The following is a 115343-nucleotide window of genomic DNA, read 5'->3' on the forward strand; positions in this document are numbered from 1 at the left end:
GCGTCATACCCAGCAACTGATCCAGGCGCGTCCTCGCCATCGCTGTCATCGCTGCGGCTTCGAAGCCTCGATGCTGCTCTGGCAATGTCCGAAGTGCCGCCACTGGGGCACGGTCAAGCCGATAACTGGCCTGGAAGGCGAGTAACGGCGCCAGCTGGCACACAGATACCAGCAGACAGACAGGCCACAGACATCAGAACGAAAAGCCCCCTGCAGCGCGCTGCAGGGGGCTTTTTCATGCCGCTTTGATGACTAGCGGGCTGGCGCTATCGAACTGACGCCAGCGATCATATCAGCCCTGCTCGACGGCACGCTCGCGCAGGCGCGGCGAGAGCAGCTCGCCCACGAGACAGGCTGCTAGGATGACGGCCACGAAATACGGCCAGTCGTCGAATGACAGCTCTGCGACGCCCAGGGCATCGACGAAGATCGCCAGGATGCAGACCGGGCTGACATAACGAATCATGAACAGCCACAGACGATAGCCGGCATCGCTCAGATTCAACTCATCACGCAGCATGCTGCTCTTGAAGACAAACCCGGCCAGCAGCGCCATGGCGATGCCACCGATCGGCATCATCCAGCGCGAGGTCAGGTAATCGAGCCAGTCGAAGAAGTGCTTGCCGGCCAGCGTCCAGTCCGCACCGAGATTGAACGACAGCATCGCGAACATCGCCACCAGCCACAGCACGCTGCCGGCCAGCCACGAGGCCTTGGTGCGGCTCATGTTGCGGTTCTCGCTCAGCCAGGCGACGGTCGCCTCGATCATCGAGATGGCGGAGGTCAGGGCGGCGATCGAGAGCATGGCGAAGAACAGCACCCCGAACAGCTGCCCGAAGGGCATCTGATTGAAGGCCACCGGCAGACTCATGAAGATCAGCCCCGGCCCGGAGGACGGGTCCATGCCATTGGCGAAGATGATCGGGAAGATCGCCAGCCCCGCCATCAGTGCCACCAGGGTATCGGCGATTGCCACCGTGAAGGTGGTGCGGGCGATGGAAGTGCCCGACGGCAGGTAGGAGCCGTAGGTGAGGATGGCGCCGGAGGCCAGCGACAGGGTAAAGAAGGCATGCCCCAGCGCGGCCAGCACCCCTTCACTGCTCAAGCGCGTGACATCGAAATCGAACAGGAAGTGGAAGCCTGCCGAGAAATTGCCCGAGGTCAGGGCATAGCCGATCATGATCAGCAGCATGATCACCATGCCCGGCATCATCCAGCGCACGCTCTTCTCGACGCCTTCCTGCACCCCGCGCCCGACGATCAGCATCGTCACCACCGTCACCAGCGTGGCCCAGCCACCCAGCGCCCAGGGGTTGGCGTTGCCGGCCTCGAAGATGGTGCCCAGCTCCGCGACGCTGTGTCCGGACAGCGCGCCACTGGCCATCTTCCACAGGTAACTGAACGACCACCCCGCCACCACGACATAGAACGACAGGATCATGAAGCCGGCCAGCATCGCGATCCAGCCGAAGACCTTCCACAACGGACTGGCCCCCGCTTCACGCGCCAGATTGGCAATCGCCTCGATGGGGCTGCCGCGCCCGCGCCGCCCGAAGGCGATCTCCGCCATCATCACGGGCACGCCCACGGCGAGAATGCAGGCCAGATACACCAGCACGAAGGCGCCACCGCCGTACTCACCGGTGATATAGGGAAACTTCCAGATATTGCCCAGCCCTACCGCGGAACCGGTAGCTGCAAGGATGAAGCCCCAGCGACTGATCCAGAGATTCTTGGGTTGCTGTCTTGCCGTCATGGAATACCTTACGAGTTATTGTTGTGAGCCAGTGGTGATCGACGCAACGCCTGGCCGTCTTGGGTGCTCACACAGACCATTTTACTGATATGAAGCAGGTTCGTCCGCGATTCCCATCGAAAATCACCACGATTCCCTCAGAATTCCTCTGCGAAAACGCCATCACCACACGACGGCAATCACTCTACATTAGATGCTTCAAATTGGTAACATTTGAAACGATAACTGCCGCTAGGGGCTGGCAAGCGCCCTCACCCGAGACGCACGGCGCCGCAAAAGGACCCGACATCACCGCATCACTGGAGTAGGCTCATGCAAGAGACGCCGACCAGAACGCTCTGGCTAGAGAGTGCTGGGCTAGAGAGGGTTGGGCCTGAGAGTGCCTGGCCAGAAAGCGTCGGGACAAAGAGCGTCTGGTCTCACCCAGCAGCGCAGACAAGGAGTCGTCATGCATCGTCAATTCGCGGTTATCGGACTGGGCTATTTCGGCAGCACCGTCGCGCGGGAGCTCAGGCGCCATGACCATGAAGTGCTCGGCGTGGATGCCGATGAGAAGCGCCTCAATGCCGTGGCAGACCTGCTCAATCAAGCCGTGATCGCGGACCCCACCGATGAACATGCCCTGCAGGAGCTGGGGCTTGAGCAGTACGACGCCGTCTTGATCGATCTGGCCGACTCGATGGAACAGAGCCTGATCTGCGCGCTGCTGGCCAAGGAGCTCGGCGCCAGGGAGCTGTGGGTCAAGGCCACCTCGGATGCGCACCACAAGCTGCTCAGTCGTCTGGGTGTCGATCACATCGTGCATCCGGAGTACGACCTGGGCGTGCGCGTGGCGGAAAGCCTCGCCTACCATGCCATGGTCGACTTCATCCATCTCGGCGATCACCAATTCGTGGTCGAACTGGAGGTCAGTGCACGACTGGGCGATGACTGCCAGCAGCTCGATCAGCTGCCCATCGATGACGACATCAGCGTGATCGCCCTGCGCAAGGGCAAGACCCTCGACCGCCAACCCTACGGCAGCACGCGACTGGCCGCCGGTGACCATCTGGTCCTGATCGGCGAGCTGAGCGCGCTGCGCAAGCTGGGAGCACATCTATGAGGCAGCGCTACCGGCGCTATCTCCGCCCCCTGACCCGCAGCCCACGCGGGCCCATCATCCATCTGTCGCCGCCGGAGATACTGCTGAGCGGCTTTCTGGGCCTCGGCATGCTGGGCGCCTGCCTGCTGAAACTGCCCGGCATGCACCAGCAAGGGCTGAGCTGGCTGTCGGCGCTGTTCACCGCGACCTCTGCCGTCACGGTCACCGGCCTCTCCGTCACTCCGCTCAGCGACTTCACCCTCGCAGGCCAGACCGTCGTGCTGATACTGATCCAGCTCGGTGGACTCGGCTTCATGACCATCGCCGCCCTCTCGCTGGTGATGCTGGGCCAGCGCCTGCCAATGCACCAGACCAGCCTGCTGCGCGAGGCGCTCAATCGCAGCAGCTCACGCGAGATAGGCCGCCTGCTCAAGATCATCACCGCCTTTGCGCTGACGCTCGAGCTGGCAGGCGCCTCCTTGCTGTCATTGGACTGGGTGCCCGAGTACGGCTGGCAGGAGGGCCTCTGGCTGAGCCTCTTCCACTCGGTCTCGGCCTTCAACAATGCCGGCTTCACCCTGTGGCCGGACAGCCTGATGCGCGAGGCGGCCAACCCCCTGACCAGCGGCGTGATCGGCATCCTGTTCATGACCGGCGGCATCGGCTTTGCCGTCATCGGCGAGCTGCGCGAGCGGCGCCGCCAACATGGCTGGCGCGTATTGCTGCAGCCGTCACGCTTCTCGGTGCAGACACGCCTGGTGATTGAGGCCACCGTGGCACTCAACCTGCTGAGCCTGGTGGTGATACTGGCGCTTGAATGGCGCAACCCCGGCACGCTGGGCGCCATGGCCAGTCATGGCGAACGCCTGCTCGCCGCCGCCTTCATGGCCACCACGCCGCGCACCGCCGGGTTCAGCGTCATCGATTCCGCCGAGATGACACAAGCCTCGACCCTGTGGACCATGGCGCTAATGTTCATCGGCGGCGGCAGCGGCTCGACGGCCAGCGGCATCAAGCTGACCACCTTCGTGGTGTTGCTGCTGACCACGCGCGCCTTTCTGCGCAGCGAGCCCTCCCCCACCCTGCACGGCCGCCGCATCGGCGATGACACCGTCTTCAAGTCGATCGCCGTGGCACTGGCGGCGATGCTGCTGATCTTCAGCATGCTGTTCGGCCTGACCATCACCGACCCGGACCACGCCTTCCTGTCGCTGGCCTTCGAGACCGTCTCGGCCTTCGGCACCGTCGGCCTGAGCCACGGCCTGACGCCCGAGCTCTCGCCCGGCGGGCAATTGCTGATCATCGCGACCATGCTGCTGGGCCGCACCGGACCACTCGCCCTCGGCTACCTGCTGGCGACCCGCAGCCGCCCCGGCATCAGCTATGCGCGCACCGAGCTCTCGATCGGCTGATGGCGCACGGCTGATGGCACACAACAAACGATGCCTCAGAACGACGAAAGCCCCGACGCTGGGCGTCGGGGCTTTCGTGAGCATGGTCACCCGCTCAGGGAGCGGCGGGTGAGGTCAGGCAATGACCTCAGTGATCATCATCATGATCATCGTGGTCATCATGCTCTTCAAGACGCTGATGTGCGTGCGTCTCGCCGTCGTACTCATCCACTCGGGCCTTGAGCTTCTGACCTGGGCGGAATGTCACCACACGACGCGCGGAGATCGGAATCTCCTCGCCTGTCTTGGGATTGCGCCCCGGACGTTCGCGCTTGTCACGTAGATCGAAGTTGCCGAAACCGGACAGCTTCACCTGTTCATTTTCCCGCAGGCAACCGCGAATCTCGTCGAAGAATACCTCTACCATCGACTTGGCTTCGCGCTTGGACATGCCGAGTTCTGCGTGCAGATGCTCGGCAAGTTCCGCCTTGGTCAACGCTCCCATGTCCGCTCCCTCGTTCAAGTGGCGACTCATGCTCTCAGCGCCGCCCCGAAACGTGTGTGGCCATCGGTGACGATCGCATCGACTAACTGATTGATTTCCTCATCATTCAGCGTGCGCGAAGGATGCTGCCAGGTCAAGCCCAGGGCGAGCGACTTGTGACCATCGGCTACCCCCTGGCCCTGATAGACGTCAAACAGGCGCAGGTCCGTCAGCCATTCACCGGCTTGCGAGCGGATGGCGTCGAGCAGCGACTGCACGTGAACGCCCTCTTCGACCACGAAGGCCAGGTCACGACGCACTTCCGGATACCTGGAGAGCGGCGCGAAGCGCGGCAGACGACCCGCACAGGCAGAGGCCAGCGTGATCTCGAACACGAACACCTCGACCTTCAGGCCAAGCTCGGCGCGCGCCGCCGGGTGCAGGGCACCCATCCAGCCCGCCGGCTCGCCATTGAAGAACAGCTGAGCGCACTGACCCGGGTGCAGTGCCGGATGCTCGGCGGCTTCGAAGCGCCAGGCATCCAGATTGCCGCCCAGTGCCAGCAGTGCCTCGACATCGCCCTTGAGGTCGAAGAAGTCGACCTTGTCACGACCGCCATTCCAGCCTTCCGGCAGACGGGCACCAGTGATCAGGCCGCCGATCATCGGCGTCTGCTCGAGGGAGTCCAGCTCGCCGCGGAACACAAGCCCGGTCTCGAACAGGCGCACGCGCGACTGCTGACGATTGAGGTTGTGGCTCAGCGCCTTGACCAGCCCCGGCAGCAGCGAGCTGCGCATCACGGCCATGTCGCTGGAAATCGGGTTGGCCAGTGCCGGTGCCACCCCTTGCGGGTCCAGCGTCTTCTGCAGCTCAGGGGCGACGAAGCTGTAGCTGATCGCTTCCTGATAGCCCCGCGCCACCAGCTGACGACGCAGGCTGGTCAGCGGCTGGGTGGTCTCATTGGCCACGGCCGGTGCCAGACGCGCGTTCGGACGGCTGACCGGCAGATTGTTGTAGCCGTGGATGCGCGCCAGCTCTTCGATCAGGTCAGCCTCGATGCTGACATCGAAACGCCAGCTCGGCACCGTCACCTGCCATTGGCTATCGCCATTCGCGGCGACCTGCATGCCCAGACGCTCGAGAATCTCGACGATTTCGTCATCCGGCAGCGCCATGCCCAGCGTGCGCTCGACACTGGCGCCGCTCAGGCTGACGACGGCGGCCTTGGGCAGCGCTGCGTCGCTGGCGACCTCGATGATCGGGCCCGGCTTGCCGCCGGTGATCTCGAGCAGCAGGGCTGTCGCGCGCTCGATGGCATCACGCTGCAGCTGCGCGTCCACACCACGCTCGAAACGATGCGAGCTGTCGGTGTGCAGGCCGTAGCTGCGCGCCTTGCCAGCGACGCTCAACGGCGCGAAGAAGGCCGACTCGAAGAAGATGTCGCGCGTCTCGGCATTCACGCCACTGCCTTCGCCACCCATCACACCGGCGATGGCCAGCGGGCCCTTCTCGTCGGCGATGACCAGGGTGTCGTCACGCAGCGCGACTTCCTGACCGTCGAGCAGCGTCAGCGGCTCTTCAGCGGCTGCCATGCGCACCTCGATGCCGCCGTTCAAGCGTGCCAGATCGAAGGCGTGCATCGGCTGGCCGAGTTCGAGCAGCACGTAGTTGGTGACGTCGACGACGGGGTCGATGCTGCGGATGCCACTGCGACGCAGACGCTCCTCGAGCCACAGCGGCGAGGTCGCGGCGACATTGACGTCACGCACGACACGTCCCAGATAGCGCGGGCACGCCTCTGGCGCGCTGACGGTGACCGGGAAGGTGTCGTCGATCTGGGCGGCGACCGGCTCGATGCCCGGCGCAGTGACGGCGAGACGGTTGAGCACGCCGACTTCACGCGCCAGACCCTTGACGCTCAGGCAGTCGCCGCGGTTCGGGGTCAGATCGACCTCGATGGCGTTGTCGTCAAGATTCAGGAAGTCACGTGCATCGCGGCCCACCGGCGCGTCCGCGGCCAGCACCATGATGCCGTCGGAGGCTTCGGCTTCCAGACCCAGCTCGGAGGCACCGCAGATCATGCCGCGGGATTCGACACCGCGCAGCTTGGCCTTGCGAATCTTGAAGTCGCCCGGCAGCTTGGCGCCGACCTGAGCGAAGAGCACCTTCTGGCCAGCGGCGACATTCGGCGCGCCACAGACGACCTGCACCAGTGCACCACTGCCATCATCCACCTGGCAGACATTGAGGCGATCAGCCTCCGGGTGCGGTTGCTTGTCCTTGACCTCGGCCACGACCACACCGGTGAACTCACCGGCGACCGGTTCGATACCATCGACTTCCAAACCGGCCATGGTGACCTGATCGGCAAGCTGCTGGGTGTTCAGTTCCGGCGACACCCACTCACGCAGCCACTGTTCGGAAAATTTCATCTTGCTGTCCTGTTCCGTAAGTTCACGCCCTCAAGGCGCGATACGTGAATGAGTGTCTAGCTGAACTGGCGAAGGAAACGCAGGTCGTTCTCGAAGAACAACCGCAGGTCGTTGACGCCGTAACGCAGCATCGCCAGACGCTCCGCGCCCATGCCGAAGGCGAAGCCGCGGAAGCGCTCGCTATCGATACCGGAGTGACGGAAGACTTCCGGGTGCACCATGCCGCACCCCATCACCTCGAGCCAGCCGGTGTGGGAGCAGACACGACAGCCGTCACCGGCACACATCACGCACTGGATATCGACTTCAGCGGACGGTTCGGTGAACGGGAAGTAGGACGGACGGAAGCGCACTTCCAGGTCATCACGCTCGAAGAAGGCATGCAGGAACTCTTCGACGGTGCCCTTCAGGTCGGCGAAGCTGACATTCTCGTCGACCAGCAGACCCTCGACCTGGTGGAACATCGGGGTATGGGTCAGATCGGAGTCGCAGCGATAGACGCGGCCCGGGCAGACGATGCGCAGCGGCGGCTCACTGGCCTTCATGCTGCGTACCTGCACCGGTGAGGTGTGAGTGCGCAGAAGACGCGTGGCATCGAAATAGAAGGTGTCATGCATCGCGCGCGCCGGGTGATGCGACGGGATGTTCAGCGCTTCGAAGTTGTGATGGTCATCTTCGATTTCCGGCCCTTCAGCGACACCGTAACCGATGTGCGAGAAGAAGCTTTCGATACGCTCAAGCGTGCGGGTGACCGGGTGCAGGCCGCCTACCGGCTCACCACGGCCCGGCAGGGTCACATCGACGCGCTCGGCGGCAAGACGCGCATTGAGCGCCGCCGTTTCCAGCGTATTGCGACGTGCATCCAACTCGCCACTCAGCAGCTGCTTGGCTTCGTTGATGGTCTCACCGGCCTTGGGACGCTCTTCGGGGGACAGCTTGCCGAGGCCCTTGAGCAGTGCGGTGATCTCGCCCTTCTTGCCGAGAAAACGTACCCGTACCTCGTCGAGGGTCTGGACGTCTTCGGCCGCCTGGATCGCGGTGCGTGCTTCGTCCACCAGGGTGGAAAGATGTTCCATCCGTTCAGCTCCGATCGCTTGAGTCACTGGCGCGGCAATGTCCGCCACCAATGGAAGTCGCGCCGACCCGAAGGTCGGCAGGGAGAGCGCTCCGCCTGCGGTGAGTCACACAGACGATCGCGCCCTTGCCAGAGACCGGCCCACAACGCGGCCAATCCCGTTCATGTCGCTGCTGACCCACCGCCGGTTCCCTGACGGCAGGCCAAACAAAAACAGGGGAAGAGCGGCTGCTCTTCCCCTGTGACGTAACACGTCATCTCGATACCGCCTGAGTTGTCCAATGCAAGCATTCGACAGTCACGGCCCGGTTCGCCACATGAGCGGCTCGCCGGGTCTGGGCGACATCTGATCCGGTCACTTACTGAGCAGCCTTGGCCTTCTCGACGATGGCAGCAAAGGCAGCTTTTTCGTGAACCGCGATATCGGCGAGGACCTTGCGGTCGATCTCGATATTGGCCTTCTTCAGGCCAGCGATGAAGCGGCTGTAGGACATGCCATTGATGCGGGCCGCAGCGTTGATACGCGCGATCCACAGGGCACGGAACTGACGCTTGCGGACACGACGGTCACGGTAAGCGTACTGGCCGGCCTTGATGACAGCCTGCTTGGCTACGCGGAAGACGCGTGAACGCGCTCCGTAGTAACCCTTGGCCTGCTTCATGATCTTCTTGTGACGGCGACGTGCGACGACGCCACGCTTGACGCGGGACATAGCGTACTCCTGATATTAAGAAAGTTGGACCGAGGTAAGGACGGCTTACAGGTTCGGCAGCATGCGCTGGATCAGCGCCTTGTCTGCAGCGTGAACCTGCTTCATGCCACGCAGCTGACGCTTACGCTTGGTCGACTTCTTGGTCAGGATGTGGCTACGGAAGGACTGCTTGTGCTTGAAGCCGTTGGCAGTCTTCTTGAAGCGCTTGGCAGCGCCGCGGTTAGTCTTGATCTTCGGCATGAGTATTAACTCCGCTCGGTTTCTTGAGAAAATCCAGGGCCGACAAAAAGAGCCACGCCCGCAGGCGTGACCCTGATGTGTCCGTTTTACTGCCTATGGATCACTTCTTTTTCGGCGCGAGAATCATGATCATCTGACGGCCTTCCATTTTCGGGAAGGACTCGACGGTCACGAGCTCCGAGAGATCGCCGGCGATCCGTTCCATCAGCTTGCGGCCGATGTCCTGGTGCGCCATTTCGCGACCACGGAAGCGCAAGGTTACCTTACCCTTGTCTCCGCCTTCGATGAAGCGAGTCAGGTTGCGTAGCTTGACCTGATAATCGCCTTCATCGGTACCAGGACGGAATTTGACTTCCTTGACCTGGATCTGTTTCTGCTTCTTCTTCTGCAGATTCTTCTGTTTCTTCTCGTCGAAAAGAAACTTGCCGTAATCCATGATCTTGCAGACGATGGGGTCGGCATTGGAAATCTGGACGAGGTCGAGCCCTGCCTCTTCGGCCTTGACAAGCGCATCTTTGGTTGACACTACGCCAACCTGCTCGCCATCTGCGTCGATGAGGCGGACTTCGTCCGCACGAATACGGTCATTGATGGGAGCCCGCTTTTCCTGGGGGCGTCCGCGCTGATTATTCCGCTTGATCGTTGCGTCTCCGTTTGGCTGAAATTCGTTACTGTCAGACCTGTTCTTCCTTCAGGCGTTCCATGAATTCTGAAACTTTCATGGTGCCGAGGTCTTCACCGGAACGGGTTCTGACAGCTACTGCATCAGCTTCCACTTCCTTGTCGCCAACGACGATGAGGTAAGGAACCTTCTGCAGAGTATGCTCACGGATTTTAAAGCCGATCTTCTCGTTCCTCAAGTCTGCTTTGACACGGATGTCATGTTTCTCGAGGCGGGAGACCAGATCCTTGGCATATTCTGCCTGGGAATCCGTGATATTCATTACGACAACCTGCTCCGGGGCGAGCCAGAATGGCATCGCGCCTGCGTGGTGCTCGATCAGGATGCCGAGGAAGCGCTCGAAGGAGCCGAGAATCGCGCGGTGCAACATGACCGGCATGCGACGCTCTCCACTTTCATCGACAAACTGGGCACTGAGACGCTCAGGCAGATTGAAGTCGAGCTGTAGAGTACCACACTGCCAGACACGATTCAGACAATCTCGCAGAGAGAATTCAATCTTTGGTCCATAGAAGGCACCCTCACCCGGCTGCAGCTCCCACGGCAGGCCAGTCGCATCCAGTGCTGCCTGCAGGCCGGCTTCGGCCTTGTCCCACGCTTCCGGCTCACCGATGAAGGATTCCGGACGGGTGGAGAGCTTCAGTTCGACGTCTTCGAAGCCGAACTGACGGTAGACTTCCAGTGTCAGACGGATGAAGTCCTCGGCCTCGGACTCGACCTGATTCTCGGTACAGAAGATGTGGGCGTCATCCTGGGTGAAGCCACGCACACGCATCAGACCATGCAGAGAGCCGGACGGCTCGTTGCGGTGGCAGGAGCCGAACTCGGCCAGACGCAGCGGCAGGTCACGGTAGCTCTTCAGGCCCTGATTGAAGACCTGGACGTGACACGGGCAGTTCATCGGCTTGACCGCGTACTCACGCTTCTCGGACTCGGTGGTGAACATCAGCTCGTTGTAATGCCCCCAGTGCCCGGACTTCTTCCACAGCGAAAGATCGACCACCTGCGGCGTCTTGATCTCCTGGTAGCCATTGGCACGCTGGATACGACGCATGTACTGCTCGAGCACCTGATACATGGTCCAGCCATTCGGGTGCCAGAACACCATGCCCGGCGCTTCTTCCTGCATATGGAAGAGGTCCAGCTTCTTGGCCAGCTTGCGGTGATCGCGCTTCTCGGCTTCCTCGAGACGCTTGAGGTAGGCCTTAAGCTGCTTCTTGTCTGGCCAGGCGGTGCCATAGATGCGGGTCAGCATCGGCTTGGTGGAATCACCACGCCAGTAGGCACCGGCCAGCTTGAGCAGCTGGAAGTGCTTGAGGTGACGGGTATTCGGCACGTGCGGGCCGCGGCACATGTCGGTGTATTCTTCGTGGTGGTAAAGGCGGATGGTATCGCCTTCGCCGATGCCCTCGATGATCTCCTGCTTGTACGGCTCATCGCGCTTCTCGAAAGCGGCCATGGCCTGGTCACGCGAGACATACTCACGCACCACATCGTACTCGCTGTCGATCAGCTGCTTCATGCGCTTCTCGATGGTCTCGAGATCTTCCGGGGTGACCGAGCGGCCAAAGTCGATGTCGTAATAGAAGCCGTCATCAATGACCGGGCCGATGGCCATCTTGGCCTCCGGGTAGAGCTGCTTGACGGCATGACCGATCAGGTGCGCGCAGGAGTGACGAATCACGTCCAGGCCTTCCGCATCACGCGCCGTGAGAATGGCGACGTTGGCGTCTTCGGTGATCATGTCAGCGGCATCGACCTCGACGCCATTGATCTTGCCGGCCACACAGGCCTTGGCAAGACCGGGACCGATGGACTCGGCCAGCTGCATCACGGAAATCGGGGTATCGAAGGTACGCTGGCTGCCGTCAGGCAGAGTAACGATAGGCATGAAGAATTCCTTGCGTTCAGTGGTGGCCCTTACCAAGGGTCACGTGAAGCGAATTTGGCCGAACGCGGGGCGTCGGCTCGAAATGGGGGCAATGACGATCACGCCCCTCACGCTACTGACCCCGGCCTACAATGCCTGGGGCGCCGCCCACTGCCCCATGATGATCGAGCGACCAGTCAGGGTGTGGACACATAACGCGGGAACATGAACGAGGCAAGACCTTAGCAGCCCGTTCAAAAGTCGTAAAGATACGCTTGAGCCACTGGAGGCCATGCACGACACGAACGCAGACGGGGCGCCCTGAGGCGCCCCGTCTGATTCAGCTTACCGCGTTCGACTTACTTGACTTCAGCAAGCTCGACACGACGGTTTTCGGCACGGCCTGCAGCGGTATCGTTGCTGGCGACCGGCTGCTCTTCACCGTAACCCACAGTCTGGATACGGTTGGCGCCAACACCTTCGGAAGCCAGGTAGGCCTTCACGGAGTCAGCACGCTTCTGGGACAGCTGCTTGTTGTAGGAGTCAGAACCCACGGAGTCAGTGTGACCTTCGACGCGAACGCGGACGTTCTCGTTGGAGACCAGCTTGGCCGCCACACCGTTCAGCACTTTCTCGGCGTTGGCAGTCAGCTTGGCGGAGTCGAACTCGAAGTTCACGTCACGCAGGACGAGGTCAGCGACACAGCCCAGGGCATTGACCTTGGCGCCAGCCGGGGTGTTCGGGCACTGGTCCTGGTAGTCCGGCACGCCGTCACCGTCGGAATCGAGCGGACAGCCTTTCGCGTCAACAGTGACGCCGGCCGGAGTACCCGGGCACTGGTCCTTGTAGTCAGCAACGCCGTCACCGTCGGTGTCCAGCGGGCAGCCTTTCGCATCAACAGCGACGCCTGCCGGAGTCCCCGGGCATTCGTCACGGTCGTTCGGCACGCCGTCGCCATCGTCGTCCATGGACTTCGGAGCATCGTCAGCACACAGCAGTGCACCGGCAGTCGCGCCGCCGACAGCACCCAGAGAAGCGCCGGTGTCTTCGTCGCTGTCGCCAGAGACGCCGTAACCAATCCCGCCACCGATCAAGCCACCGGCCAGACCGCAGACGAACGGCTGGCTGTACCAGGGCTTCTCAGCAGATGAAGACTGGGAAGCAGAGCTTGCGCAGCCAGACAGGCCAACAACCAATGCAGAACCCAGAACCAGGCCAGTCGTAGATCTTTTCATGTAAGACTCCTTCTTAACACAGCGCAATATGTAACGAGGGTGTTACGTATCGACTCAGTATAAGAGCCGAACTCGTTACGATGAAAGGAATTTTATTCAAATCTTCCTTTAAGAAGAAAGCACATGCAGGTGCGTCCTTCCAGCTCTGATCGGGTCTGTTTCCCTTGAAAACGGTACCGATCCTCAGGCATACGTTGAAGGAAAACAGTGTTTTTTGCAACGTCGAAATACTTTGACACTAACTGTATCAGATTGGCGACGCTGTAAAACCCCTGTTTTACTCTCTTCCAAGGTGCTGGCGCACCAGCCCCTCGAAAATCTCGACGCCGGGCGCCAACAGCGTATCAGGAAAATCGTAATCGGGGTGGTGAAGCCCCGGCATTTCCTCACCTGCGCCAAATGTGAACATGGCGGCATGGCAGTCACGTGCCAGCACACCAAAGTCCTCGGACCAGCGATGTGCCTGAGGAAGTTCCACGCAATCAAGCCCTTGCTGTCGCGCCACGCGGCGAATCATGTCGTTCGCCTCAGGCGAATTCCAGGTCGCATCGAAGGTGTCACACCAGTCCACATCGATGCCCAGACGGTCTTCTTCCGCCTCGCTGCGCGCCAGTGAGACCGCCGCTTCGGCCAGCGCCTTCATCATGTCATCGCTCTCGGTGCGCAGGGTGACCATCACCTCGGCGTCGCCCGGAGAGGTGCCGAACGCGACCTCGCCCAGGCGCGCATGAATCAGGGTCACCATCGCAAGTCCGGTCTCATCGGCAAATTGCAACGGCAGACGCGACAGGCCTTGCATGATGCGACACATGGCCATCGCCGGGCTGCGACCATTTTCCGGGTGGGCTGCATGTGCACAGAGCCCGGAAAGCCGCACGATCATGCCGCGTGAGGCGCAGGTGAAGGCATGGTCGCGCACGCTGACTTCCCCAAGGGGGCGCCCCGGCAAGTTGTGGCACGAATAGAGATAGTCCGGCTTGAGCGCGGCAAAGGCCTTGCTGCGCACGACGGCGCGCGCGCCTTCACCGGTTTCCTCGGCGGGCTGGAACAGCAATACCACCTCGCCCCTGGCGACCGGAGATGCCGCCAGGCGCTGCGCCACGCCCAGCATCCAGCTCATGTGGCCGTCATGGCCGCACAGGTGCCCGACATGCGGATGACAGGAGGACCAGTCGCCGCGCGGCGCCTCATCGATGGGCAGAGCATCCAGCTCACAGCGCAGCATGACGCGCGGGCCTGGCTCGGCGCCGCGGAAGATGGCGGCCAGACCATGCCCACCCAGCCCGCTGACCACCTCGGCGCCAGCCTCCTGCATCCAGCCGGCGATGCAGGCCGCCGTGGCGGCTTCCTGTCCGGAGAGTTCCGGTGAACGGTGCAGCGCGTGACGCAGCTCGGCCAGCGGCGTGCCCAGCAAGGAAAGTGTCGTGTTCATGCCTGCCTCGTGAAGACTCATCAGATGGCCTGCCCCAGATCTGCTGGCGAAGCGGGACGCTTGCGCCCCAGGTAATGCTGATGCCAGAACTCCATGTTGCTCAGCACGCGACTCGCCGCCAGCTGCAGCGGCTCCGCCAGCGCTTCCTCGACGGCGATGCGCTCCTTGTCTTCGGCAAGGCGTTCACGGGGCGACAGCTCCTTGCGCGCCGAATGGGTGTGCAGGTGTGATACCCGCCCATGCAGGACACCGAAGACCGAGAGCACGTCATCTTCGGCCAGACTGGTATCGAGAATCTCGATCAACACCTTGCAGCGCAGACCGCCTTCCACCATGTCGACCTGCCCGGCCTGCATGGCGCGTGCGATGGCTTCGAGGCTTTCCAGACAGTTGGCGCGCGCCTGGATGAGCTCTTGCTCACGACGCGCCTCACGCACCTTGACCTCGCGGCGCAGCTTGAGGGCATAGAACGCCAATCCCGCGATGATGATGATCGCGATGACGGCCAGAATGATGCTGATAGTCAGGGACATGCCTTTCTCCTGCGGTAAACAAGCCATGAGTATAGGGACTGCACACGCGACACCCAAGGCGGGGCACTGCGACCGATGACCACGCAGCCCGCCCTCGCCCACCCCTTGCGTCAACAAAAGGCCCCGCATCAGGGATACGGGGCCAGTCGCGTCATTCACTCTTGCACGCTTTTCTCTGTCGCACTCATGCTTCGTCCGGCACGCGAACGATCAATCTGTCAGCGCAGATCTTCACCGCCCCGCCATCAAGGCCTCGAAGCTGGCCTTGAGCTTGAGATTCTGCGCCTGATGCGAGTAATTGCGTGCCAGACTGGCCAGCGCAGCGCTCAGCGCCTGCGTGTCGCTCTCGAGCAGATGGGTGCAGCGCTCGGCCCACTGCTGTGGCGTGGACTCTGCCGCCATGACCAGCTCAGGGTGGTCATCGAGCAGCTCAGCCGAGCCAACCCGCGCATTGAGCAGCACCGGCGCACCACAGGCCATCGCCTCCAGCGCGACACGCCCGAACTCCTCGATATGGGCCGGCATCACGAACAGGTCCAGCGCACCATAGAGCGTCTCGACCTCGGGAATGGTCGAGCGCCAGATCATGCGCTCGGCGATGCCCGCCTCCCTGGCCTGCTGCTGGTAAGGCGCGGCATCATCCTTGCCTACCACCAGGAAGCGATAGCGGCCCGGTGAGGCCTGCTCCATCAGCGCCGCCATCGCCACGAACCCGGCCACGTTGCGCTTGGTGAAGTTGCCGGATGACACCAGACCGACCAGCAGCTCATCCTCGGCCACACCCAATGCCTCACGCTGGGCGGTGCGCCCTGCGCGCGCGCGCTCGACCGTGAATTGCACCGGGTCATAGCCCGGGTAGCTGATCTCGATCCGCTCAGGCGCGATACCGTAGCGCGCCATCAGGTCCTCGCCCATCATGCGCGAATTGACCGCGACCTGACGGAACTTGCCACCCTTGAGCACGTGATCATGAATCGCCGCCACTTCGTGGTCGCGAGGCAGCTCACGGCCATGGATGCACTGCGAGGCAAGGTGCACGCAATTGTGCAGATAGACGGTATCCGGGCTTTCGCAGTCACCATGACTGATCAGCAGGTCGGGCGCATGACGGCTGGCCCAGGCCTGAACACGGCGATTGAACCAGAAACGTCGATATGCCCCCTTGAAGGGCCACCGCCACAGGCGCACCAGCTCCGCGCCATGGGCGCGAGCCAGTTCAGGCTTGCCGCGCTCGGCGAGAATCACCACGCGATAGCCCAGCGCGCGCAACGCATCCGCCTGCTCGAAGGCATTGCGGCTGGCACCGGTATTCTTCTCGACCTGACGAATGGCGATCGCGGCCAGCTTGCCTGCACCAGTGCTCACGACGCCTCCTGCACGCGGCGCATGGAGTCACCGCGACCGACCGCGTAGTACATCAGGCCGGCGGCCTTCATGGCGGCAGGCTCGAACAGGTTTCGACCATCGACCACCACAGGGAAGCCGAGCTGTGCCTTGAGCCACTCGCCCTCCAGGGTGCGGAATTCCTTCCACTCGGTGCACACCACCAGTGCATCGGCGCCCTTGACCGCCTGCTGACGGTCCGCGACCAGCACCAGGTCGTCGCGCTCGCCGTAGATGCGGCGGCATTCCTTCATCGCTTCCGGGTCATAGGCCTGCACGGTCGCGCCAGCGTCCCACAGCGCTTCCATCAGCGTGCGGCTCGGCGCATCGCGCATGTCATCGGTGTTGGGCTTGAAGGCCAGACCCCAGACGGCAATGGTCTTGCCCTTTAGATCACCATCGAAGGCCCGCGACAGCTTGTCGAACAGCGTGACCTTCTGGCGCTTGTTGACCGACTCGACCGCAGTCAGCAGCTCGGCGTCATAACCGACCTGACTGGCAGTACGCGCCAGTGCCTGGACGTCCTTCGGGAAGCAGGAACCGCCATAACCACAACCGGGATAGATGAAGTGGTAGCCGATACGCGGGTCACTGCCGATGCCGCGACGCACCTCCTCGATGTCCGCACCCAGGCGTTCGGCCAGGTTGGAAATCTCGTTCATGAAGCTGATCTTGGTCGCCAGCATGGCGTTGGCGGCGTACTTGGTCAGCTCGGCGGCGCGCACGTCCATGAACATCAGCTTTTCATGGTTGCGGTTGTAGGGCGCGTAGCATTCGCGCATGCGCTCACGCACCTTCTCGGAATCGGTGCCGACCACGATGCGCGCGCCACGTGTGAAGTCCTCCAGCGCCGCGCCTTCCTTGAGAAATTCCGGGTTGGAGCAGACATCGAAGTCGACACGTTCGCCGCGCTCGGCAAGCACTTCGGCGACTCGCGCCGTGACGCGGTCTGCCGTGCCCACCGGCACGGTGGACTTGTCGATGATGACCTTGTAGTCATTCATGTGCTCGCCAATGGTGCCGGCCACCGCAAGCACGTACTTGAGGTCGGCGCTGCCGTCTTCGTCCGGCGGTGTGCCCACGGCGATGAACTGCAGCACACCGTGCTCGACGGCCTGACGGGCGTCAGTGGTGAAGTTGAGACGGCCGGCCTCGACATTGCGCAGCACCATGCTCTCCAGCCCCGGCTCGAAGATGGGGATCTCGCCTTGCTTGAGGCCATCGATCTTGGCCGCATCAACGTCCATGCAGATCACGTCATGGCCGACATCGGCCAGACAGGTGCCAGTCACCAGGCCTACGTAGCCTGTTCCGAAGACAGTGATTTTCATGTCAGTCCTTGAGAGTTTCTGAAGGTAATGAAGCAGGTGACAAGGTGAACGCCGACGACTCCTCTGACGGCGTCACGCGGGAATCCGGTTGTGGGGCTTGCCCGTCGCGTTTCGCGCCCTGCCCGGACATGAACTCCGGACGCTCCAGCAGCTCGGTGGTCGCCTCGACCGCTTCCTCGAGCTCTTCGGCACCCGGCGCGAGAGGTCGGGAAAGAAAGTCCGACGGCAGGGCTTCATAGAAGTTCAATCGCCCCAGCTGGTCCAGCACCGGATGACGCTCACGCGGCTGATAGCAGACCGCCCAGGGGGACAGGCACGGCTTGTCACCGGAGAAACGGATGCCCAGCCAGTCGCTGGCCAGATAGGGCAGGTCAAAACTGGCGAAAGGCTCATCGGCGTGCGAGCGCAGGCGCGTCAGCTCACGCGCGGGATTGGGCGCCTGCCCCGTCTGCCACAGCCATAGCGGAATGCGGTACGGCGCCTGACTGGGGCGATCACCGCCATGCACATAGGCGTCACTGAGCGGGTCATGCTCGAGGCCGTGGTCCGACAGATAGAGCACGCCAGCGGGCCGCCCTTCCAGGCGCTGGAAGACGCCCTCGATCACCTGATCCGTGAAGCGGATGCTGTCATCGTAGGCATCGGTCAGCGGTGAGCGGCTGTCCGGGGTCAGGAAATAGCGCAGTGAATCCGGGTACTGCAGGCTGGCCGGCGGGTGACTGCCGTAGAGATGCAGCACGATCAGCCGCGGCCCCTCGACATCGCGCGCCAGCGCCTCATCCAGTGCATCCAGCAAGCCATCGTCATAGTCGGTCATGATGGTGCGAGCGACATCGGCACGCTGGGCGATGGCGGTGATCCAGGTGCGCTCGGAAGTGATATCGAGCCCCTGGCGCGACAGCCACTCGGTATGATAGCCGGCCTGATTGGCCAGCGAGATCAGATTGGCGTCCAGGTAGCGCGGCGAGAAGGTCCGCGGGTCGGTCAGGCTGGCCAGCATCGGTACCGCCAGCACGGTCTGTGGCGCCGGCGCGATGGCCTGATCGAAGACCACCAGCTCGTCGCGACGCGCATCGAGATTCGGCGTCGTGGCGCGGGAATAGCCATACAGCGACAGCTGATCGCGGCGCTGGGATTCGCCGATGATCAGGACGAAGACGGCGTCATCCGACACCTCGGGGCTGCGCGAGACGCCACCGAAATCATAGTCGTCCGCCATCAGCGCCTTGTAGCGCTCCTTCTCCCACCAGGCATGCGAGGTGGTGGCCAGGTTCCAGCCCGGCGAGACCGACAGCGTCGTGATGGCCAACGGCACGCTGGCCCGCCCCCACTGCCAGCTGCCGGCCAGCAGCATCAGCATCCAGAGCACGAAGGCGATTCCGCTGCGCCCACCCAGCCGGGCGCGAGCCAGCCCCGCCCCGAAGCGATTGCCCAGTGACAGCGCCAGCAGGAAGAACCCCAGCGGCACGATCAGGGCCAGCGGGAACTTGAACAGCATCGCCATCGATTCGCTGCGACTGGTATCCAGCGAGCTGAGCGCGAAGGCCAGCCCATAGCGGGAATCGTAATAGACGGCGCTGACCACACTTGCGGAGAGATTGACGCCCAGCGCCGCCATCAGCCCCAGCGCCGGCCAACGCCAGTGCGGACGATGCAGCGCCGCCAGCAGGCACGGCCACAGCAACAGATTGCCGAACAGGATCAGGCCGCCCTCGAGCAGGCCGTGATAGATCAACGGCACCAGACTCGCCAGCAGGGCCAGCGTGATGGCGGAGATCACCCCGGCCCGCTTGCTTGCCTGATCGCTGCGCGCAAACAGGCGACGGACGAGGCGCTGCAGCAGGCCCTTCATGCGCGTCCTCGCCATGACATAAGCGCTTCAGCCCTCACGCAGGCCAATGGATGCACGAGCCGTCGAGCCCCGGCCACCCTCAGACGTCCAGCGCCTGGCGCCAGCGACCATCCGCTTGGCCACAGGCGATGAAGAAGGGATTCACCAGCGTATCGCGGGCGTTGTAGTCCAGACGACGCGGTTGTGCGGGCAGTGACTCGGCATCGAAGACCTGGCCGCCGGCCGCTTCCAGCACGGCCTGGGCCGCCGCGGTGTCCCACTCGCTGGTCGGCGCGTAGCGCGGATAGAGATCCGCATTGCCTTCCGCGATGCGACAGAACTTGAGCGAGCTGCCACAGCTGACGTTCTCCACCGGTGCCAGTCGCTCGATCAACGCCGCCGTACGCGCATCGAGATGTGACTTGCTGGCCACGACTCTCAATACCTCGGGCTCCGGACTGACCGTGATCGCGACACGCCCGGTGGCGTCTTCCCGGAAAGCCCCCACACCGGCGAGCCCGCTCCAGGTCGTCTCCAGTACCGGCGCATCCACCACGCCCAGCACGCTGCGCGAACCCTGGATCAGCGCCACGTTGACGGTGTATTCACCGCTGCCGGTGACGAATTCACGCGTGCCATCCAGCGGGTCGACCAGCCAGAAGGTCTGCCAGTCACGCCGCGCCGCGATATCGGCCTTGTCACTCTCCTCCGAGAGCACCGGGATCTGCGGCGTCAGGCGGGCCAGCCCCTCGACCAGCACATGATGCGCCGCCATATCCGCCGCCGTGACGGGGCTGTCATCCGCCTTGGCACGCGTGCCGAGCTCTCCCCCACGGGCAACGGCGAGTATCGCCTGCCCCGCTTCACGGCAAAGCTGTTCAATGGCCGTCAGCAGTTCAAGATCGAGGGTGACATCAGACTGGGTCATGGGGGTCTCGCAGAGAATTCGAAGGAGTCGACACGGGCCCTTCGGCCCGCCGTCATCATACGCAAAAGCGGCCGCGGATGCTGCCCGCGACCGCTTCGAGAGGTCTTCACACAAGCGCCGTCAACTCAATCTCGGTCAACTCAAGCTCGGTCAACTCAAGCTCGGTCAACTCAAGCTTGGTCAACTTCGGCGCACTGACCCTGCAGTGTCAGTTTTCAGGCACTGCGATAGCCGTTGGGGTTGCGTGACTGCCAACGCCAGCTGTCGGCCATCATGCGGTCGAGACCCAGCTCGGCCTTCCACTTGAGCTCGCTGAAGGCCTTGTCCGGCTCCGCCCAGCACTCGGCGATATCACCGGCACGACGCGGTGCGATGCGATACGGCACCGGACGACCGCTGGCCTTCTCGAACGCCTTGACCATGTCCAGCACGCTGTAGCCGGTACCGGTGCCCAGGTTGTAGGTGTGAACGCCATCCCGCGCATCACCGGCCAGGTAGTCCAGCGCCTTGAGGTGGCCATCGGCCAGGTCGACGACGTGGATGTAGTCGCGCACCCCGGTGCCATCCGGCGTCGGGTAGTCATCACCGAACACGGCCAGTTCCTCGAGGCGACCCACGGCGACCTGGCTGATATACGGCACCAGGTTGTTGGGAATGCCGTTGGGGTCTTCGCCGATGGTGCCGGACTCGTGAGCGCCCACCGGATTGAAGTAGCGCAGCAGCGCGATGCGCCAGCTGTCATCCGCGACGGCCAGGTCGCGCAGCACTTCCTCGACCATCAGCTTGGAGCGGCCATAGGGGTTGGTCGCGGAGGTCGGGAAGTCTTCACGGATCGGCGTGGAGGCCGGATCGCCATACACGGTGGCGGAGGAAGAGAACACGATACGCTTGACGCCGGCACGCGCCATGGCGTCACACAGCACCAGGGTGCCGTTGACGTTGTTGTCATAATAGGCCAGCGGCTTGGCGACGCTCTCGCCGACCGCCTTGAGCCCGGCGAAGTGGACCACGGCCTCGATATCGTGACGCTCGAACAGGCTGTCGAGCAGCGCGCCGTTGCGGATATCGCCTTCGACGAACGGCACTTCGCGTCCGGCAAGCGTCGCCACACGCGCAAGAGAGGCTTCACTGGCATTGGACAGGTTGTCCAGCACCAGCACCTGATGGCCGGCCTCCATGAGCGCCAATACCGTATGAGAGCCGATGTAGCCTGCACCACCCGTGACCAGAATCATCAATCATCTTCCTTGTGAAAGTAACGCGACAATGGGCCACGCAGTTGTCCTGCGCTGGCCCTGTTCATGGCTGCTAACCCTACCTTCCAGCCCTTGCGCTCACAAGTCCACAGCCAACGACAGCGTCTGTCGCCAGACAGCAACCTGACCCGTGCAAGATGGCGTCACACAGGGCCTGGCCCGAGGTGTGAGCACCTCGGATCAAGCGTCGCGCTTGCGCGGCGTCAAGGTTTCACTTGCCGGAGTTTCAAAACAGGCAATGAAGGCTATTGAGCCGCGCCGCAATGCTGAGACAATGGCCGCGCCTTGCCGCCTGAGCGCCCGGCTGATCGACTCGCGAGCGGCTTTCTGACAAGGCAGGCAACATGACACGTCGTGCACGTCACCCCGACCGGGGATACATGCGCGACATGTAATGAATAACACCAACACGACAACTCGCCATCACCTACCATGACCCATACCAACAACACGATGACCACCATGATGAGGAAGCCAGTCGCCGACCGGCTTCTCTGGAGTCGACATGCCTGAGCAATCTCCCGATCACGTCGCTGATCAATCCACTACGCCGCCACAAGCGCCACTCGCGGCGCGCATCGGCCTGATACTCGGACCCCTCCTGTTGCTGCTGACCTGGCTGACACCAGCGCCGGGTGACATGCCGGACAGCGCCTGGCTCTGCGTCGGCCTTGCCCTGCTGATGGCCACCTGGTGGGCCACCGAGGCCCTGCCGATTCCGGTGACCTCGCTGCTGCCCATCGTGCTGGTGCCGGCGCTTGGCATCGACGACATCAAGAGCACCACCGCCGCCTATGCCAACCCGACCATCTACCTGTTCCTCGGTGGCTTCCTGCTCGGGATCGCCATGCAGCGCTGGGACCTGCATCGCCGCGTGGCCCTGCATACGCTGAAGCTTGCCGGCCACTCGCCGCGCCGCCAGATCGCCGGCTTCATGATCGCCACCGGCTTCATCAGCATGTGGGTGTCCAACACCGCCACCAGCATCATGATGCTGCCCATCGGCATGTCAGTGGTCAGCCTGATGTCCAGTGGTCAGGATGAGCGCGACAGCAATGACCCGGAATTGAAGCGCTACGCCGCCGCCCTGCTGCTGGGCATCGCCTATTCCGCCAGCCTCGGCGGTATCGCGACCCTGATCGGCACGCCGCCCAATGCCCTGCTGGCAGGCTACCTGTCCAGTGATCAAGGCATCGAGATCGGCTTCGCCCAGTGGATGGTCGTCGGCCTGCCGGTCGCCATCGCCATGTGCGCCATCACCTGGTGGTGGCTGACGCGCACGCCCTTCTCCTTCAAGTCCGAGACGGCAGACAGCGGCGAGATGATCAGCCGTGAACTCAAGGCACTGGGCGCCATGAGCAGCGCCGAGAAACGTGTCGGCGTCGCCTTCCTGGTGGCTGCCCTGCTGTGGATGTTCCGTCCGCTGATCAACCAGATGGGCCTTGCCTGGCTGTCGGACACCGGCATCGCCATGGCCATCGGCGTGGGCCTGTTCGCCATTCCCTCCGGCACCTCACGCGGCCGCCGCCTGCTGGTGTGGGAAGACGCGCGTGACCTGCCCTGGGGCGTGTTGCTGCTGTTCGGGGGTGGTCTGGCACTGGCGGGCGTGATCAAGAGCTCGGGTCTCGCCGAGTGGATCGCCGGCCAGCTGTCGATGTTCAGCGTGCTGCCGCTCATCGGCCTGGTCGCCATCGTGGTCGTGGTGATCATCTTCCTGACCGAGGTCACCTCCAATACCGCGACGGCAGCTGCCTTCCTGCCGCTGCTGGGGGCACTGGCGCTGTCATTGGACATCGATCCGCTGCTGATCACCGTGCCGGCAGCCATCGCGGCCAGCTGTGCCTTCATGATGCCGGTGGCGACGCCGCCCAACGCCATCGTGTTCGCCACCGGCCACCTCAAGATCCAGACCATGATGCGCGCCGGCTTCTTCCTGAACCTGGCCGGTACCGTGGTCGTCACCCTGCTGGCCTATGGCCTGATCGTGGCACTGTGGGTGTAGATGAGGCTGCTGACGCGGGGCCTGGAAGAGAGCGAAGGTGAGAACGAGGGCGAGAGCACAAGCGCCTGACGAGCTTCTCACCGCCTTTGAAGCCTGAGCCCTGGAAGCCTGAGCCCTTGAAGCCTGAGCCCTTGAAGCTTCCGTCCTTGAAACTTCAGCCCCCGAAACGACAACGCCGGACTCCAATGGAGTCCGGCGTTGTCGTTCATGCCAGGCAGATTCTGCGACTTCTCATCATGACATCTGCTGTCATGTTCAGAAGAAGCCGAGGAAGCCCTTGATGATCAGCGAGTTGGCGATATCGATCAGGAAACCACCCACCACCGGCACGATGATGAAGGCCAGACGCGACGGCCCGTGGTGCTGCGTGACCGCCTGCATGTTGGCGATCGCCGTCGGCGTGGCGCCCATGCCGAAACCACAGTTACCCGCGACCAGGACTGCTGCGTCGTAGTTCTTGCCCATCAGGCGGAAGGTGACCTGGGTGGTGTAGAGGAACACCAGCGCGACCTGTGCCAGCAGGATGGCCAGAATCGGCAGTGCCAGGTTGGCCAGATCCCAGAGCTTGAGCGTCATCAGCGCCAGCGCCAGGAAGATGGACAGGCTGATGTTGCCCAGCACATCCACGGCGTGGGTATTGAGGTGCTTGTCACCGAAGGCGCGCACCACGTTGCCGATGACGATACAGCTGAACAGCACCCACACGAAGGTCGGCAGCGAGAAGGCGGTGCCCGAGGTGAGTGACTGCAGCTGCTGGCCACAGACGACCCCGAGCAGCAGCATGAAGAGTGTCTTCAGGGCATTGGACGTATTCAGCGGATGCTGGACTTCCGTCTCGTCATATTCGGAATCGCTGACCTGGGCGTTGATGTCCTGCCCTTCGCGCTTCATGCGATTGATCAGGAAACGCGCCGTCGGCCCACCGATCAGGGAACCGAACACCAACCCGAAGGTGGCACAGGCCATCGCGACTTCCATCGCGCCATTGATGCCATATTCGTCGGCGAAGACGTTGGCCCATGCCGCGCCGGTACCGTGGCCACCGGACATGGTGATGGAACCGCCAAGCAGACCCAGTACCGGATCAAGACCGAACAGACTGGCAACACCGACACCCAGCAGGTTCTGCAGAATGAGCAGACCGATGACCAGCGCGAGGAACAGCACCAGCTTGCTGCCGCCGGCACGAATCATGCGAACGTCTGCCGACAGGCCAACGGAGCCGAAGAACAGCAACATGAAGGGAGTCTGGAGACCGCCGAAGAACTGGAACTCGTAACCCAGGCCGCGCAGGCCGGTGACGATGATGGTAGCGATGAGGCCGCCGACCACAGGCTCGGGGATATTGAATTCGCGCAGCACGCGCACGCGCTCGACGATCAGATGGCCAACGACGAGGACAAGCGCCGCCAGCAACAGGGTGGTGATAGCATCAAGTTGAATCATGCGATACCGATGAGTAGTTGTGGGTTGTTCTAGCGGACCTCCTGAACGAGAGGTGCACTGGCGATGCCCGATCAGAGCAGGGATGGGGACGCATCCATTATCTCTTCAATCAGGGGGTTTGCCTTTGCACCGCTTGGAATTGTTGTGTTCTCGAATCCGGTCTGCCACCAGATCGTTATCATTATGCGGGTGCAGCGATGATACGCAGGGTGGGCACCGGTGCAAGCCCGGATGTTGACTGAGCCGTCAACATCAGACAAAAGTCTATAGCGGCCTGGCGAGCATGACACGTATTTTCCACGCAAGCCTGCCCGCGTCAGCCCAGCAACGGCGGGCGTGAGCGCCAGCCGGGCAACTTCTGCCCTGCCGCGAAACGCAAAGACCCCCGCTCTGATGAGCGAGGGTCTCGAGAGAGGCAAAAAAGCCCCTGATCAGTCACGCATGAGGCGTGTTGTCGTCAGACAGCGACCGGACCGGCTTCCTCGGCACGTTCCGCTTCGCTGCGTGCACTGCTTTCCAGGCCGCGATTGACCGCCGACAGCACGGCCTTGAGCGACGCGCTCACGGTATCGCCATCCTCGGCCATGCCGCAGACACGCTTGCCATCCAGGTTGAGCATCACGAAGGCCACCGCGACGGCATCGCTGCCTTCGCCGAGGGCGTGCTCACCGTAGTCCACCACGCTGACGGTGGAACCGGTGTGACGCTGCCAGGCATCCATGAAGGCGGAGATGGCACCGTTGCCTTCGCCGGCCAGCGCGATCTGCTCGCCCTTGTCATCGACCAGTGTCGCGGTGAGCTGCTCGGCCCCTTCGCGATCCAGACGATAGCCCTTGAGGCTCAGCGGCGCCTCACGCTTGAAGCTGGTATCAAGAATCGCGCGAATCTGGTCGCTGGACAGCTCACCACTGACCTGCTCGCTGGCCTTCTGCACGTGCGGCGCAAGCTCGAGGCTCATCCAGCGCGGCAGGCTGATGCCGTGATCGCGCTCGAGCAGGAAGGCCATGCCACCCTTGCCGGACTGACTGTTGACGCGGATCACCGCCTGGAAATCGCGGCCCAGATCCTGCGGGTCGATGGGCAGATAGGCGACCTGCCACGGCTCATCAGGCTGCTGCTTCTTGAGGCACTTGCGGATGGCGTCCTGGTGGCTGCCGGAGAAGGCGGTGTAGACCAGCTCGCCGACCCACGGGTGACGCGGGTGAACCGGCAGATTGGTGCACTCGGTGTAGACCTGGATGATCTCGTCCGGGTTGGAGAGATCCAGCTCCGGATCGATGCCCTGGCTGTAGAGGTTCATCGCCAGGGTGATCAAGTCCATGTTGCCGGTGCGCTCACCGTTGCCCAGCAGGGTGCCTTCGATGCGGTCAGCCCCGGCCAGCAGGCCAAGTTCGGCGGCAGCGGCGGCGCCACCGCGGTCGTTGTGGGTGTGCAGCGAGATGATCGAGCAGTCACGACGGCTCAGGTGCTTGATGAAGTACTCGACCTGATCGGCGAAGTGATTGGCCGGGCCCACTTCCACCGTGGCCGGCAGGTTGAGGATGCAGCGTTTTTCCGGCGTCGGCTGCCAGACATCCATCACCGCCTCACACACCTCGACGGCGTAATCCATCTCGGTAGAGGTGAAACTCTCCGGCGAGTACTGGAACACCCAGTTGGTGTCCGGATAGCGCTCGGCGTAGTCCTTGACCAGCTGTGCACCCTCGACGGCGATGGCCTTGATGCCGTCACGGTCCATCTCGAACACCCGCTCACGCTGCACGGTGGAGGTGGAGTTGTAGACGTGAACGACGGCATCACGCGCACCGACCAGCGATTCGAAGGTACGCGCGATCAGATGCTCACGCGCCTGCACCAGCACCTGGATGCTGACGCCTTCCGGGACCTGGTCTTCCTCGATCAACCAGCGCACGAAGTCGAAATCGAGCTGACTGGCGGAGGGGAAACCGACTTCGATCTCCTTGAGGCCGATCTTGACCAGCAGCTTCCACATCAGCTTCTTCTGCTCGACCGTCATCGGCTCGAGCAGCGCCTGATTGCCATCACGCAGGTCGACACTCGCCCATAGCGGCGCCTGGGTCACGGTACGCGACGGCCACTGGCGGTCGGTCAGTGCGACAGGGGTCACGGGGCGATATTTGGTGTGGTCGAAGGCAGCACTTGGCGTGGATGCAGCAGTCATGGTCGTGTCCTTGGCGGTCTGGGTGCGAAAAACCGGCAATCGAGGCCCGATACGGGAGATCGATGGCACCTTTCGCACTCAACAGTGTCCCAATCGGGGCGCCTGAGTAAATGTGAGATGACGAAGGCGTGAAGGCCTTGCATCCGAAAGCTTGCCGTCAGCAGGGCAAGCAAGCAAGTCGGGGGCAGCGTAACGTCACTGCCCGCCGCAAGCTCCGGGACCGGATCACGGTCTCCAGCGCGGAGAGAAGGACGGTGGGATCACCACCAGAGCCCTTTCGGCAGCCTCGCTTCGATCAGAAGCCGACTGCGTTCCGCGTTCACCGGTTGCAAGAGGCGTGTCGCCAGCGCCGGTGGCTCATCCTGCTCAGGTCTGTCGTTCGCGCCGTGCATCGTGTCATGCGACAGCCACGACCCGAGCGGGCATCTTCATCGCTGAGCAGTGATTACAGTATATGCCGCATATCAGGGCGGACGATTGCGAAAACCACATGACATCGCCATCTTAAAAGCAGATTATTTCACCATTCACATCTTCACCGCTAATGGATTGCGAAAATGAGCCAGAATATTCCTCTCCCGACACTGGACCGCTTCGACCGTCGCATTCTTGACGAGCTTCAGCACTCGGGTCGCATCAGCAATCAGGAACTCGCGGAGCGCATTGGCCTGTCCCCGTCGCCCTGCCTGCGCCGTGTCCGTGCGCTGGAAGAAAGCGGCATGATCACCGGCTACCGCGCCCAGATAGATGCCCGCAAGCTGGGACTCAGCCTGATGGCGTTGCTGCATATCTCGATGGACCGCCACACCCCGGAACGCTTCACCAACTTCGAGGACACCATCGCCTCGCTGCCCCAGGTGATGGAATGCCTGCTGATCACCGGCCAGGAAGCCGATTACCAGCTCAAGGTGGTGGTCAAGGACATGGATGACTATCACGACCTGCTGCTCAAGCAGATCACGCGGATCGAAGGTGTGACCGGCGTGCATTCAAGCTTCGTGCTGCGTCAGGTGATCGATCACCAGCGCGTCCCGACGACCTCCTGAGCCTGACTGCCTGAATCAAGACTTCAGCAACACGAAAGCCCCGTCGGCTATCACCGGCGGGGCTTTCGTGTTGCTGAAGATGCCATCGTGATCACGCGGTGATCAGGGCGTGCCGGAATGGGTGGATCACTCGGCGCTGATGATGCCGCGGCGGATCTGGTCTTCCTCGATGGATTCGAACAGTGCCTTGAAGTTGCCCTCGCCGAAACCATCGTTGCCCTTGCGCTGGATGATCTCGAAGAAGATCGGTCCGATCACCGTCTCGGTGAAGATCTGCAACAGAATCCCCTCCCCTGGCGCGCCATCGACCAGCAGGTTCAATGCCTTGAGGTCCTCGACATTCTCTTCGTGGTTGGGCACCCGCGCATCGACCTTCTCATAATAGGTGGCCGGCGTGGTCAGGAAGGTGACGCCATTGGCCTTGAGCGCCTTGACGGTGGCATGGATATCATCCGTCGCCATCGCCAGATGCTGGATACCCTCGCCATGGTATTCGCGGATGAATTCCGCGATCTGGGAGTCATCATCCGCTGACTCGTTGATGGGAATGTGCATCTTGCCGCACGGTGCCGTCATCGCGCGCGAGAAGAGCCCGGTCATCTTGCCTTCGATATCGAAATAGCGGATCTCGCGGAAGTTGGCGATACGCGCATAGAAGTCTGCCCACACATCCATCTGGCCACGCCCGACATTGTGGGTCAGGTGATCCAGCGTATGCAGGCCGACACTGTTGGCATTCTCGATTGCGCCGTCGATGGCGATGAAGTCGGTATCGTAGATCGAGCGCTCGCGGTGATGGTCCACGAAGTACAGCACCGAACCGCCGATGCCTTGCACCGCAGGGATGCCCACCTCGCCCGGCCCGACCGGATGCTCGACGCTGCGCGCACCGTGCGCCAGTGCGTAGCGATGCGCCTGCTCGGCATCCGCCACGCGCCAGGCCATCGCACAGGCACTCGGGCCGTGGATCGCCGCGAATTCCGCCGCCGGGCTGTTCGGCTCGGCGTTGAGCACCACATTGATGCCGTGCTGCTGGAACAGGAACACCTGCTTGGAGCGATGGCGACGGGTCTCGGTAAATCCGAGCTGGTTGAACAACTTGCGCAGGGCATCGATGCCGGCCGCATCCGGGGCCGTGAATTCGACGAACTCGAAGCCGTCCGTGCCGATGGGATTGTGCTGTTCGATACGCGCCGGTGCGTTCATGAGGGGCTCCTGAGTCAGGCTGCCGACAAGGCAGGCAAGGTAGAGAAAAGGCGGGCAACATCCTTCACGACAGGCGAACGCATCGCGCTGATCACCTGTCGTGTCCCGATTCCGCTATCGGAAATCTATGCCTTGCCTGCCGCCCTGCCCATTCGCCTTGCGCCCTCATTGGTGCCGTGTCCGGCCTCCCCTCACGCCAGACATGTAACGAAACCCTGCCATGGCGCTGACGGCCATCTCGACACTGCCCACTCGGGGCGCTCCCACTGCCGCCAGCGCCTGACACTGCGTCATGCTTTCTTTACACCTATCGACGCGTCTCGCCTGCTGCTGCCTCTTGCCCGTCTTGCGTTGGTCGCTAGAGCCAGGCACCGCTGCCCAGCTGCCAGGCGACCCACAGCAGAATCGTGGCGATGAAGGCCTCGATGACCTGCCAGGCACGCGGGCTGGTCAGACGTGGCGCCAGCCAACCGGCACATGCCACCAGGCCGAAGAACCAGCCGAAGGAGGCCAGGCTCGCCCCGACGATGAAGCTTTCCGGGGACGGCTGCTGCGCGCCGATCGCGCCCAGCATCACCAGCGTATCCAGATAGACCTGCGGGTTGAGCAGCGTGACGGCCAAGGTTGCCGCCAGCACCTTGCCGAGGTTGGCCTTGAGCGCGTTGCTCGCCGTCAGCTGGCCGCCAGTGCGCATGCGCCCCAACGCCTTGAGTGCCTGCCAGAGCAGAAACGCCACCCCGCCCCAGCGGGCAATGCTCATCAAAAGCGGCGACTGCTGCATCAGCGCGCCCAGCCCGAGCACGCCGGCGATGATCAGCACGCCATCGCACAGCGCGCAGAGCCCCGCCACCCACCATTGATGCTCGCGCTTGAGACCCTGTCCCAACACGAAGGCATTCTGCGCCCCGATGGCGATGATCAAGCCTGCGCCTACCCCTGCCCCATTGAAGAATGACCACCACATATCGCCTGTCCTTTCGTCGTGTCGTTGCCGTGACTGACGACGTCTGCCACGGCTGTCAGTGCTGAGGCAGGCAGAGTACGCTAGGATGAATCCATCAAGGAAATTGATTCAGGGAATGGATCATAAGGAATACTGATGCTGGACTATAAACTGCTGGAGGCGCTGGCGGCCGTCATCGATCAGGCGGGCTTTGAACGCGGGGCGCGAGCACTGGGGCTGACGCAGTCGGCGGTCTCGCAGCGCATCAAGTTGCTGGAGGCACGGCTGGGGCAGCCGGTACTGGTGCGTACACCGCGCCTGGGGCCGACGCCGCTCGGGCGGCGCCTGCTCAATCATGTCCAGCAGGTGCGCCTGCTGGAACATGACCTGCTCGACCAGATTCCCGCCCTCGGCGAGAGCGAGCAGCGACTGCGCATCGCCATCAATGCCGATTCGCTGGCCACCTGGTGGCCGACCGTCACCGGCAGTTTCTGTCGCGAGCGTGACCTGTTGCTGGACATGCTGGTGGAGGATCAGGAAGTGGCGCTCAGGCGCATGCGCGACGGAGAAGTCGCGGGCTGCATCTGTGCCACGCCACGCCCGGTGCAGGGTGCGCGCTCCCACCCGCTGGGCAGCATGCGCTATCGGGCGCTGGCCAGCCCGGACTTCGTGCAGCGCCATATCGCGAAGAAAGGCCACGCCATCCCGCCCCTTATGCCGGCCGAGACCCTGCGCAGCATGCCCGCCATCGTCTATGGCCGTGATGACCGCCTGCAGCACCGGCTGTTGTCGACCATGGGCTTCGATGAGCCCTTCCCCCACCACCTCTGCCCGTCGTCGGAGGGTTTCGTGCGTCTGGCCTTGAGCGGCATGGGCTACGGCATGATTCCCGAGCAGCAGGCGGCGCATCTGCTGGCCAGTGGTGAGCTGGTGGATATCGCGCCGAACCATGCCCTCGATGTACCGCTTTACTGGCATCACTGGCGCCACGGTGGCAGCACGCTGGACAAGCTCACCGACCACCTGCTGCGGGAATGTGCCACGACATTGCGCCCGATGCCGGAGCAGGAGACGCCCCGCCCCGGCATGCTGTGAGATCACGTGTCAGTCGTGCATCAGGCCCGACACAGGAGCCTCAACCGCCCTGTTGCTCACGCACCAGCTGGGCCAGGAAGCGATCACAGGCCGCCAGCTGGCTGAGCTCGATGTACTCATTGGCCTGATGCGCGACCCCGATGGAGCCTGGCCCGCAGACCACCGTCGGCCAGCCTTCGCTCTGGAACTGTCCCGCCTCGGTGGTGTACGCCACGGCCTCGCTGGCCCGCTCATCGCCCAGCAGACGCTGGCAGAGGCGAATGGCCGGGTCCCGATCGCCATGCCCGAGTGACGGCACCGTTTCCACCGTGCGTTCGCTACGAATCGTCACTTCTGGCGCCCGCTCACGATAGGGAGCGACCAGACGCTCGGCGTGGGCATCGATCTCCGCCAGCATCGCCTCGACATCCTCGCCCGGCAGATGGCGCAGCTCCCAGTCGAAGATGCACTCCCCGGCGGTGATGTTGACCGCCGTGCCGCCCTCGATACGCCCGACGTGCAGGCTGGCGTGGGGCACATCGAAGCGCTCGTCCAGATGGCCGCAGTCGATGCGCGCCTGCATGCGGTCCTCGATGAAGGTCACCATGCGCGCCGCCAGATGGATGGCACTCACCCCCTGATAGACCAGGCTGGAATGCGACGGCTTGCCGGTCACCGTGGTGCGCAGATCGGTAATGCCCTTGTGGGCATCGACGATCGCCATCATGGTCGGCTCGCCCACCAGCACCGCCGCCGGACGCGGCAGGCGGTCACGCAGGCGTGCGATCATGCGCGGCGCCCCCAGACAGCCGATCTCCTCGTCATAGGAGAAGGCAAGAATCACCGGCTTTTTCAGCGTGCCCGCACGTTGGGCATTCACCAGCGCCGGCACCGCCGCCATGCAGCAGGCGATGAAGCCCTTCATGTCGGCGGAACCGCGCCCATGAAGGCGACCCTCGGCCTCACGCAGCGTGAAGGGATCACTGTCCCAGGCCTGACCCTCCACCGGCACCACATCGGTGTGCCCGGAGAGCACCACACCACCCTCGACCTCCGGCCCGATCACCGCCAGCAGATTGGCCTTGTCGCCGCCATCGTTGTGGATGACCTCGGCACTGACGCCGACCACTTCCAGGGCGTCGCGCAGGCAATGGATCAACGCCAGATTCGACTCGCGCGACACGGTATTGAAGCTGACCAGATGCGCCAGCCAGTCGCGGCTATTGGGCCAGTCGGAGAAATCGGCGTGCTGCGGCATCAGGCTGGCGGTATTGGCGATGGGGGACGCTGAAGCGGACATGGGCATTCCTGTGCAGATACATCAGAGCGGAGAGCACCATACGCAGCGCGCTGGCCTCATATGCCCACCGGTATAGCGCAGCGCTTCTTCGACAACAAGGGCCTGGCTGCAACATCCGACTGGCAGGCACGCTTCAAAAAAGACGACGCCGCCACACCCGATGAAAGGGCGTGGCGGCGTCGTCTGTGGCGGCAGAACTCCGCTACGGGCGGGATTCAGGCCGTGATGGCATCAGGCGGCACGGCCGTTGCGCACCATGGCGTGGGGGTCGATGACGAATTTCTTGGCAGCGCCGCCATCGAAGTCCGCATAGCCCTGCGGTGCTTCTTCCAGACTGATGACCTGAACATTGACCGCATCGGCGATATTGACGCGCCCGAACAGGATCGCCTGCATCAGCGGGCGGTGATACTTCATCACCGGGCATTGGCCCGTGTGCAGCGAGTGGGACTTGGCCCAGCCCAGCCCGAAGCGCATCGACAGCGCCCCGACCTTGGCGGCCTCATCCTCGGCGCCCGGGTCTTCGGTGACATAAAGCCCGGGAATACCGATCTGGCCGCCGGCACGCGTCAGCGCCATTGCCGAGTTGAGCACCGTGGCCGGCTGCTCGCGGCCGTGATCACAACCACAGCCATGCGCCTCGAAGCCGACGCAATCGACGAAGCAATCCACTTCGCGCTCGCCGAGAATCACCTCGACCTTGTCTTCCATCGAACCTTCCTGACGCAGATCGATGGTCTCGCAGCCGAAGCTCTCGGCCTGCTGCAAACGCTCGGGGATCATGTCGCCGACGATGACACAGGCCGCCCCCAGTAGCTGGGCGGACACGGCCGCCGCCAGCCCGACCGGCCCGGCCCCCGCGATATACACCGTGGAGCCCGGCCCGACCCCCGCGGTCACGCAGCCGTGGAAGCCGGTGGGGAAGATATCGGACAGCAGCGTCAGATCACGGATCTTCTCCATCGCCTGGTCGGCATCCGGGAACTTGAGCAGGTTGAAGTCGGCATAGGGAACCATGACGTAATCTGTCTGACCGCCAGTCCAGCCGCCCATGTCGACATAGCCGTAGGCCGCGCCGGGACGCGCCGGGTTGACGTTCAGACAGATCCCCGTCTTGCCTTCCTTGCAGTTGCGGCAGCGGCCGCAGGCAATGTTGAAGGGTACCGAGACGATGTCACCGACCTTGATGAATTCCACATCGCGCCCGGCCTCGACGACCAGACCGGTGATCTCGTGGCCCAGCACCAGGCCCTGCGGCGCAGTGGTGCGGCCACGCACCATGTGCTGATCACTGCCGCAGATATTGGTCGAGACGACCTTGAGAATGACCCCGTGTTCACACTTGCGATTTCCCAGCGCCAGGGTCGGATAGTCCAGTGATTCGACACTCACCTTCCCCGCTCCCTGGTATACGACTCCGCGATTGGCATTGGCTGACATGACGTGCTCCTGGCTGGCATGGGGTTTGGCAGGTGGCCGGCGACAGGCAGACAAGCTGGCTTGCGCCGCCCGTCACTTCTCCTGCATCGGCCACCAGCCCCCGGTCGGTGGCGTCCAACCGGTAGGGCTTATGCAGACTAGGTCAGTTGTCACAGGTTGGCTGTCCAGATGAGGCATCGACATGCCTAAATGAGACAGTTCACGACCAAAGTGTCACTTCGGTTGCCCGCAAGCCCACTCGCCAGTGCCCTCGCGCCTCTGCTGTTGGCGGCAGGCGACAGTCAGCGTCGATGCATCTCGACACTTGAAGCACGCGCCCATACCCCCCAGTACTGATGTCAGCGTCATCTTGACGACAGACATTGAGACCCGAGCCCGCTTACGGCGGCTCTGGAAGACAGCTCTGAAAGACACTTCAAGGAGAGATCATGACCCTGACATCCAACGCCCTGCGCAATTCCTGCATGACCCTGGCCCTCGTCGGCTCCGCCTTCATCGCCGGTTGCGGCAACACCAGCGTGATCGAGAAGCAGGACACGCGCTATGAAGTCAGCGCCGTCGATGAAGACCGCGATGATGCCATCGCACAGGTCAAGGAACGCGCGCTCGAGGTGTGTGAAGAGCAGGACCGCGACAAGTACGATGTGCTCGATTCGCGCGTCTTCGGCCCGCACGACGCCACCGCCAAGGCCGCCGATGGCAATGACCAGCTGGAAGGTGGCACCGTCAATGAAGACACCGAAATGGCTGCCGCCACCCATGAAGGCGAAGGTTACAAGGTCGTCTGGACCGTGCGCTGCCGCTGAGGCGTTCCCCCGTCAGGTAGCGTGACCTGACAGCGCGCTCGAACGCGAAAGCGAAAGTCGCAACGACGGCGAAAGCGAAAGCGCAGCATCCGTCAGAAAGCCGCCCCCAGGGGCGGCTTTCTTGCGTTCCGACACCAGGCGATAACCCAGGGAAACCGACACTGCGGCACTTGAGTTCCGACGAAAGCTGTCCCAGCGCTGCCCCTGATCGCCATGTGAAACTGGTGAAGAGAGAGCCCCCGCCGCCCGGGTGGCACGACAGTGGCGACTCGGACGCTGACCCTGCAACCTCGCTGCATGCACCTCGCAGCATGAAGCTCGCGCATTGCCATGCGAGACGTTCGACAGCCCTATCGCTCGGGGACTGTCGATCACTGCCATACGCCATGACGAACCCATCAGGACTCTCTGCGCCCGCGCGCCGTCAAGGAGGCTTTTCCATGAGTATCGAACAACGCCTGGCCCCCGTTGCACTCCCCGACACCCGTCATCGACGCACCGTCGAACATCTGCTGGCAGGTTCCGGCGTCAGGCTCAACGGGCCCGATCCCTGGGACATTCGCGTTCGCCATCCGGACCTCTTCCGGCGGGTACTGCAGCAAGGCAGCCTGGGACTGGGCGAGGCTTATATGGAAGGCTGGTGGGACTGCGACCAGATCGACGAGATGATCTGTCGCCTGCTGCGACATGGCCTGGGCAGCCGCGCCCACACCACCAGCGAGCGCATCGCCTATCGCCTGCAGGCCGGGGTGATCAACCTGCAGAGCCGCCGCCGCGCCGGCGTGGTCGGCAAGGTGCATTATGACTTCGGCAATGACCTCTTCACGCGCATGCTGGATGACACCCTGTGCTACAGCTGCGGCTACTGGAAAGACCTGCCGGTGAGTGCGGAGAACCTGGGCAAGGCGCAACAGGCCAAGCTGGATCTGGTGTGTCGCAAGCTGGGGCTGGCGCCCGGCATGCGGTTGCTGGATATCGGCTGTGGCTGGGGGAGCCTTGCCGCCTACGCCGCGCGCCATTACGGCGTGGAGGTCGTCGGCATCACCATCTCCGCCGAACAGGCCGCGCTGGCGCGTGAGCATTGCGCAGGGCTACCGGTGGAAATCCTGCTCAAGGACTATCGCGACCCTGACTTCCGGCGCACGGTGGGAAGCTTTGATGCCATCGCCTCGATTGGCATGTTCGAACACGTCGGCCACAAGAACTACGCCACCTACTTTGCCCATGCCGCGCACCTGCTGCGGCCCGGCGGGCGCTTCGTGCTGCACACCATCGGCTCCAACCAGAGCGATATCTCGGCCGACCCCTGGGTCAACCGCTATATCTTCCCCAATGGCGTGCTGCCCAGCGCCAGTCAGCTGGTACGCGCCAGCGAAGCGCATCTGGTGATGGAGGACTGGCACAACTTCGGCGCCGACTATGACCCGACATTGATGGCGTGGCGCGCCAATCTCGACCAGCACTGGCATGAGCTGGCCGATACCTACTCACCGCGCGACAAGCGCATGTTCGAGTACTATCTCGGCGCCTGCGCAGGCGCCTTCCGCGCCCGCCAGCTTCAGCTGTGGCAGGTGGTGTTCACCCACGGCACCGCAGGGCGCTACGACGCGCCACGCTGATCCACCGCCTGCGGAGCGCCGACAATCTCGACCGGCGACGACTGTCACAAGCGGCGGGGCGAATCAGACGCGTCGCCGCGAAGCGATTGAGCAGCGCATGCATCAGGTAGATCAGCAGCATCGCGCTGCAGACCGCGACCAGCGCCGAAAGCGCTGATCGGATGTCACCCCTGACGACTCCGCTGATATTCGGCCTGGGAGCGCGCGATGCTGGCACTGGCATTGTCTTCAAACTGGAGCAGAGTGCGGGCGAAGGCATTGAGCGCTTCGTCATCGAAGCCGACGTACAGCTCGGCACGCACTCGCTCGATGCGCTCCGTCAACTGGGTCAGGCACTGGCGGCCTTGCTCGGTGAACCACAGGCAACGCGCCCGCTTGTCGGTCTCGTGCGGCACACGCGCAATCAGCTGCTGAGCCTCGAGCTGGTTGAGGGTGCGCGTCAGCGACGGCATCTCGATGCCCAGCTCGCTGGCCAGCATCTGTTGGGTACAGCCCTCGCCGAGCTTTTCCAGATGGACCATGACCGTCCAGCGCGATTCCGTCATGTCCAGGCTACGCACCGCGCTGGTGATGGCGGTGCGCCATAGACGGTGGACCCGGCCGACCTGGCCACCCAGCGAGGGCTTGATCTGCTCGTGAAACGGAATTTCCTGTGTCGAATCCGTCCCCGAAGAATGTGCGTTCATGTATCATCTCTCGACATGAAGGCTCCCATGACACTCCCCCTCATCGGTACTGAGCGGAAGACCCACGAGAGCCTTGATTGGTGCGGCGTCAGGGCGGCTGTTGCCGGCGATATCAGACGCCATCTATATTAGCTTGCTAACAATATGAGAATCATACCCTTTATTAGCGAGCAAAACAATTCACCAATTCCGATATTCAAACACGCATTCAAGCGCCTCTGCGTCTCTGTCTTCTTGCCTGTCTTCTGACTTATCTTCCCCTTCTCCTCTTTCTTCTTTTGCGGCTCGTCTGCTTTGCTCTCGCCCTGTTGTCTTTTCTCTCCCGTCATCACCTGCGCCGCGGGTCATTCCTGCGCGATGCCGTGACGCTTGAGCTTGTTGGCGATGGTGGTATGCGAGACCCCCAGGCGCTTGGCCAGCAATCGGCTGGACGGGTACTCGGGGTAGAGATGCGCCAGGATGCGCCGTTCGACCTCGTCATGGATATCGCCCAGGCTGCCGGTCAGGTCGATGTTGTCCAGCCCCTCATCACGCGCCTCGCCGGACAGGCGCAGATGCTGCGCCTCGATCACCTCGCCATCGCACAGCGAGACGGCCTGGAACAGCACGTTCTCCAGCTGACGCACGTTGCCCGGCCAGTGATAGCCCTGCAGGCGCGCCATGGCCTCGGGCGAGATATCCCGTACGCGAGCGCCGATCTGACGCACCGCCCGCTCGAGGAAATGCCGCGCCAGCTCCTCGAGCCCATCCAGACATTCCCTGAGCGGCGGAATCTGCACACACAGCACATTGAGGCGATGGAAGAGGTCGTGGCGGAAGCGCCCTTCGCTGCACAGTGCCGGCAGGTCCTGTTGGGTGGCGCAGATCACGCGCACATCGAGGAAGGTCTCCTCATCGCTGCCGACACGCCGGAAACCGCCGTCCTGCAAAAAGCGCAGCAGCTTGACCTGCATGCGCGGACTCATCTCGCCGACCTCATCCAGGAAGATGGTGCCGCCGCTGGTCAATTCCAGCAGGCCCAGCTTGCCCTCTGGCCGTGCGCCCTCGAAGGCGCCCGGGGCATAACCGAACAGCTCCGTCTCGGCCATCGATTCCGGCAGCCCCGCGCAATTGAGCGCCATGAAGGGTGCCTGGCCGCGGGGGCTTGCCAGGTGGCAGGCCCGCGCCAGCAGCTCCTTGCCGGTGCCGGTCTCGCCCTCGATCAAGAGCGGCGCATCCAGCGGTGCCATGCGGCGAGCCTCCTTGACCACCGCCGACAGCTGACGGCTCGCCTGGAATATCGCTTCGAAGCCGCGCACCTCGGTGCGCTGGATCTGATAGATACGCGAGCCCAGTCGGTCTGCACGATGCAGGGTGACCACGGCGCCCGCCAGCGAGGCGACATCCTCATTCTCGGTATGCAGTGGCGCGATATCGGCGAGGAAGGTCTCCTCCCCTACCCGCAGGCGCAGGCCATTGACGCGGGCATTGTTGCGCCGGATCAGTTCCGGCAGGTCGACATCCTGGACGTGACGCGTCAGCGCCAGCCCCGGCACCTCATCGATGCGCACCCCGAGCAACTTGCCTGCCGCGCGATTGGCCGCTACCACGCGCCCATCCATGTCGATGGACATCACCGGGTCTGACAGCGATGACAGCAGCGCATTGAGCTCCAGATGGCGTCGCTCGGTGGGCATCAGGCTGACGCGACTGACCTTGAAGACCCCGGGGATCTCCTCGAGGGTCGGCTTCAGGGTCGAGAGCTGCATGCGCAGCATGTTGGGCACATGTAGATAGATGGAGTTGTTGGCCTCTCCGCCGACCTCACCGCGCAGCACGTTGAGGCCGTAATCGGCAAAGGGGGCCAGGATGTCGCGCAGAATCCCGATTCGATTCTGGCAGGTCAATTTGAGGCGCATGGCGTTCTCGGCATTGTCGTTGGAATTCTTGTTGGCATTGTCGTTGGAATTCTTGTTGGATTGTCATCGAAATGGTGTCGCCGGCCTGGCGGCGCCGCTCGAGTCACGGGCGGCTTGGCGACGGACAGCTTGGCGACGGGCGGCTTGGCGACGGGCGGCTGAGTGACGTTAACGTAAGCGTTATCAAAAACGTCGTAAAGCATTCCTTACAAAAGACGGCGACACAGCAATGCACGAGCGCCCGAATGGCACAGGATGCGCCCGATTACCACTCCAGTGTCACAATTATGTGACAAGATACGCGCCAACGCAGCGTTATCTGCGGCGCAGAGCCACGCCTGACCACTGGTCAACGCCACCCGACAAGGCCTAGCGTTGTCATCGACATGCAAGGACTGGCATGTACGCCATAAAGACAACACGGCAGCCTGCTCGGCAGCGCCGCCATCTGGTTGGGGAGGTTGCATGAACGCACCGCAGGGTCGTCATTGGCCACAGACATCCCAGGAAGCTCAGCCCGGCTCGCAAACCAAGGCCAAGGGCACCCGCTACGTGGCCCATGAGCCGGATGCCCGGGGCCGGATCCATTACAGCGATCAGGAAAACGCCACCTGGCAGACACTGATGGCGCGCCAGATGGCGCTGGTCGAGGGGCGTGTCTGTCGCGAGTATCGGCAAGGGCTCGAGCGCCTTGCCCTGCCGGAGGACCGCATCCCCCAGCTCGGCGAGATCGATCGTGTCCTCGAGGCCGCCACCGGCTGGCGAACCGCTCGCGTGCCGGCCTTGATCCCCTTCACGCGCTTCTTCGAGTTGCTCGCCGAGCGGCGCTTCCCGGTCGCCACCTTCATCCGCTCCCCGCAAGAACTCGACTACCTGCAGGAGCCGGACATCTTCCACGAGATCTTCGGCCACTGCCCGATGCTCACCCACCCCGCCTTCGCCGAGTTCACCGCCACCTTCGGACGCCTCGGTCTCGCCGCCAGCAAGGAAGAGCGCGTCTATCTGGCCCGCCTCTACTGGATGACGGTGGAATTCGGCATGCTGCGCGAGACTCAACCCGATGGTAGTCGCGCCCTGCGCCTCTACGGCGGCGGCATCATCTCCTCGCCGCGCGAGACCCGCTATGCCCTGGGTGAGCTTGCGGAGAGTCTCGAGCGCCCCGCGCATCTGCCCTTCGATGCCGTCGAGGCACTGCGCACCCCGTATCGCATCGACATCCTGCAGCCGCTCTACTATGTCCTTGAGTCACTGGACGACCTGCATGAACTCGCCAGTCGCGACATCATGGCGCTGGTCCACGAGGCGATGGCTCTCGGCCTCAAGACGCCGCGCTTCCCACCACGTTGATCGCACAGACGCTGATCGCACCGACGCCCTTGCCCCAAGGGATACGCCTTTTCACCAGCCCCCTCTTTCCTCAAGCCGGAGAATAGTGACATGACCGAACTCGCCAGACAGTCCTGTGAAGCCTGCAGCTTCGATGCGCCCAAGGTCAGCGATAGCGACATCGAGACGCTCAAGACCGCCATTCCCGAGTGGCAGTTGCTCAATCGCGATGGCATCATGCAACTGGAACGGTGCTTCACGTTCCGCAACTTCAAGCAGGCACTGGCATTCACCAATCGCGTAGGCGAGATTGCCGAGGAAGTCGGGCACCACCCGGCACTTCTCACCGAGTGGGGCAAGGTCACCGTGACCTGGTGGTCCCACGAGATGAAGGGTCTGCACAAGAACGATTTCATCATGGCCGCCAGAACCGACGAGGTAGCGAAATAAGATGTTCGAGCAGATTGCGCGTGTACCCGGGGATGCCATCCTCGGCCTGATCGAAGCCTTCAACAAGGACACCAACCCGCAGAAGGTCGACCTCGGCGTGGGCGTCTATCGCGATGCCAACGGCAATACGCCGGTCATGCGTGCGGTCAAGCAGGCCGAGAGCCGCCTGGTCGAGAACGAGGCCACCAAGACCTACATCGGTTCTCACGGTGACCCGCGCTTCGGCAAGGTCGTACTGCCGATGGTGCTGGGCGCCGAGTCGCCGGTGCTGGCCGCCAATCGCGCCAGCGCCACCCAGGCACCCGGCGGTACCGGTGCCCTGCGTCTGGCCGCGGACTTCATCGCCAGCAACCTCAAGGGCCGTGATATCTGGCTGTCCACCCCGACCTGGCCGAACCACCTGGGCATCTTCGACGCCGCTGGCGTCACGCGCCACAGCTACCCGTATGTCGACGAGAACAACCGCCTCGACTTCGACGGCATGCTGGCGACGCTCAAGACCATCCCGGAAGGTGACGTGGTACTGCTGCACGCCTGCTGCCACAACCCGACCGGTTTCGATCTGAGCCGCGAGCAGTGGGACCAGGTGCTGGAGGTCGTCCAGGCGCGCAAGCTGCTGCCGCTGATCGACTTCGCCTACCAGGGCTTCGGTGACGGCCTGGAAGAAGACGCCTACGGCGTGCGCCTGCTGGCCGAGAATGTCGATGAAGCCATCATCACCAGCTCCTGCTCCAAGAACTTCGGCATCTACTGCGAGCGCACCGGCTGCCTGATCCTGATCGCCAAGGACGAGGAGAGAATGCTCGACGTGCGCTCCCAGGCCGCGATCACCGCGCGCGAGAACTACTCCAACCCGCCGGCGCATGGCGGTGCGGTGGTCATCGACATCCTCGAGGACGACACCCTGCGCGGCGAGTGGCAAAGCGAGCTGACCGAGATGCGTGAGCGCATCAACGGCCTGCGTCGTGACTTCGTCGAGGCGCTCAAGCCGTATGGTCTGGACGAGCAGTTCGCCTTCATCGCCGAGCAGCGTGGCATGTTCTCCTACACCGGCCTTTCGCCGGAACAGGTCGATCGCCTGCGTGACGAGTTCGGCATCTACATGGTGCGCTCCGGGCGTGCCAACGTGGCCGGCTTCTCCACCGAGAACCTGCCCTACGTGGCCAAGGCCATCGCGACCGTCGTCAAGGGCTGAGCCCGAGCGAGCGCTGTCGTGAAAGACAAGAAAAACCCCGCCAATCGGCGGGGTTTTTCTTGAATGGTCGGTTGTCCGGCCTGTTGTCTGATCTGCTCTCTACTCTGAGGCAAGGCTTCCGCCAGGCGCCTGCACCATCAGCCTTCCTCGTCCGCCAGCGGCAAGCGAGCAAGACTCGCCGCCACCTCCTCTTCGAGCAGACTGATCAGCAGGGCCTGCACCGCGTGCAGCGATTCCCCTTCCTCGGCCGTCGGCAACTGCCACTTGAGCTCCAGATAGCGCTCGCTGCGCATCGAGAGCGGCAGGCCGATCAGGTCGCCTCTGGCATCCTCGAGCACCTGCAGCGCCGACAGCGCATCAATGATGGTGGCGGCACTGCCCGCGCGCGCCAGACGCCCGGCACTGGCCGGCGTGGCGACTTCCAGCAGACTCGCCGGCGTCACACGCTCACGCTTGAGCAGCCCACGAATCAAGCGCCCCTGACTGCTGGTTTCCGGCAGGTCCACGAAGGGCCGCTCATTGAGGCGCGCAAGGGTCAGCGGCTTGTCCAGCAGCGGCCAGCATGAGGGCCACAGCAGCATCAAGGGCAGCTTCAGCGCGGGCGGTGCCTCGGCTTGCGCCTCGTCACTTGTCCCGCTGCGGGAAGCGGTCCCTTCGGCATTGTGCGCATCATCCTCGACGTCAAACGGCAACTCCGGCGTATCATCCCCCAGCTCGGGCATGGCAGCCTTGGCGGTAGGCTTTGCCTCGTCGTCATCGCCTTCGATGAGTGTCGTCTCCTCGCGCGCTCGCTGACGCAGGCTGGCCTTGAGCTCGCGGGCGCGTGCCGCCGCCGTCTTGGCACGCTTGCCGCCCTGGGGCTCCGGCGGTGCTTCCAGGCTCACCGCCATCGCGACCCGCCCCTCGCGGATGGCGAGATCATGCTGTGACACCTCGAGCACTTCCAGACTGGGCAGCCACTCACTCAAGGCTTCACTGGCCGCGATGCGTGTCAGCCAACCGGCACTGAAGGCCTCCAGACCGGGCGTGACCGCCAGCACGAGACGCGGACGCTTGCCGCTGCCCGGCCCGAAGGCCAGTCGTCTGAGCTCGGATTGAGCGCTGAACATCCGGGCGAGTGATGGCGTCAGGCGCTCGGCTTCCGGGGTCGGTACCAGCTTGCCGCCCTCGCGCAGAAACAACGAATAGCCCAGCGTCTGCTCGAGTTGTGCCAAGCCCCGCGAGACCACTGGCACGCTGATCCCCAGTTGCGCGGCACCGCCTTTCATCGAGCCACACTCGATCACCGCCCACAGCATTTCCAGCTGACGCAGCCGTATGCCGGGTTCACGGGTGCCTGTGTCTGACTGCGCCATGATGTTGCTCCTTGAAGGGTTCGTCCGCGATGCTCCGAGAGTCAGCGCTGGTCGCTGGCTCATTTAGCCTTACGCTAATCATGCTGGCACCAAATGTCACGCTCAAGCTGCCTGCAGGACGTCACGACCCCCTGAAACGACACTCCCCCCGCTGATGAATCAGCGAGGGGAGTGAGAGACAAGGCATCGATTCGCGCCAGTCGTTCGTTCAGTGCGGCCGCTCGTTCAGTCCGACAATCGACGAGCGATCAGGAGAGTGCCAGTACACCTTCTGCTTCAAACAGCACGCCCTTGGGCAGCTCCTTGACGCCGACGGCCGCGCGCGCCGGATACGGCTGGCTGAAGTACTGCTCCATCAGCGTGTTGACCACGGCGAAGTTGCTGAGATCGGTCAGGAACAGATTGACCTTGACCAGTTGATCCAGGCTGCCACCGGAGGCCTCACACACCGCCTTGAGATTGCGGAATACCTGGTCTGCCTGGGCTTCAAAACCGCCTTCCACCACTTCCATGGTCGCCGGGTCCAGCGGGATCTGGCCGGACAGGAACACCAGATTACCCGTGCGCACCGCCTGGGAATACGGGCCGATGGCAGCCGGTGCGGACTCGGTAGAGATAATCTGCTTGGTCATGCGCAATTCCTTGTTCAATCAGTTGACGGAGAGACACTCGAAAAAAGACGACTACACGGCAGTACGCACTGCCTGGCAGACCCTGGCGCAGCCACTGACACTTACACAGATACAGACACTGCGCCGAGCATCAGGCAGCGTAGCGACCAAGACTGAGACCGTTGGGGTCGATGGTGGGCTTGCGACCATCCACCAGGTCCGCCAACAGACTCGCACTGCCGCAGCTCATGGTCCAGCCCAGGGTGCCGTGTCCGGTGTTCAACCACAGATTGTCATACTTGGTGCCACCGATGATCGGCGTGGAATCCGGCGTCATCGGACGCAGGCCGGCCCAGAATTCCGCCCGCGCATAGTCACCGGCTTCCGGGAACACATCACGCACCACCATGTTGATGGTCGCACGGCGCTTCTCGATCAAGGAAAGATCGAACGAGGCCAGCTCGGCGGTGCCACCGACGCGGATACGGTCATCGAAGCGCGTCAGCGCGACCTTGAAGGTCTCGTCCATCACGGTGGACTGCGGCGCGGCATCGGCATTGATGATCGGCACGGTCAGGCTGTAGCCCTTGACCGGATAGATCGGCAGGTCCAGATCCAGATCACGCGCCAGGAACGGCGAGTAGCTGCCCAGACACATCACGTAGCTGTCGGCCGTCATCTCGCCACGGTCGGTGATGACCTTCTCGATGCGGCTGCCGCTGCGCTGGATGCGCTGAATGGTGGTATTGAAGACGAAATTGACGCCCAGGGTGTCGCGGCAGTAATCCGCCAGCCGGTTGGTGAACAGATGGCAATCACCGGTCTGGTCATCCGGCAGGTGCAGGCCGGCGATGAACTTGCCCGGCACGCGGGTCAGTGCCGGCTCCACCGTGGCACAGGCGTCGGCGTCCAGCAGCTGATGGCGCACGCCACAGCCCGCCAGCACCTTCATGTCGCTCTGCACGGCATCGACCTGCGCCTGGGTACGAAACAGCTGCAACAGCCCCTTCTGACGGTCTTCGTAACGCAGTCCGGTCTCTTCGCGCAGGGCGTTGATGCAGGCGCGGCTGTACTCGGAGACACGCACCATGCGCTCCTTGTTGACGGCATAGCGGTCGGCGTTGCAGTTGGCGAACATCTTGACCATGAACTTGGCCATCTGCGGATCCATGCGCGGCTGGATCTTGAGCGGCGCATGCTCCTGGAACATCCACTTGACGGCTTTCTGCGGAATGCCCGGCGCCGCCCACGGCGAGGAGAAGCCGAAGGAGACCTGACCGGCGTTGCCGTAGCTGGTTTCCATCGCCGGGCTGGCCTGACGGTCGACGACAGTGACCTCATGCCCCTGACGCGCCAGATAATAGGCACTGGTGACACCGACGACGCCGCTACCGAGTACAAGAATCTTCATGTTGGCCTACCCCATGACTGCAAGCCGCGCCCCACGGCAAATGACAGGCGTATTCGCGCACTCGGCAGCGAATAAAGACGATGAAGGCCAACACCGGTCGACAAGGCGACTCACAGTGGCTTGGCCTGAATGCATCCAGTATAGAGGCGCAAACCACGGTTAATATTCTGTTATGAGACCATATATCAGAAAATAAGCAGGTAAATTTCGCATCATGGCAGTGATAAAAAATAAAAAAGCGGCCATTTTTGGAATGGCCGCTTTCGGTGCTTCTCAGCGGGACTGCTGACGGGGCTTCTGACAAGGTCTACTGACAGGGTCTCCAGCAGGACCTTCCGGGCAGAATCTTCTGAATGGCGCCTGACATCTCAAGGGAGCCCTCGTGCTGGACGCCATGGGGGCCCGGGCGATCAGGTCGTCGCGACATACGCATGGCGACGCACTGACTTGCCGCGGTCGCCCAGGGCCTGACGATAGACGCGCCATGCCACCACACCCGCCAGCAGGTTGCCGATCGCCGAGCCGATGGCGACACCGCGCAGCCCATCCAGATGTGCCCCCAGCCATACCGCCGGCATGAAGCAGATGAAGAGCCGCACGAAGGACAACGCCGTGGCACGCAGCGGCCACCCCAGCGCGTTGGCAGCCGACACGACCAGCATGCAGATGCCGAGGAAGGAGTAACTGGGCAACATCCACGGCAGCAGGACCGCCAGTGCCGCCGAGACCTCGTCACTGCCCACCAGCACATAGGCCAACGGGGTCGCCAGCACTGCGGCGATAATGCCCAGCACCAGCTGCCAGATCACCACCACGCGGGCGGCCAGGTTCATCAGGCGGCGAATTTCCTGCCAACGGCCGGCGCCATAACAGCGCCCCAGCCACGGCGGCAGCGACATGGTCAGGGCCAGCACCACGATCAGCGAGAAGGTCTCCAGGCGTGAGGCGATCCCCCAGGCGGCCACCTCCGCCTGGCCCAGTCCCGCGACGATGGCGGTGACCAGCATCGCGGAGAGTGCCGGCATCATCTGACACAGAATCGCGGGTATCGCGATTCCCGCCAGCTGACGGCGCGAGGCCTGCCATTCGACCCACAGGCCGCGGTATTCCATCCAGTCGCGGCGCGAGAGCTTGAATGCCGTGATGGCAAGCCCGGCCCCGAAGGAGAGTACGGTCGCCCAGGCAGCGCCCGCCAGACCGAAGCCGGACAGCGGCCCCGCGCCGAAGATCAGCAGCGGGTCCAGCACCAGGTTGAAGACACTGGTCAGCAGCATCATCTCGCCCGGCAGACGCGTGTCGCCGTGGGCGCGGAACAGGCTGTAGAGCACATAGGCCATGGCCCCCAGCCAGCTGGCGATCAGCGATGGGCCCCAGTAGACCTCGATCAGCGTCATTTCAGTGGCATTGGCCCCCAGCAACTCGAAGGCCGGCACCCTGATGACCCACAACAGCAGCATCAGCAGTGCCATCAACACACCGGACCCCAGCAGCACCACACCGCCCAGGCGCCGGGCACGCGCCTCATCCTCGGCGCCCAGGGTCCGCGAGACGATCGCGGCGATCGCGATGCCCATGCCGACCTGCACCCCGATGATCAGAAAGGTCAGCGGGAAGGTGAAGGATTGCGCGGCCAGTGGTGCGGTGCCCAGATGCGAGACGAAGGCGGCATCGACCATGTTGAAGCCCAGCAACCCCATGATGCCGAGTGTCATCGGCAAGGTGCTGCGCCACAGGCGTGACATCAGCTCACGCGTCGTCGGCGTTTCCGACGTTGGCGGGGTCGATGTTGCAGAGGCGTCGGTGGACATAGAAGAAGACATGAACTCACTCCCAGCATGTCGAGCATGACTGGTTGGATGAAGGTATAAGGCGTCGGAACACTTCCGTGACGCTGGAGGGATGATTCTAGGGATTTCGCCGGACCCCAGATAGGCTCAGTGGGACATGTCTTTGATGCATTGTCGGCAACAGGAAGAGCGAGAAACGCGTTGATGCGTGGTATTAGAGGAAACAGTGACCGTGATAAACTCACCTTGTCAGGGATTTCCGTCACCTGGATTCGTGATGATGACCCATGCAATGTCACCGATTATCGACTGCTACCGAAGTTGGACCGTCGCTTTATATGCACTGACTGCCTCACGGATGGCTGGCAGAGTGTTCCCCTCCCCATGGCATCACGAGAGGTCAGACCGTGGATAAAGCATCCCGTTTGTTGCTGTTTCTCGATGTGGTAGAAGCACAGAGTTTTTCCAAGGCGGCTGACCATCGTCAGGTCAACCGCTCGGTGGTATCCAAGCAGATCAGCCGTCTGGAAGAAGAACTGCAGATTCGCCTGTTCAATCGCTCGACTCGCTCGCTGGCCCTGACGGATGCGGGGCGCGAGATCCATCAGCACGCACTGCGTCTGCGTGAAGTGCTGGAAGATACCGACGATGTGGCCGGCGCCTATCAGGATGGCCCGCGCGGCATCCTGAAGATCACCAGCCCGAGCCACTTCGGGCGCACCTATGTCGCCCAGGCCGTGCGCCTGTACATGGAGCGCTACCCGGATACCCAGGTGGAAGTGCGCCTGGAAGACCACCTGACCGATCTGATCGGCGGCGGTTATGACCTGGCCATTCGCATGTCGGAGCTGGAAGACTCCAACCTGATCGCGCGTCCGCTGGCTGCACACCGTCACTTGATCTGTGCCTCGCCGGCCTTCATCGAGCGGCACGGCATGCCCCAGACCCCCGCCGATCTGTCTGGCCTGCCGGCAGCGGTGTATTCCCGCGATGGCTTCATTCTCGATCGCCTGCGCGTCTGCACCGAGAGCGGTGTCGAGGAAAAGGTGGCGCTGGATTCACGCCTCAAGGTCAACGATGCCGACGTGCTGATCGGCGCCATCAAGTCGGGTGCCTGCTATGGCATGGTGTCCGCGATCAACATCAAGGACGAGATCCTGAACGGCGAGCTGGTGCCGCTGTTGACCAACGTGCCGATGAAGCCACTGCCTTCGATCCACCTGGTCTACCCGCACCGCCAGTACCTGCCGCAGAAGACGCGTCGCTTCAGCGATTGCCTGCAGGAGGTCGTCGGCACGCCGCCCGTCTGGGAGCAACGCATTCCGGGCTTCGAGAACATGTACGGCTACGGTAGCGGTTGCAGCGAATGAGACGTCGCCACGGCTCTCGAGTCTGAACGCACGCCGTCACCTCCCGCGGCCACTGCCAGACTTGAATGCCCAGCATGAAAACGCCCGCCATGCAGAGTCACTGCGTGGCGGGCGTTTTCATTTCAGGCCCCTTTCATTTCAGCGCCCTTCATCTAGCACCCTTCAAAAGAAACACTCAAGGGCAGGGATGGATCGACGGCTTGCGCTTGAGCCACTCGACCAGCTCCGGCAGACGCTTGGGCCGTGCATAGCGGAAGCCCTGCACCAGATGGCAACCCATCTCGACCAGCAGGCGCTCCTGCTCTGCGGTCTCGACACCCTCCGCCAGCACCTCCATGCCCAGGCTGTCGGCCAGCGAGATCGCGTGGGAGACGATGGCGCGGTCGCGGGCATCATGGTCAAGGCTACCGACGAAGCGCTGATCGACCTTGAGGCGGCAAGCGCGCAGGTCGCGCACGTAGAGCAATGACGCAAAGCCGGTGCCGAAATCATCGATCGCCAGACGCACGCCGCGTTCGATCAGGCCGGTCAGTCGCTCCACGACGCGATCGAGATCCGGCACGCGTGAGGATTCGGTGATCTCGAGCTCCAGGCGTTCCGGCGCGAAGTCATGGCGCGCCAGAGCCTCCGAGACGCGCTCGGGGAAGCCGGGATCACGAAATTCCTGAGCCGAGACATTGATCGCCACCGACAATGGCTTGCCGTTGGGCGTCACCAGGTCACGCGTCGCCGAGAGGGCCGTGTCCATCACCCGCGCGCCGACGGTGCCGATCAAGCCGTACTGCTCCGCCAGCGGGATGAAGCGCCCCGGCCCGATGGTGCCAAGCTCGGGGTGGTCCCAGCGCACCAGCACCTCGACGCCGACGGCCTCGCCACTGGCGAGGTCGAACTGGGGCTGGAAGGCGAGATCCAGCTCTTCGAGATGCTCGCGCAGGTCACTGGTCAGGCGATAGTCGTTGAGGTGCTGCATGTGCGCGCCGGGCGAGAACACATGCAGGGGGCCGCAGACATCGATGTCATCGTATTCCCCGTGCAACATGGCGAGTTCGGCCAGGTGCATCAGGCGATGGGCACGACGTGCGTGCTGCGGCGCCAGACTGATGCCGACCCGCGCCGTGACCGGCAGGGCCTTGCCATCCAGTCGCATCAGCATCACCAGCCGTTCGCACAGCTCGTTGGCACGCGCGATCAGGCTGGCCTCATCCCCGACGAAGAACAGCGCGAAGGCATTGCCCAGCGGGCGGCAGACCAGGGCGTCGCGATACTGCAGGGACATGGCTTCTGCCACCCGCTCCAGCAGCGGATCGATGCGTTCGGCACCGTGCGCCGAGTTGATGATTTCCAGGTGGGTCAGCGACAGGTAAATGATGCCGCCATCGATGCTGCCGTCGACGCTTTCTTCCAGCAGCAGTTCATCGATCTGGGCATTGAAGCGATCGCGCGACAGCAGGTTGATGGGCTGCAGGCGGCGCAGGGCGATCAAGACCTTGTCATCCACCCCGGCCGCCCGGGCCTCCGCCAGCCCCGAGAACGGCGCCTTGAGGCGGACTCGCCGCTCGCTGACCGGCTCGAGACGCGGCCGCTCGGTGCCGAACAGCTCCTGCCAGCCACAGGTGTTGGCCACCAGACACTCGGCATCGAAGATCGCCATGCGCCACGGCAGATTGGCCTTCTGCACCAGCAGCCATTCTCCCAGCTCGCCGGTGATGCCCATCAACCAGAAACCGGGCTGGCCGCTGATACCACAAGGCTCCGGCTGCTTGGGCAACGGGGATGGCAGCTCCGGCACTCTGTCTTCCTGTCGAGCGCGCGGCGACGTCCAGGCGAGTTGGCCGAAGCGGTCATGAATCCACAACGGCTCTTCGATGGACGACAGCAATTTGATCAAGATATCGAGAGGCACGCTCACTCCACCTGCAGTCATAAGGAAAATGGCTTGATGCCCCGCAAGGGCCGCCTGTCGCCAGTGATGCTGGCCGTTGGCTGGCGCAACGCGGGTAACACCGCCGGGACATGACACGTCATTCACGCTTCCGGCTGTTCTCGCGCTTATCTGCTTACACCTGCTTTCATTGTCACCGCTGGCTGCCGCAAGGCCCGGGCCGCATGGCTAATGCGGCAATGTCCGGGCGCCCATGCTACTCCTCCCATGGACATCACCAGGCGCCAGACTGCTGCACTTTGTCTCTTCTGATCGCCCTTTTGAGCACACACTTGAACGCCAGCGCCTCCCCGTCTCGCCTGTCACTTGACGCTGCTCCAGGCGCCATCGCGAGAGCCACTCCCGGAGCCATTCGGCAAGCCACTCAGCCGGCTCCTCAACCTGCTCCTCAACCCGTCATTCCGAAGTGCGTGCCGTCAGGCGAAGCACTAGGTGGACAAGCGTGCAGCACACAGACGACTCTCTCTCTACGCTTCGCTAATACTCCGAGTCTATGCCAGCCTGTGGTGCGGGTACCAAGGCTATTTTCTCGCCGACTCAACGCTTGGTTGCCATGGCCGCTTCAGAACCTGGCGACAGGCGGTGTATCCGCGCCCCGCACCAGTGCACGAGTGGCATCAAGGCGTGTGGAAGAGTAGGATAGGCGCCCGTTTCGCCCGGACCGGATCCCGGGCGCCGAATCCATCGGTCAAAGAAATTCTCCGTCATGACTCTCAACGTCCAGAATTCCGCTGTACCCGCTTCTGCCTCCTCTGCAGAGCGCCCCCGCGCCGTCGTCATCTACTCCGGTGGCATGGACTCCTACACTGTCCTGCACCAGGCGCTGAAGGAAGGCTTCGAGGTACATGCCCTCTCCTTCCATTATGGCCAACGTCACTCGCGTGAGCTCGACGTCGCACGCCAGGTCTGCGAGTCGCTGGGCGTCGCCCACGAAGTCGTCGACATTCGCGCCATCCATGGCCTGATCGACAACTCCGCACTGACCAACAGTGACCAGGCGATGCCCAAGGCCGACTACGACGAGGCCTCCATGACCTCGACCGTGGTGCCCAACCGCAACATGATCCTGCTGTCGCTGGCCATCGCCAAGGCCGTCAACATCGAGGCCGAGGTCTGCTTCTATGGTGCCCACGGTGGCGATCACGTGCTCTACCCGGATTGCCGTCCGGAGTTCGTCGACAAGATGAACGCCGTCGCCGCCATCGCCAACTTCTCGCCAGTGGAGATTCGCGCGCCCTTCCTGCACGCGAGCAAGGACGAGATTCTGGCCGCCGGCATCGCCATGCAGCTCGATTATGCCCAGACCTGGACCTGCTACGAAGGCCGCGAACTGGCCTGCGGGGAATGCGGCAGCTGCCGTGAGCGTCTCGAGGCCTTCGCCGCCCATGGGCTGAGCGATCCGCTCGGTTACGAAACGACCGACTCGGCCAAGGGCGCAGGCACTCTCTGATGTATACGGTAAAGGAAGCGTTCTACACCCTGCAGGGCGAAGGTGCTCGCGCAGGGCGCGCCAGCGTGTTCTGCCGCTTTGCCGGCTGCAATCTGTGGAGTGGCCGCGAGCAGGACCGCGACACCTCGGTCTGCCGCTTCTGCGACACCGATTTCGTCGGCACCAACGGCCAGAATGGCGGCAAGTTCCGCACCGCAAACGCGCTGGCGGACTTTTTGGCCAGCCTGTGGCCGGAACACACCGGCATCGCCACGCCCTATGTGGTCTTCACCGGCGGTGAGCCGCTGTTGCAGCTCGACAGCGAGCTGGTGGACGCGATGCACGCCCGCGGTTTCGAGATCGCGGTGGAGACCAACGGCACCGTCGAGCCGCCTGCCGGCATCGACTGGCTGTGTGTCAGCCCCAAGGGCGCAAGCGAGCTGGTCCTCACCGGCGGCGATGAGCTCAAGCTCGTCTACCCGCAGCCGGAGGCCCTGCCGGAGCGCTTCGCCAGCCTGGACTTCGCGCACTTCTATCTGCAGCCACTGGATACCGCCGCCCTCGATGCCCTGCCCGCGCCTGCCGCGGCCCGCGAGCATTACCGCGAGGTGCTGGCGTCCGACACGCCGATGAACCAGTGCGTCAGCTACTGCATGCGCAATCCCCAGTGGCAGCTCTCGCTGCAGACTCACAAGATCAGTGGTATCGATTGATGACCGCAATGACTCCCAAGACCCTGTTCGTCAGGGCCCTCACCGCGGTGGATGCCTCGGTGTGGAGCAATACCCGCGGCCTGTACGGCATCAGCCAGCATCTGGACCTGGAGCTGGACGGCGCCGTCGGCCATGACGGCATGCTGTTCGACTTCGGCGACGTCAAGCCGTGGGCCAAGCGCATGATCGATCAGGACGCCGATCACACCCTGATCGTGCCCAGCCAGGCCGAAGGCGTGAGCGTCACGGACTGTCCGGAAGGACTGTGCCTGCGCTTCACCCAGCCCTACGCCATGGAAGTGCGCGGCCCGCGTCAAGCCTTCTGCCTGCTGCCGGTGACCGAGGTCACCACCGAGGTGCTGGCCAACCACTTCGAGAAGCTGCTGACTCGCCGCCTGCCGCCGCGCGTCGAGGCGCTGCGCGTGCGTCTGCGAGACGAGACCATCGACGGCGCCGCCTACACCTACAGTCATGGCCTGCGTCATCACAGTGGCAACTGCCAGCGTATCGCGCATGGGCATCGCTCGCCGCTGATCATCGAGCGCAATGGTGTGCGGGACACGGCGCTGGAAGCCGAGTGGGCCGAGAAGCTCAACGACCGCTACCTGGCCGAGGAAGGCGATCTGATCGACCGCCCGGGGCGTGAGCTGGTATTCAGCTATGAAGCGCCGCAGGGCAGGTTCCGCATCCGCCTGCCGCGCAAGCAGGTCTGGCTGCTGCCGACACCGACCACCATCGAGTGGATCGCCGACTGGCTGGCGCGCCAGATCGCCCTCGACAGCGGTGACAGCATCCGCGTCGAAGCCTACGAGGGCATCAACAAGGGTGCCATCGCGCGCCATACCCCGCAGACGGCGCGCGAGCCGCTCGTCCTTCCCGAGCACGAAGACACGTCCGCCACCTCATGACGCAGACTGCCGCCCCTTCTGCAGATGCTGTCGCTCCCGGCTGTCGTGCCGGTTGTGGCGGCTGCTGCATCGCCCCCTCGATCTCGAGCCCGATTCCCGGCATGCCCAATGGCAAGCCGGCGGGGGTGCGTTGCGTGCAGCTGGATGACGACAATCTGTGCAAGCTGTTCGGCACGCCGCAGCGCCCGGCGGTGTGCGGCGACTTCGATTTCGATCACGAGCTGTGTGGCGATTCCCGCGAAGAGGCCCTGCGCCTGATCGGCGAGTGGGAGCGCCTGACGTGAGAGGTACTCCCTGAGGGAGGCGCCTCTGCTCACTCGCCGAAGAAGTTGAAGGGCCTGGCGGCACCGTCGCTGCGACAGGCCAGCAAGGCCGCATTCAGCTGACGGGAATCCTCAAGCGGCAACGCAGCCACCATCCCCTCCTGCTCCTGCTCCTGGCCCTGCCCGCCCAGCGGTGCAATCAGCTCAAGCCGCGAATCCTCGCGCCAACTGGACGGCGCAAGCTCGGCACGCCCATTGGCGCGGTTATAGCTGCGCCAACCATCCTGGGTATGAAAGATGCCCTTGATGCGCCACTCACGCGGCAGGCCATCCAGCCACTGGGTCACCTGATCGAGGTCGAACACCTCGCTTGCGGCGATTCGCCAGCCCAGACTGGCATGCTCAAGCCCCTCGGCCTGTTCGATCACCGGCGCGCCGGGCAGCGGCATCACACCTGAGGCGGACGGCTCATCACTGGCCTGCGCCGCCAGACGCGCCCTATCCCGTGCAGCGCGATGGGCGGACGGCATGCTGATCTCGGGCTGGTCTTCACGCGCTGCGCTTACGTGCCCGCCGCCCTGGCGCTGAGGCGCGCGTTCTGCTGACAGCAGCCAATCGATCAGTGCGACCTTCTGACCGGCCATGCGAGCCTGCGGCGGCTGGCTTTCGCCGTCGGCTCTGCCCAGTTCACCGACCCAGCGCTTGCGCGGCCACATCCCCGCCAGAAACTCATGCGCGGCCGCCAGCTGCTGCTCAGTCGCCAGATCACGCTTGCTGAGCACCACGCCGCCCGCCAGCGTCAACTGGTCCTGGAAGGTGCCGTGTTCGCGCGTGCGGGTATCGTCCAGTGCGCGCGGGTCCAGCAGGGTGATGACTTCCTCGAGCGCAAGCGCCGAGGCCAGCCCCTCACTGCGCAGCACATCGATCAGCCCCGCCGGATGGCCCAGCCCCGAGGGCTCGATGATCAGACGGTCAGGTCGCGTCTGATGGATCAGGCTGACCAGCCCCGCCTGCAGCACGAAGGCCAGCTGACAGCACAGACACCCGCCGGGCAGTCCCTTGACGCTGACATCCTCGCGCCCGGCAAACAGTGCCTGGTCGATCCCCACCTGCCCGAACTCATTGACCAGGATCGCCCAGTGCTCATCCGCTGGCTTGGCCGCGACCAATGCCTGGATGAAACTGCTCTTGCCCGTTCCCAGAAAGCCGGTGATCAGATGCACCGGAATCGGAGCTGGTTCCGTCGGGGCGTCGCCACTTCTGGCGCCGCGTGAAGCCACAGACATGCTGAAATCTCCGCAAGATGAAGGGCGTGCAAAAGGTTATAGAGTAACAAAAACCGGCCGGCGACGAAGTCTCGTCAAGTGAATCCGGCCTTTTGGCGTGACGCGATCTGGCGATCGGCAAGCTGCAACAAGTGGGAAGACAAGGGGGGAGATACGTAAAACCCCTCGCCACCAGAGGTGACGAGGGGTTTGAGGCTGACACTCGAGCCTGACTGACGCGTGCGATCAGGCAGCGCGGGTCAGGATACGACGCGCCACGTCCGGCGTGATATCGCCGTGCTCACCGATGGCGGTGAAGCCGTGACGGGTCAGGTTGTCGACCAGCTGATCGATGCTATCGGCACTGATACCGGCTTCGCTCAACGACACCGGCGCGCCCAGACGAGTGAAGAAGTCACGGGTCTTGTCGATGGCGGCGCGCGCGACGCTCTCCTCATCGCCCTCCAGCGCCCAGACGCGACGACCGTATTGCGCCAGCTTGGCACGCTTGGCCTCGAACAGCTCTTCCCACAGCGCCGGCATCACGATGGTCAGGGTGCGACCATGATCGACACCGTGCAGTGCGGTGATCTCGTGACCGATCATGTGGGTGGCCCAGTCCTGCGGCACGCCACGCCCGATCAGGCCGTTGAGGCCCAGATTGGCGGCCCACATGATGTTGGCGCGTACGGTCAGATCATCCGGCTGGCTCAGCACCTTGGGGCCTTCCTCGATCAGCGTCATCAGCAGCCCCTCGGAGAAGCGGTCCTGCACCGGGGCATTGACCGGATAGGTCAGGTACTGCTCGCTGACGTGAATGAAGGCATCGACGACGCCATTCACGCTCTGACGCTCCGGCAGGGTCAGGGTGGTGGCCGGGTCCAGCACCGCGAAGCGCGGGTAGGCCAGCTCACTGAACATCGGCAGCTTGTCGTGGGTCTCGTAGTTGGTGACCACGGCGTTGCCATTGGACTCGGAGCCCGTGGCCGGCAGTGTCAGCACCACACCCAGCGGCAGCGCCGTCTCGGGGTGCTTGCCCTCAGCGAGAATCTCCCACGGATCACCGGCATGACAGGCGGCGAGCGCGAGGAACTTGCTGCCATCGGCGACGCTGCCACCTCCGACCGCCAGCAGATAATCGATCTTCTCGCGCTTGATGACTTCCAGGGCTTCGAGCAGGGTGTGATAGCTCGGGTTCGGCTCGATGCCGCCGAAGCTCCACCACTGACGGCCTTCCAGTGCGGCTTCGATCTGATCCATCACGCCGTTGCGCTTGATCGACCCACCACCGTAGGTGACCAGCACGCGGGCATCCGCCGGAATCTCGTCACGCACCTTGGCGATCTGGCCGGCACCGAAGTGCACGCGGGTCGGGTTCTGATAGGTAAAGTCCTGCATGATGCTCTCCTCGCGGAGTCAGGGGCGACACGGCTACATGAGATGACAGGGCCGTGGTCAGGCGCCACCTGACACAGAGTGATATGTGGGCAAATGACAGATAAACGCGACGATGACGCCACCTGCCCACAAACGATGGTCTGCATTCTAGAGCAGTGACCAAGACCAAAGTAGAGCGCAGGCCGCACGTCTTTGGTTCGTGAGAGTCACCAATACTGATGACCAGTGATATTTGACGACCAGTAATGCGTGATGAACAGGAATTCGTGATGAACAGGAATGCGTGATGGCAAACGCTTGGCCACCCACGCAAAAGGCCCGCCGCAGCGAGCCTTTCGTGACTGCCTGAGCAGCGCGCATACGCGCGGCGTCAGGTGTTCGGGTCTTCAGCCCGGATCTTCAGTAATGCTGTCGCAGCTCTCAGCACTCAGTTCTAAGATCAGAGACGCACCAGCATCTTGCCCTTGTTGGCACCCGAGAACAGCTTGAGGAAGGCGTCCGGCGTCTGCTCGAGCCCTTCTTCCACCGTCTCTTCGTAGTCGATATCGCCCTTGGCGACCTGCGGCCCTACCTCTTCGAGGAAGCGGCTGTAGTTCTGCCAGTGATCGAAGACGATGAAGCCTTGCATGCGCGCACGGCGGATCAGGATCATCGAGATGTTCGAGGGGCCTGGCGCCGCCTCGGTATCGTTGTAGCTGGAGATCATGCCGCAGACGGCGATGCGTGCGCCGACATTCAGGTTGTTCAGCGCCGCCACCAGGCAATCACCGCCGACATTCTCGTAGTAGACATCGAAGCCGTCCGGGCAGACTTCCTTGAGCGCCTTCGTCAGCTGCTCGGCGTCCTTGCCCTTGTAGCTGACCGCCTTGACGCCCCGCGCTTCCAGCCAATCGAGCTTTTCCTGGCTGCCGGCGATGCCGACGACGGTGCCGCCCTTGGCCTTGGCCAGCTGGACGGCGAGCGAGCCGACCGCACCGGAGGCCGCGCTGACCAGCACGTTATCGCCCTCTTTCATCTCGGCGATGATGTTGAGGCCGGTCCAGGCGGTCATGCCCGGCATGCCCAGCACGCCCAGGTAGGCCTGCTCCGGCACATCGATGCTTGGCAGCGGTTCGACCTGGTCACCTGAGAGCTGTGCGATATCACGCCAGCCGCCCATGTGACGTACCTTGTCGCCGCTCTTGAAGCGAGAGTCACGTGACTCGATCACTTCACCGACGGCTGCGCCCTGCAGTGGCTCATTGAGCTCGAAGGGGTCGATATAGGTCTTCACGCCGCTCATGCGGCCACGCATGTAGGGATCCACGGACAGCCAGCTGTTGCGAATGCGCACCTCGCCTTCGCCGAGCTCGCTCAGCTCCTCTTCGCGCAACTGGAACAGATCGCGTTCCGGGGTGCCTTTCGGATAGTCAGTGATCGTGTAATAGCGTGTCTGCATGCAATGCTCCTTGCGAATGATCTGGTCAAACGACATGTGATCAGAATCGTCATCAGGCCGCAGGCCCGAGGCCTCAACCCTGTGACGACTGGCCGCCGCAAGCGTTGCTCGGCGACGAAGTGCTCCCAGATTACGCGCGCTACCGATATCACACCAATGACAGAAACTGAATCTCGGTATGCATGAGACTGATATCATGTGCGGTTGAAACTGCACACTTTCATCCCAGTGACTGGGCCGCCTCGCTACCGGGAACCGCTTGCCATGCACCTGGCTGAACTTGCCCGCCATGATCTCAATACGCTGGTCGCGCTGCATGCGCTGCTGGAAACCCGCAGCGTGTCGCGGGCCGCTGAGCGCCTCAACCTGAGCCAGCCTGCGGTGTCCCGCACCCTGAGCCGGCTGCGCGAGGCCTTCGATGACCCCCTGTTCGTGCGCGCGCAACGCGGTCTGCGCCCCACCGCCCGCGCAGAGGCCCTCAGGCAGCCCCTCGCCCGACTGCTGCAGGAGCTGGGCGCCCTGCTGGCACCGCCCGAGTTCTCGCCTGAAGATAGCCAACGTCGCTTTCAGCTGGCCACCACCGATTACGGCATGCACGCCTTCGTCGCGCCCCAGATCGCCCCGCTGCACGAGCAGGCGCCCGGCATCCGTCTGGATATCCAGGCCTATGGCGGCAATGTCGAACAGCAGCTGGAAGAAGGCGGGCCGGAGCTTGCGATGTGCGTGCCCACCGCCAGGGTGCCGGCCGGCGTGCATGGTCGCGAGATCGGGGATGACCAGTTCGTCTGCGTGATGCGCAAGGACCATCCGCTGGCAGCGAAGGAGACCTTGAGCCTAGAGGACTTCCTCGCCGCCAGTCACCAACTGATCAGCATGGGTGGCGATGAGCGAGGCGCGGTGGACCTCAAGCTGGCGGAACTGGGACTGAGTCGTCAGGTCGTCATGCGCCAGCCTCATTTTCTGGCCGCCTTCAGTGTCAGCTGCCACAGCGACCTGCTGCTGTGCGTGCCGGGCTGTCTGGCCATCAGCATGCTCGATCAGCTGCCGCTGGCCCTGCGTCCGCTGCCCATCACCCTCAATCGCTTCTCCTACTGGCTGGTGTGGCACGAACGCCTGCACCATGACGCCGGCCACCGCTGGCTGCGCCAGACGCTCTCCACGGGCATTCAGGCCCGTCACCGCGAACTCTCCCAGCGCCTGCGTCAGCGGCTGGGCTCGTGACTTGATACAAGACTCGTGACCTGACACCAAGCTCATGACCTGACGCCACACCCGCACGCAGCCTCGCGGCCTGAGCTTCGATACCTGAGCCTGCGAGGCTTGAGCCCATTGGCTTGAACCCAATGGCTTGAACCAAAAAAAGACCGCCACCCCAAGGGGTGACGGTCTCATTGGCAGGGAAAGCTGCCCACGCCAGTAGCCTGGCTCATTTGCGCTCGATCAGTTGCGCTCGATCTCGGCACGCTCACGCAGAGATTCCTGCAGACCCGTGACAGCAGCCTGAGCACGCAGACGCGTGGCCAGACGCGAGAGGAACTGGTCCATCTCGCCCGGCTCGGCCTCGCCGATCTCCGTCAGGGCGATCAGCGCGATGCCACCACTGAGCGACGCCTTGCCGTAGACCGGCTGGCCATCCTGCGGGTGCGCCAGCGTGAAGGCCTGCTTGACCAGACTCTGCGGCAGCTGGGTGCTGGCCTGACGGCTGACGTCATCAGCCTGCTGCCAGTCGATCCCCTCGAGTGATCCGCCCTGGCGCAGCGTCTCCAGACGCTTCTCGGCCAGTGCCTCGAGTGCCTTGGCGGTCTTGTCGGCCTTGGCTTCGCGCTGAACCTGCTGCTTGACCTCATCCAGCGCCAGCGTGGTGGCCGAACGCTGCTCGAGGACACGCAGCACCAGACGACGGCTGTCATCCAGTTCGATGACGTCACTGTTGTAGCCCTCTTCCAGCACTTCGTCACCGAAGGCTGCCGCCATCACACCCGGCTCGGACAGCAGTTCGTCATCATTTTCCTGCGCGACCCAGTCGGTCTTCTTCAGCGGCAGGTCCAGATCCTCGGCGACGCTGGCCAGATCATCCGCCGCGAAGCTCTCGTCCTTCAGCTGCTGCGCCTTCTCGTTGAAGGTATCGCGGGAAGCGGCCTGACGGGCTTGCGTCAGCAGCTCGTCGCGCATGTCCTCGAAGGGCGCGATGTCCAGACCGGTCACCTTGATCAGGTGCAGGCTGTCGCCGGTATCGACGATATCCGAGACCTGACCTTCATCCAGTGCGAAGGCCGCATCGTCGAAGTCTTCACCGAAGATACCGCGGGTGATCACGCCAAGCTCACCGCCGTCCTCGGCCGTGGAGCTGTCTTCGGAGACCTCGGCCGCCACCTTGGCGAAGTCTTCGCCGTTGGCGAGCGCGTCACGTGCACCCTCGAGCTTGGCACGTGCCGCCGCATCATCGTCACCCTTCTCGACCATGATGTGCGCGATTTCCCGCGGCGCGTCGGCACGCTTGGCCGCATATTCGGCCTTGAGCGTGTCTTCGCTGATATCGCCACCGCTGGCCAGTTCATTCTGGTCCAGCAGCACGTAGGCCAGCTTGACCTGTGCCGGGCGGCGGTAGTTGTCCTGGTGGCTGTCATACCAGGCCTTGAGCTCGTCTTCGCTGACCGTCACCGGCGCATCGAGGTCCGCACTGCTCAGCGTGGCATAGCGGAAGGTGCGCGTCTGACGCTGCAGCTGGCTGAGCTTCTCTTCTTCGCCCGGCAGCACGAAGGCACTGGCGGCAAAGCCGTCGGTCAACTGCTGGCGCAGGGTGTCGCTGCTCAGCTGCTGACGGAAGGAGGTGGGCGAATAGCCGGCGCTGGCCAGACGATTGCGGAACAGGTCGGCATCGAAGCGTCCCTTGTCGTCCTGGAAGTCCGGAATGCTCACGATCAGTTGATCGAGCTGCGCATCGGACATGTGCAGGCCGCCTTCCTCGGCGTATTGATCCAGCAGGCGGGAATCGATCATCTGGTTGATGATCTGATTGCGTGCTTCGCGCTCCTGTTCCGGCGCTACCTGGCCAGAACGGATGGCACGCTGGACTTCGGTTTCCACCGCCTGACGGCTGATGGTATCGCCATTGACCGTGGCCACGTCGTCACTGCTGGCAGTGAAGGCGCCAATGATCGACTCAACACCAAAGAAGGCAAAGGTGACGACAATGAAACCAACGATCGTCTTGGCCACCCAGCCATGCGACCGGTCTCGAATTCGTTGCAGCATGCAGGCCTCGAACTACAGGGATTGGAATGGCCACAAGGGCCGCGACTCAGTGACTGATGATTATACGCATGCCGCAGACAGATGCAGGTGACTTTGCACGACTGACTGACTCGCCAGGGTCATCGAACGCTTGCGCCCTGCCGACATGGCCGGGTTCAGCCACAAAAAAAGCGCATCGCCAGGCGATGCGCTTCGATGTTCTGGTGCCGGTTCGGCAGTCATCAGACCACTCCCGAACCGGTACCGCGCCACCGGGTGCCTGCGAAGCAGGCAGACCTCAGTTGACGGCGTCTTTCAGTGCCTTGCCAGCCTTGAAGCTCGGCACCTTGGCAGCACTGATCTCGATCGGAGCGCCAGTCTGCGGGTTACGGCCAGTACGTGCAGCACGTTCCTTGACAATAAAGGTGCCGAACCCGACCAGTGCCACGGTCTCACCCTTCTTCAGGCTATCAGTGACGGTGTCGACCATCGCATCGAGTGCACGGCTAGCTGCTGCTTTCGGAATATCGGCAGATGCAGCAATGGCTTCGATCAGCTCGGATTTATTCACTCTTCACCCCTTGAATTTGCAAAAATTACCAGAAATCAGCGCGAAAATTACGGGTGCTAAACGCGATCGCGACGAAGCGGAGTTTATAGCAACGCCCTCAAACGACTGTCAAGCAACCTCACGCGCAAAACCGCACCACGCCGCCGTTTCGACAGCGGCATGGCCAAAAAAATCCCGTCAATGTGTACTGATCATTGTCTGACGACCACTGGCATCGTCTGAACGAGAATCGTCCTTCTCAGCAGTAGACTTTTCTGCTAGAGCCACCTCAAGCACTTCGTCGATCCAGCGCACCGGCCGAATATCGAGTGCATCCTTGATGGTGTCCGGAACCTCCTTGAGGTCACGGCGATTTTCCTCGGGAATCAGCACAAGCTTTATACCACCGCGTCGCGCCGCCAGCAATTTCTCCTTGAGGCCACCGATCGGCATGACTTCGCCGCGCAGGTTGACCTCACCGGTCATTGCCACGTCACAGCGCACGGGGCGTCCACAGTAAGCGGATACCATCGCGGTGACCATGGCAGCGCCCGCACTGGGGCCGTCCTTGGGCGTGGCGCCTTCCGGCACGTGAATGTGCAGGTCTTCCTTCTCGAAGCGCTCAGCCTCGATACCGAAGGCCTCGGCACGCGCACGCACCACGGTGTGGGCCGCACTCACCGATTCCTTCATGACGTCGCCCAGTGACCCGGTCTTGCTGACACGGCCCTTGCCCGGCGTGACGACAGACTCGATGGTCAGCAGCTCACCGCCGACGGAGGTCCAGGCCAGGCCGGTGACACGCCCGATCTGGTCCTCGGCATCGGCAAGGCCGAAGCTGTACTTGCGCACACCCGCGTAGTGTTCGACCTGCTCGGCCTCAAGGTGCATGGAAGACAGTGCACCCTCCTTTGCCTCGGCGACCACACGCTCACGCACGATCTTGCGGCAGACCTTGGCGAGCTGGCGCTCAAGTTCACGCACACCGGCTTCACGCGAGTAGTAACGGATCAGCTCGAGCACGGAGGCTTCGCTGAAGGTCAGCTCGCCCGGCTTCAGACCATTGGCCTTGAGCTGCTTGGGCGCCAGGTAGCGCATCGCGATGGCCAGCTTCTCGTCTTCGGTGTAACCCGGCAGACGGATGATTTCCATGCGATCGCGCAGCGGGCCCGGAATGTTCATCGAGTTGGACGTACAGATGAACAGGGTCTCGGACAGATCGTAATCAAGCTCGAGGTAGTGATCGGCGAACTTGTCGTTCTGCTCCGGGTCCAGCACCTCAAGCAGCGCCGAGGCCGGATCACCGCGGTGGTCCATGCCCAGCTTGTCGATCTCGTCGAGCAGCACCAGCGGATTCTTCACGCCCGTCTTGGCCATGCGCTGGATGATCTTGCCCGGCAGTGCCCCGATATAGGTGCGACGGTGACCGCGGATCTCGGACTCATCGCGCACGCCGCCCAGCGCCATACGGGTGTACTGGCGGTTGGTGGCACGTGCGATGGACTTGCCCAGCGAGGTCTTGCCGACACCTGGCGGACCGACCAGACACAGCACTGGCCCCTTGAGCTTCTTGACGCGCTTCTGCACGGCGAGATACTCAAGGATGCGTTCCTTGACCTCATCCAGACCGTAGTGGTCCTCGTCCAGCACCTTGGCGGCGTGGTCGATGTCATGACGCACACGCGTGCGCTTCTTCCACGGCACGTCGCACAGCCAGTCCAGGTAGGTGCGCACCACGGTCGCCTCGGCGGAAGTCGGCCCCATCATCTTGAGCTTGTTGAGCTCCTGGGTGGCCTTCTCCTCTGCCTCCTTCGGCATGCCGGCGTCCTTGATGCGACGCTCGTACTGCTCGACCTCGTTGGGCACGTCATCCAGCTCACCCATTTCCTTCTGGATGGCCTTCATCTGCTCATTGAGGTAGTACTCGCGCTGCGACTTCTCCATCTGCTCCTTGACGCGGGTACGAATGCGCTTTTCGACCTGCAACAGGTCGATCTCCGCTTCGATCAGCGTCATCAGGTGCTCGATGCGGTCACGCACCTTGTCCATCTCGAGCAGCGCCTGCTTGTCATTGATGCCCAGCGACAGATGCGCACTGATGGTGTCCACCAGACGGCTCGGGTCTTCAATGCCCTGCAGGCTGCCCAGCACCTCGTTGGGCACCTTCTTGGAAAGCTTCACATACTGCTCGAACTGGTTGAGCAGCACGCGCACCAGGGTTTCCTGCTCCCGCTCGGACAGCGGCTGGCTGTCACGCAGCGCGACGTCGGCGATGCTGTGGCCGTCGTCGTGCAGGCGAATCGCCTGGATATCGGCGCGCGAGCTGCCCTCGATCAGCACCTTGACGGTACCATCGGGAAGCTTGAGCAGCTGCATGATGTCGGCAACGGTGCCGATGGCGAACAGGTCTTCCGCCGTCGGGTCGTCCTGGCTGGCTTCACGCTGCGCCGCAAGCAGGATCTTCTTGTCGCCTTCCATGGCCACTTCGAGGGCCTGGATCGACTTTTCCCGGCCGACGAACAGCGGAATCACCATCTGGGGATAGACCACCACATCCCGCAGCGGCAGCAGCGGAAGTGTCAGGGTCTGATCTTCGTTCTGCTCCATGGCAGACGTTCCTCGGTATTCTGTGGGTGGGCCGCCTCACACGGCACTTTGATACTGAGACCATGGGGGCAAGGTCATGATTTTGCAATGATCCCGACACGCCTGGCGGTAACTCAACGCTGAATGAAGCCGTGCGTGACCCGCGAATGCATCACAGTAAGGATGGCTTGCGAGCGCAAACGCAACGGGGGGCCTTGCGGCCCCCCGTTGGTGCGACTCAGGCCCGGACGTTTCAGCCGTCCTTGCCGGCCACCTTGCCCTGACTCTCTTCGTTCTTGGAGTAGATCAGCAGCGGCTTGCTGTCGCCGGCAATCACCGACTCATCCACCACCACCTTGCTGACACTCTCCTCGGACGGGATGTCATACATGGTGTCGAGCAGCACGGACTCGAGGATCGAGCGCAGACCACGTGCGCCGGTACGACGCTCGATGGCCTTGCGAGCCACGGCACGCAGCGCATCTTCACGCAGGTCCAGCTCGACATCTTCCATCTCGAACAGGCGCGAGTACTGCTTGACCAGCGAGTTCTTCGGCTCGGTCAGAATCTGCACCAGGGCATCTTCGTCCAGCTCGGTCAGTGTCGCGATGACCGGCAGGCGGCCAACGAACTCGGGAATGAGACCGAACTTGACCAGATCACCCGGCTCGACGTCTGCCAGCACGCGACCCACGGTCTTCTCGTCCTGCTTGCTCTTGACCTCGGCATTGAAGCCGATGCCACCCTTCTCGGCGCGTTCGCGGATCACCTTGTCCAGCCCGGCGAAAGCACCGCCGACGATGAACAGGATGTTGCCGGTATTCACCTGCAGGAATTCCTGCTGAGGGTGCTTGCGACCGCCCTGCGGCGGCACCGAGGCAGTGGTGCCCTCGATCAGCTTGAGCAGTGCCTGCTGCACGCCTTCACCCGAGACATCACGCGTGATGGAGGGGTTGTCGGACTTGCGCGAGATCTTGTCGATCTCATCGATGTAGACAATGCCACGCTCGGCCTTCTCGACATCGTAATCGCATTTCTGCAGCAGCTTCTGGATGATGTTCTCGACGTCCTCACCGACATAGCCCGCTTCGGTCAGGGTGGTCGCATCCGCGATGGTGAACGGGACGTTCAACAGGCGCGCCAGCGTCTCGGCCAGCAGCGTCTTGCCGCTACCGGTCGGGCCGATGAGCAGGATGTTGGACTTGCCCAGTTCCACTTCATCCGCGGCCTTCTGACCGGCGCGCAGACGCTTGTAGTGGTTGTACACCGCCACGGACAGCACACGCTTGGCGCGGTCCTGGCCGATCACGTAATCGTCGAGAGTGGAACGAATCTCACGCGGCGCCGGCAGGCGATCATCATCACCTTCGGCGTCGGCTTCGAGGACCTCTTCGCGAATGATGTCATTGCACAGATCGACACATTCGTCGCAGATGTAGACGGAAGGTCCCGCGATCAGCTTGCGCACTTCATTCTGGTTCTTGCCACAGAAGGAGCAGTACAGCAGTTTGCCGTTCTCGTCCTTGCCTTTGCCGTCAGCCATTCGCGTACCTCTCAATGGCGGCGACTCCCCGGGGAGCCGCCGGAAATGCATGTTTGCCGACGTCAGGTCAGCCGTTTACGCGGATCACTCCACGTCGGGACGGCGTTCCAGCACGGCATCGATCAGGCCGTACTCCACTGCCTGATTGGCCGCCATGAAGTTGTCACGGTCGGTATCATTGGCAATGGTGTCGAAGTCCTGGCCAGTGTGGTGCGCGAGAATGCGATTGAGCTTCTCACGGATGGTCAGGATTTCCTTGGTGTGAATCTCGATATCCGTGGCCTGACCCTGATAGCCGCCCAGCGGCTGGTGGATCATGACGCGGGAATTCGGCAGCGCGTAGCGCTTGCCGGCGGCACCGCCTGCCAGCAGCAAGGCACCCATGCTGGCTGCCTGGCCGATGCACACGGTGGACACGTCGGGCTTGATGAACTGCATGGTGTCGTAGATCGCCATCCCTGCAGTCACGGAGCCGCCCGGCGAGTTGATGTACAGATGGATGTCCTTGTCCGGGTTTTCAGACTCGAGGAACAACAGCTGAGCCACGACCAGATTGGCCATGTAATCCTCAACCGGACCCACAAGGAAGATCACCCGTTCCTTCAGCAGGCGGGAATAGATGTCATAGGCCCGTTCGCCGCGAGCATTCTGCTCGACAACCATCGGAACCAGACCGCCAGCATTCTTGATGTCGAAGTCGTTCATGGGGGCTTCCTTCATCCGATGACATTGATATCCATTGAGCATGCCACTTTACCCCGCCCACTGACCAGAGACCCGGCCGTAGCCGGGTCCTGGTCTAGCAAGCACTAGGGGTCAACCAAGCTTCAGGCTTGCTCGCCTTCGGCTTCAGCAGCCTCTTCTTCTGCTTCTTCCTGCTGCTGTGCAGCCTGCAGGGCTTCCTGGTAGGACATGGCAACGTCCTTAACCTGAGCCTGTGCCAGCAGCTTGTCAACGGCCTTCTCTTCAAGCAGCACGGACTTGAGCTGGTTGCGAGCCTGTTCGTTGGAACCATAGTACTCGGTGACCTGAGCCGGGTCCTGGTACTGCTGAGCCATTTCTTCAACGCGAGCATTCAGCTCTTCGTCGCTGACATCCATCTCGTTGCTGCTGACGACTTCGCTGAGCAGCAGGCCAGTCTTGACGCGCTGGACCGCCTGGTCCTGGAACAGTTCGCCCGGCAGCTGGGAGACGTCGAAGTCTTCGCCCAGACCGAACTGCTGTGCAGCCTGACGCTTCAGACCGTCGATTTCCTGGTCGGCCAGAGCCTGCGGCACGAGGATGTCGTTGACCTTGGTCAGTTCGGCCAGCACCTGCTGCTTGACGCGATTCTCGATCGCGTTCTTCAGCTCACGCTGCATGTTCTTCTTCACTTCCACCTTGAAGCTTTCGACATCGGCAGCTTCCAGGCCGAACTGGGCGATGAACTCTTCGTTCACTTCCGGCAGTTCCTGAGCCTTGACGGCATGGACCTTGACCTTGAAGGTCGCTTCCTGACCGGCGAGGTGCTCGGCCTGGTAGTCAGCCGGGAAGGAAACCTTGATTTCCTTATCGTCGCCGGCAGCAGCGCCGACCAGCTGCTCTTCGAAGCCCGGGATGAAGCTGTTGGAGCCCAGCACCAGCTCGTGACCTTCTGCCTTGCCGCCTTCGAAGGCCTCTTCACCGAGGAAGCCTTCAAAGTCGATCTTGACCTGGTCGCCGTCAGCGGCAGCGCGCTCGACGTCGGTCCAGGAGGCGTTCTGCTTGCGCAGGGTCTCGATCATCTCTTCGACGTCGGCGTCGGTCACTTCGGCCTGCGGACGCTCGATTTCAGCGCCTTCGATCGGCTTCAGTTCGATTTCCGGGTAGATTTCCAGAGTCGCGACGAACTCCAGATCCTTGCCGGCTTCATCGACGGTCGCGTCGATCTTCGGCCAGCCAGCCGGGTTCAGTTCGTTTTCGGTGACGGCGGTCACGTAATGCTGGCGCATGATCTCGCCAACGATTTCGTTGCGCACGTCCTTGCCGTAACGCTGTTGCACCACTGCCATCGGCACGTGGCCCTTGCGGAAGCCGTTCAGACGAACGGTCTTGGCGGTTTCCAGAAGACGGGCGTTGACGGCCTGGTCGACTTCAGAAGCCGGCACCGTGATGGTGACCGTGCGCTCGATCGGAGAAGTCGTTGCGACAGAAGCTTGCATGAAAGTTCCTCTACCCACTGGTGGCGTTCGAATCATAAAGGCGAAGATTGTAGAAACCCCGCCACGCGCTGGCAAGCGCGGATATGACCCTTTCATATGGTGCCTTGGTCCAAGTTATTCAAGGACCCCGGCCATTTTCTGCTCCACCTACCCGCCAGACAGGCACCTGGAGCGCCCGGCAACCCGGAATCGTCATGCATGGAGCAGTGCGAAAAAACCAAAAAAAAGGAGGAGAAAGCCATTGGCCTTCTCCCCCTTTTGCGGCATGCCGCCCGCCCAAGTGGGCCAGGCAGCATCCTGATATTCATCGAGACGTGGGGTGGATGATGGGGTTCGAACCCACGACCACCGGAGTCACAATCCGGGGCTCTACCACTGAGCTACACCCACCACTTCTGGAGGTTGGACAGAAAGCCTGCCGTCTCCATCTCGTTGATACTGCTCAAGCTGACATGCAATGGGGTGGATGATGGGGTTCGAACCCACGACCACCGGAGTCACAATCCGGGGCTCTACCACTGAGCTACACCCACCACTGCATGAACATCTTCACATCGTCTGGTCGCAGTCATCAGGCTCAATGAAGAGCATTCCGACATCCACTTCGATAACGAATCGCTATCTCGATGGCACGCCCAGCAGGACTCGAACCTGCAACCTACGGCTTAGAAGGCCGTTGCTCTATCCGGTTGAGCTATAGGCGCAGAAACTAATGCTGCGAGTCAACCTCCGGACAAAGCCCTGAATACTGTTTCAGAAGACCGAAGCCTTGCGATATGTTGTATTCAAGTGGTCGGGATAGAGGGATTCGAACCCCCGACATCCTGCTCCCAAAGCAGGCGCGCTACCAGACTGCGCTATATCCCGAAACCGTCTTCAACCGACCGTCGAACCCCGTCGATGCGAGGCGTATTCTACCGAACTTTCGTCTGCGGTCAAGCCCTTACGTGAATTCTTTCCAAAAGATTCGTTTGCCCCTCGCGCTGTCATGCCAATGTCATGTCATGGGCTTTCACCCCTGCAGCCTCCAACATCTCTCCTTGCTGATACAAGACGCCTTACCTGTCATCGCCTCTGCCACTGACGCAGTGATGACTTGCGACGGCTGAGCACCGCCGGTGGACTGACTATCGTCCCTATGCCTTCTGCCTTTATGCCATCCGCCCTCTCCCATCCGCCCTCTCCCATCGCCCCCAGCCTTCTCCTTACTCCGCTCTCTGCTTCCCCCTTTTGTCTCTCCCTTTGCTTCTACCTCTGCTTGCGCCTCTACAGAGGGAGCATCAGGGCGGAAACCGCATGGCATGACCCCACTCTCGCCTGCCTTCTGGAGCCGTCTTCTGCACTGTCGAGCGCTGGTGAAAGACCTGACGGCCATGACAGCTTTCGACCAAGGTCGTCATTCGGCGTTGACTGGAGGGCAAGGCATGCGAAAATTGGCCATCGTTGTCCCTCCTGCATTTATCGCCCACGAGAAGGAATGATCGCTGATGTCAGCACAACTGATAGATGGCAAGGCCATTGCCGAACGCGTACGCCAACAGGTAGGCCGTCAGGTCGATGCGCGTCGTGATGCCGGTGAACGTATTCCGGGGCTTGCCGTCGTGCTGGTCGGTGAAGACGCGGCCTCCGAGGTCTATGTCCGCAACAAGCACCTCGCCTGCGAGAAGGCTGGCATTCTCTCCACCCAGCACCGCCTGTCCGCTGACACCACTCAGCAGGAACTGGAAGCCCTGGTCGACCAGCTGAATGACGACACCAGCATCGATGGCATCCTGGTGCAGCTGCCGCTGCCGGCGCATCTCGATTCACGCCCGATTCTCGAGCGCATCCGTACAGACAAGGACGTGGACGGCTTCCACCCCTACAACCTCGGTCGTCTGGCGCAGCGCCTGCCGGTAATGCGCCCCTGCACCCCCAAGGGCATCATGACGCTGCTGTCCGAGAGCGGCCTGCAGGTGCGCGGCATGGACGCCACCATCGTGGGCGCCTCCAACATCGTCGGTCGCCCGATGTCACTGGAGCTGATGCTGGCCGGCTGCACTACCACCGTCTGTCACCGTTTCACCAAGGACCTGGAGAGCAAGGTCCGCCAGGCAGACCTCGTCGTGGTCGGCGTCGGCAAGCCGGGCCTGGTCAAGGGTGAGTGGATCAAGGAAGGCGCCATCGTCATCGATGTGGGCATCAACCGCCTCGACAACGGCTCGCTGGTCGGTGACGTGGAGTTCGCCCCGGCGGCGGAGCGCGCAGGCTGGATCACGCCGGTACCGGGCGGCGTCGGCCCGATGACCGTTGCCTCGCTGCTGGAGAACACCCTGTTCGCCGCCGAGCTGCACGATGCTCAGCTGGCCGGCAAGTAAGCACGCACCCTCTCGCTGACACCTCCCCCGGCCGCGGGGCATCGCATGACAGGATGCCCCGCAGGCCTTGCTTCAGGATTTCACCATGTCCCTCAAGACACTTGGCATCATCGGCGCCATGGCCGAGGAAGTCGCCATCCTCGCCGAGCTGCTGGAAGACAGCACCACGACTCAACATGCCGGCTCCACCTTCCACGTCGGCCAGCTGCACGGCCTCAAGATAGTGCTGCTGCAGTCCGGCATCGGCAAGGTCAATGCCGCCGTGGGCGCCTGCCAGCTGATCGAGCGCTACCAGCCGGATGCCATCATCAACACCGGTTCCGCCGGGGGCTTCGCCTCTGATCTGGAGATCGGCGACGTGGTCATCTCCAGCGAAGTGCGTCACCACGACGTCGATGCCGTGGTGTTCGGCTACGAATACGGCCAGGTGCCACAGATGCCGGCCGCCTACCCGTCAGACCCGGCACTGGTGAAGATCGCGCGTGAGTGCGTCGAAGCCCAGGGCGAGATCAAGGCACGTGAAGGCCTGATCTGCACCGGTGACATCTTCATGGCAGACCCGGAACTGGTCGCGCTGACTCGCTCACGCTTCCCGGACATGCTGGCCGCCGAGATGGAAGCCGCCGCCATCGCCCAGACCTGCTTCGTCTATGAGATGCCGTTCGTGGTCATCCGTGCGCTGTCTGACATCGCCGGCAAGGACAACAACAGCCTGTCCTTCGAGGAATTCCTGCACGTCGCCGCACGCCAGTCCTCGCGCATGGTCGAGGCCATGGTCAAGCGCCTCGCCAGCTGATCAACCGCTGCCTGAGAGCGACCCCGCCCGACCGACCATAAAAAACCGCCGCCCCTCTCGGGACGGCGGTTTTTTTCGCGGTGACATTTTCGCGGCGACAATGCGTCATGCCAACCGCATCAGCCTTCCAGCACCCAGGTCGTCCCCTCGCGGGAATCCTTGAGGATGATGCCCTGAGCGGCCAGCTCGTCACGGATACGGTCAGCACCCGCGAAATCCTTGGCCTTCTTGGCGGCAGCACGCGCCTCGATCTGCGCCTGGATCTCGTCTTCCGACAACGCCAATGCGGCAGTATCGCCCTTGAGGAAGACCGCCGGGTCCTGGCCGAACAGTCCCAGCAGACCGCCCAGCGCGGTCAGTTCGAAGGCCAGCGCCGGCGCCTGCTGCGGTGCCTCCTTCTTGGCACGGTTCAGCTCGCGGGCCAGCTCGAACAGCACCGACAGCGCACCGGCCGTATTGAAGTCGTCATCCATGGCAGCCACGAAGCGTGTCCGCCAGTCGCCTGACACCTCGCCCTGTTCGGGCGTGACGTTCTCCAGCGCATTGTAGAAGCGCTCCAGCGAACGACGCGCCTCATCCAGCGAGTTGGCTTCATAGCTGATCGCACTGCGGTAGTGGCTAGCCACCAGCAGATAACGCACCACTTCCGGGTTGTGCTGCTCCAGCACATCACGAATCGTGAAGAAGTTGCCCAGCGACTTGGACATCTTGTCCTGCCCGACACGCACCGCGCCGGCGTGCATCCACACATTGGCATACTGCTGGCCAGTGGCGGCTTCGGACTGGGCGATCTCGTTCTCGTGATGCGGGAAGGTCAGGTCCGGCCCGCCGCCGTGGATATCGAAGGTGTTGCCCAGGCAGCAGGTCGACATCGCGGAGCACTCGATATGCCAGCCCGGACGGCCCGCGCCCCAAGGAGACGGCCAGCTGGCCTCGCCCGGCTTGGCGGCCTTCCACAGCACGAAGTCGAGCGGGTCTTCCTTGGCCTCTTCCACTTCCACGCGCGCGCCGGACTGCATGTCATCGAGCTGACGGTTGTTGAGCTTGCCGTAGCCCTCGAAACGACGCACACGGTAGTAGACATCACCGTTGCTGGCCGCGTAGGCAAAGCCCTTGTCGATCAGCGTCTCGGTCATCGTGATGATATCGCCGATGTGCGCGGTCGCGCGTGGCTCGCGATCAGGACGCAGGATCCCCAGACGCCCCTCGTCTTCGTGCATCGCCTGGATCATGCGCTCGGTCAGCGCCTCGAAGGCTTCGCCATTCTCGTCGGCACGCTTGAGGATCTTGTCGTCGATATCGGTGATGTTGCGCACATAGGTGACGTCATAGCCACGCGCACGCAGGTAACGCGTGATGATGTCGAAGGCCACCATCACACGCGCATGGCCGATGTGACAGAGGTCATAGACCGTCACGCCACAGACGTACATGCGCACCTTGTTGCCTTCCAATGGCACGAAGGGTGCCTTGGTCCGGCTCAGGGTACTGTAGATGGACAGTGTGCTCGCGGCATCTTCGAGTGAAATCATTCAGTCATCGCCCTTGGCTACTTTGCTGACAGTGCGCTGTCAGCCTTGCGAAATGGAGCGGCCCGCAGGCCGGTCATGCAGCTTCGTCATCGAAGGTACAGGATCAGCCTGCGGGCCGTGAAGCGGGTCAAAAGTCATGCCAGCAGACCTCCCTCAGGAGGCCTGGCTGCCATCAACCCTTCTTCTGGGCCTTGGCCCAACCGTCCTTCAGGCTGACGGTACGGTTGAAGACCAGCGCGCCATCGACGCAGTCATGGCGGTCGGCGACGAAGTAGCCGATACGCTCGAACTGGTAACGCGTTTCCGGCGCGGCATTGCGCAGGCTCGGCTCACCGAAGCCCTTGACGATGCTCAGCGAGTCCGGATTGAGGTGCTCAAGGAAGTCGACATCCTTGTCACGGTCCGGCTCGGCTTCCAGGAACAGGTTCTCGTACTGACGCACCTCGACCGGCACTGCGTGCTCGGCGCTGACCCAGTGGATGACACCCTTGACCTTGCGGCCTTCCGGGTTCTTGCCGAGGGTATTGAGGTCGACACTGCAACGCAGCTCGACGATCTCGCCGGCCTCATCCTTGATCACTTCATCACAGCGGATGACGTAACCGTTGCGCAGACGCACTTCCTTCTCGGGCGCGAGACGGAAGAACTTCTTCGGCGCATCTTCCATGAAGTCATCGGCGTCGATCCACAGCTCACGGGTCAGCGGAATCTGGCGCGTGCCCATGTCGTCACGTGCCGGATGGCCGGGCACCTCGAAGACTTCCTCATGACCTTCCGGCAAGTTGGTCAACACCACCTTGAGCGGATTGAGCACGCACATGGCCCGCAGCGCGTTGTCTTCCAGGTCGGAACGGATGGCGTGGTGCAGCATGCCGATCTCGACCATGCCGCCATCCGCGCGGCTCACGCCGATCATGTCGCAGAACTTGCGAATGGAAGCGGCCGTGTAGCCACGACGACGCATGCCCGAGATGGTCGGCATGCGCGGGTCATCCCAGCCATCGACGACACCCTCGTCCACCAGCAGCTTCAACTTGCGCTTGGAGGTGACGGTGTAATCCAGGTTCAGACGCGCGAACTCGATCTGACGCGGCGTGACCGGTACCGGCAGGTTGGCCAGGAACCACTCATACAGCGGACGATGGTCCTCGAATTCCAGCGTACAGATGGAATGCGTCACGCCTTCCAGCGCATCGGACTGACCATGCGTGAAATCGTAGGACGGGTAGATCTTCCACTTGTCGCCGGTCTGGTGATGGCTGGCATGGCGGATACGATAGAGAATCGGATCACGCAGATTGATGTTGGGCGCCGCCATGTCGATACGGGCACGCAGCACCTTCTCGCTCTCGCCGAATTCGCCCTTCTTCATGCGCTCGAGCAGATCGAGGTTTTCCTCGGGGCTACGCTCACGGTACGGGCTCGGGCGACCCGGCTCCTTCAGCGTGCCACGATATTCACGAATCTCGTCCGGCGACAGGTCATCGACATAGGCCTTGCCTTCACGCACCAGGTGCTGGGCCCAGGCATAGAGCTGGTCGAAATAATCGGAAGCGAAGCGCACCTTGCCGGCCCACTCGAAGCCCAACCATTCGACGTCTTCCTTGATGGCGTCGATATAGGCCTGCTCTTCCTTGGCCGGGTTGGTGTCATCGAAGCGCAGGTGACAATCGCCACCGAGCTGCTGCGCCAGACCGAAGTTCAGACAGATCGACTTGGCGTGCCCGATATGCAGGAAGCCGTTAGGCTCCGGCGGGAAACGCGTGACAACCTTATCGGCACGGCCGGCCTCGAGTTCTTCGCGGATCTGGTTAAGCACGAAGTTCGGGGCGCTCTGGGTCTCGGTACTCATGAAGTTTCGCTGCACCTCTGTGTGGTTCCTGGGCGTCGTATTGCGGGTCGTCATGTGGTTGAACGAACGTGCGCAAGGACAACAAGACGGATGATCGGGGCTGCATCCACGCGCCTGCCGCCCGCTCAGGCTTTCGTGTCTGGATGCAAAGCCGCTATTATAGCGCGACGCCCGCAGGCGATGCCATGAAGCCGCGCCTGCCTGACACTTGAGCAAGACAGATGACCGGGAAGCCCGAATGATCGTTCTTCACACCAACTACGGCGATATCACCCTCGAACTCAACCACGAGAAGGCCCCGAAGACCGCGGCCAACTTCGAGCAGTACGTGCGTGAAGGCCACTACAGCAATGTCCTTTTCCACCGCGTCATTCCGGGCTTCATGGTTCAGGGCGGTGGCTTTGACACCGACTTCAACCAGAAGCCGACCAATGGCGTGATCGAGAACGAAGCCGACAACGGCCTCAAGAATGACCGCGGCACCGTGGCCATGGCTCGCACCATGGACCCGCACTCCGCCAGCGCCCAGTTCTTCATCAACGTCAATGACAACGACTTCCTGAACTTCACCAGCAAGACCAGCCAGGGCTGGGGTTACTGCGTGTTCGGCAAGGTCGTCGAAGGCATGGACGTGGTCGAGAAGATCGAAGCGGTCAAGACCACCCGTCGCGACGGCCACGCCGACGTGCCGGCAGAAGACGTGATCATCACCAGCGCTGAAATCACCGAATAAGCGATTTCGCCTGATCACGCCGCAAGGCGTGCCTGCCGCCCGGCCTGGCCTCGTGATCGCGAGTGCCAGGCTGGGCGGTTTGCGTTATGAACTCCCACGGCAGTGCGCCCTTGCGATGCCCTGCTGACCGCCCACCTTCGCGGACCCCGACCATGAACACGACTGCCACCACCCTCTTCATCTCCGACCTGCACCTGCAACCCGACACGCCCGAGATCGCCCAGGGCTTCCTCGACTATCTGGCACGTCTGGCTACCTGCCAGCCTGCCGTCGAGCGTCTGTTCCTGCTGGGTGACATCTTCGAGGTCTGGGTCGGCGATGACTATCGCAACGACTTCACCGACAGCATGAGCGCTGCGCTCAAGCGCATCGCCGAGCGCGGCACCGCGATCTTCTTCATGCACGGCAATCGCGACTTCCTGGTCGGCGAGACCTTCGCGGCCGAGGCCGGCGTGACGCTGCTGCCCGACCCGAGCGTGATCGAGCTGGACGGCGAGCGCGTGCTGCTGATGCACGGCGACAGCATGTGCACCCGCGACGAGGCCTACATGAAGTTCCGCGCCATGACCCGCGACCCTCAGTGGCAGGCGCAGATTCTGGCCATGCCGCTGGAGCAGCGTCTGGCGCTGGCCCAGTCACTGCGCATGCAGTCCGGCGAGACCAACAGCGAGAAGGACGAGGCGATCATGGACGTCACGCCCGAGGAAGTGGTGCGCGAGATGCGTGAGCACGACGTGCGCACGCTGATCCATGGCCATACGCATCGCCCGGCGGTACATGAACTCGAGATCGATGGCGAGCCGGCGCGCCGCATCGTGCTCGGCGACTGGCGCCCGACTCAGGCCTTCGACATCATCGCCCGTGGCCAGGGGCCGGAGCTGCGTGAATTTGCGCTGCCGCTGGTCGATGCGATCACCCACGGCTGATCGCTTGCACACACCAAAAAGCCCCGCTGCCGATCACGGCAGCGGGGCTTTTTTCTTACGCTCTCACAGTATCAGGCGCTTCGCTGCGCCAGACGCTGCGCTCAGGCCGGTGACGACGCCTTGCGGCGCGCACGCCCCTCGGCGATCTCCACCAGCTGATGCCAGCCCAGTACCGCGGGGGCATCGGCGCTCGGCAGCTCTTCCAGCAACACCTTCAGACGCTGACACCGCTCGGCATCATGGGCATCGACCAGACGCAGCCAGGTGGCAAGTCCCATGGCCTCATGGTGGGTGTTTTCCTGCTCGATGGAGTAGGACAGCCCCTGCTCGATCAGGGAGCGCACCTTCTCCAGCGGCAGCCCCTGAGCACTGCGCAGGCTCGCGACCAGATAGCTGACTTCTGACAGGTAGAAGGAATTGCGTTCCTGGGCGACCAGCAGCACTTTCTCCATGTATTCCTCGGCGGCAGCGTGCTCGCCCAGCGCCATCACGGCGTCCATGTACCACAGGTTGGGACGTTGATGACGCTCGCGTCCGGTCAGCTCCGCGAACTCGTTCATGCTCGACTGCAGCATGGACAGGCCATCGCGGTCGCCATTCATCGCCCGCGCCCAGCCCAGCACACCATGCGCTGCCATGTGCCACAGGTGAAGGTCCGCTGAACGCGTCACTTCCAGGGCCCGCTCGGCGCGCTGGGTCGCCAGATGGGTGTGGCCCAGCTGGCGATACAGGGAGGTGGAGAACATCAACGCCATCGCCAGCGAACCGGGCTGACCGATCTGCTCGGCCATGCGAATCGCCGCCTCGGCCTGCTGCTCGGCCTTCACGTAGTCGCAGCGCAGGCACGATGTCCAGCTCTGCAGACAGGAGGCCGCCACCTGCGGGTGATCGCTGAACGGCAGCCATTCGAGCACCATCGGATGGTTGACCGGATCGATCTCATCCAGGTGCTCGCCCGCCACACGCACGCGGCCGGCCCAGAACTCGCAGTGGGCACGCGCATAATCGGCCAGGCGACGATAGCGATCATCGCAAAGCTCTTCCGCCAGCTCGCTGAGGCCCGAGGCCAGCGCGAAGGCATCGGCGTGGGCATGACGCTCGCTGCAGCCGACCCACAGGCCCCATTTGACGATGAAGGCCTGCTCGAGGTCCGGCTCGTCGTCCTCGACCAGCGCAGGGCTGCTGAGCAGGTTGCGTGCCTGCACGAAGCTCTCGTGGGCGATGCGTGAGCCATGGCCTTCCAGCGCGAAACCGGACTGGCCACGTACCGTCAGCAGGCTGACTTCGCGCTCTTCTTGACCATCGACATGCTTGAGGCAGGCCAGGCCGTTGTCCGCCATCTTGAGCGCGGTGCGGTTGGCGCTGATCTTGAGCGCCTCGCGCGCCGAGAGCTCGAAGTAACGCGCGGCACGGCTGAAGTTCTGCGACTTGCGCAGGTGAACGGCGAAGTAGCCGGGGTGACGACTGATCCAGGCGGGATACTTGTCCTCGATCAGCGCGACCACCTGATGGTGAATCCGGCGCCGCACATCCCGCGGACACGACAGGTAGGCCGCTTCCTGGATCAGCTGATGGGTAAACTGGTAGTCGAATTCACTGTCGCTGCTGCAGGCCTCGATGATCTCCAGGCGCTGCATGTTCTCGATGGCGCGCTTGAGGCGGCCCTCCTCGAACTCACAACTCTGGCGCACGAAGCTCAGCTTGAAGACACGCCCCAATACCGCGGCGGCGTGGGCGACATCGCGCCCTTCTTCCAGCTGATCGATACGACTGGAGAGCAGACCGATCAGGCCCTTGGGCAACTCGTCGAGCTGCACCGGACGCCCTTCGCGGCGGTCCATGTCGAGACGACGGCAGATTTCCTGCAGGTAGAGCGGCACGCCATCGCAGCGCTCGATGAGCTGGCTGCGCATGCGTGGACTCAGGTGCAGGCGATAGCGACGTGACAGGTGCGACAGCAGGCGCGAGACCTGCATCGGATCGAGGCGACCCAACGCGATGTGCTGGTCCCAGTTGAGCTTGACCGCCAGGCTGTCGCGACCGTTGTGGCTCGCGGCCAGCATGAAGCCGATGTTGATCGGCAGACGCGCCTGCAGGCCAGCCAGCACCTTGAGCGACGGCTCATCGAGCCACTGCAGGTCATCGATCATCATCACCAGCGGGCGCAGGCTGGCTGACTTCTCGATCACCAGGTGCAGCACGCGCACGACGCGTTCGACCGTCTCGCTGGACTGGATCAGCACTTCGTCTTCGGCAGTATCTTCCGCCGTGCCGAGCACCGCGTGGAAGGAGCGACGCACTTCCTCGCTGATGCCCTGCAACGCCTCGGAAGACTCGAACAGCTGCTCGACGCTTTCGCGATCGATATTGCCGTCCAGACGCCAGCGAATCAGCGCCGTCACGACACTGTAGGGCTCAAGCTGCGAGAGACGCGTGGTCGGCATCCAGCACAGCCCGACATCCTGGCTCTGCTCCAGCTGACGGAAATTGACCATCAGGGCCGACTTGCCCATGCCGGAGTTGCCACTGACCAACACGCTCTGGCGCAGGCCGATGCTGGCGCGGGCCAGCGCATCGCGCAGGCGACGCAGCTCGCCCTCGCGACCGATCAAGGTCGGCAACGAGGATTCGCGGGTGGCGACACTGCTGCCCAGCACCAGCGCACGCAAACGCACGCGACCGTCAGCGGCCAACAGGCGCGAGGTCAAGCGGGGCTGCAGATCCAGTGCCGGCGGCATGTGCTGACTGGCTTCCTGGGAGATCACCAGCTCGCTGCCTTCGGCGGCGGTCATCAACTCGAGGGAATATTGCGTGACCTGACCCAGTGGGTCGGCCAGCTGGCGCTCCGGCAGGTAGATGACCTGACCGGAGTGCAGGCCCGCCGACAGCGAGAAGGCCGGCGGTTTGCCTTCACCGTCCCACAGCTTGGCGATCTCGTCGGGGATCGCCTTGCTGCAGTGCTCATAGAGCGCGACCAGCTCGGCGAGCTGATGCGCCGGGCCGTGGGTGCCGAAGCATGCCAGACCCACGCCACCCGTGGCGCCCGGCAGCCAGAAGCCGCCCAGGTGATGACACTGCTGCTCCAGCCAGCGCAGCAGCTCGATCTGCAGCGTCAGGCAGGCACGCGCCCAGACGCGGTCACGATGACTGTCCTTGACGCTCAGACGAATGGCCATGACCGACAGCTGACGGTGATCGATTTCCTCTTCGCGCAGCGGCGCGCTGTCCAGCGACAGGGTCCGTGAGATGGCGCCCTGCGGCGTCATGGCACTCATGGTCTCGCTCTTGCCATCGGACCAGTAGCGCGCCAGCTGCAGGAAGCCGGGGTCCGGCTGCTGACCGGAGAGCGCCAGCTGCTGCAGGAAGGCATTGAACTGCTCATGGGCCGCGGCCGACTGGCCGCCTTCGGCCAGCTGACGCACGAGACGCTCATGGAAGGGGCCGTAACCGGAGAAGCGACTGACTAGCGTGCGCAGCACGTCATCGGGCAGCGGCTCGTCCGTGGCCAGCACCCGCTCGGCGAACTGGATGACGCGCTGACGCCACTCGCCACGCACCTTGATCATCCAGCGCTGGAAGTCAGGGCACTGGGTCAAGGAGAGCTCCTCGACCAGGTCGCCACGATACAGGGTGAGAATCTCCCCCAGGGTGGCGACGGAGGGCGGTGCCAGCAGCAGGCCGTTGAGCTCGTCGAGATCAAGCTCCCAGTGCTCCGGCAGCGAGAGCGCGATGGTCTGGCGCGACACCGTCAACAGGTTGTCGGCCTCTTCGCCGAGACTCTGACGCAGACAGTGCAAGGCGTGGCGAAGGTTGGTCCGTCCGGAGGACAGCCCCTGATCCGGCCATAGCAACTCCGCCAACCCGGCACGGGAGACGGCCTGATCATGCAGCAGCAGATGCAGAAGTAGCGCCTTGACCTTGTCGTAGCTGAACTGAGTCAGCGTGTCATCACCCAACGTCAGCTGGAAATGTCCCAGCAGTGCCAGTTGAGCTTGACCAGATGTTTCCTGCGTCATGTGTCATCCATTTCAAAGTCGCGAACGAAACGCCAGCCCTGCCACGGCGCCGGTGATCCCCTGTCCTTGATCCTTGCCTTAGTCTCTCGTGCCTTGATCCATCGCGTCCCGACCCACCCTGGCCGAGGCGCGCGCTGCCCGTCGTGCGCTCGGCTGACCACTGTGGAAGCGGAAGACAGCATCGGGGGTTTCGATCAGCTCTCGTTCCACTTCACGTAGCACCGCGAGACGGGGTTCCAGTGGTTCATTGGTGTATTGCTCCGCCAACATGAGGTAATCCTCATAGTGACGTCCTTCTGACTTAACCAAAGTGCGATAGAACTTTGCAAGCTCTGGTTCCAGATACGGGATGAGGCGCGCGAAGCGCTCACACGACCTTGCCTCTATCAGGGCGCCGATCAGCAGGATGTCCACCAGGCGTTGCGGGTCTTCGTCCCTGACCTGCTGGCGCAGGGCTTCGGCATAGCGCGAGGCCTTGATATGCCGATAGACGATGCCCCGCTTCTCCATCAGCCCGACCACCTGCTCGAAGTGCAGCAGCTCTTCGCGCGCCAGCTGTGACATCTTGGTCAACAGCAGTGGCCGGTTCACGTAGCGGTACATCAGGCTCATGGCGGTGGAGGCGGCTTTCTTCTCGCACTGCGCATGGTCGATCAGCAACAGCTCCGGATTCTCGAGCGCCGCCTCGACCCAGCTCAGGGGCGTCCTGCAGGGCAGAAAGGCCAGCAGCGACGCCGGCAGCAAGGCATCGGTATCTTCATCGCTTGGCCCCTGCGACGCTGCGATCACGCGCGCCCCAGCCTCACTCTCGCCATACTGGCCAGCATGAACATCATCATGCTGCTTGCTCTGCTCAGGCGCAATCACATTGCGCTCCGTCACGTCGGTCATTGAATTCATTGTCACGTCAGTCTTTTGTCTCGCTCGCTTGCGTCTGCTGCTGACTGACAGGAGACACCTCAACGACGGAGTTCATATCATTATCGGCACGCTTTGCCGCTTCCACCATGATTTCATCGTTTATATGGGCAAAAAGCTGTTCGGGCTCAAGTTCTCGCGCATGGGCCAGTGGTGCGATGCCATATGCCGACAGGTCCTTGATGCGGGTGCGCCCGACGCGCAGCAGCTCAACGGCGCGTGACAGCGCCGACTGATCGGCACGGAAACGGATGCGATGGCGGGTCAGCTGCTCGGCCAGCATGGCGTCATCGGCGACGCGCAGCCAGCGGGCGGCGACCTGGCTGCGCAGCTCGTCCAGTGCCAGCATGCGCTGGGCGCGCTGGTCACTGTCATAGCCGAACCAGGCCAGGATCTCATGATCATGACGCTGGCAGCCGCGACAGACGCTATCGCCGACCGTAGTGGAGCAGACACCTACGCAAGGAGAAAGAATACGGCTCATGTTGCCCTCGGGGGAGGCGGAAAGTGTGATTCGGGGTAACCCCCATCATACCGTGCGTACCTGAGAGCCGACAGCATCGCGCCGTCTGTGCCCAAAGAACCTCTTGTCAGCACCGCGCTGGGCGTCATCAGCGCGTCATCAGCGTTGCCGCATAGTGTTTGCTCAGCGTGATTTCCTGACAATCAGATGAAATATCAGAATGTTATGCCGCAATAGGCGACCAAAGTCTCAGCCCCCGCCACTGGGCGCTCCTTAACATTGTCGACAAAGTTGAGTAGACTCGCATTCGCCCCGTAGCGCCTGATTCGCTCGCAATAAGACGCTTGAATTACCCGCAAGAAGCCTCGAGGTGCCCCGCCCTGCGTCTTCAAGACGACTGGCCCGCGCATTTCGACACGATTACAGATGAGGGTCTCCCACGTGCTTGAAGCCTACCGTCAACAGGTTGAAGAACGCGCCCAGCAGGGCATCCCGGCAAAGCCGCTGACTGCCGAGCAGACCGCCGAGCTGGTCGAACTGCTCAAGAATCCGCAGGCCGGTGAAGAAGAGTTCATCCTCGATCTGTTCACCAATCGCATTCCCCCGGGCGTTGATGAAGCCGCTTACGTCAAGGCTGGCTTCCTGACCGCCATCGTACGTGGCGAAGCCGCTTCTCCGCTGATCGACAAGACACATGCCGTCAAGCTGCTCGGCACCATGCAGGGCGGCTACAACATCGCCACGCTGGTCGAGCTGCTGGACGACGAAAGCCTGGCCAAGGAAGCCGGCGAACAGCTCAAGCACACCCTGCTGATGTTCGACGCCTTCCACGATGTCGCTGACCGCGCCAAGGCCGGCAACGCCGTCGCCCAGGCCGTGCTGCAATCCTGGGCCGACGCCGAATGGTTCCTGTCCAAGCCGGCACTGGCCGAGAAGATCTCACTGGCCGTCTTCAAGGTGCCGGGCGAGACCAACACCGATGACCTGTCTCCGGCGCCTGACGCCTGGTCACGTCCGGATATCCCGCTGCACGCCAACGCGATGCTCAAGAACCCGCGTGAAGGCATCAACCCGCAGGAAGATGGCGTCGTCGGCCCGCTGGCCCAGATCGAGGAAGTGAAGGCCAAGGGCTTCCCGGTCGCCTACGTCGGTGACGTGGTCGGCACCGGTTCTTCACGCAAGTCCGCCACCAACTCCGTGCTGTGGTTCTTCGGCGACGACATTCCGTTCGTGCCCAACAAGCGCGCCGGCGGTTTCTGCATCGGCAACAAGATCGCGCCGATCTTCTTCAACACCATGGAAGATGCCGGCGCCCTGCCCATCGAGATGGACGTCGAGAAGATGGCCATGGGCGATGTCATCGACATCTACCCGTACGAAGGCAAGGTCTGCCGTCACGACACCGACGAAGTCATCTCCACCTTCTCCCTCAAGACTCAGGTCCTGCTGGACGAAGTGCGTGCTGGCGGCCGTATCCCGCTGATCATCGGTCGCGGTCTGACCGACAAGGCGCGTACCGAGCTGGGTCTGGAGGCGTCTGACGTCTTCCGCCTGCCGGAGCAGCCGAAGGACACCGGCAAGGGCTTCACCCTCGCACAGAAGATGGTCGGCAAGGCCTGCAACCAGGAAGGCGTGCGTCCGGGCATGTACTGCGAGCCGAAGATGACCACCGTCGGCTCCCAGGACACCACTGGCCCGATGACCCGCGACGAGCTGAAGGATCTGGCATGTCTCGGCTTCCAGGCCGACCTGGTGATGCAGTCCTTCTGCCACACCGCTGCCTACCCGAAGCCGGTCGACGTCGAGACTCACCACACCCTGCCCGACTTCATCATGAACCGCGGCGGCGTTTCCCTGCGTCCGGGCGACGGCATCATCCACTCGTGGCTGAACCGCATGCTGCTGCCGGACACCGTCGGCACCGGTGGTGATTCCCACACCCGCTTCCCGATGGGCATCTCCTTCCCGGCGGGTTCTGGCCTGGTGGCCTTCGCCGCCGCCACTGGCGTGATGCCGCTGGACATGCCGGAATCCATCCTGGTGCGCTTCAAGGGCGAACGTCGTCCGGGCATCACCCTGCGTGACCTGGTCCACGCCATCCCGCTGTACGCCATCAAGCAGGGTCTGCTGACCGTCGACAAGGCCAACAAGAAGAACGCCTTCTCTGGCCGCATTCTGGAAATCGAAGGTCTGGAAGATCTGACGGCTGAACAGGCCTTCGAGCTCTCCGACGCCTCTGCCGAGCGTTCCGCCGCCGGTTGTACCATCACGCTGTCCGACGAGAGCGTGACCGAGTACCTGAAGTCCAACATCACCCTGCTCAAGTGGATGATCGCCAACGGTTACGGCGATGCCCGTACCATCGAGCGTCGTATCGCGGGCATGGAAGAGTGGCTGGCCAACCCGAGCCAGATGCGTGCCGACAAGGACGCGGAATACGCCGAGATCATCGAGATCGACCTCGCCGAGATCGATCAGCCGGTGCTGTGCGCGCCGAACGACCCCGACGATGCCCGACTGCTGTCCGACGTCGCCGGTCAGAAGATTGACGAAGTCTTCATCGGCTCGTGCATGACCAACATCGGGCACTTCCGCGCTGCAGGCAAGCTGCTCGAGAAGCAGCCGGCCGGTAGCCTGAAAACCAAGCTGTGGCTGGCACCGCCGACCAAGATGGACCAGCACCAGCTGACCGAGGAAGGCTACTACGGCATCTACGGCCGTGCCGGCGCGCGCATGGAAATGCCGGGCTGCTCACTGTGCATGGGTAACCAGGCACGTGTGGCCGCCAAGTCCACCGTGGTGTCCACCTCCACGCGTAACTTCCCGAACCGTCTGGGCGACGGCGCCAACGTCTTCCTGGCGTCTGCCGAGCTTGCGGCCATCGCGGCCGTGGTCGGTCGTCTGCCGACCGTCGAGGAATATCAGGGCTACATGGGCGAATTCGATGCCATGGCGGGCGAGATCTATCGCTACCTGAACTTCCATGAGATCGAAGAGTTCCAGAACGCCGCTTCCAACGTGATTCCGGTCACCCAGGAAGCCTGATCAGGCGGGGAGTCATGCGCCACTGCATGACTCCCCTCTGACAGCAGCACTGGCGTCAGCCAGACAACGAAACGGGCCGCCCCTCAAGGGACGGCCCGTTTTTTCATGCCTGCGACAAGCTCAGTGGTGCAAGCGCCCTGCCTCAGAACCTGTAGCCGACCGAGGCGGTGAAGGCATCCACCTGATAATCGCTGTCGAAGTCATAGCGCTCGTACTCGGCACGGATCAGGAACGGGTCCAGATTGACCTGTGCACCGGCACCATAGACCGGATCAAAGCCGTCGTTGTCCTTCAGATCGACACTGGAATTGCCCAGATTGCCATCGACATCGGTTTCCCACTTGGCCATCCCCGCCTTGGCGAACAGCGAGAAGTACTGCCCGATGGGCAGGATACCCACCACGTTGACACCGTAGGCCTTGGACTCGAGCTCGGTATTGCTGAAGTCATTACCCTTGAGCTGGACAGTCCCCAGGTCGGTGTAGAAGGCCTCAGTGGCGAAGTACGGATTGTACTGATAGCCCACGAAGGCCTTGTAGACGTTGTCGTCATCATCGACATCGAAGTCATCACTGCCGGATTCGATGAAGTCACCGGCCTCATCGGAATCATCGTTCTCAAGGCTGGAGAAGCCGGTACCGGCACCGATGTAGAGCCCTTCGCTGGCATTGCCTGCCGCCTGAGCGTGACCACTGAGCGCCAGAGCGAGAGCGGCGAAGGAAACGGTAGCCAACGGGGCGGCCAGAAGACGTGACTTGCTCATGTATTGCTCCTTGATCCAATGGGCGGCACAGGCAGCTGCCGGCCAGGTACTGACGGCAAGACCGCGCCTGTCATGGGTTGCAGGAGCATCGTGGTAGATATAGAACAGTGTTTCAAGAGTGGCGTTTTGACTACTTGTCACGTCGCCAGTCAGCTACATGTCCTCATGACCTTCCCGCTCCCCCCGCTTGCGCGTGCCCGAGGCCCGCTTAGCCCTTCGCACAGATGCAAAGCCCTGGCGTATCGGGCATTCTCGGGGTTGTGGCATTGCAGCAATCAAAGCGCTCCGTCCCTCAAGCGGCCTGCCCCGGCCGCCCAGCACAAGGAATCCGACATGACGCATCCCATCTCCACCCCCGACCTCTGCGATGAGTTCCCCGACGTGCAGGTGCTCGAGCCACTGTTCATCAACTACGGCGGCGTCGAGTCCTTCGGCGGCGAAGTCGTGACCATCAAGTGCTTCGAGGACAACTCGCTGGTCAAGGAAGCCGTCGCGGAACCCGGCGCAGGCCGCGTCCTGGTCGTCGATGCCGGCGGCTCGATGCGCTGCGCCATGCTGGGCGACATGCTCGCCGAACAGGCCGCCAAGAGTGGCTGGGCCGGCGTGATCATGTATGGCTGCATCCGCGATGTGGATGAGATCCACGCCACCAATCTCGGCGTGCAGGCACTGGGCTGCTACCCGCGACCCAGCATCAAGCGCGGCGAAGGCCAGCGCGATATCCCGGTCACCTTCGCCGGCGTCACCATCGTGCCGGGCGACTATCTCTACGCCGACAACAATGGCGTCATCACCGCCAAGGAAGCGCTGATCCGTACCCAGCCGACTCCCTGAGTCGCCGTCTCGCGCCGCGGTGCACGCCGCAATGAAAACGCCCCCGCAACCAGGCAGGTTGCGGGGGCGTTTCGCGTTCAGAGTCGCGGACTCAGCGAGTGCTGGCAGGCTCTACGTTGGATGAGTCGGTCTGTGAGCCGGCTTGAGCACTGGCCTGAGAGGCCGCAGCCGCATCATCGGCACGCGCGAAGCGGTCCACCGCGGCGGCGCAGGCAGCGTCACCGGTGATGTTGAGCGCGGTGCGCGTCATGTCGAAGATACGATCCAGCGCGAACAGCAGCGGCAGGCCCTCGATGGGAATACCGGCGGCCAGCAGTACGGCGACCACCAGGAAGGACGGCCCCGGCACCCCGGCCTGACCGATGGCACCCAGAGTCGCGGTGAACACGATGGCGGCGTAGGCGGAGAAGCCGAGGTCGACATTGAAGACCTGGGCGAAGAACATCGCCACCAGCCCGTAATAGATGGCATTGCCGCTCATGTTGATGGTCGCGCCCAGCGGCAGCACGAAGGCAGAGGTGGCGTTCTTGAGGCCCAGCTCCTTCTCGCAGACTTCCATGTTGACCGGCAGGGTCGCCATGGAGGACGCCGTGGACAGCGCGACGGCCTGCGGCTTCTTCATCGCGGACATGAAGCGGCCCAGCGGCACGTCAGAGCCGAACTTGACCACCAGCGGGTAGAACACGAAGCCGTAGATGAGGATGGCGCCCATGTAAACGAGGAACAGCTTCATCACCAGCGTCAGTACATCGAAGCCGAAGGTGCCGACGGCGTCCGCCATCAGGCCGAAGACGCCGATCGGCGCGATCAGCATCACCACGTTGATCATCCACACGAATGCTTCAATGACGGTGTTCAGGCCTTCGATCAGCGGCTTGCCACGCTCACCGGTCTTGGACAGGCCAATGCCGAGGAACAGGCAGAACACCAGAATCTGCAGGATATTGGCATCGGTGAGTGCCCCGAAGATATTGGTCGGCACCATGCCCAGAATGGTGTCCATCACGCCCGGCACGCTGCCCTTGTCAGCGTAGGCATTGGAGAACATGCCCTTGGCGCTTTCCAGGTCCACCCCGCTGCCCGGCTGGAAGACATGCCCCATCACCAGCGCCAGCATCACGGCCACGGCAGAGGTCAGCATGAAGAAGGCGAAGGTGGAGATACCGATCTTGCCGGCAGAAGGGCTGTCGCCCAGATTGGCGGCTCCCGACACGATGGAGACCGCGATCAGCGGCACGACCAGCATCTTGATCAGGTGAATGAACAGCTCACCCAGTGGCGCGAACATCGAGGCGTCTTCGCCCATGTACGCCCCGACACCTGCACCCAGGATCATGGCGATGACTACCTGGACGCCGATGTTTTTCCATAAAGACTGTTTCACGTTACGACTACCTTGGATTGTGTCTGAAAGGTCGGTTGTTGCGTGCCACCGCAGTGCTGGCTACCGGTGAGGCCTGCCGTCATAGTCACCATGAATTCATAGTCACCATGGACTCATTGCCACCATGGATATTGTGGTCAGCGGGGTGGCTGGGATTATAAATGACTGCCTTTTTTACATAAGGTAGAAAGATAATCATTTAGTCGCGCAATCGAGATCACTTTGTTGCCATTTGTTACTAACTGGCGTCTTTGTGCTGCTTTCTCCCCCATTGGTCTAATGCCCGAGCTGACCAATCATTCAGGTTTCAGGCACAAAACGAAAAGCGCCCACCGCACGTTGAGTGCGATGGGCGCCCTGGGTGACAACGACCATCTGCGCCTCAGCGCGTCAGGTCACCATCCTGGGAAGCCTGGGTTACACCAGCTCCTTGTCCGCCAACATGAACCAGGTTTCCAGCACGGAATCCGGGTTGAGGGAGACGCTGTCGATGCCCTCTTCCATCAGCCACTTGGCCAGCTCCGGATGGTCCGACGGGCCCTGACCACAGATGCCGACGTACTTGCCCTGCGCCTTGCAGGCACGGATCGCCATCGACATCAGCTGCTTGACCGCCGGATTACGCTCATCGAAGAGGTGCGCGACGATGCCGGAGTCGCGATCCAGCCCCAGGGTCAGCTGGGTCAGGTCGTTGGAGCCGATGGAGAAGCCATCGAAGTGCTCGAGGAACTGATCCGCCAGCAGCGCGTTGGTCGGCAGCTCGCACATCATGATGACGCGCAGGCCGTTCTCGCCACGAACCAGACCATTCTCGCCCAGCAGCTTGATGACCTGCTCCGCCTCGCCGGTGGTGCGCACGAAGGGCACCATGATCTCGACGTTGGTCAGCCCCATCTCGTCACGCACGCGCTTGAGGGCACGGCATTCCAGATCGAAGCAGTCGCGGAAGGTATCCGACACGTAGCGCGAGGCGCCACGGAAGCCCAGCATCGGGTTCTCTTCGCCCGGCTCATACATCTTGCCGCCGATCAGGTTCTCGTACTCGTTGGACTTGAAGTCCGACATGCGCACGATGACCTTCTGCGGGTGGAAGGCGGCCGCCAGGGTGGAGATACCCTCGACCAGCTTGTCGACGTAGAAGTCGACCGGGCTTGCATAGCCGGCGGTGCGCGCATCGATGGTCTGCTGCAGATCGATGGGCAGGGTGGCGTAGTCGAGCAGCGCCTTGGGGTGCACGCCGATCATGCGGTTGATGATGAACTCGAGACGCGCCAGGCCCACGCCGGCATTCGGCAGACGCGAGAAGCTGAAGGCGCGGTCCGGGTTGCCGACGTTCATCATGATCTTGAACGGAATCTCCGGCATCTCGTTGACGCTGGTGACGGTGCGATCGAAGTTGAGGATACCGTCATAGACGTGACCGGTATCGCCTTCGGCGCAGGAGACCGTCACTTCGCGGCCTTCGGCGAGCACCGAGGTCGCGTCGCCACAGCCGACCACGGCCGGAATGCCCAGCTCACGCGCGATGATCGCCGCGTGGCAGGTACGTCCGCCACGGTTGGTGACGATGGCGGAGGCGCGCTTCATGACCGGCTCCCAGTCCGGATCGGTCATGTCGGTGACCAGCACGTCGCCGACCTGCACCTTGTCCATCTGCTCCGGGTTGTCGATCACGCGCACCGCGCCCTGGCCGATACGCTGGCCGATGGCACGTCCGGTGACCAGAGTGCGCCCCTTCTCGCGCAGCTGGAAGCGCTCGAGGTTGCCGCCCTCTTCCTGGCTGACGACCGTTTCCGGACGCGCCTGGACGATGTAGAGCTTGCCGTCGTCGCCATCACGCGCCCACTCGATGTCCATCGGACGCTGGTAGTGCTTCTCGATGATCATGGCCTGGCGCGCCAGTGCCTCGACATCGGCGTCGCTGATGCAGAAACGGTGACGGTCCGGCACCGGCACGTCGACGGTCTCGACGGAGCGACCCGCACTGGTGTCGTCGGTGTAGACCATCTTGATCAGCTTGGAGCCCAGGTTGCGGCGCAGTACCGCCGGGCGGCCGGCGGCCAGCGTGGTCTTGTGGACGTAGAACTCATCAGGATTGACCGCGCCCTGCACCACGGTCTCGCCCAGGCCCCAGGAGCCGGTGACGAAGACGGCGTCGCGGTAGCCGGATTCGGTGTCCAGGGTGAACATCACGCCGGAAGCGGCCGTCTCGGAGCGCACCATCTTCTGTACGCCGGCAGACAGCGCGACCAGTGAGTGATCGAAGCCCTTGTGCACGCGGTAGGAGATGGCGCGGTCGTTGAACAGTGACGCGAACACCTCGTGAACCGCACGCTTGATGTTGTCGAAGCCTTCGATGTTGAGGAAGGTTTCCTGCTGACCGGCGAAGGAGGCATCCGGCAGATCTTCCGCGGTGGCGGAGGAGCGCACGGCGACCTTCAGGTTCGGGTGCCTGGCCTGAAGCTCGGCGTAGGCACGTTCCATCTCGGCTTCGAAGGCCGGCGGCAGCGGCGTGTCGATGATCCACTGACGAATCTCGGCACCGACGCGTGCCAGTTCGACCACGTCGTCCACATCGAGGGCATCGAGGGCGGCATTGATACGCTTGTCGAGGCCTTCGTGGGCCAGAAACTCGCGATAGGCATAGGAGGTAGTCGCAAAGCCGCCGGGCACGGTGACACCGGCATCGGCCAGATTGGAGATCATCTCACCGAGCGAGGCGTTCTTGCCGCCAACGCGATCAACATCGTTCATGCCGAGCTGATCGAAATCGACGACGTATTCGGATGTGGCTTGCTGTGACAAGGGAACCCCCTGGTACCAATGGATGGAAACGAATGACCGATGGAGGACGATGAACCGCCTTCCGTTCAGCAATGACGCCACCCTAACAAGCTCTCTCTAGTATTAGCCATTGGTCTAACCGGCTAGTCAGTGGAGGAGGACTACAACCCTGAGCCTGTTTCAGACGTTCTGTCGCCATCGTCGGCGAACATGTCGACAAGCCAGAAACGGCCGCTACAGGAATGTAGTCATGAGGCGCTTTTGCAGAGAACGGGAACACGGGATTTCTCATATCGCGCCACTGGCCCTGTACCGGATATTGCAAGCTCGACAGTGAACACCGACACTTGGGGTCTTCACGGGGCAACAGCCTGAGCGGGCTGGTGTCTTCGATTCGTTCTTCACGAGTGCCCGTCATGACCCGAACCGCCTTCTTCATTTCCGATGGCACCGGCATCACCGCCGAGACACTGGGACGCAGTCTGCTCGCCCAGTTCGAGAATACCGACATCCGCATGGTGACCAAGCCCTACATCGATTCGGCCGAAAAGGCGACGGCACTGGTCAAGGCCATCGAGAGTGCGCATGCCAATGACGGCGAGCGCCCGATCATCATCGACACCATCGTCGACCAGAACATCCGCGACATCATCTCCGAATCCTCCGGCTTCAAGGTCGACATCTTCTCGACCTTCCTCAAGCCACTGGAAGAGGAACTGGACACCCACTCGTCCTACAGCGTCGGCAAGACCCACTCCATCGGGCAGGACGACGTCTACATGAATCGCATCGATTCGGTGCATTTCGCCCTCGACAACGATGATGGCGCGCGCACGCATCAATACGACAAGGCCGACGTCATCCTCATCGGCGTCTCACGCTGCGGCAAGACGCCGACCTCGCTGTATCTGGCGCTGCAGTTCGGTATCCGCGCGGCCAACTACCCGCTGACCGAGGATGACCTGGACGAGTCCGGCACCCTCAAGATGCCCGCCTCACTGGCGCAATATCGTCACAAGCTGTTCGGGCTGACCATCGACCCGCGTCGTCTGGCCGCCATCCGCACCGAGCGTCGCCCCAACAGCCGCTACTGCTCGATCGATCAGTGTCTGCAGGAAGTCGAGCAGACCGAGGCACTCTTCCGCCGCTCCAAGGTGCCCTACATCGATACCACGCGTTTCTCGATCGAAGAGATCTCGACGCGCATGATCGCCGAGACCGGCCTGGCACGCCGCTTCTCACCGCGCTGACCCCGACACCAGATCATCAAAAGTCGATCACAACAACACACGTCGACCACGTCTAGACACATCGACCACAACAACACCGCTACTCACCCAGGAAATCCTCCCATGTTCAACATCAACCACTACTTCGACGGCCAGGTGGCCTCCATCGCCTTCCAGAGCGCCGACCTTCCTGCCACGGTCGGCGTGATGGCCATCGGCGAATTCGTGTTCGCCACCAGCCAACGCGAATACATGACCCTGATCAGCGGCGACATGCAGGTACTGCTGCCGGGCGCGGAAGAGTGGTATCAGCTCGCCGCCGGCGAAAGCTTCATCGTCGAAGCCAACCAGAGCTTCGAGGTGCGCACCACGGTCGAGTCTGCCTATCTGTGCAAGTACGAAAACGCTTAAGGCACTGGGAATAAGCCGCCCAAGGCACTGGGCAACAACCGCCCAAGGCGCTGAAAGCCAGACATGAAAAAGCCGCCGTCCCCTCTCGGGTCACGGCGGCTTTTTTTCGTCACGACGACTGTCTCTCGCTACCAGGCTCAGGCGCGCTGCCTGAGGACCGAGCGCAGTGCCAGATAACTGATGCCACCCATCAACAGGTAACTTGTCGCTACCCCGGCAAAGATGCCGATCACGCCATACAAGGCGCCGCCCAGCCAGGCCAGTGGCACCAGCAAGGCGAATAGGCGCACCAGCGAGAGCACCATCGCGCGGCGCGGCTTGTGCAGCGCATTGAGGCTGGAATTGGCGAGAATGATCACGCCCTGTGCCCCGAGGGCGGCGGGTATCAGCCACAGATAGGTGCTGACCAGCCCCGCGACCTCCTGGCTCTCGGCGAAACGCGCCGCGATCCATTCGCCGCCCAGCCCGAGCCCCAACCAGACCACCAGCTGCCAGACGAGAATGAAGGCCAGCACGCCGTGGATGGCGCGCCACACGCGCTTCTGCTGCCCGGCACCATCGTTCTGGCTGATGAAGGGCGACAGCGTCATGGACAGCGCCAGCACCAGAATCAGCGCCAGCGACTCGATGCGTGAGCCGATGCCGTAGGCCGCCACCGCCGCGTGACCATGCTGACTGACGATACGCGTGACCAGCGCGGTGGCAATCGGCGTCATCACGCTGGTCAGCGCGGCAGGCAGGCCGATCGCCCCGACCTCGCGCCATGACGTCACCAGCCGCGTCACGCTCAGGTGACGGAAATCGAGCCGCGCGCGCAGCAGTGGCAATGCCAGCAAGCCTAGCGTCATCGCCAGCCACGACAGCACCGTGGCCAGCGCCGCGCCCGCCACGCCCATGCCCTGCCAGTCACCGATGCCGAAGATCAGCAGCGGGTCGAGCAGCGCATTGAGCACCCCCGCCGCCGCCATCACCAGCGAGGGCACCAGCGTATTGCCCTCGGCGCGCAGCACGCTGCCCAGCACACGCGGCAGCAACACGAAGGGCGCGCCGAAATACCACACCTGCATGTAATCGCGGATATGCGGCATCAGGGTGTCATCGGCCCCCAGCAGCCCGAACAGCGGCTCGATGCTGGCAAGCCCCAGCACCAGCATCACTAGCCCCAGCAGCAGCCCCAGCAGACTGGAATCCGTGGTGCGCGCCTTGACGGTCTCGAGCTCGCCTCGCCCCAGCCGACGCCCCACCACTGCGGTGGTGCCGATGGACAGACCGATGGCGATGCTGATCACGCCGAAGGTGACCGGGAAGGTCATGGTCACCGCCGCCAGCTCCGGCGTGCCCAGCTGGGCGATGAACCAGGCATCCACCAGGTTGAACAGCATCATGGTGACGATGCCGCCGATTACCGGCCCCGTCATGCGCGCCAGCGTCGAGGCGATCGGGTCACGCACCAGATCGCGCGTGCCACGCCGAGACGAGGCACGTCTGGGGGTGGCAGGGGTATCAGGGTCAGACATACAGGCTCCGGACAGAAAACGACCCCGACCGGCGAGGCGCCAGCGGGGTCGAACAGTGTAAAGCATCAGCGTGTCAGGTGAGGGGCAACGCCGGATCGCGCCGAGCCTCCCCGCGCTGCGTCAGTTGCCCTGCATGAAGGGCGAGACGACCTCTCCGCCCGCCTCACGCCAGGCCGCGAAGCCGCCACCGAGATGGGCCACCGGCCCGAAGCCCATGTCCTTGAGCGACTTGGTGGCCAGCGCCGAGCGCAGCCCGCCGGCACAGAACAGCACATAGCGCCCTTCGCGTGCGAAGTCGGCACGGTGATAGGGCGAGGCCGGGTCGACCCAGAACTCCAGCATGCCGCGCGGCGCGTGGATGGCGCCGGGGATGCGCCCTTCGCGCTCCAGCTCACGCACATCGCGGATGTCCACCAGCGTCAGCGGCGTGCCGCCGGCGCGGGCCTCTTCCAACGCCTCGCGCAGCTCGCGGGGCGACAGGGTCTCGATCTCCGTCTCGGCGGCGGCCACCAGCTCACTGACCGGTCGAATCATGGGGTGCTCCTTGCAGATGATGTTGTCCTCGGGTGCCTGTCAGCGACTGGCGGCGTGATAGCTCACGCATCCGCCTCGCCACAGCGATAGAAGCGCTGGATGCTCGAGAAATCGAGGCGTCCTGCGCCCTGGGCGGCATGCTGGACGAACAGATTACGCGCCTGGGAGCCCATTGGCACCGCCGATTTCGAGCCCAGCGCCATCTCCCAGGCAAGGCCAAGATCCTTGGTCATCAGATCGACCAGGAAACCGCCCTGATAATCATTGGAGGCCGGCGCGGCTTCCATCACGCCGGGCCAGGGATTGTAGACGTTGAGCGCCCAGTTGCCGCCGGATGACTGCTTCATCACCTCCGAGAGCACGGCCGGGTCCAGCCCGTTCTTGACCCCCAGCGCCAGCGCCTCGGCGGTGCCGCTCATCAGGATGCCCAGCAGCATGTTGTTGCAGATCTTGGCGACCTGGCCGCTGCCGGCCGGGCCGGCATGGAACAGATTCTTGCCCATCACTTCCAGCAGCGGCTCGGCACGCGCATAGCCGTCGGCCTCGCCGCCGACGATGAAGCTCAGGGTACCGGCACGCGCGCCACCGACCCCGCCGGACACCGGAGCATCCATGAAGGTGATACCACGCTCGGCGGCATGACGCGCGACCAGACGGGCGTCATCCGGCGCGATGGTCGAGGCGTCGATCACCAGTACCGAGGCATCGAGCGTGGCCAGGAGGCCACCCGCGCCGTCTTCCTTGTCCCCCAGATAGAGCTTTCGTACGTGCTGACCGGCCGGCAGCATGCTGATCAACACCTCGACACCTTCGGCGACCTCTCCGGGGGATGCCGCGCGGGTGGCGCCCGCCTCGACCAGCTCATTCATGGCCGACTCGACCAGATCGAAGACCCTTACCGCATGGCCAGCCTTGACCAGATTGAGCGCCATGGGCCCGCCCATGTTGCCGAGTCCGATGAAACCGATGGATGTCATGGCAATGCTTCCTTGTGAACAGATTCTTGTTGTCATTGGCGTCCGGCGGCAAGCCTGCGCTTGCCGCCTGTACTGAAAAGCGCGCTCAGAGGTCCATCAGCGGATGCTCATCCTCTTCCCACAGCGGTGCGAAGAAGCCGTCGATGTATTCCTCGGAGACCTGGGCGATCGAGGCATAGGCCCACTGCGGCTGCTTGTCCTTGTCGATCAGCAGGGCGCGCACCCCTTCGGCAAGCTCGGTGCCCATGCAGCAGCGCACCGACAGGGTCAGCTCGTCGCGGAAGGCCTCCGCCAGCGAGGAGTGGCGATGGCGCCCCAGCATGCGAAATACCAGATGCGGTGAGCTGGGGCAGCCGGCCAGCAGACGCTCGCGGTTGGCGCTCAGCCACGCATTGCAGTCACTGCGCGCCTGGGGGTCATCGATGATTCGCTGGCAGGCCTTCTGCACTTCGCGCCCGGCGACCAGCTGCTGAAGATGATCGAAGAGCGGCAGCACCTGCCCCGGCGGCGCCAGTTCACGACGCTCGAACTCGCTCAGCACCTGGCTCAGATGACGCGACGGGTGACGGCCGAATTCACCCTCGCACAACGCCTGCTTGAGCGCCTCGCGCTGCTCATCGGGAATCAGGCGTGTCGCAAGCCCCAGATCCAGCGCATCGCGGGCATTCAGCTGCGCACCGGTCGCGCCGAGATATTCTCCGATGCCACGCGGCAGGCGATTGAGCAGCCAGCTGGCACCGACATCCGGGTACAGACCGATGCTGACTTCCGGCATCGCCAGTCGCGAACTCTCGGTGACCACACGCTCACAGCCGCCGGCGAACAGCCCCATGCCGCCGCCCATCACGATGCCGCCACCCCATACCAGCAGCGGCTTGGGGAAGGTATGCAGGCGGTGATCGAGCCGATATTCGGCGGTGAAGTAGCGGGTGGCGAAGAAATCATCCAGTGCCTCGAGGGGGTCTGCGCCTTCGCTGGCAGGCGCCGTGGTCATCGCCTGATAGAGCGCCACGATATCGCCACCGGCACACAGCGCACGCTCGCCGGCGCCTTCCAGCCACACCATGGCGATGCTGCTGTCCAGCTCCCAGGCATCCAGCTGCGCCTCGATGCGCTCGATCATGGCCAGCGACAGCGCATTCAGCGAACGCGGCGCGTTCAGGCGCATGATTCCCAACTGCTTGCCGTCACGGGCGCGACGCGTCTCGAACACTACGGGCGCCTCGATATCGGTCGCGGCCTTGGCGGTGACACCTTCTATCTGGCTCATGAGCGCCCTCCTCCCTTCACCTCTTCCTGACGCGAGACCCACTGCGGGGCGCGCTTCTCGAGGAAGGCTCTCACGCCTTCCTTCTGGTTGGGGTCATCGAACAGCTCGACGAACAGCTCGCGCTCCATGCGCAGGCCATCGCTCATGCCGCGATGGCGCGACGACATGATCAATGCCTTGCAGCGCGCCACCGCGCTCGGGCTCTGGTTGGCGACGCTCTCGGCAATCGCCAGCGCGCGCTCGAAGCTCTGGCCGGTCTCGACCACCTCTTCCGCCAGCCCGATGCGACCGGCGGTCTCGGCATCCACCTGTTCACCACACAGGATCATGCGCTTGGCCCAGCCTTCGCCGACCAGCCACGGCAGGTGCTGGGTGCCGCCCGCACACGGCAACAGCCCCACCTTGGCCTCCGGCAGCGCCAGCCTGGCCTGCCGCTCGACGATACGCATGTCACAGGCCAGCGCGCACTCGAGCCCGCCGCCCATCGCGTAGCCGTTGACGGCGGCAATCGTCACGCCCGGGAAGTTGGCCAGCCGCTCGAAGGCCAACCCGAAGCGGCGCGCCATGGTGGCGGCGACGCCCTTGTCACCATCGGCGAAGGTCTTGAGATCGGCGCCGGCGGAGAAGAACTTGTCGCCCTCACCGGTGATCACCACCGCACTCACGCTGCCATCGCCCTCCAGCTCGTCGAGCAGCTGCTCCAGCTCGATCAAGGACGCTTCCGTCCAGGTGTTGGCCGGCGGGTTGTTGATGGTGACCCGGGCGATATGACGATCCTTCTCGAGAACGAGGCATGGCCCTTGACTGGATGACATCATGTAACTCCCTGAAAGATGGTAACCAATGACGAATTGAAGTGGAGGCGGCGTTACGCCAGCGACTCGATCATGCCCGGCGTCAGAAGACGCCGCGCAATGATCAGACGCATGATCTCGTTGGTGCCTTCCAGAATCTGGTGCACACGGGTGTCACGCACCAGCCGCTCCAACGGGTACTCGCGGATATAACCGTAGCCGCCATGCAGCTGGAGTGCCTGATTGCAGACCTCGAAGCCCATGTCGGTGGCGAAGCGCTTGGCCATCGCACAGTGGGCGCTGGCCTCGGCGTCGCCTTCATCCAGCTTGAAGGCCGCCAGCCGCACCAGGGTGCGCGCCGCGGTCAGTTCGGTTGCCATGTCGGCCAGCTTGAACTGCAGGGACTGGAACTGGGCCAGCTCGCGCCCGAACTGCTTGCGCTCGCCGAGATAATCCCGCGACAGCTCCAACGCCTTCTGGGCCGCGCCCAGTGAGCAGGTGGCGATGTTGATGCGTCCGCCATCCAGCGCCTTCATCGCGAAGCGGAAGCCCTCGCCCTCCTCGCCCAGACGATTGGCTGCCGAAACCCGCACGCGATCGAAGCTCACCAGCCGGGTCGGCTGGCTGTTCCAGCCCATCTTGTCTTCCTTCTTGCCATAGCTGATGCCCTCGGCGTCAGCCGGCACCACGAAGGCCGAGATACCCGCCGCGCCGCTGTCCGGCTCGCCGGTGCGCGCCATCACCACCAGCACGTCCGTGGCGCCGGCACCGGAGATGAACATCTTGGAGCCACTCAGATAGTAGTCGTCGCCCTCGCGCTCGGCGCGGGTGCGCAGGCTGGCGGCGTCACTGCCGCTGCCCGGCTCGGTCAGGCAATAGGAGCCGAGCTTGTCGCCCGCCACCATCGCCGGTACCCACTGCTCACGGCAGCTGTCCGTGGCGAAACTGGCGATCATCCAGCCCACCATGTTGTGGATGGTGATGTAGGCAGTGGTCGAGATGCAGCCGGTCGCCAGCTGCTCGAGAATGATGGAGCTGTCGAGGCGCGGCAGGCCAAGGCCGCCGTGCTCCTCTGGGACGTAAAGCCCCATGAAGCCGGCCTCGCCCGCCTTGCGAAGAGTCTCGATGGGGAAGTGGGCCGTGGCGTCCCACTCGGCGGCATGCGGGGCAAGCTCGGCATCCGCGAAGGCACGCGCCCCCTCCTGGAGGGCACGCTGGTCATCGGTCAGCGAAAAGTTCATGCAGCTGCCTCCTGTTGTCCTTGTTCTGTCGGCCCGGGTCTATCGCCCGGGCCTGTCAAAGCGGCTCAGCACATCTGAGGAGCCATCAGCGCATCTGAGGAGCCATCAGCGCATCTGAGGAGCCATCAGCGCATCTGAAGAGCCCTCAGCGGTCTTGTGAAAAGAGCCCTCAGCGGTCTTGTAAAGAGAGCCCTCAGCGCATCTGGATCGAGAAGTTGGGCTGATTGCCCTCGGCCGGCGCATCGTCGAACCAGCGCGCCGTCACCGTCTTGGTCTCGGTATAGAAGCGCACCGCCTGCTTGCCATAGGCATGCAGATCGCCGAAGAAGCTGCCGCGCCAGCCGGTGAAGGAGAAGAACGGCAGCGGCACCGGAATCGGCACGTTGATGCCGACCTGACCGACCGCGATCTCGTTCTGGAAGCGCCGCGCCGCGCCGCCGGAGCGCGTGAAGATGGAGGTGCCGTTGCCGTAGGGGTTGTTGTTGATCAGCTCGATGGCCTCGGACAGGTCCGCCGCCTCCATGCAGCACAGCACCGGCCCGAAGATTTCCTCGCGATAGAGCACCATCTCCGGCGTCACCCTGGAGAACAGACACGGCCCCAGCCAGTTGCCATCGGGATAGCCCGCCACCGAGACACCACGACCATCCAGCAGCAGCTCGGCGCCTTCCTGCTCGCCCTGCTGGATCCAGCCGGTCACGCGCTCCAGCGCCTGCGGCGAGATCAGCGGCCCGTAGCTGGCGCCCTTGTCATCCCATGCACCCGGACGCACCTCGGCCAGCGCATCGCGCACCCGCTCGATCAAGGCCTTCGAATCACCGACGAAGACCGCCACCGAGATCGCCATGCAACGCTGACCCGCCGCGCCGACACTGGCACCGACCAGCGCGTTGACCACCTGGTCCGCCGGAGCGTCCGGCATGATCACCATGTGATTCTTGGCCCCGGCGAAGCACTGGGCGCGCTTGAGGTTGTCAGTGGCGGTGCGATAGATGTGCTGCCCCACCGGTACCGAGCCGACGAAGCTGACGGTGCGCGGAATCTCGTGGGCGAGCAGATGATTGACCTGATCGCGCCCGCCCTGCACCACGGTCAGGATGCCCTCGGGGGCACCCGCTTCCATGAACAGCTCCGCCAGGCGCAGCGTGGTCAGCGGCACTTGCTCGGACGGCTTGATCACGAAGGCATTGCCACAGGCGATGGACAGCGGGAACATCCACAGCGGTATCATGGCGGGGAAGTTGAACGGCGTGATGCCCAGGCAGACACCCAGCGATTGGGTCACGGAATAGCTGTCGATGCCGGTGGCGACGTTCTCCACCGTCTCGCCCATCAGCAGGCTGGGAATGTTGGCGGCGTGCTCGACCACCTCGATGCCGCGCCACACATCGCCCTTGGCGTCCTCGAAGGTCTTGCCCAGCTCGTGGGAGATGATCTCGGCCAGCTCGTCATGATGCTGCTTGAGCAGATGCTGATAGCTGAGCATCAGGCGGGCACGGGTCGGCACCGGCGTGTTGCGCCAGCGCTGGAAGGCCTGTTCGGCGTGGTCCAGCGCTTCATCCAGCTCACTCAGCGGTGACAGGGGCACGCGGGCGATCTCGCCGTTGGTGGCCGGGTTGGTGACGCTCAGGTGCTGATCGGCGCGACTTTCGACAAACTGACCATTGATCAGCTGAGGCAGCACCAGCGGCGCGCTGTCACCGGCGACCATGGCGCGCAGGCGTGACAGCAGATCCAGTGAACTGGTAGTAGAGGACGCGGCAGTAGAGGGCGTGAGAGACGTCGAAGACATGGCGTGGCATTCCTGTGGCTGTTGTTATTGGGAGGAAGACAGTGTGTCAACAGAGCCGAAGTCGTCAGGCGAGCCGCCTTGCAGAGCTGAAGACGTTCTGCAGAACCAGGCCGTCCTGCAGAAAACGGCAAGCCGAGACTGTGATCTGATTCAACCTAGCATCTGCTTGGTTGGCTGCAAATACTATTACCCTTTACGTTAACGTAAACAATGCTAGTCTGTAGAAAATTCACGGCCAGACGCCGCTGGCACCCACTGCGCCAAGGAGCATTCCCCTCTCCTTGGCGCGCACAGCATCCGGAGCGGCAGCGCCCATGACAGATACCATGATGACCCCAAGTCCTGACCCCAAATCCCGGGCAACGCCTGATGGCGCGACACACGATACCGGTGTGGAGTCCCTGCTGAGCACCACCAGCACCAGCGACGCCATCCGTCCGACCCAGCGCACCTGGAGCATCGGCGAGCTGGCACGGCATTTCGACGTGACCACGCGCACCATCCGCTTCTACGAGCAGGAAGGTCTGCTGCACCCGGAGCGGCGCGGTCAGACGCGCGTCTATCGCGACAAGGACCGCGTGCGTCTCAAGCTGACCCTGCGCGGCAAGCGACTGGGCTTCTCGCTGGCCGAGATTCGTGAAGTGGTCGACCTCTACGACGCCGCCGACGGCGGTGGCGAGAAGCAGCTCACCCGCCTGCTTGGCATCCTGAGCGAAAAGCGTGAGGGCCTTGAGCGACAGCTGCGCGATCTCACCGCCATGCAACGTGAACTGGATGACGTCGAGACACGTGCCCGCGAAGCCCTCGCCCGCCTGGCCGGCGACAGCGAGAGCTGATTGGAATCCACAACACCAGAACCCACTCGCGCCAGCAGCAGCTATATAACTGCCGGCTACACAAGTGACAGCGACTAGACTGTCTATAGAGAATCGTCAGTAGAAAACTGACCAGCGCCTCGCGAGTGCGGGCGACAGCAGACTGCCGGAGAGCAGCGCGTCGCCCGCTGACCTCACGACAAGACGACCAAAACGACAACACTGCGTCACCGCCTCCCTGAGGCGGCTCCCCCTGACAAGCCTTGCCTCACCAATAACAACCAAGGACACAGGAAAGCACCATGTCACAGGACGCCATCGCCACACGCCAGCCTGCCAGCGAAATGGCACACGCAAGCCAATCAGCCAGCTATCTCAGCGCTACCTCCGACACCCCTCTGATGGGAGAAACCATCGGGGATTGCCTTGATCGCATCTGCGCGCGCTGGCCCGAGCGCGACGCCCTGATCAGTCGCCATCAGGGACTGCGCTACACCTGGTCCGAACTGCACGCAGAGGTCGAGCGCGTGGCGCGCGGCCTGCTGGCGATGGGCATCGAGCGCGGTGATCGCGTCGGCATCTGGGCGCCCAATCGCGCCGAATGGACGCTGATCCAGTACGCCACCGCCAAGATCGGCGTGGTGCTGGTCAATCTCAACCCGAGTTACCGCGGCCATGAACTGGCCTACGCTCTCAAGCAATCCGGTGCGGCGACGCTGATCTTCCAGTCTCGCTTCAAGGCGTCCGACTATGTGGCGATCCTCGAGGAGCTGTTCCCTGAGGCCAGGGAGGCTCGCGGCCGTGATGGCATTCACAATGGCGCGCTGCCGGACCTCAGGCGCCTGATCTGCTTCGAGGCCGAGGACGCCCTGCCCGGCATGCTCAACTGGCAGGATGTGCTCAGCGGTGCCGCTAGCGTCCCCGTCGAGACACTCGGCGAGCTGCAGGCCAGTCTGACCTTCGATGACCCGATCAATATCCAGTACACCTCCGGCACCACCGGTGCGCCCAAGGGCGCGACCCTCTCGCACCACAACATCCTCAACAATGGCTTCTTCGTCGCCGAGCGCATGAATCTCAGCGAGCACGACAAGCTGGTGATGCCGGTGCCGCTCTATCACTGCTTCGGCATGGTGATGGGCAATCTGGGCTGCCTGACCCACGGCGCCGCCATCGTCTATCCGGAAGCGGGCTTCGATCCGCTGGCCACCCTGCAGGCGGTCAGCGAGGAGAGCGCCACCGCGATGTTCGGCGTGCCGACGATGTTCATCGCCGAACTCGAACACCCGCGCTTCGCCGAATTCGACCTCACCAGCCTGCGCACCGGTACCATGGCCGGCTCCATCTGCCCCATCGAGGTGATGCGCCAGGTCATCGAACGCATGCACATGCGCGAGGTCACCATCGCCTACGGCATGACCGAGACCAGTCCGGTCAGCCTGCAGACCACGCGTGAGGCGCCGCTGGACAAGCGCGTCTCCACCGTCGGTACCCTGCACCCGCATCTGGAGATCAAGATCATCGACCCTGACAGCGGGCGCGTGGTGCCAGTCGGCGAGAAGGGCGAGCTGTGCACGCGGGGCTACAGCGTGATGCTGGGCTACTGGAACAACCCGGAGGCCACCGCCAAGGCCATCGATGCCGGCCGCTGGATGCATACCGGCGACCTCGCTACGCTGGATGAAGACGGCTACGTGACGATCGTGGGACGTATCAAGGACATGATCATCCGCGGGGGCGAGAACATCTATCCGCGCGAGATCGAGGACTTCCTCTACACCCACCCTGCGGTGTCGGACGTACAGGTGATCGGCGTGCCCGATGAGCGGTATGGCGAGGAAGTGATGGCATGGGTCAAGCTCAAGGAAGGCGAGCAGCTCGATGAACCGGCGCTCAAGGCGTTCTGCCAGGGACGTATCGCTCACTTCAAGGTGCCGCGCTACATCAAGTTCGTGGAGGAATTCCCGATGACCGTGACCGGCAAGATCCAGAAGTTCAAGATGCGCGAGGCCGCGACGCAAGAACTGGGACTGGCCAGGTGAGCACGTCACGTGAGGAGGAGGATGACGCCCCCGCCACACGCCACCTGAGCAGCGCTCGTCAGCAGGTCGCCCACTATGCGGCGAGCCACCATCATGCGGCCCTCGACGAGGCACTCGAGACGCTGATCGACACCCACCCGAGCGGCGAACTGCCGATCATGGCACTGGCCGGGCTGGACCAACTGCATCTGGGGGGCGTGACAGGCACCCGCGAGCTGCTGGCCCTCGCCCGGCTGGAACCCCGGCCGCGGGGGCTGGCGATGCTCGAACTCGGCGCCGGCCTTGGCGGGCTGGCGCGCCATATTGCCAGCCAGTCGCGTGACGCAGGCGCGGACCACCACATCACCACGCTGGATCTCTCGAGCAGCCTCTGCGAGCTGGCGATCGCCCTCAACCGGGCCACCGGACTGCGCGAGTCGATTCGCGTGCTGGAGGGCGATGCCTGCTACCCCGAGCTGCATCCGGCACTGTCAGGCCGCCGCTTTGATCGCCTCTTCAGCCAGCACCTGCTGGTGCATCTGAGCGACAAGGTCAGCACGCTCACCCAGTGGCATGACTGTCTCGAGCAGGATGGCTATCTCCTGCTGCACGAGCCGGTGCTCAGCGTGCAGGCGCAGGCGTTTGGCGAGCGCCCTGCCCTGCCACTGCCCTGGGCGCTGTCACCGCGCGGCGACCAGCTGGCCAGTTGCGAGGAGTTGCATGAGGCGATGGCCAGCAGTGGCTTCGAGGTCGATGCCCATGTCGAGCTGACCGATCAGGTGCTGAGCTGGCAGGCGCGCCGCATGCGCGAGAGCACCAGCGAGCAACCCAGCGCCTACCGGGATGATGCGCCTGCGCCCTCGCCGGCCATGCTGGCCGCCCGCGGCCTGACGCCGGAACTGGTGTTCGGCCCGGCCTTTTCCCAGATGCAACGCAACCTGATGCTGGCCCTTGAAGCCGGCTGGCTGGAGGTTCACCTGTGGCGCCTGCGCAGGCGTCCTGCCAAACAGTGAAGGGCGCGATGAATCAGTAGAACTCACCGCAGGGATGCGGCGAGGAAAAAATTAGGAAACAGCGCTCGCAAATGACTGGCATCCGCCTGCCTCAACCGTTATTCTTGCCAGTACAGTCCCGTTCGGGGGATAAGCCGTTCGTTACCCGTCAGCATGTGAGGGTAATGTGCCCGACATGATGACCGCATTGCTTCGTGTTTCATCGATACCCACGAGTCAGTGCAACGTTTCCCGATGCTCGCGCAACGTTTCTCCGGGAATCTGTTCATCAAGGGCGTGATCTGATCAATCACTCCCAACAGCATCAAAGATTCCCTCACGGGAAAACCGAAAGGGCCTCCACTTGGAGGCCCTTTTTTTGTCTGCACGCTTCGGTCTAGTCACTCTGGCCTGCAGGCGTCGAGCTGACAGCTTCGCTGCAGCGCATCACGACTGCCAACCGGCCAGCACCTCGAGGTGATCACGACGCGCCTGACCCGGTGTCACGGCCGCCAGTCGCACCCGGGTGCCCGGCACACATTGCCCGAGCTGTGCGCAGGCCAGTGGCGTCAGCGCGCCAAGGCGCGGATAGCCGCCGATGGTCTGGCGATCATTGAGCAATATGATGGGCTGACCATCGGCCGGCACCTGCACGGCGCCCAGCGGGATGCCCTCGGACACCATGCCCGCCCCTTCACGCTCGAGACGCGGGCCGGTCAGGCGCACGCCCATGCGATCGGCGCGCCCATCCACCGCCCATTCGCTGTTGAAGGCGCGATAGAGGCTGTCGCCACTGAACTCGGCGATCTGCGCCCCCACGACCAGCGGCAACTCCAGCGCCTCGCCTTCCTTGGGGGTCAGCGACTGTTGCCATGCCTGTGCCGAGGCCGGCAGCTCGCGCAGCGACAGCTCATTGCTGGCAGCGGTCAGCACATCACCGCTGGCCAGGGCCCGCCCTTCGCCATCCAGCCCGCCGAGGCCGTCACGCACCGTGCTGGCGGCACTGCCCAGCACCGGGGCGACATCCAGACCTCCGGGGAAGGCCAGATAGGCGCGCAGCCCGGCGACGGGACGCTCGAACTTGAGCTGCTGTCCGCTGGTCACCTCGAAGGCCTGACCCGGCGCGAGCGCCTCGCCGTCGAGGGTCGCGGCCAGGTCCGCGCCGCACAGCGCCAGGGTGCCGGACTGCTCGACCTTGAGCAGCAAGCCGCCGCCCATGGTGATCTCGAGTCCCGGCGCGTCATGGGCGTTGCCCAGCAGCCAGTTGGCCCAGCCCAGCGACACCCAGTCCGCCGCGCCGCCCTGGGTCACGCCCAGATGACGCACGCCCAGACGGCCAGCGTCCTGCACCAGTGCCAGGGCACCACTGCGTTCGACGCGCAGCGTCGTCTTCGTCTTCACGTCGCTCATGCGCGCTCCTCCAGCGGGGTGACATCGCCGCCCAGGCGAACGAATTCCTCTCGGCTCACTGAGACAAAGCGCACGCGATCACCGGGCATGAAACGACTGGACGGTTCACCGGCCTCGTTGCGCTCGAACAGGGTAATGGGCGTTCGGCCCAGAATGTTCCAGCCACCGGGTGAGCGAGACGGGTAGATGGCGGCCTGACGGTCGGCGATGCCGACGCTGCCGGGGGCGATCTTCTGGCGCGGCGTCTTGAGGCGCGGTGTGGTCAGCGCCTCTTCCAGCACGCCCATGAAGGCGAAACCGGGCGCGAAGCCGAGGGCGAACACGCAGTAGTCATGCGCCCCGTGACGCTCGATCAGCGCCTCGACGCTGATGCCCAGCCGCGCGGCGATCGGCGCCAGCTCCGGCCCGACACTGTCGTCATACCAGACGGGCACTTCATGCAGCTGGCCCTGCTGGCCACTGCCCGGCGCGAGATCCGCCAGCGCAGCCTGAATGCGGGCACGCGCCTCGCCTTCTTCCAGCGCGGCCACATCGTAGTGCAGCAGCAGCGTGGTGTAGGACGGCACCAGATCGACCAGCGCCGCGCCGAAGGCCTCACGCAGCGCACTGTCGGCGGCCAGCACCCAGGCCATGTTGGATTCCTCGATGCGATCGAACAGCCGGATGATCAGCGAGTCCATGCCGACGGTCTCGAGGCGCAGTTGCGGTGACGTGCCACGGCCGTGGCTGTCAGCCCCCGCCATCAGGCACCCGCCAACGTATCGAAGGCTTCACGGATGGCGCGCACCGCGGCCACGGACTCGACGTTGTCACCGTGCACGCACAGCGTATCGGCGGACAGCACCAGGTCACCGCCGCTGCTGTCGGTCAGCGCTTCACCACGCGCCAGCGTCACGGACTGGGCGATGATCACCTCGCTGTCGTGATGCACGGCGCCCGGCTCTCGGCGCGACACCAGGTGGCCACGTGAGTCGTAGGCGCGGTCGGCGAAGGCCTCGAACCACAGCGTGATGCCCATCTCGTCGGCCAGCGCCTGCATCGGCGCGGGGTTGGCGGTCGCCATCACCATCAGCGGCAGGCTGGCGTCATAACGCACCACGGCCTGCATGACGGCGCGCAGCAGCGTCGGGTCGGCGGCCATGTCGTTGTAGAGCGCACCATGCGGCTTCACGTACTGGACACGAGTGCCTTCGGCGCGACAGATGCCATCGAGCGCGCCGATCTGATAGAGCAGCATGTCCTCGACCTCGGCAGGCGAACACGCCATCGAGCGACGGCCGAAGCCTTGCAGGTCCGGATAGGCCGGGTGCGCACCGATGCGCACGTCATGCTTGACCGCCAGACGCACGGTGCGGCGCATGATGCTGGGGTCGGAGGCGTGGAAACCACAGGCGATATTGGCGCAGTCGACGAAGGGCATGACCTCTTCATCCAGACCGATCTTCCAGTTGCCGAAGCTTTCGCCCATATCGCAGTTGAGCAGGGGGAGGGAGGGAGCAGAGCGGGACATAGCGGAACCTCACAGGTCAGATCTTGTGTGTTGTTATGCCTCCACTCTATGTAAGGGGCCGCCTTGGTATCCAATCGTATTTTATGATTCGTCATATCGGTGAAATCTTTCATCGTCTTGCGCCATGAAAGCACCGGCCGTGTATCGCTTGCCCGACAGAGCGCGTCATGCTTCTGTCTTGGGCGAGCCGAGCGGTGATTTCAGGGCCTGCCACCCAGTCCACCGCTGGTCTGAAGTCATTCTTTGCTCAGCCGAATCCCCAACAACAACAGGAGTTTCACCATGGCCGTCAGCGACCCGTTCCACCTCGCCATCCAGGTCCGCGATATCGCCGAGGCACGCCGTTTCTATGGCGAGTTTCTGGGCTGCCCCGAGGGCCGCTCGTCCGATAGCTGGGTCGATTTCGACCTCTATGGCCATCAGTTCGTCTGTCACCTGAACCCGGCACTGGCCGACCCGGCAAGCGCTGTCGCTCAGCACCGCAATCCGGTCGATGGCCATGGCGTGCCGGTGCCGCACTTCGGCGTGGTACTGGAGATGGACGCCTGGCAAGCGCTGGCGGACCGCCTCATCGCCGAGGGCGTCACCTTCGAGATCGAACCCCATATCCGCTTCAAGGGCGAACCCGGCGAACAGGCAACGATGTTCTTCCTCGACCCCACTGGCAATGCACTGGAATTCAAGGCCTTCAAGGACCGCGAGAGCCAGCTGTTTCGCAAATGACGTAAGCGACCCGCGCAAGCGTGAGAGCCCGCGCCCGGCCTGACGCGGGCCATGCCCCGTGATGAAAGCTGACGCCCCGCGCTGCATGCGGCAAGATGGGCGGTCTTCACGATTCATCACGGGGCATCTGCCATGTTCGACTTCAAGGAACTCGAGGCCTTCGTCTGGGTGGTCCGGCTTGGCTCGTTCCGCAAGGGCGCGACCAAGCTTCACCTGACCCAGCCCTCCATCTCGGACCGCATCAACCGCCTGGAAGCCACCGTCGGCGAATCCCTGCTGGAACGCGCCACCCGCCCCATCCAGCCCACCCTGCGCGGGCGAGAGTTCTTCGCCCACGCCGAGCGCCTGCTCAGTGGCCGCGACGAAGCCATGCGCCTGTTTCAGGAAGAAGGCGCCTTCTCAGGCACCCTGCGTCTGGGCGTGATCGAGACCATCGCCAACAGCTGGTTCCCCGCCTTCATGCGCCAGCTGGCCGAACGCTATCCCAAGCTGACGCTGGAAATGACCGTCGATATCTCGCCCTCCCTGCATCAGCGTCTGGCCGACAACGATCTCGACATGCTGTTCGCGATGGACAGCGCCGCCATGGGGCCCTACGCCACCCAGACTCCGCTGTGCACCTTCGAGATGGGCATGTTCGCCTCGCCGACCCTCGCCGGGCAGCTGGCCGAGGATGGCGAGCGCTTCGCCTCCACGCCATTCATCTCCTTCAGCAAGCAGGCGCGCCCCTATACCGAGCTGGTCAGCTATCTGTCGGAACAGGGCATCACCCAGCCCAAGGTGCACTGCACCAGCACCCTGATGACCATCCTGCGCATGAGCAGCGAAGGGCTCGGCATCGGCGTACTGCCGGTCGCCACGGTGGAGGATGTCATCAGCCACGGCGAACTGGTGCGTCTGCCACTCACGACCCCATTGCCGCCAATGGTCTATGAAGCCATCTGGCGCAATGCCAACTATCCCAATTTCTGCGCCAGCGTGGCACGCCTCGGCCGCCAGTGTGCCGAGACCTACTCGCAGCAACACGCGCATTCCGATCCCTGATCAGGCCGCCTGCCATGCGCTGAGTCAGGGTTGATCGCGCCCTGCCCTGCATCAGATCAGCGTCAGACCAAGGTCTAACAATATCGTCAAAGGCTTTCATGCGACGACACTGTGAAAGATTTCATCGATACTACGCATCAGAATTAACGATTGGACGGGATGGCCCGTCGCTTGAAGAATGAAATTGTCTGCCGACAACATTCAATAATAATGAGGAACAAGACATGCGTAAGCCCAACGATTCCCTCACTCGCAAGACCCCGACAGTCAAGTCCTTCGCCTGGCTGGCGACAGTGGGTGCCCTGGCCTTCAGTGGCTCGGCACTCGCGGCACAGTGGAACCTCGCCACTCCGTATGGCGATGCCAGCTTCCACACCAAGAACACCAAGCAGTTCGCCGAGGACGTCACCGAGGCCACCGATGGCGAGCTGACCGTGACCGTGCACAGCGGCGGTTCCCTGATCTCCCACGGCGAGATCAAGCCTTCCGTGCGTCGCGGCACCGTCCAGGCCGGTGAGATCTTCCTGTCGATTCTCTCCAACGAATCGCCGGTCTACGAGCTGGACACCCTGCCGGGCGTCGCCTCCAGCTACGAAGAAGCCTTCGCCCTCTGGCAGGCCTCCAAGCCGGACATCACCGAGCTGTTCGCCAAGGAAGGTCTGATGCCGCTGTACGCGGTCGCCTGGCCGGCCCAGGGCATCTACACCGACTTCGACCTGACCGACGTCTCCCAGCTCAAGGGCCTGCGTATCCGCGCGCCCAACATCAACACCCAGCGCTTCGTCGAGAACGTCGGCGGCAAGCCCACCGAGACCGAAGAAGCCGACATCCCCACCGCCTTCAGCACCGGCCGTGTCGACGCGATGATCACCTCCAGCTCCACCGGCAAGTCCATGTCGGCCTGGGATTACGTCAAGCACTACAACGACGCCAAGCTGTGGCTGCCGAAGAACATCATCTTCGTCAACAAGCGTGCCTTCGATCGTCTCGACGAGAGCACCCAGCAAGCCGTGCTCGATGCCGCCAAGGCCGCCGAGACCCGCGGCTGGGAAGCCAGCAAGGCCGATGCCGACGAGAGCGCCAAGGTGCTGACCGAGAATGGCTTCACCATCAGCGAGCCTGACGCCAAGCTGGCGGAAGATCTGAAGGCCGCCGGTGACAAGCTATTCCAGGACTGGAAGTCGCGTGCCGGTGAAGAAGGCCAGCAGCTGCTCGAGCGCTACCGCGCAGACCTGGACGCCTGAGATTCGCTCGCAAGCCCGACTGCCCGGCGCTGCATGCTGGACATGCGGCCGAGCGCATCGACCGTGCACTGCCTGAGCAACGTCTGAGCATTGCCTGAGCGCTGCAGATGTCCTGACTGACCCCAGCTGCAGCGTTGCTATCCCGCCACGCGATTTGCCACTCGAGACTCCGACACCTGCCGTCCGCCGGCAGGTGACCCACGGACAAGCCTGTGCGCAGCATCGCGTGGCCACCCTCACCTTCCCTGTGAGCGCCCGTCATGACCTATTTCTTCGACAGACTCTATCGCCTCGGTGCGTGGGGTGCGGCGGCCTGCATGCTGCTGATCTGCACCCTCGTCAGCCTGCAAGTCTTCCTGCGCCTGATCGACGCCATCATGGTGATGTTCGGCGCCGAGCGTCTCGGCTTCGAGATCTCCGGCGTGTCGGAAATGGCTGCCTTCCTGCTGGTCGGCGCCACCTTCCTGAGCCTCGCCTACACCTTCACGCATCACGCCCATATCCGCGTGACGCTGGTCATCAACCGCCTGCCGGCCGCCGTGCGCGTGTGGATCGAAAGCCTCGCGCTGCTGATCGCACTCGGCCTGAGCGTGTTGATCACCCATGAACTGGTACTGCTGGTCGGCGAGAGCCTCGAGTACCACGACATCTCCTCCGGCCTGCTGGCGCTGCCGCTGTGGATTCCGCAGAGCGTGCTGGTCGCCGGTACCGGCCTGCTGTGCCTGGCGATTCTCGAGACCCTGATCGCCACGCTGCGCACCGCCTTCACCGCGCCCTCAAGCTACGTGGCGCCCGAGCCCGAAGACGGAGCCGAATGACATGCTGACACTCATCCTCGTCACTCTGCTGGCCCTCGCCTTGCTGCTCGGCAGCGGCGTGTGGGTCGCCTTCTCGCTGATCGGCACCGGCTGGATCGTGCTGACCTTCTTCTCCACCTTCGAGACCGGCCCGATCCTGGCCTCCGATTTCTGGGGTGCCAGCTACGGCTGGGACCTGACCGCCCTGCCGATGTTCGTGTGGATGGGCGAGATCCTGTTCCGCTCCGGGCTGGCCGACAACATGTTCCGCGCCCTGGCGCCGTGGCTCAATCGCCTGCCGGGCCGTCTGCTGCACTCCAACATCATCGGCAGCGGTCTGTTCGCCGCCGTGTGCGGCTCCTCCGCCGCCACCTGTGCCACCGTCGGCAAGATGACGCTGCCGGAACTTGAGCGCCGCGGCTACGACAGCAACCTGGCCATCGGTACCCTCGCCAGTGCCTCGACCCTCGGCCTGCTGATTCCGCCGTCGATCATGATGATCGTCTACGGCGTGGTCACCGAGCAGTCCATCTCGCGTCTGTTCATCGCCGGTGTCCTGCCGGGCATGCTGCTGCTGGCCCTGTTCATGGGCTACCTGGCGATCTGGTCGAAGGTCGTCGGTGAGCCGCAGGGCCGCGCCGGCCATGACGAGCCGCACATGGGCTTCATGGCCAAGCTGCGCAACAGCGCCCAGCTGATTCCGCTGCTGGCACTGATCGGCGGCATCCTCGGCAGCATCTACGGTGGCCTGGCGTCACCCACCGAAGCGGCCGCGGTCGGCGTGGTACTGTCGCTGATCATCGCGCGCCTCAACGGCCACATGACCGCCGCCACCTTCAAGGAATCGCTGTTCGCGGCGCTGCGCACCTCGTGCATGATCGCCTTCATCATCGCCGGTGCCTCCTTCCTGTCCTCCGCGATGAGCTTCACCCAGATTCCGATGCAGCTGGCCGAAGGCATCGCTACTTTGGGTCTGTCGCCGACCATGCTGCTGGTGGTGCTGACGCTGTTCCTGCTGATCCTGGGCTGCTTCCTCGACGGCATCTCGCTGATCCTGCTGGTGACCTCCATCATCATGCCGGTCATCGAAGCCGCCGGTTTCGACCTGATCTGGTTCGGTATCTACCTGATCATCGTGGTCGAGATGTCGCAGATCACCCCGCCGGTCGGCTTCAACCTGTTCGTGATCCAGAGCCTGACCGGCAAGGACATCATCACCATCACCAAGGCGACGCTGCCGTTCTTCCTGCTGATGATCTTCTCCATCGTGCTGATGCACGTCTTCCCGGAGATCGTGCTCTATCTTCCGCAGGCCATGAACAACTGATCATCTGACCCCGATGCCATGGATGGCAGCTGGTAGCGCTTCCAGACTCAGGAACCGCAGCTGTCGGCACCTCTATCGGTCGACCCTTGCCTCAAGGGCGCCGAGCGTCACGGCAGACATACGGTGACGTGCTTGCAGACCTCCCCTCGGGGAGGTCTTTTTTATGCCACCTGTCCAGCGCTCGCCGCTCGCAAAGCACTGCGACTCAAAGCATCGCGACTCAAAGCATCGTGACGGAAAGCACCGTCTTCGCACACACAGCCCAGCCCCACACAGCTCAGCTCAGCTCAGCTCAGCTCAGCTCAGATCGGCACACGGACACGCACACGAACACAAAAAAGCCGCCCCTTCCTTGCCGTGAGGCAGAAAGGGGCGGCTTCTTCGTCAACTTACAGGAGAGGCTAGATCAGGACATCTGATCCGCCGGTGCGCTGGCCGGGGTGTCGATCATCGCGTGACCTTTGCCACCACCGCCACCGCCATGTCCACCATGGCCGTGGCCATGACCGAACAGACCACAACCGCTCAAGGCCAGAGTCGCGGCGACCAGTGCAATCGGAAACAGATTTTTGATACGCATGAATCTCTCCTTCAAAGGGGGTAGAGGCTGCTGCAAGCCCTGTCAGCAAGCCCTTACTTTCCCCTTCACATTACTCTGATCGACGACCAACGTTAAACCTTCGCAGTAGCCTTCCTTTTTTACTGCACGCCTTGTACAAGAGTTGCGACATGATTGTCGTGTAATGTACTACGCCGTTTTTTCCGGCTCAGCGAGCCTTCAGGCCCCGCATATGCGCCGGTATCACCAGGCGCTCGAACAGCTCGAACAGCAGCTCGGCGCAGATGGCCAGCAATGCCGCGGGAATCGCCCCGTAAAGCACCAGATCATAGTCATTGAGCGAAAGCCCGGTGACGATCGGCTCGCCCAGCCCCCCGGCGCCGATGAAAGCTGCCAGCGTCGCGGTGCCGATATTGATGATGGCAGCGGTCTTGATACCGGTGAGCAGATTGGGCGTCGCCAGCGGCAGGATGACGTGACGCAGCTGCTCACGACGCGTCAGGCCCATGCCACGTGCCACCTTGACCAGCAGCGGGTCCACCGTCAGCAACGCGGTAATTGCCGCGCGGATGATCGGCAGCAAGGAATAGACGAACAGCGCGATCACCGCCGGTACCACCCCGATGCCGAACAGCGGAATCATCAGCGCCAGCAGCGCGATGGAGGGGATGGTCTGCAGCAGGCCGGTGACATAGAGCACCACCCGCGAGACCTTCGGATTGCGATAGACAAGCAAGGACAGCGGCAGGCCGACCAGACACGCCAGCAGCAGCGCGGACAGCGTCAACTGCAGGTGCTCGATCAGATTGGTGCCCAGCTTGTCCCACTTGGCGCCGCTGACTTCACGCTGCTCGGTGGTGATGCCCTGTTCCTGAATGAAGCGACTGGCAACCTGGGCGAAGCTCTGCTCATCGGTGGAGACTCGGGCGTTGAGCGCCTGCATGCTGTCTTCATCGAGGCTGCCCGCCAGCTGGTTGAGCGCCGCGACGGCATCTTCCGGCAAGGCGGCGTTCACGAAGGGCACCGCCAGATACTCGGGGAAGTAGCCCTTGTCATCGTCGAGCAGCACGAAGTCGAAGCGCTTGATGTCGCCCTCGGTGGAGTAGGCATCGGTGGCGTCGATCTTGCTCTCGCGCAGCGCCTGATAGGCGATGCCGTGCTCGATGCCACGTGGCACCTGGGAAAGCCCGTACTCCGCGGCCAGTCCCGGCCAGCCATCCGGACGCTTGATGAACTCATGCGACATCGCGACGGACAGATCCGGGTGATCGGCCATATCGCCGATGGTGCTGATGCCCAGCGACTCGGCCTGATCGCGGCGCATGCTGACGGCGTAGGTATTGTTGAAGCCCAGCGGCTCGAGCACGCGCAGGCCCTGCTCGCGGCTCAGCTCATCGAGCTTCTCGAGCGCAGGCACGTCGTCCAGCTTGAGAATGGCGTGGGCCAGGGTGCCGGTGTATTCGGGATAGACATCCAGCTCGCCTTCCGCCAGCCCCTGATAGGTGATGATGGTCTGCCCCAGCCCCAGACGGCGCTCGACCGTAAAGCCGGCGTCCTCCAGCACCTGCGCGAATATCTCGCCCAGCAGATGCCCTTCGCGGTCCGCCTTGGAGCCGACCACGATCGGCTTGTCCTCGGGCCACGCCGCGGCTTTCTCTTCCGCGCTGGCAAGCGGGCTGGTCACCAGCGCCCCCAGACTGGCAAGCGCCAGACCGGCGACCATCAACGCACCGGACAGCCCGCGACGCGAGCGTTGCAGGACGGGAGTCGTCATCAGCGTCTTCATGCGCGTGCCTCCAGCAGTCGGGCCACGCGCTCATCCGCCGGAGCCGTGGTGATGGTGTCGGGGCTGGCGGCCTGCAGCACCACACCGGGCGCCATCACCACCATGTGATCGGACAGGCTCAGCGCCTCGTTCATGTCGTGGGTCACCATCACCACGCTGCGCGGTTCCTCCTGCTGCATGCGCTGGAACTGGGCATGCACCTCGATGCGCGTGATCGGGTCGACGGCCGAGAAGGCCTCATCGAGCAGCAGCAACGGTGGCTCCAGCATCATGGCGCGACACAGCCCGACGCGCTGGGCCTGACCACCGGAAATCTCGTGGGGATAGCGGGTCAGCAGCGCCATGTCGAGGTCCATCATCTGGAACAGACGCGCGATGCGTGCCTTGACGCGCTCGGCGCTCCAGCCTTCGCGGTCAGCGAGAATGGCGACGTTGTCGCGCACGCTGAGATGGGGAAAGAGGCCGATCTGCTGGACGGCATAGCCGATGCGGCGACGCATGGCTGGCAGGTTGGCGTAATCGACTGCGGCGCCGAACACCTTCACCTCGCCTTCATCCGGGCGGATCAAGCCGTTGATCAGCTGCAGCAGGGTCGATTTGCCACAGCCGCTGGCACCGACCAGGGCGGTGATACGGTCACGCGGCAGTTCGAGATCAATACCTTCAAACAGGCGCTGACCGGCAAAGCCCTT

92 protein-coding genes and 4 tRNA genes (2 of these 96 cut by a window edge) are annotated in these 115343 nt (G+C 63.2%); 33 read left to right on the forward strand and 63 right to left on the reverse strand.

The annotated features are described in order from the left end of the window. Positions 1-145, forward strand: the 3' end of a protein-coding gene (gene lapB, locus LCW13_RS12090) for a lipopolysaccharide assembly protein LapB (RefSeq protein ID WP_043335632.1). It extends 1034 nt beyond the left edge of the window; 145 of the gene's 1179 nt are visible here — the last part of the coding sequence; its start codon lies off the left edge, out of view; it ends in the stop codon at positions 143-145. 147 nt (positions 146-292) lie between these two features. On the opposite strand, the gene LCW13_RS12095 is transcribed toward lapB, so the two are convergent. Further along, positions 293-1756, reverse strand: a complete 1464-nt coding sequence (locus LCW13_RS12095) for a sodium-dependent transporter (RefSeq protein ID WP_225347008.1) — start codon at positions 1754-1756, stop codon at positions 293-295. Between the two features lie 448 nt (positions 1757-2204). Here LCW13_RS12095 and LCW13_RS12100 point away from each other — a divergent pair, with 448 nt between their 5' ends. Continuing rightward, positions 2205-2858 (forward strand): potassium channel family protein, encoded by a 654-nt coding sequence (locus tag LCW13_RS12100; RefSeq protein ID WP_225347010.1) that lies wholly within the window; start codon positions 2205-2207, stop codon positions 2856-2858. Beyond that, entirely contained in the window at positions 2855-4249 is a 1395-nt protein-coding gene (locus LCW13_RS12105) for a TrkH family potassium uptake protein (RefSeq protein WP_225347011.1), read from the forward strand. The genes LCW13_RS12100 and LCW13_RS12105 overlap by 4 nt, the downstream gene beginning before the upstream one ends. A 127-nt stretch (positions 4250-4376) precedes the next feature. Here the strand turns inward: LCW13_RS12105 and ihfA are convergent, their stop codons facing one another. The 15 genes from ihfA to galE all read right to left on the reverse strand — a co-directional run bounded on the left by ihfA (position 4377) and on the right by galE (position 21635). After that, positions 4377-4733, reverse strand: a complete 357-nt coding sequence (gene ihfA, locus LCW13_RS12110) for an integration host factor subunit alpha (RefSeq protein WP_107336300.1) — start codon at positions 4731-4733, stop codon at positions 4377-4379. Positions 4734-4759: 26 nt separating this feature from the next. Continuing rightward, the gene (gene pheT / locus LCW13_RS12115; RefSeq protein ID WP_225347012.1) at positions 4760-7144 is read right to left on the reverse strand and encodes a phenylalanine--tRNA ligase subunit beta; all 2385 of its coding nucleotides are present in this window, start codon (positions 7142-7144) and stop codon (positions 4760-4762) included. A gap of 56 nt (positions 7145-7200) precedes the next feature. Next, positions 7201-8220: a phenylalanine--tRNA ligase subunit alpha gene (gene pheS / locus LCW13_RS12120; protein WP_166018712.1), complete on the reverse strand. Its 1020-nt coding sequence runs from the start codon at positions 8218-8220 to the stop codon at positions 7201-7203. A gap of 358 nt (positions 8221-8578) precedes the next feature. Further along, positions 8579-8932: a 50S ribosomal protein L20 gene (gene rplT, locus LCW13_RS12125; protein ID WP_043335644.1), complete on the reverse strand. Its 354-nt coding sequence runs from the start codon at positions 8930-8932 to the stop codon at positions 8579-8581. Between the two features lie 45 nt (positions 8933-8977). Beyond that, entirely contained in the window at positions 8978-9172 is a 195-nt protein-coding gene (gene rpmI / locus LCW13_RS12130) for a 50S ribosomal protein L35 (protein ID WP_043335648.1), read from the reverse strand. A 100-nt stretch (positions 9173-9272) separates the two neighbouring features. Further along, positions 9273-9812 carry a translation initiation factor IF-3 gene (gene infC / locus LCW13_RS12135; protein ID WP_082388253.1) on the reverse strand — a complete coding sequence of 180 codons (540 nt, stop codon included), beginning with the start codon at positions 9810-9812 and terminating at the stop codon, positions 9273-9275. A 34-nt stretch (positions 9813-9846) separates the two neighbouring features. Next, positions 9847-11745, reverse strand: coding sequence for a threonine--tRNA ligase (gene thrS / locus LCW13_RS12140; RefSeq protein ID WP_043335653.1), 1899 nt, complete (start codon positions 11743-11745; stop codon positions 9847-9849). 338 nt (positions 11746-12083) lie between these two features. Then, positions 12084-12959: an OmpA family protein gene (locus tag LCW13_RS12145; protein WP_043335655.1), complete on the reverse strand. Its 876-nt coding sequence runs from the start codon at positions 12957-12959 to the stop codon at positions 12084-12086. Positions 12960-13236: 277 nt separating this feature from the next. After that, the gene (locus tag LCW13_RS12150) at positions 13237-14391 is read right to left on the reverse strand and encodes an amidohydrolase (RefSeq protein WP_225347013.1); all 1155 of its coding nucleotides are present in this window, start codon (positions 14389-14391) and stop codon (positions 13237-13239) included. A gap of 20 nt (positions 14392-14411) precedes the next feature. Continuing rightward, positions 14412-14924 carry a DUF2489 domain-containing protein gene (locus tag LCW13_RS12155; RefSeq protein WP_225347014.1) on the reverse strand — a complete coding sequence of 171 codons (513 nt, stop codon included), beginning with the start codon at positions 14922-14924 and terminating at the stop codon, positions 14412-14414. Between the two features lie 231 nt (positions 14925-15155). After that, positions 15156-16289, reverse strand: a complete 1134-nt coding sequence (locus LCW13_RS12160; RefSeq protein ID WP_215823220.1) for a glycosyltransferase family 4 protein — start codon at positions 16287-16289, stop codon at positions 15156-15158. Next, positions 16286-17638: a UDP-glucose dehydrogenase family protein gene (locus tag LCW13_RS12165; protein ID WP_225347020.1), complete on the reverse strand. Its 1353-nt coding sequence runs from the start codon at positions 17636-17638 to the stop codon at positions 16286-16288. The genes LCW13_RS12160 and LCW13_RS12165 overlap by 4 nt, the downstream gene beginning before the upstream one ends. Position 17639: 1 nt before the next feature. Next, positions 17640-19490: a sulfatase-like hydrolase/transferase gene (locus tag LCW13_RS12170; protein WP_225347022.1), complete on the reverse strand. Its 1851-nt coding sequence runs from the start codon at positions 19488-19490 to the stop codon at positions 17640-17642. Between the two features lie 79 nt (positions 19491-19569). Next, positions 19570-20397: a 3'(2'),5'-bisphosphate nucleotidase CysQ gene (cysQ, locus tag LCW13_RS12175; RefSeq protein ID WP_216059966.1), complete on the reverse strand. Its 828-nt coding sequence runs from the start codon at positions 20395-20397 to the stop codon at positions 19570-19572. Positions 20398-20612: 215 nt separating this feature from the next. Continuing rightward, positions 20613-21635, reverse strand: a complete 1023-nt coding sequence (gene galE, locus LCW13_RS12180) for a UDP-glucose 4-epimerase GalE (RefSeq protein WP_043337279.1) — start codon at positions 21633-21635, stop codon at positions 20613-20615. Positions 21636-22158: 523 nt separating this feature from the next. On the opposite strand from galE, the gene LCW13_RS12185 reads away from it, so the two are divergent. Continuing rightward, complete coding sequence (locus LCW13_RS12185) at positions 22159-23655, forward strand: SLC13 family permease (protein ID WP_054555474.1); 1497 nt, start codon at positions 22159-22161, stop codon at positions 23653-23655. Positions 23656-23910: 255 nt separating this feature from the next. Here LCW13_RS12185 and gltS read toward each other — a convergent pair whose 3' ends face one another. After that, the gene (gene gltS, locus LCW13_RS12190) at positions 23911-25101 is read right to left on the reverse strand and encodes a sodium/glutamate symporter (RefSeq protein WP_043331271.1); all 1191 of its coding nucleotides are present in this window, start codon (positions 25099-25101) and stop codon (positions 23911-23913) included. A gap of 457 nt (positions 25102-25558) precedes the next feature. Continuing rightward, positions 25559-27283 (reverse strand): 2-isopropylmalate synthase, encoded by a 1725-nt coding sequence (locus LCW13_RS12195; protein ID WP_225347023.1) that lies wholly within the window; start codon positions 27281-27283, stop codon positions 25559-25561. Between the two features lie 557 nt (positions 27284-27840). Between LCW13_RS12195 and LCW13_RS12200 the strand changes: the two genes are divergently transcribed. Continuing rightward, the gene (locus LCW13_RS12200) at positions 27841-28329 is read left to right on the forward strand and encodes an Lrp/AsnC family transcriptional regulator (RefSeq protein ID WP_043331273.1); all 489 of its coding nucleotides are present in this window, start codon (positions 27841-27843) and stop codon (positions 28327-28329) included. A gap of 126 nt (positions 28330-28455) precedes the next feature. Here LCW13_RS12200 and hppD read toward each other — a convergent pair whose 3' ends face one another. Both hppD and LCW13_RS12210 read right to left on the reverse strand, forming a co-directional pair. Further along, a complete protein-coding gene (gene hppD, locus LCW13_RS12205) occupies positions 28456-29535 on the reverse strand; it encodes a 4-hydroxyphenylpyruvate dioxygenase (RefSeq protein WP_225347024.1) in 1080 nt (359 codons plus the stop codon). Positions 29536-29893: 358 nt separating this feature from the next. Next, complete coding sequence (locus LCW13_RS12210; protein WP_175088642.1) at positions 29894-30499, reverse strand: LysE/ArgO family amino acid transporter; 606 nt, start codon at positions 30497-30499, stop codon at positions 29894-29896. Between the two features lie 135 nt (positions 30500-30634). On the opposite strand from LCW13_RS12210, the gene LCW13_RS12215 reads away from it, so the two are divergent. Continuing rightward, the gene (locus tag LCW13_RS12215) at positions 30635-31573 is read left to right on the forward strand and encodes a LysR family transcriptional regulator ArgP (RefSeq protein WP_225347025.1); all 939 of its coding nucleotides are present in this window, start codon (positions 30635-30637) and stop codon (positions 31571-31573) included. Positions 31574-31613: 40 nt separating this feature from the next. On the opposite strand, the gene argE is transcribed toward LCW13_RS12215, so the two are convergent. Then, entirely contained in the window at positions 31614-32852 is a 1239-nt protein-coding gene (gene argE, locus LCW13_RS12220; protein ID WP_225347026.1) for an acetylornithine deacetylase, read from the reverse strand. Between the two features lie 231 nt (positions 32853-33083). After that, entirely contained in the window at positions 33084-34292 is a 1209-nt protein-coding gene (gene fdhA, locus LCW13_RS12225) for a formaldehyde dehydrogenase, glutathione-independent (protein WP_054555477.1), read from the reverse strand. 428 nt (positions 34293-34720) lie between these two features. Here fdhA and LCW13_RS12230 point away from each other — a divergent pair, with 428 nt between their 5' ends. Further along, positions 34721-35098 (forward strand): hypothetical protein, encoded by a 378-nt coding sequence (locus tag LCW13_RS12230; RefSeq protein ID WP_043331278.1) that lies wholly within the window; start codon positions 34721-34723, stop codon positions 35096-35098. Positions 35099-35538: 440 nt separating this feature from the next. Next, entirely contained in the window at positions 35539-36717 is a 1179-nt protein-coding gene (gene cfa / locus LCW13_RS12235) for a cyclopropane fatty acyl phospholipid synthase (protein WP_054555479.1), read from the forward strand. Between the two features lie 164 nt (positions 36718-36881). On the opposite strand, the gene LCW13_RS12240 is transcribed toward cfa, so the two are convergent. After that, entirely contained in the window at positions 36882-37403 is a 522-nt protein-coding gene (locus LCW13_RS12240; protein ID WP_225347027.1) for a MarR family winged helix-turn-helix transcriptional regulator, read from the reverse strand. A gap of 344 nt (positions 37404-37747) precedes the next feature. Further along, on the reverse strand, positions 37748-39301 hold the full coding sequence (locus tag LCW13_RS12245) for a sigma-54-dependent transcriptional regulator (RefSeq protein WP_225347028.1): 1554 nt from the start codon (positions 39299-39301) through the stop codon (positions 37748-37750). A gap of 465 nt (positions 39302-39766) precedes the next feature. Between LCW13_RS12245 and phhA the strand changes: the two genes are divergently transcribed. The 3 genes from phhA to LCW13_RS12260 all read left to right on the forward strand — a co-directional run bounded on the left by phhA (position 39767) and on the right by LCW13_RS12260 (position 42272). Further along, complete coding sequence (gene phhA / locus LCW13_RS12250; RefSeq protein ID WP_225347029.1) at positions 39767-40648, forward strand: phenylalanine 4-monooxygenase; 882 nt, start codon at positions 39767-39769, stop codon at positions 40646-40648. 90 nt (positions 40649-40738) lie between these two features. Beyond that, positions 40739-41077, forward strand: a complete 339-nt coding sequence (locus tag LCW13_RS12255) for a 4a-hydroxytetrahydrobiopterin dehydratase (RefSeq protein WP_054555480.1) — start codon at positions 40739-40741, stop codon at positions 41075-41077. 1 nt (position 41078) lies between these two features. Then, complete coding sequence (locus LCW13_RS12260; RefSeq protein ID WP_225347030.1) at positions 41079-42272, forward strand: amino acid aminotransferase; 1194 nt, start codon at positions 41079-41081, stop codon at positions 42270-42272. 137 nt (positions 42273-42409) lie between these two features. Here LCW13_RS12260 and LCW13_RS12265 read toward each other — a convergent pair whose 3' ends face one another. From LCW13_RS12265 to LCW13_RS12280, 4 genes are all read right to left on the reverse strand, one after another. Further along, on the reverse strand, positions 42410-43627 hold the full coding sequence (locus tag LCW13_RS12265) for a LysR family transcriptional regulator (protein ID WP_225347031.1): 1218 nt from the start codon (positions 43625-43627) through the stop codon (positions 42410-42412). Between the two features lie 248 nt (positions 43628-43875). Continuing rightward, entirely contained in the window at positions 43876-44259 is a 384-nt protein-coding gene (locus LCW13_RS12270) for a RidA family protein (RefSeq protein ID WP_043331285.1), read from the reverse strand. 130 nt (positions 44260-44389) lie between these two features. After that, positions 44390-45649, reverse strand: a complete 1260-nt coding sequence (locus LCW13_RS12275) for a D-amino acid dehydrogenase (RefSeq protein WP_043331286.1) — start codon at positions 45647-45649, stop codon at positions 44390-44392. A gap of 410 nt (positions 45650-46059) precedes the next feature. Beyond that, positions 46060-47469, reverse strand: a complete 1410-nt coding sequence (locus tag LCW13_RS12280) for an MATE family efflux transporter (protein WP_404813628.1) — start codon at positions 47467-47469, stop codon at positions 46060-46062. A gap of 374 nt (positions 47470-47843) precedes the next feature. Between LCW13_RS12280 and LCW13_RS12285 the strand changes: the two genes are divergently transcribed. Further along, complete coding sequence (locus LCW13_RS12285; protein ID WP_043331288.1) at positions 47844-48806, forward strand: LysR family transcriptional regulator; 963 nt, start codon at positions 47844-47846, stop codon at positions 48804-48806. Between the two features lie 175 nt (positions 48807-48981). Here LCW13_RS12285 and LCW13_RS12290 read toward each other — a convergent pair whose 3' ends face one another. After that, the gene (locus LCW13_RS12290; RefSeq protein WP_052384227.1) at positions 48982-50709 is read right to left on the reverse strand and encodes a putative bifunctional diguanylate cyclase/phosphodiesterase; all 1728 of its coding nucleotides are present in this window, start codon (positions 50707-50709) and stop codon (positions 48982-48984) included. Between the two features lie 745 nt (positions 50710-51454). On the opposite strand from LCW13_RS12290, the gene queC reads away from it, so the two are divergent. From queC to LCW13_RS12310, 4 genes are read left to right on the forward strand one after another with little or no spacing between them, the layout of a single operon-like run. Beyond that, positions 51455-52198: a 7-cyano-7-deazaguanine synthase QueC gene (queC, locus tag LCW13_RS12295; protein WP_043331289.1), complete on the forward strand. Its 744-nt coding sequence runs from the start codon at positions 51455-51457 to the stop codon at positions 52196-52198. Next, a complete protein-coding gene (gene queE / locus LCW13_RS12300) occupies positions 52198-52890 on the forward strand; it encodes a 7-carboxy-7-deazaguanine synthase (RefSeq protein WP_225347032.1) in 693 nt (230 codons plus the stop codon). Before queC ends, queE begins: the two co-directional genes overlap by 1 nt. An 8-nt stretch (positions 52891-52898) precedes the next feature. Beyond that, entirely contained in the window at positions 52899-53798 is a 900-nt protein-coding gene (locus LCW13_RS12305; protein ID WP_225347033.1) for a 6-carboxytetrahydropterin synthase, read from the forward strand. Then, positions 53795-54082 (forward strand): YkgJ family cysteine cluster protein, encoded by a 288-nt coding sequence (locus tag LCW13_RS12310; RefSeq protein ID WP_225347034.1) that lies wholly within the window; start codon positions 53795-53797, stop codon positions 54080-54082. The genes LCW13_RS12305 and LCW13_RS12310 overlap by 4 nt, the downstream gene beginning before the upstream one ends. A 29-nt stretch (positions 54083-54111) precedes the next feature. Here the strand turns inward: LCW13_RS12310 and LCW13_RS12315 are convergent, their stop codons facing one another. From LCW13_RS12315 to LCW13_RS12325, 3 genes are all read right to left on the reverse strand, one after another. Continuing rightward, positions 54112-55347: a CobW family GTP-binding protein gene (locus tag LCW13_RS12315; protein WP_225347035.1), complete on the reverse strand. Its 1236-nt coding sequence runs from the start codon at positions 55345-55347 to the stop codon at positions 54112-54114. 225 nt (positions 55348-55572) lie between these two features. Next, a complete protein-coding gene (locus tag LCW13_RS12320) occupies positions 55573-56724 on the reverse strand; it encodes an iron-containing alcohol dehydrogenase (RefSeq protein ID WP_225347036.1) in 1152 nt (383 codons plus the stop codon). 439 nt (positions 56725-57163) lie between these two features. Continuing rightward, positions 57164-58162, reverse strand: a complete 999-nt coding sequence (locus tag LCW13_RS12325) for an NADP-dependent oxidoreductase (protein ID WP_225347037.1) — start codon at positions 58160-58162, stop codon at positions 57164-57166. Between the two features lie 264 nt (positions 58163-58426). On the opposite strand from LCW13_RS12325, the gene LCW13_RS12330 reads away from it, so the two are divergent. Then, positions 58427-59383: a LysR family transcriptional regulator gene (locus tag LCW13_RS12330; RefSeq protein ID WP_225347038.1), complete on the forward strand. Its 957-nt coding sequence runs from the start codon at positions 58427-58429 to the stop codon at positions 59381-59383. Between the two features lie 219 nt (positions 59384-59602). Here LCW13_RS12330 and LCW13_RS12335 read toward each other — a convergent pair whose 3' ends face one another. The 10 genes from LCW13_RS12335 to LCW13_RS12380 form a co-directional block, all read right to left on the reverse strand. Continuing rightward, entirely contained in the window at positions 59603-61417 is a 1815-nt protein-coding gene (locus LCW13_RS12335) for a SurA N-terminal domain-containing protein (protein WP_225347039.1), read from the reverse strand. A gap of 277 nt (positions 61418-61694) precedes the next feature. Continuing rightward, a complete protein-coding gene (locus LCW13_RS12340) occupies positions 61695-61967 on the reverse strand; it encodes an HU family DNA-binding protein (RefSeq protein ID WP_043331296.1) in 273 nt (90 codons plus the stop codon). A gap of 177 nt (positions 61968-62144) precedes the next feature. Beyond that, the gene (gene lon / locus LCW13_RS12345; RefSeq protein WP_107336273.1) at positions 62145-64553 is read right to left on the reverse strand and encodes an endopeptidase La; all 2409 of its coding nucleotides are present in this window, start codon (positions 64551-64553) and stop codon (positions 62145-62147) included. Positions 64554-64785: 232 nt separating this feature from the next. Next, complete coding sequence (gene clpX, locus LCW13_RS12350) at positions 64786-66075, reverse strand: ATP-dependent Clp protease ATP-binding subunit ClpX (RefSeq protein WP_043331299.1); 1290 nt, start codon at positions 66073-66075, stop codon at positions 64786-64788. Positions 66076-66159: 84 nt separating this feature from the next. Continuing rightward, the gene (clpP, locus tag LCW13_RS12355) at positions 66160-66780 is read right to left on the reverse strand and encodes an ATP-dependent Clp endopeptidase proteolytic subunit ClpP (RefSeq protein WP_043331300.1); all 621 of its coding nucleotides are present in this window, start codon (positions 66778-66780) and stop codon (positions 66160-66162) included. A gap of 122 nt (positions 66781-66902) precedes the next feature. Then, positions 66903-68255, reverse strand: a complete 1353-nt coding sequence (gene tig / locus LCW13_RS12360; protein ID WP_225347040.1) for a trigger factor — start codon at positions 68253-68255, stop codon at positions 66903-66905. Positions 68256-68570: 315 nt separating this feature from the next. Next, positions 68571-68645: transfer RNA gene (locus LCW13_RS12365), tRNA-His, on the reverse strand. A 68-nt stretch (positions 68646-68713) separates the two neighbouring features. Beyond that, positions 68714-68788, reverse strand: a tRNA-His gene (locus LCW13_RS12370). A 94-nt stretch (positions 68789-68882) separates the two neighbouring features. Continuing rightward, positions 68883-68959: transfer RNA gene (locus tag LCW13_RS12375), tRNA-Arg, on the reverse strand. A gap of 86 nt (positions 68960-69045) precedes the next feature. Continuing rightward, positions 69046-69122, reverse strand: a tRNA-Pro gene (locus LCW13_RS12380). Between the two features lie 620 nt (positions 69123-69742). Between LCW13_RS12380 and folD the strand changes: the two genes are divergently transcribed. Both folD and mtnN read left to right on the forward strand, forming a co-directional pair. Continuing rightward, positions 69743-70612 carry a bifunctional methylenetetrahydrofolate dehydrogenase/methenyltetrahydrofolate cyclohydrolase FolD gene (gene folD / locus LCW13_RS12385; RefSeq protein WP_054555494.1) on the forward strand — a complete coding sequence of 290 codons (870 nt, stop codon included), beginning with the start codon at positions 69743-69745 and terminating at the stop codon, positions 70610-70612. An 85-nt stretch (positions 70613-70697) separates the two neighbouring features. After that, entirely contained in the window at positions 70698-71408 is a 711-nt protein-coding gene (mtnN, locus tag LCW13_RS12390) for a 5'-methylthioadenosine/S-adenosylhomocysteine nucleosidase (RefSeq protein ID WP_225347041.1), read from the forward strand. 119 nt (positions 71409-71527) lie between these two features. On the opposite strand, the gene cysS is transcribed toward mtnN, so the two are convergent. Next, positions 71528-72910: a cysteine--tRNA ligase gene (cysS, locus tag LCW13_RS12395; RefSeq protein WP_225348156.1), complete on the reverse strand. Its 1383-nt coding sequence runs from the start codon at positions 72908-72910 to the stop codon at positions 71528-71530. A 202-nt stretch (positions 72911-73112) separates the two neighbouring features. Continuing rightward, positions 73113-74792 (reverse strand): glutamine--tRNA ligase/YqeY domain fusion protein, encoded by a 1680-nt coding sequence (locus LCW13_RS12400; RefSeq protein WP_225347042.1) that lies wholly within the window; start codon positions 74790-74792, stop codon positions 73113-73115. A gap of 238 nt (positions 74793-75030) precedes the next feature. Here LCW13_RS12400 and LCW13_RS12405 point away from each other — a divergent pair, with 238 nt between their 5' ends. Together LCW13_RS12405 and LCW13_RS12410 are read left to right on the forward strand one after the other, a co-directional pair. Next, entirely contained in the window at positions 75031-75525 is a 495-nt protein-coding gene (locus LCW13_RS12405; RefSeq protein ID WP_043331309.1) for a peptidylprolyl isomerase, read from the forward strand. A 152-nt stretch (positions 75526-75677) separates the two neighbouring features. Next, a complete protein-coding gene (locus LCW13_RS12410) occupies positions 75678-76451 on the forward strand; it encodes a UDP-2,3-diacylglucosamine diphosphatase (RefSeq protein WP_054555497.1) in 774 nt (257 codons plus the stop codon). A 101-nt stretch (positions 76452-76552) separates the two neighbouring features. Here the strand turns inward: LCW13_RS12410 and LCW13_RS12415 are convergent, their stop codons facing one another. The 3 genes from LCW13_RS12415 to LCW13_RS12425 form a co-directional block, all read right to left on the reverse strand. Beyond that, the gene (locus tag LCW13_RS12415; RefSeq protein WP_225347043.1) at positions 76553-80467 is read right to left on the reverse strand and encodes an AAA family ATPase; all 3915 of its coding nucleotides are present in this window, start codon (positions 80465-80467) and stop codon (positions 76553-76555) included. A 78-nt stretch (positions 80468-80545) separates the two neighbouring features. Continuing rightward, a complete protein-coding gene (gene miaE / locus LCW13_RS12420) occupies positions 80546-81358 on the reverse strand; it encodes a tRNA-(ms[2]io[6]A)-hydroxylase (RefSeq protein WP_215823239.1) in 813 nt (270 codons plus the stop codon). A 16-nt stretch (positions 81359-81374) separates the two neighbouring features. Next, positions 81375-81869 carry a DUF1289 domain-containing protein gene (locus LCW13_RS12425; RefSeq protein ID WP_192837576.1) on the reverse strand — a complete coding sequence of 165 codons (495 nt, stop codon included), beginning with the start codon at positions 81867-81869 and terminating at the stop codon, positions 81375-81377. Between the two features lie 420 nt (positions 81870-82289). Between LCW13_RS12425 and acnB the strand changes: the two genes are divergently transcribed. Further along, on the forward strand, positions 82290-84893 hold the full coding sequence (acnB, locus tag LCW13_RS12430) for a bifunctional aconitate hydratase 2/2-methylisocitrate dehydratase (protein ID WP_225348157.1): 2604 nt from the start codon (positions 82290-82292) through the stop codon (positions 84891-84893). Between the two features lie 142 nt (positions 84894-85035). On the opposite strand, the gene LCW13_RS12435 is transcribed toward acnB, so the two are convergent. Continuing rightward, complete coding sequence (locus tag LCW13_RS12435; protein WP_225347044.1) at positions 85036-85656, reverse strand: porin family protein; 621 nt, start codon at positions 85654-85656, stop codon at positions 85036-85038. A 333-nt stretch (positions 85657-85989) separates the two neighbouring features. On the opposite strand from LCW13_RS12435, the gene rraA reads away from it, so the two are divergent. Beyond that, on the forward strand, positions 85990-86490 hold the full coding sequence (gene rraA / locus LCW13_RS12440; protein ID WP_043331314.1) for a ribonuclease E activity regulator RraA: 501 nt from the start codon (positions 85990-85992) through the stop codon (positions 86488-86490). 91 nt (positions 86491-86581) lie between these two features. Here rraA and LCW13_RS12445 read toward each other — a convergent pair whose 3' ends face one another. Both LCW13_RS12445 and ppsA read right to left on the reverse strand, forming a co-directional pair. After that, positions 86582-87874 carry a dicarboxylate/amino acid:cation symporter gene (locus LCW13_RS12445; RefSeq protein WP_225347045.1) on the reverse strand — a complete coding sequence of 431 codons (1293 nt, stop codon included), beginning with the start codon at positions 87872-87874 and terminating at the stop codon, positions 86582-86584. A gap of 417 nt (positions 87875-88291) precedes the next feature. Then, positions 88292-90679 carry a phosphoenolpyruvate synthase gene (ppsA, locus tag LCW13_RS12450; protein ID WP_043331316.1) on the reverse strand — a complete coding sequence of 796 codons (2388 nt, stop codon included), beginning with the start codon at positions 90677-90679 and terminating at the stop codon, positions 88292-88294. 395 nt (positions 90680-91074) lie between these two features. Between ppsA and ppsR the strand changes: the two genes are divergently transcribed. Both ppsR and ppnP read left to right on the forward strand, forming a co-directional pair. After that, positions 91075-91908: a posphoenolpyruvate synthetase regulatory kinase/phosphorylase PpsR gene (gene ppsR, locus LCW13_RS12455; RefSeq protein WP_043331317.1), complete on the forward strand. Its 834-nt coding sequence runs from the start codon at positions 91075-91077 to the stop codon at positions 91906-91908. Between the two features lie 102 nt (positions 91909-92010). Beyond that, on the forward strand, positions 92011-92298 hold the full coding sequence (gene ppnP / locus LCW13_RS12460) for a pyrimidine/purine nucleoside phosphorylase (protein WP_225347046.1): 288 nt from the start codon (positions 92011-92013) through the stop codon (positions 92296-92298). A gap of 137 nt (positions 92299-92435) precedes the next feature. Here the strand turns inward: ppnP and LCW13_RS12465 are convergent, their stop codons facing one another. The 7 genes from LCW13_RS12465 to LCW13_RS12495 all read right to left on the reverse strand — a co-directional run bounded on the left by LCW13_RS12465 (position 92436) and on the right by LCW13_RS12495 (position 100342). Continuing rightward, positions 92436-93815 carry an MATE family efflux transporter gene (locus LCW13_RS12465; protein ID WP_225347047.1) on the reverse strand — a complete coding sequence of 460 codons (1380 nt, stop codon included), beginning with the start codon at positions 93813-93815 and terminating at the stop codon, positions 92436-92438. 120 nt (positions 93816-93935) lie between these two features. Further along, on the reverse strand, positions 93936-94349 hold the full coding sequence (locus tag LCW13_RS12470; RefSeq protein ID WP_107336265.1) for a rhodanese-like domain-containing protein: 414 nt from the start codon (positions 94347-94349) through the stop codon (positions 93936-93938). Positions 94350-94411: 62 nt separating this feature from the next. Then, a complete protein-coding gene (gene mmsB / locus LCW13_RS12475; protein ID WP_225347048.1) occupies positions 94412-95326 on the reverse strand; it encodes a 3-hydroxyisobutyrate dehydrogenase in 915 nt (304 codons plus the stop codon). Between the two features lie 85 nt (positions 95327-95411). After that, positions 95412-96596, reverse strand: coding sequence for an enoyl-CoA hydratase/isomerase family protein (locus tag LCW13_RS12480; RefSeq protein ID WP_225347049.1), 1185 nt, complete (start codon positions 96594-96596; stop codon positions 95412-95414). Next, complete coding sequence (locus LCW13_RS12485; RefSeq protein ID WP_225347050.1) at positions 96593-97411, reverse strand: enoyl-CoA hydratase; 819 nt, start codon at positions 97409-97411, stop codon at positions 96593-96595. The genes LCW13_RS12480 and LCW13_RS12485 overlap by 4 nt, the downstream gene beginning before the upstream one ends. Before the next feature lie 53 nt (positions 97412-97464). Then, entirely contained in the window at positions 97465-98631 is a 1167-nt protein-coding gene (locus LCW13_RS12490) for an acyl-CoA dehydrogenase family protein (RefSeq protein ID WP_225347051.1), read from the reverse strand. Positions 98632-98824: 193 nt separating this feature from the next. After that, positions 98825-100342 carry a CoA-acylating methylmalonate-semialdehyde dehydrogenase gene (locus LCW13_RS12495; RefSeq protein ID WP_225348158.1) on the reverse strand — a complete coding sequence of 506 codons (1518 nt, stop codon included), beginning with the start codon at positions 100340-100342 and terminating at the stop codon, positions 98825-98827. 395 nt (positions 100343-100737) lie between these two features. On the opposite strand from LCW13_RS12495, the gene LCW13_RS12500 reads away from it, so the two are divergent. The 3 genes from LCW13_RS12500 to LCW13_RS12510 all read left to right on the forward strand — a co-directional run bounded on the left by LCW13_RS12500 (position 100738) and on the right by LCW13_RS12510 (position 104272). Beyond that, on the forward strand, positions 100738-101259 hold the full coding sequence (locus LCW13_RS12500) for a MerR family transcriptional regulator (protein ID WP_317292249.1): 522 nt from the start codon (positions 100738-100740) through the stop codon (positions 101257-101259). A gap of 323 nt (positions 101260-101582) precedes the next feature. After that, positions 101583-103280: an AMP-binding protein gene (locus tag LCW13_RS12505; RefSeq protein ID WP_225348160.1), complete on the forward strand. Its 1698-nt coding sequence runs from the start codon at positions 101583-101585 to the stop codon at positions 103278-103280. Next, a complete protein-coding gene (locus LCW13_RS12510) occupies positions 103277-104272 on the forward strand; it encodes an SAM-dependent methyltransferase (protein ID WP_225347052.1) in 996 nt (331 codons plus the stop codon). The genes LCW13_RS12505 and LCW13_RS12510 overlap by 4 nt, the downstream gene beginning before the upstream one ends. Positions 104273-104698: 426 nt before the next feature. On the opposite strand, the gene LCW13_RS12515 is transcribed toward LCW13_RS12510, so the two are convergent. From LCW13_RS12515 to LCW13_RS12525, 3 genes are read right to left on the reverse strand one after another with little or no spacing between them, the layout of a single operon-like run. After that, positions 104699-105661: a 5-oxoprolinase subunit C family protein gene (locus LCW13_RS12515; RefSeq protein ID WP_225347053.1), complete on the reverse strand. Its 963-nt coding sequence runs from the start codon at positions 105659-105661 to the stop codon at positions 104699-104701. Further along, a complete protein-coding gene (locus tag LCW13_RS12520; protein ID WP_225347054.1) occupies positions 105658-106404 on the reverse strand; it encodes a 5-oxoprolinase subunit B family protein in 747 nt (248 codons plus the stop codon). Before LCW13_RS12520 ends, LCW13_RS12515 begins: the two co-directional genes overlap by 4 nt. Beyond that, positions 106404-107171 carry a 5-oxoprolinase subunit PxpA gene (locus LCW13_RS12525; RefSeq protein ID WP_225347055.1) on the reverse strand — a complete coding sequence of 256 codons (768 nt, stop codon included), beginning with the start codon at positions 107169-107171 and terminating at the stop codon, positions 106404-106406. The genes LCW13_RS12520 and LCW13_RS12525 overlap by 1 nt, the downstream gene beginning before the upstream one ends. Positions 107172-107453: 282 nt before the next feature. Between LCW13_RS12525 and LCW13_RS12530 the strand changes: the two genes are divergently transcribed. The 5 genes from LCW13_RS12530 to LCW13_RS12550 all read left to right on the forward strand — a co-directional run bounded on the left by LCW13_RS12530 (position 107454) and on the right by LCW13_RS12550 (position 112306). Then, positions 107454-107894 carry a VOC family protein gene (locus tag LCW13_RS12530; RefSeq protein WP_054555510.1) on the forward strand — a complete coding sequence of 147 codons (441 nt, stop codon included), beginning with the start codon at positions 107454-107456 and terminating at the stop codon, positions 107892-107894. Between the two features lie 132 nt (positions 107895-108026). Then, positions 108027-108938, forward strand: coding sequence for a LysR family transcriptional regulator (locus LCW13_RS12535; protein WP_225347056.1), 912 nt, complete (start codon positions 108027-108029; stop codon positions 108936-108938). Between the two features lie 224 nt (positions 108939-109162). Continuing rightward, entirely contained in the window at positions 109163-110182 is a 1020-nt protein-coding gene (locus LCW13_RS12540; protein WP_225347057.1) for a TRAP transporter substrate-binding protein, read from the forward strand. A 260-nt stretch (positions 110183-110442) separates the two neighbouring features. Continuing rightward, positions 110443-111000, forward strand: a complete 558-nt coding sequence (locus LCW13_RS12545; protein WP_043331335.1) for a TRAP transporter small permease — start codon at positions 110443-110445, stop codon at positions 110998-111000. Position 111001: 1 nt separating this feature from the next. Next, positions 111002-112306: a TRAP transporter large permease gene (locus tag LCW13_RS12550; RefSeq protein ID WP_043331336.1), complete on the forward strand. Its 1305-nt coding sequence runs from the start codon at positions 111002-111004 to the stop codon at positions 112304-112306. Positions 112307-112712: 406 nt separating this feature from the next. Here LCW13_RS12550 and LCW13_RS12555 read toward each other — a convergent pair whose 3' ends face one another. From LCW13_RS12555 to LCW13_RS12565, 3 genes are all read right to left on the reverse strand, one after another. Beyond that, positions 112713-112886: a hypothetical protein gene (locus tag LCW13_RS12555; protein WP_225347058.1), complete on the reverse strand. Its 174-nt coding sequence runs from the start codon at positions 112884-112886 to the stop codon at positions 112713-112715. Between the two features lie 187 nt (positions 112887-113073). Beyond that, the gene (locus LCW13_RS12560; protein WP_225347059.1) at positions 113074-114639 is read right to left on the reverse strand and encodes a glycine betaine ABC transporter substrate-binding protein; all 1566 of its coding nucleotides are present in this window, start codon (positions 114637-114639) and stop codon (positions 113074-113076) included. A gap of 8 nt (positions 114640-114647) precedes the next feature. Continuing rightward, positions 114648-115343: the 3' portion of an ATP-binding cassette domain-containing protein gene (locus LCW13_RS12565; protein ID WP_131432512.1), read on the reverse strand. It continues 45 nt past the right edge of the window; 696 of the gene's 741 nt are visible here — the last part of the coding sequence; its start codon lies beyond the right edge, outside the window; it ends in the stop codon at positions 114648-114650.

The organism is Cobetia amphilecti, from assembly GCF_020217465.1.
Classification (GTDB): domain Bacteria; phylum Pseudomonadota; class Gammaproteobacteria; order Pseudomonadales; family Halomonadaceae; genus Cobetia; species Cobetia amphilecti.

Excerpts from the sequence above, each read along its gene's own strand:
- queC (WP_043331289.1), top strand. The coding sequence starts at position 51,455 with ATGACTCTCAACGTCCAGAATTCCGCTGTACCCGCTTCTGCCTCCTCT.
- LCW13_RS12505 (WP_225348160.1), top strand. The coding sequence starts at position 101,583 with ATGGCACACGCAAGCCAATCAGCCAGCTATCTCAGCGCTACCTCCGAC.
- LCW13_RS12520 (WP_225347054.1), bottom strand. The coding sequence starts at position 106,404 with ATGGCGGGGGCTGACAGCCACGGCCGTGGCACGTCACCGCAACTGCGC.
- LCW13_RS12230 (WP_043331278.1), top strand. The coding sequence starts at position 34,721 with ATGACCCTGACATCCAACGCCCTGCGCAATTCCTGCATGACCCTGGCC.
- LCW13_RS12325 (WP_225347037.1), bottom strand. The coding sequence starts at position 58,162 with ATGCAGACACGCTATTACACGATCACTGACTATCCGAAAGGCACCCCG.
- fdhA (WP_054555477.1), bottom strand. The coding sequence starts at position 34,292 with ATGTCAGCCAATGCCAATCGCGGAGTCGTATACCAGGGAGCGGGGAAG.
- LCW13_RS12415 (WP_225347043.1), bottom strand. The coding sequence starts at position 80,467 with ATGACGCAGGAAACATCTGGTCAAGCTCAACTGGCACTGCTGGGACAT.
- LCW13_RS12560 (WP_225347059.1), bottom strand. The coding sequence starts at position 114,639 with ATGACGACTCCCGTCCTGCAACGCTCGCGTCGCGGGCTGTCCGGTGCG.
- LCW13_RS12100 (WP_225347010.1), top strand. The coding sequence starts at position 2,205 with ATGCATCGTCAATTCGCGGTTATCGGACTGGGCTATTTCGGCAGCACC.
- cysQ (WP_216059966.1), bottom strand. The coding sequence starts at position 20,397 with ATGACCCAGTCTGATGTCACCCTCGATCTTGAACTGCTGACGGCCATT.
- LCW13_RS12240 (WP_225347027.1), bottom strand. The coding sequence starts at position 37,403 with ATGAACGCACATTCTTCGGGGACGGATTCGACACAGGAAATTCCGTTT.
- LCW13_RS12310 (WP_225347034.1), top strand. The coding sequence starts at position 53,795 with ATGACGCAGACTGCCGCCCCTTCTGCAGATGCTGTCGCTCCCGGCTGT.
- ppsR (WP_043331317.1), top strand. The coding sequence starts at position 91,075 with ATGACCCGAACCGCCTTCTTCATTTCCGATGGCACCGGCATCACCGCC.
- queE (WP_225347032.1), top strand. The coding sequence starts at position 52,198 with ATGTATACGGTAAAGGAAGCGTTCTACACCCTGCAGGGCGAAGGTGCT.
- argE (WP_225347026.1), bottom strand. The coding sequence starts at position 32,852 with ATGTCCGCTTCAGCGTCCCCCATCGCCAATACCGCCAGCCTGATGCCG.
- ihfA (WP_107336300.1), bottom strand. The coding sequence starts at position 4,733 with ATGGGAGCGTTGACCAAGGCGGAACTTGCCGAGCATCTGCACGCAGAA.
- LCW13_RS12405 (WP_043331309.1), top strand. The coding sequence starts at position 75,031 with ATGATCGTTCTTCACACCAACTACGGCGATATCACCCTCGAACTCAAC.
- LCW13_RS12275 (WP_043331286.1), bottom strand. The coding sequence starts at position 45,649 with ATGAAGATTCTTGTACTCGGTAGCGGCGTCGTCGGTGTCACCAGTGCC.
- LCW13_RS12555 (WP_225347058.1), bottom strand. The coding sequence starts at position 112,886 with ATGCGTATCAAAAATCTGTTTCCGATTGCACTGGTCGCCGCGACTCTG.
- LCW13_RS12515 (WP_225347053.1), bottom strand. The coding sequence starts at position 105,661 with ATGAGCGACGTGAAGACGAAGACGACGCTGCGCGTCGAACGCAGTGGT.
- lon (WP_107336273.1), bottom strand. The coding sequence starts at position 64,553 with ATGGAGCAGAACGAAGATCAGACCCTGACACTTCCGCTGCTGCCGCTG.
- LCW13_RS12530 (WP_054555510.1), top strand. The coding sequence starts at position 107,454 with ATGGCCGTCAGCGACCCGTTCCACCTCGCCATCCAGGTCCGCGATATC.
- pheS (WP_166018712.1), bottom strand. The coding sequence starts at position 8,220 with ATGGAACATCTTTCCACCCTGGTGGACGAAGCACGCACCGCGATCCAG.
- LCW13_RS12200 (WP_043331273.1), top strand. The coding sequence starts at position 27,841 with ATGAGCCAGAATATTCCTCTCCCGACACTGGACCGCTTCGACCGTCGC.
- LCW13_RS12315 (WP_225347035.1), bottom strand. The coding sequence starts at position 55,347 with ATGTCTGTGGCTTCACGCGGCGCCAGAAGTGGCGACGCCCCGACGGAA.
- hppD (WP_225347024.1), bottom strand. The coding sequence starts at position 29,535 with ATGAACGCACCGGCGCGTATCGAACAGCACAATCCCATCGGCACGGAC.
- clpP (WP_043331300.1), bottom strand. The coding sequence starts at position 66,780 with ATGAACGACTTCGACATCAAGAATGCTGGCGGTCTGGTTCCGATGGTT.
- rraA (WP_043331314.1), top strand. The coding sequence starts at position 85,990 with ATGACGCATCCCATCTCCACCCCCGACCTCTGCGATGAGTTCCCCGAC.
- LCW13_RS12105 (WP_225347011.1), top strand. The coding sequence starts at position 2,855 with ATGAGGCAGCGCTACCGGCGCTATCTCCGCCCCCTGACCCGCAGCCCA.
- LCW13_RS12485 (WP_225347050.1), bottom strand. The coding sequence starts at position 97,411 with ATGTCATCCAGTCAAGGGCCATGCCTCGTTCTCGAGAAGGATCGTCAT.
- LCW13_RS12305 (WP_225347033.1), top strand. The coding sequence starts at position 52,899 with ATGACTCCCAAGACCCTGTTCGTCAGGGCCCTCACCGCGGTGGATGCC.
- LCW13_RS12245 (WP_225347028.1), bottom strand. The coding sequence starts at position 39,301 with ATGCGCCTCAAATTGACCTGCCAGAATCGAATCGGGATTCTGCGCGAC.
- LCW13_RS12155 (WP_225347014.1), bottom strand. The coding sequence starts at position 14,924 with ATGTCCCTGACTATCAGCATCATTCTGGCCGTCATCGCGATCATCATC.
- folD (WP_054555494.1), top strand. The coding sequence starts at position 69,743 with ATGTCAGCACAACTGATAGATGGCAAGGCCATTGCCGAACGCGTACGC.
- LCW13_RS12150 (WP_225347013.1), bottom strand. The coding sequence starts at position 14,391 with ATGAACACGACACTTTCCTTGCTGGGCACGCCGCTGGCCGAGCTGCGT.
- pheT (WP_225347012.1), bottom strand. The coding sequence starts at position 7,144 with ATGAAATTTTCCGAACAGTGGCTGCGTGAGTGGGTGTCGCCGGAACTG.
- LCW13_RS12255 (WP_054555480.1), top strand. The coding sequence starts at position 40,739 with ATGACCGAACTCGCCAGACAGTCCTGTGAAGCCTGCAGCTTCGATGCG.
- LCW13_RS12095 (WP_225347008.1), bottom strand. The coding sequence starts at position 1,756 with ATGACGGCAAGACAGCAACCCAAGAATCTCTGGATCAGTCGCTGGGGC.
- gltS (WP_043331271.1), bottom strand. The coding sequence starts at position 25,101 with ATGATTCAACTTGATGCTATCACCACCCTGTTGCTGGCGGCGCTTGTC.
- LCW13_RS12270 (WP_043331285.1), bottom strand. The coding sequence starts at position 44,259 with ATGACCAAGCAGATTATCTCTACCGAGTCCGCACCGGCTGCCATCGGC.
- LCW13_RS12280 (WP_404813628.1), bottom strand. The coding sequence starts at position 47,469 with ATGTCTTCTTCTATGTCCACCGACGCCTCTGCAACATCGACCCCGCCA.
- LCW13_RS12470 (WP_107336265.1), bottom strand. The coding sequence starts at position 94,349 with ATGATTCGACCGGTCAGTGAGCTGGTGGCCGCCGCCGAGACGGAGATC.
- LCW13_RS12210 (WP_175088642.1), bottom strand. The coding sequence starts at position 30,499 with ATGTGGTGGTCATTCTTCAATGGGGCAGGGGTAGGCGCAGGCTTGATC.
- LCW13_RS12425 (WP_192837576.1), bottom strand. The coding sequence starts at position 81,869 with ATGAGCCGTATTCTTTCTCCTTGCGTAGGTGTCTGCTCCACTACGGTC.
- rplT (WP_043335644.1), bottom strand. The coding sequence starts at position 8,932 with ATGTCCCGCGTCAAGCGTGGCGTCGTCGCACGTCGCCGTCACAAGAAG.
- LCW13_RS12260 (WP_225347030.1), top strand. The coding sequence starts at position 41,079 with ATGTTCGAGCAGATTGCGCGTGTACCCGGGGATGCCATCCTCGGCCTG.
- ppnP (WP_225347046.1), top strand. The coding sequence starts at position 92,011 with ATGTTCAACATCAACCACTACTTCGACGGCCAGGTGGCCTCCATCGCC.
- LCW13_RS12500 (WP_317292249.1), top strand. The coding sequence starts at position 100,738 with ATGACAGATACCATGATGACCCCAAGTCCTGACCCCAAATCCCGGGCA.
- LCW13_RS12545 (WP_043331335.1), top strand. The coding sequence starts at position 110,443 with ATGACCTATTTCTTCGACAGACTCTATCGCCTCGGTGCGTGGGGTGCG.
- tig (WP_225347040.1), bottom strand. The coding sequence starts at position 68,255 with ATGCAAGCTTCTGTCGCAACGACTTCTCCGATCGAGCGCACGGTCACC.
- LCW13_RS12490 (WP_225347051.1), bottom strand. The coding sequence starts at position 98,631 with ATGAACTTTTCGCTGACCGATGACCAGCGTGCCCTCCAGGAGGGGGCG.
- rpmI (WP_043335648.1), bottom strand. The coding sequence starts at position 9,172 with ATGCCGAAGATCAAGACTAACCGCGGCGCTGCCAAGCGCTTCAAGAAG.
- LCW13_RS12165 (WP_225347020.1), bottom strand. The coding sequence starts at position 17,638 with ATGAAAATCACTGTCTTCGGAACAGGCTACGTAGGCCTGGTGACTGGC.
- LCW13_RS12435 (WP_225347044.1), bottom strand. The coding sequence starts at position 85,656 with ATGAGCAAGTCACGTCTTCTGGCCGCCCCGTTGGCTACCGTTTCCTTC.
- LCW13_RS12550 (WP_043331336.1), top strand. The coding sequence starts at position 111,002 with ATGCTGACACTCATCCTCGTCACTCTGCTGGCCCTCGCCTTGCTGCTC.
- cfa (WP_054555479.1), top strand. The coding sequence starts at position 35,539 with ATGAGTATCGAACAACGCCTGGCCCCCGTTGCACTCCCCGACACCCGT.
- mtnN (WP_225347041.1), top strand. The coding sequence starts at position 70,698 with ATGTCCCTCAAGACACTTGGCATCATCGGCGCCATGGCCGAGGAAGTC.
- mmsB (WP_225347048.1), bottom strand. The coding sequence starts at position 95,326 with ATGACATCCATCGGTTTCATCGGACTCGGCAACATGGGCGGGCCCATG.
- LCW13_RS12170 (WP_225347022.1), bottom strand. The coding sequence starts at position 19,490 with ATGAAGGGCCTGCTGCAGCGCCTCGTCCGTCGCCTGTTTGCGCGCAGC.
- phhA (WP_225347029.1), top strand. The coding sequence starts at position 39,767 with ATGAACGCACCGCAGGGTCGTCATTGGCCACAGACATCCCAGGAAGCT.
- LCW13_RS12330 (WP_225347038.1), top strand. The coding sequence starts at position 58,427 with ATGCACCTGGCTGAACTTGCCCGCCATGATCTCAATACGCTGGTCGCG.
- LCW13_RS12320 (WP_225347036.1), bottom strand. The coding sequence starts at position 56,724 with ATGCAGGACTTTACCTATCAGAACCCGACCCGCGTGCACTTCGGTGCC.
- LCW13_RS12215 (WP_225347025.1), top strand. The coding sequence starts at position 30,635 with ATGCTGGACTATAAACTGCTGGAGGCGCTGGCGGCCGTCATCGATCAG.
- LCW13_RS12535 (WP_225347056.1), top strand. The coding sequence starts at position 108,027 with ATGTTCGACTTCAAGGAACTCGAGGCCTTCGTCTGGGTGGTCCGGCTT.
- thrS (WP_043335653.1), bottom strand. The coding sequence starts at position 11,745 with ATGCCTATCGTTACTCTGCCTGACGGCAGCCAGCGTACCTTCGATACC.
- LCW13_RS12265 (WP_225347031.1), bottom strand. The coding sequence starts at position 43,627 with ATGGCGCAGTCAGACACAGGCACCCGTGAACCCGGCATACGGCTGCGT.
- LCW13_RS12540 (WP_225347057.1), top strand. The coding sequence starts at position 109,163 with ATGCGTAAGCCCAACGATTCCCTCACTCGCAAGACCCCGACAGTCAAG.
- LCW13_RS12185 (WP_054555474.1), top strand. The coding sequence starts at position 22,159 with ATGCCTGAGCAATCTCCCGATCACGTCGCTGATCAATCCACTACGCCG.
- LCW13_RS12465 (WP_225347047.1), bottom strand. The coding sequence starts at position 93,815 with ATGTCTGACCCTGATACCCCTGCCACCCCCAGACGTGCCTCGTCTCGG.
- LCW13_RS12335 (WP_225347039.1), bottom strand. The coding sequence starts at position 61,417 with ATGCTGCAACGAATTCGAGACCGGTCGCATGGCTGGGTGGCCAAGACG.
- clpX (WP_043331299.1), bottom strand. The coding sequence starts at position 66,075 with ATGGCTGACGGCAAAGGCAAGGACGAGAACGGCAAACTGCTGTACTGC.
- LCW13_RS12145 (WP_043335655.1), bottom strand. The coding sequence starts at position 12,959 with ATGAAAAGATCTACGACTGGCCTGGTTCTGGGTTCTGCATTGGTTGTT.
- miaE (WP_215823239.1), bottom strand. The coding sequence starts at position 81,358 with ATGACCGACGTGACGGAGCGCAATGTGATTGCGCCTGAGCAGAGCAAG.
- LCW13_RS12495 (WP_225348158.1), bottom strand. The coding sequence starts at position 100,342 with ATGGTCGCCGGTGACAGCGCGCCGCTGGTGCTGCCTCAGCTGATCAAT.
- LCW13_RS12525 (WP_225347055.1), bottom strand. The coding sequence starts at position 107,171 with ATGTCCCGCTCTGCTCCCTCCCTCCCCCTGCTCAACTGCGATATGGGC.
- LCW13_RS12410 (WP_054555497.1), top strand. The coding sequence starts at position 75,678 with ATGAACACGACTGCCACCACCCTCTTCATCTCCGACCTGCACCTGCAA.
- LCW13_RS12195 (WP_225347023.1), bottom strand. The coding sequence starts at position 27,283 with ATGACTGCTGCATCCACGCCAAGTGCTGCCTTCGACCACACCAAATAT.
- LCW13_RS12480 (WP_225347049.1), bottom strand. The coding sequence starts at position 96,596 with ATGAGCCAGATAGAAGGTGTCACCGCCAAGGCCGCGACCGATATCGAG.
- LCW13_RS12400 (WP_225347042.1), bottom strand. The coding sequence starts at position 74,792 with ATGAGTACCGAGACCCAGAGCGCCCCGAACTTCGTGCTTAACCAGATC.